Origin of the sequence: Ruegeria sp. B32, from assembly GCF_025141855.1 — a bacterium.
In the GTDB taxonomy this organism is placed as follows: domain Bacteria; phylum Pseudomonadota; class Alphaproteobacteria; order Rhodobacterales; family Rhodobacteraceae; genus Ruegeria; species Ruegeria arenilitoris.
The window spans coordinates 600319-711903 of record NZ_CP081106.1 but is presented as its reverse complement, the minus strand read 5'-3'; the positions used below and the strand labels follow the sequence as shown (position 1 = coordinate 711903).

119 protein-coding genes (2 of these 119 cut by a window edge) are annotated in these 111585 nt (G+C 61.4%); 47 read left to right on the top strand and 72 right to left on the bottom strand.

The genetic code is table 11. From position 1 onward, the window contains the following. A protein-coding gene (locus tag K3752_RS03755) for a phosphomannomutase/phosphoglucomutase (protein WP_170357172.1) crosses the window boundary here: on the top strand, nt 1-299 show its final stretch. Its footprint begins 1198 nt before the window's first position; only the last 299 of its 1497 coding nucleotides appear in the window; the start codon falls outside the window, past its left edge; it ends in the stop codon at nt 297-299. Nucleotides 300-329: 30 nt separating this feature from the next. Here K3752_RS03755 and K3752_RS03750 read toward each other — a convergent pair whose 3' ends face one another. Next, nucleotides 330-2309: an AsmA family protein gene (locus K3752_RS03750; RefSeq protein WP_260065058.1), complete on the bottom strand. Its 1980-nt coding sequence runs from the start codon at nt 2307-2309 to the stop codon at nt 330-332. A gap of 98 nt (nt 2310-2407) precedes the next feature. Between K3752_RS03750 and rimO the strand changes: the two genes are divergently transcribed. Next, nucleotides 2408-3799, top strand: coding sequence for a 30S ribosomal protein S12 methylthiotransferase RimO (gene rimO, locus K3752_RS03745; protein ID WP_170365509.1), 1392 nt, complete (start codon nt 2408-2410; stop codon nt 3797-3799). Between the two features lie 58 nt (nt 3800-3857). On the opposite strand, the gene K3752_RS03740 is transcribed toward rimO, so the two are convergent. Then, a complete protein-coding gene (locus tag K3752_RS03740; protein ID WP_244952318.1) occupies nt 3858-4046 on the bottom strand; it encodes a hypothetical protein in 189 nt (62 codons plus the stop codon). 229 nt (nt 4047-4275) lie between these two features. On the opposite strand from K3752_RS03740, the gene K3752_RS03735 reads away from it, so the two are divergent. Continuing rightward, entirely contained in the window at nt 4276-4518 is a 243-nt protein-coding gene (locus K3752_RS03735; RefSeq protein WP_260065055.1) for a CDGSH iron-sulfur domain-containing protein, read from the top strand. A gap of 5 nt (nt 4519-4523) precedes the next feature. Here the strand turns inward: K3752_RS03735 and K3752_RS03730 are convergent, their stop codons facing one another. The 5 genes from K3752_RS03730 to K3752_RS03710 all read right to left on the bottom strand — a co-directional run bounded on the left by K3752_RS03730 (nt 4524) and on the right by K3752_RS03710 (nt 6452). Further along, on the bottom strand, nt 4524-4715 hold the full coding sequence (locus K3752_RS03730; protein ID WP_254441572.1) for a DUF6455 family protein: 192 nt from the start codon (nt 4713-4715) through the stop codon (nt 4524-4526). Nucleotides 4716-4777: 62 nt separating this feature from the next. After that, nucleotides 4778-5002 carry a DUF6455 family protein gene (locus K3752_RS03725; RefSeq protein ID WP_260066249.1) on the bottom strand — a complete coding sequence of 75 codons (225 nt, stop codon included), beginning with the start codon at nt 5000-5002 and terminating at the stop codon, nt 4778-4780. A 65-nt stretch (nt 5003-5067) separates the two neighbouring features. After that, nucleotides 5068-5319 carry a DUF6455 family protein gene (locus K3752_RS03720; protein ID WP_260065051.1) on the bottom strand — a complete coding sequence of 84 codons (252 nt, stop codon included), beginning with the start codon at nt 5317-5319 and terminating at the stop codon, nt 5068-5070. Nucleotides 5320-5388: 69 nt separating this feature from the next. Continuing rightward, nucleotides 5389-5757 carry a YigZ family protein gene (locus K3752_RS03715; protein ID WP_260065049.1) on the bottom strand — a complete coding sequence of 123 codons (369 nt, stop codon included), beginning with the start codon at nt 5755-5757 and terminating at the stop codon, nt 5389-5391. Then, on the bottom strand, nt 5754-6452 hold the full coding sequence (locus K3752_RS03710; RefSeq protein WP_260065047.1) for a M48 family metalloprotease: 699 nt from the start codon (nt 6450-6452) through the stop codon (nt 5754-5756). Before K3752_RS03710 ends, K3752_RS03715 begins: the two co-directional genes overlap by 4 nt. A gap of 118 nt (nt 6453-6570) precedes the next feature. On the opposite strand from K3752_RS03710, the gene K3752_RS03705 reads away from it, so the two are divergent. Then, the gene (locus K3752_RS03705) at nt 6571-6810 is read left to right on the top strand and encodes a hypothetical protein (RefSeq protein WP_093964694.1); all 240 of its coding nucleotides are present in this window, start codon (nt 6571-6573) and stop codon (nt 6808-6810) included. Here K3752_RS03705 and K3752_RS03700 read toward each other — a convergent pair. Beyond that, the gene (locus K3752_RS03700; protein WP_170368003.1) at nt 6807-7082 is read right to left on the bottom strand and encodes a DUF167 domain-containing protein; all 276 of its coding nucleotides are present in this window, start codon (nt 7080-7082) and stop codon (nt 6807-6809) included. The genes K3752_RS03705 and K3752_RS03700 overlap by 4 nt on opposite strands. Nucleotides 7083-7205: 123 nt before the next feature. On the opposite strand from K3752_RS03700, the gene K3752_RS03695 reads away from it, so the two are divergent. Continuing rightward, complete coding sequence (locus K3752_RS03695; protein ID WP_170368001.1) at nt 7206-7784, top strand: nitroreductase; 579 nt, start codon at nt 7206-7208, stop codon at nt 7782-7784. Further along, nucleotides 7781-8482, top strand: a complete 702-nt coding sequence (locus K3752_RS03690; RefSeq protein WP_260065044.1) for an EI24 domain-containing protein — start codon at nt 7781-7783, stop codon at nt 8480-8482. The genes K3752_RS03695 and K3752_RS03690 overlap by 4 nt, the downstream gene beginning before the upstream one ends. Here K3752_RS03690 and K3752_RS03685 read toward each other — a convergent pair whose 3' ends face one another. Both K3752_RS03685 and mce read right to left on the bottom strand, forming a co-directional pair. Continuing rightward, the gene (locus K3752_RS03685) at nt 8483-8758 is read right to left on the bottom strand and encodes a DUF1467 family protein (protein WP_093964691.1); all 276 of its coding nucleotides are present in this window, start codon (nt 8756-8758) and stop codon (nt 8483-8485) included. 22 nt (nt 8759-8780) lie between these two features. Beyond that, nucleotides 8781-9185: a methylmalonyl-CoA epimerase gene (gene mce / locus K3752_RS03680; RefSeq protein ID WP_093964690.1), complete on the bottom strand. Its 405-nt coding sequence runs from the start codon at nt 9183-9185 to the stop codon at nt 8781-8783. Nucleotides 9186-9319: 134 nt separating this feature from the next. On the opposite strand from mce, the gene K3752_RS03675 reads away from it, so the two are divergent. Continuing rightward, complete coding sequence (locus K3752_RS03675) at nt 9320-10039, top strand: response regulator (RefSeq protein ID WP_260065041.1); 720 nt, start codon at nt 9320-9322, stop codon at nt 10037-10039. A 263-nt stretch (nt 10040-10302) separates the two neighbouring features. On the opposite strand, the gene aspS is transcribed toward K3752_RS03675, so the two are convergent. After that, a complete protein-coding gene (aspS, locus tag K3752_RS03670; protein ID WP_170364775.1) occupies nt 10303-12078 on the bottom strand; it encodes an aspartate--tRNA ligase in 1776 nt (591 codons plus the stop codon). A gap of 205 nt (nt 12079-12283) precedes the next feature. Between aspS and K3752_RS03665 the strand changes: the two genes are divergently transcribed. After that, the gene (locus K3752_RS03665; RefSeq protein ID WP_260065039.1) at nt 12284-13510 is read left to right on the top strand and encodes a cyclopropane-fatty-acyl-phospholipid synthase family protein; all 1227 of its coding nucleotides are present in this window, start codon (nt 12284-12286) and stop codon (nt 13508-13510) included. A 5-nt stretch (nt 13511-13515) separates the two neighbouring features. Here the strand turns inward: K3752_RS03665 and K3752_RS03660 are convergent, their stop codons facing one another. From K3752_RS03660 to K3752_RS03650, 3 genes are read right to left on the bottom strand one after another with little or no spacing between them, the layout of a single operon-like run. Beyond that, nucleotides 13516-14187, bottom strand: a complete 672-nt coding sequence (locus K3752_RS03660; protein ID WP_170420286.1) for a CPBP family intramembrane glutamic endopeptidase — start codon at nt 14185-14187, stop codon at nt 13516-13518. Beyond that, on the bottom strand, nt 14184-14831 hold the full coding sequence (locus K3752_RS03655) for an aminotransferase class IV family protein (RefSeq protein ID WP_170420285.1): 648 nt from the start codon (nt 14829-14831) through the stop codon (nt 14184-14186). The genes K3752_RS03660 and K3752_RS03655 overlap by 4 nt, the downstream gene beginning before the upstream one ends. Further along, a complete protein-coding gene (locus K3752_RS03650; RefSeq protein WP_260065035.1) occupies nt 14786-15919 on the bottom strand; it encodes an aminodeoxychorismate synthase component I in 1134 nt (377 codons plus the stop codon). The genes K3752_RS03655 and K3752_RS03650 overlap by 46 nt, the downstream gene beginning before the upstream one ends. A 172-nt stretch (nt 15920-16091) precedes the next feature. On the opposite strand from K3752_RS03650, the gene carB reads away from it, so the two are divergent. Beyond that, nucleotides 16092-19445 (top strand): carbamoyl-phosphate synthase large subunit, encoded by a 3354-nt coding sequence (carB, locus tag K3752_RS03645; RefSeq protein WP_260065033.1) that lies wholly within the window; start codon nt 16092-16094, stop codon nt 19443-19445. Nucleotides 19446-19503: 58 nt separating this feature from the next. Here the strand turns inward: carB and K3752_RS03640 are convergent, their stop codons facing one another. Genes K3752_RS03640 through K3752_RS03630 form a run of 3 tightly spaced genes read right to left on the bottom strand, consistent with a single transcriptional unit; the run spans nt 19504 to nt 24064 of the window. Next, the gene (locus K3752_RS03640; protein WP_260065031.1) at nt 19504-22551 is read right to left on the bottom strand and encodes an efflux RND transporter permease subunit; all 3048 of its coding nucleotides are present in this window, start codon (nt 22549-22551) and stop codon (nt 19504-19506) included. 11 nt (nt 22552-22562) lie between these two features. After that, a complete protein-coding gene (locus K3752_RS03635) occupies nt 22563-23600 on the bottom strand; it encodes an efflux RND transporter periplasmic adaptor subunit (protein ID WP_260065029.1) in 1038 nt (345 codons plus the stop codon). Further along, nucleotides 23597-24064, bottom strand: coding sequence for a MarR family winged helix-turn-helix transcriptional regulator (locus tag K3752_RS03630; RefSeq protein ID WP_093964681.1), 468 nt, complete (start codon nt 24062-24064; stop codon nt 23597-23599). Before K3752_RS03630 ends, K3752_RS03635 begins: the two co-directional genes overlap by 4 nt. A 166-nt stretch (nt 24065-24230) precedes the next feature. Here K3752_RS03630 and K3752_RS03625 point away from each other — a divergent pair, with 166 nt between their 5' ends. Together K3752_RS03625 and K3752_RS03620 are read left to right on the top strand one after the other, a co-directional pair. Continuing rightward, the gene (locus K3752_RS03625) at nt 24231-25355 is read left to right on the top strand and encodes a beta-ketoacyl-ACP synthase III (protein ID WP_260065027.1); all 1125 of its coding nucleotides are present in this window, start codon (nt 24231-24233) and stop codon (nt 25353-25355) included. Between the two features lie 192 nt (nt 25356-25547). Next, nucleotides 25548-26297 carry a hypothetical protein gene (locus tag K3752_RS03620; RefSeq protein WP_260065025.1) on the top strand — a complete coding sequence of 250 codons (750 nt, stop codon included), beginning with the start codon at nt 25548-25550 and terminating at the stop codon, nt 26295-26297. Between the two features lie 92 nt (nt 26298-26389). On the opposite strand, the gene K3752_RS03615 is transcribed toward K3752_RS03620, so the two are convergent. After that, nucleotides 26390-26851 (bottom strand): hypothetical protein, encoded by a 462-nt coding sequence (locus K3752_RS03615; protein ID WP_093965032.1) that lies wholly within the window; start codon nt 26849-26851, stop codon nt 26390-26392. Between the two features lie 356 nt (nt 26852-27207). On the opposite strand from K3752_RS03615, the gene K3752_RS03610 reads away from it, so the two are divergent. After that, complete coding sequence (locus K3752_RS03610) at nt 27208-27786, top strand: thymidine kinase (RefSeq protein WP_170340603.1); 579 nt, start codon at nt 27208-27210, stop codon at nt 27784-27786. On the opposite strand, the gene K3752_RS03605 is transcribed toward K3752_RS03610, so the two are convergent. The 5 genes from K3752_RS03605 to K3752_RS03585 all read right to left on the bottom strand — a co-directional run bounded on the left by K3752_RS03605 (nt 27783) and on the right by K3752_RS03585 (nt 30990). Next, nucleotides 27783-28733, bottom strand: coding sequence for a D-glycerate dehydrogenase (locus tag K3752_RS03605; RefSeq protein WP_260065022.1), 951 nt, complete (start codon nt 28731-28733; stop codon nt 27783-27785). The genes K3752_RS03610 and K3752_RS03605 overlap by 4 nt on opposite strands. Continuing rightward, nucleotides 28733-29071 carry a tRNA-binding protein gene (locus K3752_RS03600; RefSeq protein ID WP_170357149.1) on the bottom strand — a complete coding sequence of 113 codons (339 nt, stop codon included), beginning with the start codon at nt 29069-29071 and terminating at the stop codon, nt 28733-28735. Before K3752_RS03600 ends, K3752_RS03605 begins: the two co-directional genes overlap by 1 nt. Further along, nucleotides 29064-29879 carry a pyrroline-5-carboxylate reductase gene (gene proC / locus K3752_RS03595; RefSeq protein WP_260065020.1) on the bottom strand — a complete coding sequence of 272 codons (816 nt, stop codon included), beginning with the start codon at nt 29877-29879 and terminating at the stop codon, nt 29064-29066. Before proC ends, K3752_RS03600 begins: the two co-directional genes overlap by 8 nt. A gap of 39 nt (nt 29880-29918) precedes the next feature. Beyond that, nucleotides 29919-30419, bottom strand: a complete 501-nt coding sequence (locus K3752_RS03590) for a YbjN domain-containing protein (RefSeq protein ID WP_260065018.1) — start codon at nt 30417-30419, stop codon at nt 29919-29921. A gap of 322 nt (nt 30420-30741) precedes the next feature. Continuing rightward, on the bottom strand, nt 30742-30990 hold the full coding sequence (locus tag K3752_RS03585) for an accessory factor UbiK family protein (RefSeq protein ID WP_260065016.1): 249 nt from the start codon (nt 30988-30990) through the stop codon (nt 30742-30744). Between the two features lie 97 nt (nt 30991-31087). Here K3752_RS03585 and lgt point away from each other — a divergent pair, with 97 nt between their 5' ends. From lgt to K3752_RS03565, 4 genes are all read left to right on the top strand, one after another. Then, nucleotides 31088-31975, top strand: coding sequence for a prolipoprotein diacylglyceryl transferase (lgt, locus tag K3752_RS03580; protein ID WP_170365472.1), 888 nt, complete (start codon nt 31088-31090; stop codon nt 31973-31975). Continuing rightward, complete coding sequence (locus K3752_RS03575; RefSeq protein WP_170367977.1) at nt 31972-33039, top strand: class I SAM-dependent methyltransferase; 1068 nt, start codon at nt 31972-31974, stop codon at nt 33037-33039. Before lgt ends, K3752_RS03575 begins: the two co-directional genes overlap by 4 nt. Beyond that, nucleotides 33036-33794, top strand: a complete 759-nt coding sequence (pgeF, locus tag K3752_RS03570) for a peptidoglycan editing factor PgeF (RefSeq protein WP_170357144.1) — start codon at nt 33036-33038, stop codon at nt 33792-33794. Before K3752_RS03575 ends, pgeF begins: the two co-directional genes overlap by 4 nt. Nucleotides 33795-34525: 731 nt before the next feature. After that, the gene (locus K3752_RS03565; protein WP_170357143.1) at nt 34526-35308 is read left to right on the top strand and encodes a Hint domain-containing protein; all 783 of its coding nucleotides are present in this window, start codon (nt 34526-34528) and stop codon (nt 35306-35308) included. A 122-nt stretch (nt 35309-35430) separates the two neighbouring features. On the opposite strand, the gene K3752_RS03560 is transcribed toward K3752_RS03565, so the two are convergent. Beyond that, nucleotides 35431-35931 carry an Lrp/AsnC family transcriptional regulator gene (locus tag K3752_RS03560; protein ID WP_260065012.1) on the bottom strand — a complete coding sequence of 167 codons (501 nt, stop codon included), beginning with the start codon at nt 35929-35931 and terminating at the stop codon, nt 35431-35433. A 222-nt stretch (nt 35932-36153) separates the two neighbouring features. Between K3752_RS03560 and trxB the strand changes: the two genes are divergently transcribed. From trxB to K3752_RS03540, 4 genes are all read left to right on the top strand, one after another. Next, on the top strand, nt 36154-37095 hold the full coding sequence (trxB, locus tag K3752_RS03555; RefSeq protein WP_260065009.1) for a thioredoxin-disulfide reductase: 942 nt from the start codon (nt 36154-36156) through the stop codon (nt 37093-37095). A gap of 110 nt (nt 37096-37205) precedes the next feature. Next, nucleotides 37206-38897 carry an adenylate/guanylate cyclase domain-containing protein gene (locus K3752_RS03550; RefSeq protein WP_260065007.1) on the top strand — a complete coding sequence of 564 codons (1692 nt, stop codon included), beginning with the start codon at nt 37206-37208 and terminating at the stop codon, nt 38895-38897. Nucleotides 38898-39092: 195 nt separating this feature from the next. Beyond that, entirely contained in the window at nt 39093-40811 is a 1719-nt protein-coding gene (locus K3752_RS03545) for a bifunctional sulfate adenylyltransferase/adenylylsulfate kinase (RefSeq protein WP_260065005.1), read from the top strand. A gap of 194 nt (nt 40812-41005) precedes the next feature. Continuing rightward, complete coding sequence (locus K3752_RS03540) at nt 41006-41563, top strand: hypothetical protein (RefSeq protein WP_260065003.1); 558 nt, start codon at nt 41006-41008, stop codon at nt 41561-41563. A gap of 36 nt (nt 41564-41599) precedes the next feature. Here the strand turns inward: K3752_RS03540 and K3752_RS03535 are convergent, their stop codons facing one another. The 4 genes from K3752_RS03535 to K3752_RS03520 form a co-directional block, all read right to left on the bottom strand. Continuing rightward, on the bottom strand, nt 41600-42469 hold the full coding sequence (locus K3752_RS03535) for a glycosyltransferase family 10 (RefSeq protein ID WP_260065001.1): 870 nt from the start codon (nt 42467-42469) through the stop codon (nt 41600-41602). Then, complete coding sequence (locus K3752_RS03530; protein ID WP_170404840.1) at nt 42466-43353, bottom strand: PhzF family phenazine biosynthesis protein; 888 nt, start codon at nt 43351-43353, stop codon at nt 42466-42468. Before K3752_RS03530 ends, K3752_RS03535 begins: the two co-directional genes overlap by 4 nt. A 107-nt stretch (nt 43354-43460) precedes the next feature. After that, on the bottom strand, nt 43461-43685 hold the full coding sequence (locus tag K3752_RS03525) for a DUF1150 family protein (RefSeq protein ID WP_093964659.1): 225 nt from the start codon (nt 43683-43685) through the stop codon (nt 43461-43463). A 3-nt stretch (nt 43686-43688) separates the two neighbouring features. After that, nucleotides 43689-44102, bottom strand: coding sequence for an Hsp20 family protein (locus tag K3752_RS03520; RefSeq protein ID WP_093964658.1), 414 nt, complete (start codon nt 44100-44102; stop codon nt 43689-43691). A 165-nt stretch (nt 44103-44267) separates the two neighbouring features. Here K3752_RS03520 and K3752_RS03515 point away from each other — a divergent pair, with 165 nt between their 5' ends. From K3752_RS03515 to K3752_RS03505, 3 genes are all read left to right on the top strand, one after another. Continuing rightward, the gene (locus tag K3752_RS03515; RefSeq protein WP_005981552.1) at nt 44268-44492 is read left to right on the top strand and encodes a YdcH family protein; all 225 of its coding nucleotides are present in this window, start codon (nt 44268-44270) and stop codon (nt 44490-44492) included. A gap of 81 nt (nt 44493-44573) precedes the next feature. After that, nucleotides 44574-45062: a 5-(carboxyamino)imidazole ribonucleotide mutase gene (gene purE / locus K3752_RS03510; protein ID WP_170357137.1), complete on the top strand. Its 489-nt coding sequence runs from the start codon at nt 44574-44576 to the stop codon at nt 45060-45062. Beyond that, nucleotides 45055-46122, top strand: coding sequence for a 5-(carboxyamino)imidazole ribonucleotide synthase (locus tag K3752_RS03505; protein WP_170357136.1), 1068 nt, complete (start codon nt 45055-45057; stop codon nt 46120-46122). Before purE ends, K3752_RS03505 begins: the two co-directional genes overlap by 8 nt. Here the strand turns inward: K3752_RS03505 and K3752_RS03500 are convergent. The 6 genes from K3752_RS03500 to K3752_RS03475 all read right to left on the bottom strand — a co-directional run bounded on the left by K3752_RS03500 (nt 46119) and on the right by K3752_RS03475 (nt 51979). After that, complete coding sequence (locus tag K3752_RS03500) at nt 46119-47279, bottom strand: alpha-D-ribose 1-methylphosphonate 5-triphosphate diphosphatase (protein ID WP_260064996.1); 1161 nt, start codon at nt 47277-47279, stop codon at nt 46119-46121. The two genes, K3752_RS03505 and K3752_RS03500, sit on opposite strands and share 4 nt — an antisense overlap. Further along, nucleotides 47276-48049: an alpha/beta fold hydrolase gene (locus K3752_RS03495; RefSeq protein ID WP_260064994.1), complete on the bottom strand. Its 774-nt coding sequence runs from the start codon at nt 48047-48049 to the stop codon at nt 47276-47278. Before K3752_RS03495 ends, K3752_RS03500 begins: the two co-directional genes overlap by 4 nt. 38 nt (nt 48050-48087) lie before the next feature. Then, entirely contained in the window at nt 48088-48930 is an 843-nt protein-coding gene (locus K3752_RS03490; RefSeq protein ID WP_170365444.1) for a DMT family transporter, read from the bottom strand. 219 nt (nt 48931-49149) lie between these two features. After that, complete coding sequence (groL, locus tag K3752_RS03485; protein ID WP_260064992.1) at nt 49150-50793, bottom strand: chaperonin GroEL; 1644 nt, start codon at nt 50791-50793, stop codon at nt 49150-49152. Between the two features lie 57 nt (nt 50794-50850). Next, a complete protein-coding gene (gene groES, locus K3752_RS03480; protein ID WP_093964650.1) occupies nt 50851-51138 on the bottom strand; it encodes a co-chaperone GroES in 288 nt (95 codons plus the stop codon). A gap of 166 nt (nt 51139-51304) precedes the next feature. Continuing rightward, the gene (locus tag K3752_RS03475; protein WP_170441639.1) at nt 51305-51979 is read right to left on the bottom strand and encodes a DUF2161 domain-containing phosphodiesterase; all 675 of its coding nucleotides are present in this window, start codon (nt 51977-51979) and stop codon (nt 51305-51307) included. Between the two features lie 115 nt (nt 51980-52094). On the opposite strand from K3752_RS03475, the gene K3752_RS03470 reads away from it, so the two are divergent. The 8 genes from K3752_RS03470 (at nt 52095) to K3752_RS03435 (ending at nt 59331) form a co-directional block, all read left to right on the top strand. Continuing rightward, nucleotides 52095-53078, top strand: coding sequence for a TraB/GumN family protein (locus K3752_RS03470; RefSeq protein ID WP_260064990.1), 984 nt, complete (start codon nt 52095-52097; stop codon nt 53076-53078). 110 nt (nt 53079-53188) lie between these two features. Continuing rightward, complete coding sequence (locus K3752_RS03465) at nt 53189-54109, top strand: manganese-dependent inorganic pyrophosphatase (protein ID WP_260064988.1); 921 nt, start codon at nt 53189-53191, stop codon at nt 54107-54109. A 108-nt stretch (nt 54110-54217) separates the two neighbouring features. Continuing rightward, entirely contained in the window at nt 54218-55309 is a 1092-nt protein-coding gene (locus K3752_RS03460) for a DUF389 domain-containing protein (RefSeq protein ID WP_170364831.1), read from the top strand. Nucleotides 55310-55393: 84 nt separating this feature from the next. Continuing rightward, a complete protein-coding gene (locus tag K3752_RS03455) occupies nt 55394-56269 on the top strand; it encodes an HAD family hydrolase (protein ID WP_260064986.1) in 876 nt (291 codons plus the stop codon). Nucleotides 56270-56370: 101 nt separating this feature from the next. Then, a complete protein-coding gene (locus tag K3752_RS03450) occupies nt 56371-56814 on the top strand; it encodes a MaoC family dehydratase (protein ID WP_170404865.1) in 444 nt (147 codons plus the stop codon). Between the two features lie 80 nt (nt 56815-56894). Continuing rightward, nucleotides 56895-57827 (top strand): bifunctional riboflavin kinase/FAD synthetase, encoded by a 933-nt coding sequence (locus K3752_RS03445; RefSeq protein WP_260064983.1) that lies wholly within the window; start codon nt 56895-56897, stop codon nt 57825-57827. Then, on the top strand, nt 57824-58297 hold the full coding sequence (locus K3752_RS03440; protein ID WP_170340543.1) for a YcgN family cysteine cluster protein: 474 nt from the start codon (nt 57824-57826) through the stop codon (nt 58295-58297). Before K3752_RS03445 ends, K3752_RS03440 begins: the two co-directional genes overlap by 4 nt. Then, nucleotides 58297-59331, top strand: a complete 1035-nt coding sequence (locus K3752_RS03435; protein WP_260064981.1) for a low specificity L-threonine aldolase — start codon at nt 58297-58299, stop codon at nt 59329-59331. Before K3752_RS03440 ends, K3752_RS03435 begins: the two co-directional genes overlap by 1 nt. Here the strand turns inward: K3752_RS03435 and K3752_RS03430 are convergent. Both K3752_RS03430 and K3752_RS03425 read right to left on the bottom strand, forming a co-directional pair. Further along, nucleotides 59328-60140 carry an alpha/beta fold hydrolase gene (locus K3752_RS03430; protein ID WP_260064979.1) on the bottom strand — a complete coding sequence of 271 codons (813 nt, stop codon included), beginning with the start codon at nt 60138-60140 and terminating at the stop codon, nt 59328-59330. The two genes, K3752_RS03435 and K3752_RS03430, sit on opposite strands and share 4 nt — an antisense overlap. Beyond that, nucleotides 60137-60739, bottom strand: a complete 603-nt coding sequence (locus tag K3752_RS03425) for a 2-hydroxychromene-2-carboxylate isomerase (RefSeq protein WP_260064977.1) — start codon at nt 60737-60739, stop codon at nt 60137-60139. The genes K3752_RS03430 and K3752_RS03425 overlap by 4 nt, the downstream gene beginning before the upstream one ends. Nucleotides 60740-60846: 107 nt before the next feature. On the opposite strand from K3752_RS03425, the gene K3752_RS03420 reads away from it, so the two are divergent. Both K3752_RS03420 and rpiB read left to right on the top strand, forming a co-directional pair. Then, complete coding sequence (locus K3752_RS03420; protein WP_093964640.1) at nt 60847-61866, top strand: ribose-phosphate pyrophosphokinase; 1020 nt, start codon at nt 60847-60849, stop codon at nt 61864-61866. A 21-nt stretch (nt 61867-61887) separates the two neighbouring features. After that, nucleotides 61888-62328: a ribose 5-phosphate isomerase B gene (gene rpiB, locus K3752_RS03415; RefSeq protein ID WP_170364844.1), complete on the top strand. Its 441-nt coding sequence runs from the start codon at nt 61888-61890 to the stop codon at nt 62326-62328. Between the two features lie 32 nt (nt 62329-62360). Here rpiB and K3752_RS03410 read toward each other — a convergent pair whose 3' ends face one another. The 7 genes from K3752_RS03410 to K3752_RS03380 all read right to left on the bottom strand — a co-directional run bounded on the left by K3752_RS03410 (nt 62361) and on the right by K3752_RS03380 (nt 68732). After that, nucleotides 62361-62711: an H-type lectin domain-containing protein gene (locus K3752_RS03410; protein WP_260064974.1), complete on the bottom strand. Its 351-nt coding sequence runs from the start codon at nt 62709-62711 to the stop codon at nt 62361-62363. Between the two features lie 115 nt (nt 62712-62826). Continuing rightward, a complete protein-coding gene (locus K3752_RS03405; RefSeq protein ID WP_093964637.1) occupies nt 62827-63237 on the bottom strand; it encodes a F0F1 ATP synthase subunit epsilon in 411 nt (136 codons plus the stop codon). A gap of 12 nt (nt 63238-63249) precedes the next feature. Then, nucleotides 63250-64674, bottom strand: coding sequence for a F0F1 ATP synthase subunit beta (gene atpD / locus K3752_RS03400; protein ID WP_093964636.1), 1425 nt, complete (start codon nt 64672-64674; stop codon nt 63250-63252). A gap of 20 nt (nt 64675-64694) precedes the next feature. Next, nucleotides 64695-65573 (bottom strand): F0F1 ATP synthase subunit gamma, encoded by an 879-nt coding sequence (locus tag K3752_RS03395; RefSeq protein ID WP_260064970.1) that lies wholly within the window; start codon nt 65571-65573, stop codon nt 64695-64697. A gap of 12 nt (nt 65574-65585) precedes the next feature. Next, nucleotides 65586-67124 (bottom strand): F0F1 ATP synthase subunit alpha, encoded by a 1539-nt coding sequence (atpA, locus tag K3752_RS03390; RefSeq protein WP_170339951.1) that lies wholly within the window; start codon nt 67122-67124, stop codon nt 65586-65588. Beyond that, nucleotides 67125-67685, bottom strand: a complete 561-nt coding sequence (locus K3752_RS03385) for a F0F1 ATP synthase subunit delta (protein ID WP_093965027.1) — start codon at nt 67683-67685, stop codon at nt 67125-67127. A gap of 312 nt (nt 67686-67997) precedes the next feature. Next, nucleotides 67998-68732, bottom strand: a complete 735-nt coding sequence (locus tag K3752_RS03380) for a class I SAM-dependent methyltransferase (RefSeq protein ID WP_170339950.1) — start codon at nt 68730-68732, stop codon at nt 67998-68000. Nucleotides 68733-68793: 61 nt separating this feature from the next. On the opposite strand from K3752_RS03380, the gene gloB reads away from it, so the two are divergent. The 3 genes from gloB to K3752_RS03365 all read left to right on the top strand — a co-directional run bounded on the left by gloB (nt 68794) and on the right by K3752_RS03365 (nt 73118). Further along, on the top strand, nt 68794-69561 hold the full coding sequence (gloB, locus tag K3752_RS03375; RefSeq protein ID WP_260064965.1) for a hydroxyacylglutathione hydrolase: 768 nt from the start codon (nt 68794-68796) through the stop codon (nt 69559-69561). A gap of 174 nt (nt 69562-69735) precedes the next feature. After that, the gene (clpA, locus tag K3752_RS03370) at nt 69736-72060 is read left to right on the top strand and encodes an ATP-dependent Clp protease ATP-binding subunit ClpA (protein WP_170357119.1); all 2325 of its coding nucleotides are present in this window, start codon (nt 69736-69738) and stop codon (nt 72058-72060) included. A 167-nt stretch (nt 72061-72227) separates the two neighbouring features. Next, nucleotides 72228-73118, top strand: a complete 891-nt coding sequence (locus K3752_RS03365) for a YHYH protein (protein WP_260064963.1) — start codon at nt 72228-72230, stop codon at nt 73116-73118. Nucleotides 73119-73125: 7 nt separating this feature from the next. Here the strand turns inward: K3752_RS03365 and K3752_RS03360 are convergent, their stop codons facing one another. The 3 genes from K3752_RS03360 to K3752_RS03350 all read right to left on the bottom strand — a co-directional run bounded on the left by K3752_RS03360 (nt 73126) and on the right by K3752_RS03350 (nt 76649). Beyond that, the gene (locus K3752_RS03360) at nt 73126-74868 is read right to left on the bottom strand and encodes a peptidoglycan -binding protein (protein WP_260064961.1); all 1743 of its coding nucleotides are present in this window, start codon (nt 74866-74868) and stop codon (nt 73126-73128) included. Between the two features lie 3 nt (nt 74869-74871). Then, complete coding sequence (locus tag K3752_RS03355; RefSeq protein ID WP_170436406.1) at nt 74872-76050, bottom strand: biopolymer transporter ExbB; 1179 nt, start codon at nt 76048-76050, stop codon at nt 74872-74874. 68 nt (nt 76051-76118) lie between these two features. Further along, nucleotides 76119-76649 (bottom strand): gamma-glutamylcyclotransferase, encoded by a 531-nt coding sequence (locus K3752_RS03350; protein ID WP_260064958.1) that lies wholly within the window; start codon nt 76647-76649, stop codon nt 76119-76121. 67 nt (nt 76650-76716) lie between these two features. Here K3752_RS03350 and K3752_RS03345 point away from each other — a divergent pair, with 67 nt between their 5' ends. After that, a complete protein-coding gene (locus K3752_RS03345) occupies nt 76717-77718 on the top strand; it encodes a DUF2125 domain-containing protein (protein WP_260064956.1) in 1002 nt (333 codons plus the stop codon). Here K3752_RS03345 and K3752_RS03340 read toward each other — a convergent pair. The 4 genes from K3752_RS03340 to K3752_RS03325 all read right to left on the bottom strand — a co-directional run bounded on the left by K3752_RS03340 (nt 77715) and on the right by K3752_RS03325 (nt 82051). Then, the gene (locus K3752_RS03340) at nt 77715-78572 is read right to left on the bottom strand and encodes an extensin family protein (RefSeq protein ID WP_260064955.1); all 858 of its coding nucleotides are present in this window, start codon (nt 78570-78572) and stop codon (nt 77715-77717) included. The genes K3752_RS03345 and K3752_RS03340 overlap by 4 nt on opposite strands. Next, nucleotides 78569-79489, bottom strand: a complete 921-nt coding sequence (locus tag K3752_RS03335) for a prephenate/arogenate dehydrogenase family protein (protein WP_170420245.1) — start codon at nt 79487-79489, stop codon at nt 78569-78571. The genes K3752_RS03340 and K3752_RS03335 overlap by 4 nt, the downstream gene beginning before the upstream one ends. Then, nucleotides 79486-80571 carry a histidinol-phosphate transaminase gene (hisC, locus tag K3752_RS03330; protein ID WP_260064952.1) on the bottom strand — a complete coding sequence of 362 codons (1086 nt, stop codon included), beginning with the start codon at nt 80569-80571 and terminating at the stop codon, nt 79486-79488. The genes K3752_RS03335 and hisC overlap by 4 nt, the downstream gene beginning before the upstream one ends. A 64-nt stretch (nt 80572-80635) precedes the next feature. Continuing rightward, nucleotides 80636-82051 carry an aminotransferase class V-fold PLP-dependent enzyme gene (locus K3752_RS03325; protein WP_260064950.1) on the bottom strand — a complete coding sequence of 472 codons (1416 nt, stop codon included), beginning with the start codon at nt 82049-82051 and terminating at the stop codon, nt 80636-80638. 102 nt (nt 82052-82153) lie between these two features. On the opposite strand from K3752_RS03325, the gene K3752_RS03320 reads away from it, so the two are divergent. After that, on the top strand, nt 82154-82615 hold the full coding sequence (locus K3752_RS03320) for an Lrp/AsnC family transcriptional regulator (RefSeq protein WP_260064946.1): 462 nt from the start codon (nt 82154-82156) through the stop codon (nt 82613-82615). Nucleotides 82616-82682: 67 nt separating this feature from the next. Here K3752_RS03320 and rpsD read toward each other — a convergent pair whose 3' ends face one another. From rpsD to K3752_RS03305, 3 genes are all read right to left on the bottom strand, one after another. After that, nucleotides 82683-83303, bottom strand: a complete 621-nt coding sequence (gene rpsD, locus K3752_RS03315) for a 30S ribosomal protein S4 (RefSeq protein ID WP_170357108.1) — start codon at nt 83301-83303, stop codon at nt 82683-82685. A gap of 196 nt (nt 83304-83499) precedes the next feature. Further along, a complete protein-coding gene (locus K3752_RS03310) occupies nt 83500-83877 on the bottom strand; it encodes a hypothetical protein (RefSeq protein WP_170369696.1) in 378 nt (125 codons plus the stop codon). A gap of 294 nt (nt 83878-84171) precedes the next feature. Next, entirely contained in the window at nt 84172-86454 is a 2283-nt protein-coding gene (locus K3752_RS03305) for an adenosylcobalamin-dependent ribonucleoside-diphosphate reductase (RefSeq protein ID WP_222457339.1), read from the bottom strand. Between the two features lie 455 nt (nt 86455-86909). Here K3752_RS03305 and K3752_RS03300 point away from each other — a divergent pair, with 455 nt between their 5' ends. Beyond that, nucleotides 86910-87341, top strand: coding sequence for a DUF1489 family protein (locus tag K3752_RS03300; RefSeq protein WP_260064942.1), 432 nt, complete (start codon nt 86910-86912; stop codon nt 87339-87341). Between the two features lie 2 nt (nt 87342-87343). Here the strand turns inward: K3752_RS03300 and hisG are convergent, their stop codons facing one another. From hisG to hisS, 3 genes are read right to left on the bottom strand one after another with little or no spacing between them, the layout of a single operon-like run. Next, entirely contained in the window at nt 87344-88033 is a 690-nt protein-coding gene (gene hisG / locus K3752_RS03295; RefSeq protein ID WP_260064940.1) for an ATP phosphoribosyltransferase, read from the bottom strand. After that, nucleotides 88030-89118 carry an ATP phosphoribosyltransferase regulatory subunit gene (locus tag K3752_RS03290; RefSeq protein WP_170357103.1) on the bottom strand — a complete coding sequence of 363 codons (1089 nt, stop codon included), beginning with the start codon at nt 89116-89118 and terminating at the stop codon, nt 88030-88032. The genes hisG and K3752_RS03290 overlap by 4 nt, the downstream gene beginning before the upstream one ends. Nucleotides 89119-89121: 3 nt before the next feature. Next, on the bottom strand, nt 89122-90609 hold the full coding sequence (gene hisS / locus K3752_RS03285) for a histidine--tRNA ligase (protein ID WP_260064937.1): 1488 nt from the start codon (nt 90607-90609) through the stop codon (nt 89122-89124). A 128-nt stretch (nt 90610-90737) separates the two neighbouring features. On the opposite strand from hisS, the gene K3752_RS03280 reads away from it, so the two are divergent. Next, nucleotides 90738-90932: a SlyX family protein gene (locus K3752_RS03280; protein WP_170357101.1), complete on the top strand. Its 195-nt coding sequence runs from the start codon at nt 90738-90740 to the stop codon at nt 90930-90932. Between the two features lie 9 nt (nt 90933-90941). Here the strand turns inward: K3752_RS03280 and K3752_RS03275 are convergent, their stop codons facing one another. From K3752_RS03275 to ychF, 8 genes are all read right to left on the bottom strand, one after another. Beyond that, complete coding sequence (locus K3752_RS03275) at nt 90942-91307, bottom strand: hypothetical protein (protein ID WP_260064934.1); 366 nt, start codon at nt 91305-91307, stop codon at nt 90942-90944. Nucleotides 91308-91348: 41 nt separating this feature from the next. Next, the gene (locus K3752_RS03270; protein ID WP_244952316.1) at nt 91349-91567 is read right to left on the bottom strand and encodes a YMGG-like glycine zipper-containing protein; all 219 of its coding nucleotides are present in this window, start codon (nt 91565-91567) and stop codon (nt 91349-91351) included. Nucleotides 91568-91652: 85 nt separating this feature from the next. Continuing rightward, nucleotides 91653-92174, bottom strand: coding sequence for a thioesterase family protein (locus K3752_RS03265; protein ID WP_260064932.1), 522 nt, complete (start codon nt 92172-92174; stop codon nt 91653-91655). Next, a complete protein-coding gene (locus K3752_RS03260) occupies nt 92171-92959 on the bottom strand; it encodes a cyclase family protein (protein WP_170357098.1) in 789 nt (262 codons plus the stop codon). The genes K3752_RS03265 and K3752_RS03260 overlap by 4 nt, the downstream gene beginning before the upstream one ends. Before the next feature lie 116 nt (nt 92960-93075). Continuing rightward, a complete protein-coding gene (gene fdhF, locus K3752_RS03255) occupies nt 93076-95859 on the bottom strand; it encodes a formate dehydrogenase subunit alpha (RefSeq protein ID WP_260064929.1) in 2784 nt (927 codons plus the stop codon). Nucleotides 95860-95870: 11 nt separating this feature from the next. Beyond that, nucleotides 95871-97574: an NAD(P)H-dependent oxidoreductase subunit E gene (locus tag K3752_RS03250; RefSeq protein WP_260064928.1), complete on the bottom strand. Its 1704-nt coding sequence runs from the start codon at nt 97572-97574 to the stop codon at nt 95871-95873. An 84-nt stretch (nt 97575-97658) separates the two neighbouring features. Further along, nucleotides 97659-98540, bottom strand: a complete 882-nt coding sequence (locus K3752_RS03245; protein WP_170357095.1) for a LysR family transcriptional regulator — start codon at nt 98538-98540, stop codon at nt 97659-97661. A gap of 73 nt (nt 98541-98613) precedes the next feature. Next, nucleotides 98614-99711, bottom strand: a complete 1098-nt coding sequence (ychF, locus tag K3752_RS03240; protein WP_260064926.1) for a redox-regulated ATPase YchF — start codon at nt 99709-99711, stop codon at nt 98614-98616. Nucleotides 99712-99907: 196 nt separating this feature from the next. Here ychF and K3752_RS03235 point away from each other — a divergent pair, with 196 nt between their 5' ends. The 7 genes from K3752_RS03235 (at nt 99908) to K3752_RS03205 (ending at nt 105805) form a co-directional block, all read left to right on the top strand. Further along, complete coding sequence (locus K3752_RS03235) at nt 99908-100393, top strand: acyloxyacyl hydrolase (RefSeq protein WP_170340476.1); 486 nt, start codon at nt 99908-99910, stop codon at nt 100391-100393. 78 nt (nt 100394-100471) lie between these two features. After that, nucleotides 100472-101263: a tryptophan synthase subunit alpha gene (gene trpA, locus K3752_RS03230; protein WP_260064923.1), complete on the top strand. Its 792-nt coding sequence runs from the start codon at nt 100472-100474 to the stop codon at nt 101261-101263. A gap of 157 nt (nt 101264-101420) precedes the next feature. After that, nucleotides 101421-102587 (top strand): alpha-hydroxy acid oxidase, encoded by a 1167-nt coding sequence (locus K3752_RS03225; RefSeq protein ID WP_260064921.1) that lies wholly within the window; start codon nt 101421-101423, stop codon nt 102585-102587. Between the two features lie 110 nt (nt 102588-102697). After that, nucleotides 102698-103354, top strand: coding sequence for a 50S ribosomal protein L25/general stress protein Ctc (locus K3752_RS03220; RefSeq protein WP_093964607.1), 657 nt, complete (start codon nt 102698-102700; stop codon nt 103352-103354). A 132-nt stretch (nt 103355-103486) separates the two neighbouring features. Continuing rightward, on the top strand, nt 103487-104173 hold the full coding sequence (pth, locus tag K3752_RS03215) for an aminoacyl-tRNA hydrolase (protein ID WP_170436376.1): 687 nt from the start codon (nt 103487-103489) through the stop codon (nt 104171-104173). Between the two features lie 78 nt (nt 104174-104251). Continuing rightward, complete coding sequence (locus K3752_RS03210; protein ID WP_260064919.1) at nt 104252-105415, top strand: serine hydrolase; 1164 nt, start codon at nt 104252-104254, stop codon at nt 105413-105415. Nucleotides 105416-105424: 9 nt separating this feature from the next. Then, nucleotides 105425-105805, top strand: coding sequence for a DUF2237 family protein (locus tag K3752_RS03205; protein WP_260064917.1), 381 nt, complete (start codon nt 105425-105427; stop codon nt 105803-105805). A 60-nt stretch (nt 105806-105865) separates the two neighbouring features. Here K3752_RS03205 and trpB read toward each other — a convergent pair whose 3' ends face one another. The 8 genes from trpB to K3752_RS03165 form a co-directional block, all read right to left on the bottom strand. Next, a complete protein-coding gene (gene trpB / locus K3752_RS03200; protein ID WP_170365359.1) occupies nt 105866-107113 on the bottom strand; it encodes a tryptophan synthase subunit beta in 1248 nt (415 codons plus the stop codon). Between the two features lie 67 nt (nt 107114-107180). Beyond that, nucleotides 107181-107516: a hypothetical protein gene (locus K3752_RS03195; RefSeq protein ID WP_170357088.1), complete on the bottom strand. Its 336-nt coding sequence runs from the start codon at nt 107514-107516 to the stop codon at nt 107181-107183. A 48-nt stretch (nt 107517-107564) separates the two neighbouring features. After that, nucleotides 107565-108209, bottom strand: coding sequence for a phosphoribosylanthranilate isomerase (locus K3752_RS03190; RefSeq protein ID WP_260064914.1), 645 nt, complete (start codon nt 108207-108209; stop codon nt 107565-107567). A 6-nt stretch (nt 108210-108215) separates the two neighbouring features. Next, a complete protein-coding gene (locus tag K3752_RS03185; protein WP_170340535.1) occupies nt 108216-108566 on the bottom strand; it encodes a lipopolysaccharide assembly protein LapA domain-containing protein in 351 nt (116 codons plus the stop codon). Nucleotides 108567-108573: 7 nt separating this feature from the next. After that, nucleotides 108574-108858, bottom strand: a complete 285-nt coding sequence (ihfB, locus tag K3752_RS03180; protein ID WP_050603110.1) for an integration host factor subunit beta — start codon at nt 108856-108858, stop codon at nt 108574-108576. Nucleotides 108859-109130: 272 nt separating this feature from the next. Next, nucleotides 109131-110807, bottom strand: a complete 1677-nt coding sequence (gene rpsA, locus K3752_RS03175) for a 30S ribosomal protein S1 (protein WP_170340458.1) — start codon at nt 110805-110807, stop codon at nt 109131-109133. Nucleotides 110808-111078: 271 nt separating this feature from the next. Then, the gene (locus K3752_RS03170) at nt 111079-111336 is read right to left on the bottom strand and encodes a DUF6525 family protein (RefSeq protein WP_244952315.1); all 258 of its coding nucleotides are present in this window, start codon (nt 111334-111336) and stop codon (nt 111079-111081) included. 204 nt (nt 111337-111540) lie between these two features. Continuing rightward, on the bottom strand, nt 111541-111585 hold the 3' end of the coding sequence (locus K3752_RS03165) for a tryptophan halogenase family protein (protein ID WP_170339897.1). Its footprint extends 1641 nt past the window's final position; 45 of the gene's 1686 nt are visible here — the last part of the coding sequence; its start codon lies beyond the right edge, outside the window — the gene reads right to left on this strand; the stop codon is at nt 111541-111543.

Below are 111585 nucleotides of genomic sequence, written 5' to 3'. Positions count from 1 at the left end.
CTGCCGATACCGAAAAATATGACATCCTCGCCCGGTTGGTGGACAAGCTCGTTGCCAAGGCCGAGGCGGGCGAAACATTGGCCGGTCGGCCGATCAAGGAAGTCGTGACCGTCAATGGTGCCCGCGTCATCCTCGACAATGGCAGTTGGGGCCTGGTCCGGGCGTCTTCGAACACGCCCAACCTGGTGGTGGTCTGCGAAAGCAGCGAGAGCGAAGATGAGATGCGGGCAATTTTCGCCGATATCGATGCCGTGATCCGCACCGAGCCGGGTGTGGGCGACTACGACCAGACGATCTGAGCAAATAAGGGGCGCTGCAGCGCCCCTTTCTCAATCCCGTCCGAGCAGTTTCAGCAAACTCTTCTTGGCCTCATCTTCAAGCTTCTGCTTCAGCGCGTCTTCGACCTGTTCGCTGTCGGAAATGGTTGTATTCAACTCCTCTCCCACCTTCTTCAGCGCCTTGTCCTTCGCGTCCTGCTCCAGTTCCTTGAGCTTCTCTTCCGTCGCAGCTTCGATCACCTTGCTCAGGTCGGGCTTGATCGACGGATCACTCCACGGCCCCTTGATCCGCACGGGCACGGCAATGCCATTACCCCCGTTCGCCCGCAGCGCAACCGGCGTGAACACATAGTCGATATCGCGCGCGCCCAGCCCGACGCGGCCCGCACCGTCGGCACGGAAATTGTCAAGCTGCATCAGAAGATCGTTGTTCGTCAGGTTGCCGTCCTGAATCGTGTAGGTGGCAGTCAGGCTGTTAAAGACGGTGGTTCCTCCACTGCCTTCGCCGCGAACCATCAGACGATCCAGATCAAACCCGGAGATCACCCCCTTGCCGACGTCCAGGCTGCCCTTGCCGCTGAGCGAGCGCATGATCTGCGCTTCGGTTTGCCCCACGCCCAGGAATTGTAATGTTCCGGACGCAATACCGGACAGCCGTTCTACACCGCCCAATGTGGTCAAAGCCTGCTTGAGGTCGATACCGGTGGCGGTCAGGTTGCCCCCGACCGACAGTCCGTTTCTGTTGTTGGCAACGACTTCTCCAGTCAGCTTTCCGGAAAACAGCGTGGCCGGTTCCATTTTCAGAACCGCACGCGACCGATCCAGACTAAGGCTCAGATCGCTGGGGCCAAAGGTCATATCCGGAATAGCGATCGAATTGGCTTTCAACCGGATCGTTCCATTTGCCAACGAAAGGGGTGACGCGTCGATCGGCGCCTGGGACCAGCCTTCGGACGCCTGTTTCCCTCCGCCCGTGCCGCCGCCGCTGCTGGGCGCGCTGCCGGCTGTTGCCTGCGTCAGGTCAAGGTCACCAGTACTCAGCCGCGCAGTAATCTTCGGTGGGCTCGCGATAACGATATCTGCGGCACCGTCAAAACTGTTCTGATCCAGAACGGCCCGCATATCCCGCAAGGAAATGCGCCCATCCTTGGTGTAGGTCATCTTGCCGGACACATCCGCGACCCGTCCAAGTCCCATGGGGACTGACACCCCACCCTGACCAAAAGCGGCCAGCATCGCGTCGGTGTTTGTGGTCCGGACATGAGTTTTGCCGTCCATTTCACCGGCCAGGTTGACGCGTCCGTCAAAGCTGATCTCTCCGCCCGGCGCTGTCAGGCCAAGAACCAATGGCGTCACCGCGCCACTGGAGAAGGCAGGTAAATCAGGAATTTCCAGATCAACCTCAACCGCGCCACCGGGCACCGGCATTGATGCGCTCATCTTCATCGGCGCAGTGACATCGGGCCAACTGGCCTTCAGATCGACCCCGGAAAAGTCCATCTGAGGGACACCGTTTTCCACATAAACCAGACGCGCGTTGCTGAGCTCCAATCGGTCCAGGGTCACGGTTCCGGTCTCGGCCGGTGCCGCAGAATTGGGTGCGGGCGCATCTGCATTGCCAGAGCCCCTGTTTGACGCTCCGGTTTGCGGCGCCGACATTTCCCAGTTGCCCCGCCCTTGTGACAGCTCCAGCCGCAAGACCGGATCTTCGGCCACGACGCGCCGGATACGCACATCCCCCGCCAACAGCGCTGAGGCATCCACGCCAACTGCCAGGCTTTGCGCGCTCAGCATCGGTTCTGAGCTGGCCCAAGGCGCGTTCCCAAACGTAACCGGCCCGGTTTCCATTCCCAGAACCGGCCAAAAGGACAGGCGGACATCACCGGACAACGTCAGTTCACGTCCGGTCTGCGCCTTGACCTGTTCGGCGAGGATTTTGCCCAGCTTGTCGCCGGGCATCAAAAGCAACGCCCCGATCACCAGCCCCGCGACCGCAACCAGAATGAATAGAATGCGTATCAGCCACTTCATGATTTGCTCTCTGCCTTGCCGGCTTTTTGCCTCAGCTTCGATGTTCCTCGCGTGCGAAGGATTTGCAAGGGGAAGATTTCCCCACTATATGCCGCGCAATGAGCACCAACCCGCCAAACCTACGCCCCGATCTGGCACCCGCAGCCCGGATCACCGACGCACCGCGCAGCGGCCAACCCACCATCGGAATGGTGTCCTTGGGGTGTCCCAAGGCACTGGTCGATAGCGAGCGCATCCTGACGCGCCTGCGCGCCGAAGGATACGGGATCTCGCCCGACTATTCAGGTGCGGATGCCGTGATCGTGAACACCTGCGGGTTTCTGGACAGCGCCAAGGCCGAAAGCCTCGAAGCAATCGGCGAGGCGCTGGTGGAAAATGGCAAGGTCATCGTGACCGGGTGCCTGGGCGCGGAACCTGACTACATCCGCGAACATCACCCCCGGATCCTGGCCGTGACCGGGCCGCACCAGTATGAACAGGTGCTGGATGCCGTTCACGCCGCCGTTCCGCCTGATCCCAATCCGTATGTGGATCTGTTGCCGGCTTCGGGCGTGAAGCTGACCCCGCGCCACTACAGCTATCTCAAGATATCCGAGGGCTGTAATCACAAGTGCAAGTTCTGCATCATCCCGGATATGCGCGGAAAACTGGCCAGCCGACCGGCCCACGCCGTTCTGCGCGAGGCTGAAAAACTGGTCGACAGCGGTGTGCGCGAATTGCTGGTGATCAGCCAGGACACCTCGGCCTTTGGCCTGGATCGAAAATACGACGTGAACCCCTGGAAAGACCGGGAGGTGCGCAGCCACATTACCGATCTGGCCCGTGAACTGGGCCAACTGGATGCGTGGATACGACTGCACTACGTCTACCCCTATCCACATGTGCGCGAGTTGATCCCGCTGATGGCGGATGCAGGCAGCAACCTTTTGCCCTACCTGGACATCCCGTTCCAGCACGCACATCCGGACGTTCTGAAACGAATGGCGCGCCCCGCTGCCGGCGCCAAGACACTGGACGAGATCGCCGCCTGGCGCGCGATATGCCCCGACATCACGCTGCGATCGACCTTCATTGTCGGCTACCCCGGCGAGACCGAGGCCGAGTTCCAGACCCTGCTGGATTGGATGGACGAGGCGCAGTTGGACCGCGTCGGGTGCTTCCAATACGAAAACGTTGAAGGGGCCCGGTCGAACGACTTGCCGGATCACGTCCCGGATGAGATCAAGCAAGAGCGCTGGGAGCGTTTCATGCAAAAGGCCCAGGCGATTTCCGAAGCGAAACTGGCGTCGAAAGTGGGCCAGAGGATCCAAGTGATCGTGGATGAGGTGGATGCCGAAGCCGCCACCTGCCGCACCAAGTCAGACGCGCCTGAGATCGATGGCAACCTGTTCATCGACGACGGTCATGAAAACCTGAAACCCGGCGACATCGTCCTTGTTCAGGTCGACGAGGCTGGTGAATACGATCTGTGGGGGAAGCTGGTGCGCTGAACCGCCATCCGGCGGAAGAAAGCAGACGGCCCCCAAATCGGGACCGTCTGCAAAAAGCTTACTGAGTGACCGGGTTACACACGGTCTGGCCGGCCTCGGTGGTGGCCAGTTCATAGCCTGCCGAACAGCTGGGCGAGCCATATTTGTCATAGCTTGGCTGAACGTAAACCGGGGTGGGCTCTTCCTGCTGCGAGCAAGCAGTCAGGATCAAAACAAAGGCGCCGGCGGCAGCGAATTTCAGTTTCATGTCCATCAATCCTTTAATACTTTTCTGATATTGCCCAACTTTTCGGGGCCAGGTTAAGGATACGGGCAGTTCGGCTTTCTGGCAACAGATACGGTCACATCCGTGTGATCAGAGGCGAATCCACGCTTGCTCCGCGACGTGCCACCGCCGGACCGGGACGCGCGAACTACACATTTCTCTGCGTTGGGCTAAGCTCTCGGGTGTCCCTTTCAACAGCCGGAGCGCCAGAATGCCAAAAGGATCTCAAATCGCCCAGAAGTCGCCCTACCCCATCGAAGTGACTGAAGGCAAAAGCTACTTCTGGTGCGCTTGCGGACGCTCCAAACGTCAGCCATTCTGCGACGGTTCGCACAAGGAAACTGGGATCGAGCCGGTAAAATATGTAGCAGAATCAAGCAAGAAGGTCTTCTTCTGCGGATGCAAGCATACCGCTAATCCGCCGCTGTGCGACGGAAGCCATTCCAAGCTTTAGGCCAATCAGGTCAGCGCATTCAAAGCTTTGGCATTGGCGCAAAAATCCGGGGCAGCGGTCGCCCGGCTTTGTTGGCACGCAAGCCAGACAGCACATCTTTCGCTGCAGTCAGCGGCTCGACAACGGGTAACCATTTCGCTGTATCCCTGCGCGGTCAGCCGCCCTTCGGCGATGGCTTCGGACAGCGAGATTTCCATGCAGCGCGCAACCGACCGCGTTAGCCAGAAGTGTTTTTCTATGTCTCCGAGTCGCACATGTTTCATTGTTTTTCCTGATTCTGCAGCGTCTTAAGTTTGGCGAATCGGTTCCTGTTCGGACATGTCTCCGGGGCCTCAACCCTGTCACCTCGGTGCGTCTGCCAGTCGCTGCAGTCGCTAGCCCACTCGCAGCCCCGGCACCGTCCCACCATGCGCGCCCATTCGTCGGGACTGAGCCGACCCGTGCGATGGGCATTTACAAGGTCAACGCCGGTCGCCTGCCCCATCCGCAGAACAAGGCGTACATGCTTCATGGTCTGGCCAAGGACGTTCATGGTTCTGCCCTTCCGCGCTAGGGTGCAAGTCTGGCCAGCAACTCCTGGTTTCGGCAATACTCCGGTGGCCGTCCGTCGCTGTTTTGAAGCGCCAACGTGCGGTCGCAGTGATCGGGGTTTGTACAGCCTGTACAGCGCAGCACCGCGTCGGTGATTTCGTCGATGGAAACCGAACCGCCGATTGCAGCCTCCTGCAGGTCAACGCCCAGTTTCAGGGCCATTCGATCCACCAAAGCGGCGTGGCGGCGCAGTTCTTCGCGTCTGGACATCCGAGTTCCTTTCGCTGTCTCGCTGAAAAGAACACTAGCGCCATAACCCCACGGTGCCCTTGATTCAGGTCAAGAGACGACCCCCAGGTCGTCCAGGTAGGCCCGTGTGGCGTCCTGGACCCGCCTGAAACGATCTCCGCCCAGCTTTTTGCCGCCATACCATCGGGTCACAATGACCACGTGATCCTGCACACCGGCGCGTTCCAACATGCGCAATATGACCATCCCCGCACCAGTTTCGCCATCATCGGCCTTGAGAGCGCCGGTCGGCAAAATCGCGGCCCACGTGTTATGGGTCGCCTTGGCATATGCCTTGTCCGATTTAAGGTCGCGCAACACCGCATCGACCTCATTCCGCGACCTGACGGGCGCACCGCTCACCGCGTATTTCGAGCCTCGGTCCGTCAGAACGACCCCCATCCGCTGGATCTGGGTCATTGGGTCAGGCCGAGCTGGGCGGCTGTTTTCAGAACAACTTCGATGCGCTTGGCATTGGGCGGATGAGACGCCAGAAAGCGGTCACCCGGATCGGGAATCCGGCTGAAATAGGCCATGCCGACCAGCGGGTTGTACCCGGCCGAGTAGGTGATCAAAGTTCCCATCCTGTCCGCTTCCAGCTCGAATTCTTTCGTATAGCTCTGAACTCCGACCTCGGCACCCAGCTTCTGGGCACGTTCAATTCCGGCCGCGTCCTCGCCTTGCGCCTCAGCCAGTTCTCCAAAAATTCGAGCCCCTTCCTTGGCGTTTTTTACCTGCCGGGCGATGTGGCCCAGGATGTGATGCGCCGCCTCGTGCCCCATCACAAACGCCATCTCGTCAGCGTTCTGCGTCGACTTGACCATTTCCTGCGTGAAAATGATGAACGGGCGCCCATCCTTGTCCAACGTCTGGAACGCATTTGGCTCGGCAAACGGATCCGTGTCGATCAGAATGCCGAAATCACATTTCTGCCACCGTGTCTCGCGCTGACAGACTTTTTGCGCGGCTGCCCCGACCGACCTGCTGACCTGCTGAAACGTCAGTGCCGAGTCGCGCAGTTCGGGCGAGGACGGTGACCAATCATCAACCGCAATGAACCCGCCTGCAGTGCACGCGGAAACAACCAAGACCAGCAAAAACCTGAGGCGGTGCATTCCGGATCCTTTCTGTTCGTGCCGGCAGGAAAGCTTAGCGCGATGTGGCCCCCCTGACCACAGCCCGAAACCCAATCAGCGGGTTGCATTGCGATCGCAGGCTGGGCAGTCTGGGCACATGTTTTCGATTGAGCATGAATTCGACTCGACAGTCATTACCCTAGTGGACGAAGGCCCGGAGCCTTTGCAAGAAGACGTGGTGATCAACAGTTTCGCCGAGTGCGTAACGATCGAGCAGTTGGACCCCCGAACGGACCAGATGCAGAAAATCACCCTTTCGCCCGAACAGGTGCGCGATCTTGCCGCCGCTCTGGATCTGCCCGAAGGGGTGTATCAAATCAGGGAGACACCGGCCTAGGGATCGTAGACAAAGACCTTGTCGCGCCCTGTATGGCCTTTTTTCAGCGTCAAAGCCGACGGTGAGGCACCCATGGCCCGAGCCAGCAGCTTGACCACGGCTTGGTTCGCCTTTCCATCCTCGGGCACGGCGGTGACAGCGATGTGCACTGTCGCCCCGTCGAAAGAAATCCGGTCCTGCGCAGCTTTGGGAGTCACCCGCACGGGAATCGATTGCCCGGGTCGCGCCAGATGCGCAAGGTCCGGCAGGTTTCGCAGTTTCGGTTTTGCCATCACATTCTCTTCCGTATTTGGAAGGTGCAGGGTGGCACAATATCCAACAGTTTTGCATCTTGCCCTTGAAACCGGCTCGTCTCTGCCCGAGATACGACAGGACCATGTAAAGGAAGTTAACATATGACGCTGAAAAACCCGGCTGCGTTCGAGTTCCTGCAGTCGCGCAGGTCGCGGCCCGCCAAGACGTTGATGGCCCCGGCGCCGACCCGCGACGAGTTGATCCCGTTGCTGACCGCAGCCGCTCGCAGCCCCGACCATGGCAAGTTGGAACCTTGGCGGTTCATCGTCATCGAAAAAGGCGCAATGCCGCGATTGGCCGATCTGACCGAGGAGCGAGGCGTTGCGCTGGGAAAAAGCCCCGAAGATATCGCCAAGGCCCGCAATCAGTTCGTTATGGGGCATCTCGCTGTTGCCGTCATCGAAGTGCAGAAGCCATCGCCGAAAATTCCTGAAATCGAACAAACCTACTCGGCCGGGGCGGTCTGCCTTGCACTGCTCAACGCAGCCCTTGCAGCGGGTTGGGGTGCCAATTGGCTTTCAGGTTGGCAGTCGCACGACCGCGAATTCTGCGAACGCGGTTTGGGCCTGGCCGACAATGAACGCATTGCCGGACTGATTCACATCGCAACCGAAGGGGCCACGCCGCCCGAACGGCCTCGCCCGGACGTAGCCGCGATCACTGAGTGGGTGACGGAATGATTATCCTCAATGCGTTCTTCGCTGCCTTGGGGCAGCTCGGCGATGCCCGTTTCCGATCGGTGCTACTGCGCGGTGTCGGCCTGACGATTGTGCTGCTTGTAGTTGCCTGTGTGCTGGCGATTTGGGGCATCAACGCCCTTTCTGGTCAGGAGATCTCGCTGCCATTTGTCGGCGACGTCCCGTGGCTGAACGACGTTCTGAACTATTCAGGGATCTTTCTGGTTCTGATCCTGCCGGTGTTTCTGATGGTGCCGGTGGCCTCAGCCATCACATCGATGTTTCTGGATGAGGTCGCACAGGCCGTTGAAGACCGGCATTACCCGAACCTACCCCCTGTTCCGTCCGTCCCGATCTGGGATGCGCTGTTGGACTCGGTGGGATTCTTGGGCGTTTTGATTGTGGCCAACGTATTGGCTTTGGTCCTTTACGCGCTGTTCACACCCCTCGCTCCGTTCATTTTTTGGGGGATGAACGGGTTTTTGCTGGGTCGAGAATATTTCACGCTGGCGGCCATGCGCCGGATCGGGCGCGACGGTGCGCGGGCGTTGCGAGCACGCCATGCCGGGACGATCTGGGTCGCCGGAACCTTGATGGCCATCCCCCTTTCGGTCCCGCTGGTGAATCTTTTCATTCCGATCATCGGAGCCGCAACGTTCACGCATATCTATCATGGACTGTCGCGACAGGCTGAGCGCTGATCACTCGCGCGGTTCCATCTGGTTCAACCAGTCAAAATCACGAACTGAGATTACGCCAGAAACAATGATCCCTGCGATCACCGCCCACAACACGATGGAAATACCGGTGGTGATCCAGATCTTTTTCTTCATGTGGTGAACTTCCGGAGCACCCGCATGGGTCCCCGGCACTATGTCGCCCAGATCGCCTTGCGTTTTGATGCGGACCGGCAGCACGACCAACAAGGTCATGAACCAGATCACGGCGAACAATACCAGCGCAGCAGTGATTGTCATTTCGGCGCCTCCTCAGCCCGGCTCAGACTTGCTCCAGCTCCACAAGGCACCCGTTGAAGTCCTTGGGGTGCAGAAACAGCACGGGCTTGCCGTGCGCGCCGATTTTGGGTTCTCCGGTTCCCAGAACGCGGGCACCGGTCGCCTTCAGGTGATCCCGTGCGGCGATGATGTCTTCGACCTCATAACAGACATGGTGGATGCCACCCGCCGGGTTCTTTTCCAGGAAGCCGTTGATCGGGCTGTCGTCGCCCAGCGGGTACAGTAGCTCGATCTTGGTATTGGGCAGTTCGATGAAGACAACCGTAACGCCATGGTCCGGTTCATCCTGAGGTTCACCAACCTTGGCGCCCAGCGCGTTGCGGTATTGGGCGGATGCGGCCTCGAGGTCGGGCACGGCGATGGCGACATGGTTTAGGCGGCCAATCATGGCGGTCTCCTCTGTTCTGCGTTGCAGCGTTTATGGGGGCTGCCCTGTCAAAGGGCAAGTGCGCCAAAACGCGCGTTAACCCTGTGTTAGCCAGGAGTTCCTAGCGTGAGGCATCTGCTGAAAGGAGTTCTGCCATGGACGATTCGGTGCCGTTCGCCCCATCCGCCGTCGCCCCCAGCGCCACCCGGCCTTTGCTGGGTCAGACCATTCTGGTTGTCGAGGACAGTCGTTATGCCTGCGATGCGATGCGACTGATGTGCCTGCACAGCGGCGCCCGCATTCGCCGGGCCGATTGCTTGAGGTCGGCGCGCAGGCACCTTCAGATCTTTCGCCCGTCGGTGATCGTGGTTGACATGGGCCTGCCGGACGGCTCTGGCGCAGACCTGATCGCGGAACTGAACGCGGTTTCCCCACGTATCAGCGTCATCCTTGGTATGTCCGGCGACGACTGCGCCGAAACGCTTGCCTTGCAAGCCGGAGCCGATGGTTTTCTGGCGAAACCGTTGAATTCGCTGATCAGCTTCCAAAGGGCCATCCTGGAGAACCTCCCCGAAGACCGCCGTCCGGGTTCGCTCCAATCCGTCAAAGACGAACAGATCTGCCCCGATCCGCTGGCTTATCAGGATGACATGGCGCATATCGCAGATGTTCTGACCGGGCCTGCGGATTCACGCACGCTGGACTATGCCGCGCAATTCCTGCGCGGTGTTGCCCGAGATGCCGAGGATACGGTTCTGGAACAAGCAGCTCGTGACCTCGCATCCTCGCGCGCCAAGGGCGCTCCGGTAACAGCTTTGGCTGCGCGCGTTGCCGGTCTTGTCCAAAGCCGTCTTGAAAGACGAAAGGCGATCTGAATGACACTGGCCTATTTCGTGACAACAGCCATGCTCTGCGCTTGGTGGTATTGGCACACCCGCAGATCCGCACGGACCATTCGCGCCAACCGCGAAAAACAGCCGAACTGGCTGGACTGATTTCAAGTTCAAGGGATTTTAGCCACTTGGAAAACGCGGGCACCGATAAGCACTGAAGTGCTTGACGGAACGATCGTTTCGCGCGGTCGCCGTAGTTTCGACCGCACCCAAAGGTTTTTCACACTCTGGGTACGGTCCTTGGCTCATTCCTGAGGGATGACCCGCAGGCCCAGTTCCATCAGCTGATCCGAAGTCGGGTCCGACGGCGCTTGCATCATCAGATCTTCGGCGCGCTGGTTCATCGGGAACATCATGACCTCGCGGATGTTGGCCTCGTCCGCAAGCAGCATGACGATCCGGTCGATACCGGCGGCGCAACCCCCGTGCGGCGGAGCTCCATAGTGGAACGCGTTGAACAGCGCGCCAAAGCGACTTTTGACCTCGTCCTCGCCGTAGCCGGCAAGTTCGAACGCCTTGAGCATGATCTCGGGCTTGTGGTTCCGGATCGCGCCCGACACCAGCTCGTAACCGTTGCAAGCCAGGTCGTACTGATAGCCCTTGACCTCAAGCGGGTCGCCCTGCAGCGCCTCCATGCCACCCTGCGGCATCGAGAACGGGTTGTGTTCGAAATCGATCTCGCCGGTTTCCTCGTCCTTCTCGTAGATCGGGAAATCCACGATCCAGGCAAAGGCGAACCGGTCCTTGTCGGTCAGGCCCAGCTCCTCGCCGATAACATCGCGCGCCTTGCCGGCGACTTTTTCAAAGGCTTTGGGCTTACCACCCAAGAAGAACGCCGCGTCACCGACCCCAAGGCCCAGCTGCTGGCGAATTGCCTCGGTGCGTTCGGGGCCGATGTTCTTGGCCAACGGGCCGGCCGCTTCCATCCCCTCACCCTGATCGCGCCAGAAGATATAGCCCATGCCGGGCAGACCTTCTTTCTGGGCAAAGGCGTTCATGCGGTCGCAGAACTTGCGGCTGCCGCCACCCGGCGCGGGGATCGCGCGGATCTCGGTGCCTTCCTGTTCCAGCAGCTTGGCGAAGATCGCGAAACCGGACCCGCGGAAGTGTTCAGACACCACCTGCATCTTGATCGGGTTGCGCAGATCGGGCTTGTCGGTGCCATACCACAGCGCCGCGTCTTTGTAGGAAATCTGCGGCCATTCCTGATCAACCTTCCGGCCACCGCCGAATTCTTCGAAGATTCCCGTCAGAACTGGCTGGATCGTGTCGAACACGTCCTGCTGGGTTACGAAGGACATCTCGAGGTCGAGCTGGTAGAAATCCGTGGGCGATCGGTCGGCGCGCGGGTCCTCGTCACGGAAGCAGGGCGCGATCTGGAAATACTTGTCGAAGCCCGACACCATGATCAGCTGCTTGAACTGCTGCGGCGCCTGCGGCAACGCATAGAACTTGCCCGGATGCAGGCGCGAGGGCACCAGGAAGTCGCGCGCGCCCTCAGGGCTGGAGGCGGTGATGATCGGCGTCTGATATTCGCGGAAGCCCTGATCCCACATGCGGCGGCGCATGCTTGCCACCACGTCCGAGCGCAGCGCCATATTGCGCTGCATCGCCTCGCGGCGCAGGTCCAGGTAGCGATAGCGCAGGCGGGTTTCCTCGGGGTATTCCTGATCGCCGAACACCATCAGCGGCAGCTCCTCGGCCGCGCCCAGCACTTCCAGTTCGCGGACATAGACCTCGATCTCGCCGGTGGGAAGCTTGGGGTTCACCAACTCGGGATCGCGCGCCTTGACCGTGCCGTCGATGCGGATGCACCATTCCGAGCGCACTTTCTCCAACGCGCTGAACGCAGCACTGTCGCCGTCGCACAGAACCTGGGTCACGCCATAGTGGTCGCGCAGGTCGATGAACAGCACGCCGCCGTGATCTCGCACCCGATGAACCCAACCCGACAGGCGGACGGTTTCACCGACATTGGCGGCGGTCAGATCGGCGCAGGTGTGGCTGCGATAGGCGTGCATGGATGATATCCCTTCGGGCGCTGAATTCGTCGCGCCGATACACCGCGATCGGGTCGGGAAGTCAAGGGTTGGAGCACGATGCGCCTCCATCGGAGCCCGGAATGCAGACAAATTCGAAAAAATCGCTATCTTTTGGACAGGTGAACTCGAATAGTTTTCCCGGCACGCGGGAGCCAGGCCCCTTGAGCAAGGAGATGTTCGGCCGATGTGGCAAGCTGTTTTGGATCGCGTATTGCGGGGTTTCATCACCCGCGGAACTCTGCGGATCACCTATCCTGACGGGGCGGCGCGCACCTATGGCGACGCCACGCAGCCCGAGGCGCATATCACCCTGCATGACCCCGCATTGATGGCGCGCTTGGTGCGCAATCCCGAGATGGCTTTTGGTGAGGGCTACATGAACGGCACCCTGACCGTCGATGAGGGGGGCCTGGACAGTGCCATGCGGATCGCGATTCGATGCGCGGCCAGCGGGTCATTGCCCCTGCTGCAGCAGATCCAGGACTGGGCCGGGTATCTGCTGAGACCGATCCTGCAACGCAACTCGGTCCGCTCGGCGCGGCGCAATGTTGCGCATCACTATGACCTGTCCGACGACTTCTACCGGCTGATGCTGGACCCCGACATGCAGTACAGCTGCGCCTATTTCCAGCAGCCCTGGATGACTTTGGAACAGGCGCAAGCCGCCAAAAAGGCGCATATCGCGCGCAAGCTGTGCCTGGAACCCGGAATGCGCGTGCTGGACATCGGCTGCGGCTGGGGCGGTCTGGCCCTGACGCTGGCGCGTGACCACGGCGTGAAGGTGACCGGGCTGACCCTGTCGCAGAACCAGCACCGCACCGCGACCGCGCGGGTGCAGCAGGCCGGGCTGACCGACCGCATCGAAATTCGGCTGATGGACTACCGGCAGATGCAGGATCAGTTCGACCGGATCGTCTCGGTCGGGATGCTGGAGCATGTGGGCGCGCCACAGCTGCGCACCTATTTCGACCGGGTCGCAGCCCTGTTGAAGCCCGACGGCGTGGCGTTGATCCATTCCATCGGCCGCAACGGGCCGCCCACCGGCCAGTCGCCCTGGCTGAACAAGTACATCTTCCCGGGCGGCTATGTCCCGTCGCTCGAAGAAATCGTCAAACCCGTGGCGCGCACCGGCTTGTGGTTTCTGGATGTCGAAAGCCTGCGGCTGCATTATGCCCTGACGCTGCGCGCCTGGCGCGACCGGTTCGAGAGCAATCTGGATCAGGTGCGCGCGATGTATGACGACCGATTCATCCGCATGTGGCGGTTCTATCTGACCGCCTGCATCCTAGTGTTCGAAGAGCGCGACCAGACCGTGTTCCAACTGCAGCTGGGCCATCGCCGCGACGCGGTGCCGTTGACGCGGGACTATCTGTATCAGCCCGATCAGGACATGCGCGATGCCGCCGAGTAGAGCCGTTAGAACGGGCGCTGCACGTTGCCGGAATAGAAGAACACGCCAAGCCCGGCGGCGAAGATGATGTTGCCCGCAATCGCGTGCAGCAGCACCGCATAGAAGAACGACCCACGCTTGCGGTAGGCCCAAGAAAACAGCAGCCCGCCCGCGAATGTCATCACGGTGACGATCCAGCTCCAATACATCAGGTGGGCAAAGGCGAACAGCCCGGCGTTCAGCAACGGCAAGGCCGCGCCGTTAGGCAGGATCGCGTGATAGCGGCGATAGAACAGTGTGCGGAACAGCAGCTCTTGCGGCAGCGCCGACAGCAGCGGATAGCCCAGCCAGATCACGGCCAGAAATTCGGGCCGGTTCAGAAGCAGAAAAAGGGCCGCATCGGGGCGCGTAGCCATCACCAGGGCCGAACAAATTGCCGCCATTGCCAGAGAGAACCCGATCACCTCGACCCAGCGCCAGTTGCGCCAGCCATAGCGCAGCTCGGCCCAGGAAAAGCCCGGGGTGCGGTGCAGCAGGGCGATCCCGACAGCGGTGAAGAAGAACAGGGCCGGAAACATCCAGTCGGGTGGAAACAGAACCGCGATCAGCAAGGGGACCGCGACATAGAACGCCACGAATTCAGCCTTCAGGCGCAGGTTCGATACCTGCAATCCACGCGCAGAGCTGCGGTCGCTCATGGCAGCCTCACCTCGGCCGGGATCAAACCGCGCAAGGAATTGCCCATCCAGACCCGGTGCGCGGCTGCCAGGTCATGCAGGGTCAAGACTGCCTCGGCCGCGCGTCCGGTTTCGAGCAACTCCTCACGCAGGATGCCCGGCAGCAGGCCCGCGGCAACCGGAGGTGTCAGAAGGCGCCCGTCTTCAGTTTCGACGAACAGGTTGGTGATGGTGCCCTCGCACAGTTCATCCCGTTCGTTCAGGAACAACAGCTCGTCCACGCCGTCGGGCAATTCCGCCCGCGCCTGATTATAGATCGCGCGGCGGGTGGTCTTGTGGCGCAGCCAGAAATCCGAGGACGTCAACCGCGGCGTGGCGATGCCCACCGACCAGCCCGGCGGGTTGTCTGCCAGAGGCCCCGTGGTGACCTCGGGCTTGCCGGTCACGTCCAGAGTCAACCGGCACCGCAGCGGGTCCGCGCCGGACAGGCCGGCCACCACCTCGCCCACGCGCTGCAGGTCGAACTGAACACCCAGCCAGTCCGCTGTCCGCGCCATGCGCCGCAGGTGGCGCTCCAGCCGCACGACCCCCTGCCCGGGCCGAAACGCAAAGGTTTCGATCAGGCGGAAATCAGGCTCAGTTGGTGCGCGAACCGGGCTTTCCATAGCGCTTCCTCATATTCCGACGCGGCGGTGCTGTCCCAGACGACACCTCCGCCGACGTTCAACGTGGCCTGATTGCCCTCGACCATCAAGGTGCGGATCGCGACGTTGAACTCCGACCGCCCGTCCGGGGCGGCCCAGCCGATGGTGCCGCAGTAGATGTCGCGCGGCCAGGGCTCTAGATCCGACAGAATCTCCATCGCACGGATCTTGGGCGCCCCGGTAATCGATCCACAGGGAAACAGCGCCGTCAGGATGTCGGACAGTCCCGCCCCCACCTGCAGCCGCGCCTGCACCAACGACACCATCTGATGCACGGTGGCGTAGGTCTCGACCTTGAACAGCTCGGGCACCTGAACGGTTCCCGGCAGCGCCACGCGACTGATGTCATTGCGCAGCAGGTCCACGATCATCAGGTTCTCGGCCCGGTTCTTTTCATCCGAGGACAGGAAATCCCGCCGCCGCGCGTCCTCGGCCAGATCGGCGCTGCGCGGCTGGGTACCCTTCATCGGTCGGGTCTCGATCATCCCGCCGGCATCGGTGCGGAAGAACAGCTCGGGCGAACGGCTGAGCAAGTCGGGCAGCCCGTCCTGCTGCACCAGCGCGCCATGGCCGACCGGCTGCCCGGCGGTCAGCGCGGCATAGAGCGCGGCGCTGTCGCCCTCGGTTTCCAGGTCGATGGGAAAGGTCAGGTTGGCCTGATAGATGTCCCCGGCCCCGATCGCATCATGCACGGCGCGGAAGGCTTCGGCATAGCGCGCCTCGCTCCAACGCGGCTGGAACGCAGTCAGCCCGGCCGCTCCGAACGGCAGGTCCTGCACGCTCGGGCCGTCGAACACCCCAAAGCACAATAGCGGCAATCGACGGGTCGCGGGCAGCCTTGCGGCCAGCTTGGGCTCAAGCGCATAGCCAAGCTCGTAGCTGGCATATCCGGCCAGCCAGCCGCCCTGCGCGCGCGCGTCATCCAGCGCCGCCAATGCCTGGGGCACCTGCTCCGCCCGGTCGGCGCGGATCACCTGGGCGGGCCGGTCGAAACCGGTGCCCGGACCGGCGGGTCCCTGATCGAAACGAATGCGCAATTGCTTCCTCATCTGCCGTTCAGCGGCATATAGAGAATACGGTGCCAAGGGAAAGGGGGGAAAGCGGCAATTTCGCTTCCGTTTCCGATCCCCCTTGCACCTTTTGCCCGGGTCCCTATAACGCACGACAATTTGGGCGCATGGGCGGCGCCCGCGACTCGTGCAAAATCGAAGGGGCCAGGCCATGCCGAAGAGAACCGACATCCAGTCGATCATGATCATCGGGGCGGGGCCCATTGTCATCGGGCAAGCCTGCGAGTTCGACTATTCCGGCGCCCAGGCCTGCAAGGCCCTGCGCGAGGAAGGGTATCGGGTCATCCTGGTGAACTCGAACCCCGCCACGATCATGACCGACCCCGAACTGGCCGACGCCACCTACATCGAACCGATCACGCCCGAGGTCGTCGCCAAGATCATCGAAAAGGAACGCCCTGACGCCCTGCTGCCCACGATGGGAGGTCAGACCGGCCTGAACACCTCCTTGGCGCTGGAGGAGATGGGCGTGCTGGAAAAATTCGGCGTCGAGATGATCGGCGCCAAGCGCGAGGCCATCGAAATGGCCGAAGACCGCAAGCTGTTCCGTGAGGCGATGGACCGCCTGGGTCTTGAAAACCCCAAGGCCACCATCGTCACCGCCCCCAAAAAAGCCGACGGTTCTGCCGATCTGGATGCCGGCGTGCAAATGGCCCTGGACGAGCTGGAAAGCATCGGCTTGCCCGCGATCATCCGCCCGGCCTTTACCTTGGGTGGCACCGGCGGCGGTGTGGCTTACAACCGTGAGGATTACATCCACTTTTGCCGCTCGGGCATGGATGCCTCGCCGGTGAACCAGATCCTCGTCGACGAAAGCCTTCTGGGCTGGAAAGAATATGAAATGGAGGTGGTGCGCGACACTGCCGACAACGCGATCATCGTCTGCTCGATCGAGAACGTCGATCCGATGGGCGTACATACCGGCGACTCGATCACCGTGGCCCCGGCGCTGACGCTGACCGACAAGGAATACCAGATCATGCGCAACGGCTCGATCGCCGTTCTGCGCGAGATCGGGGTCGAAACGGGCGGGTCGAACGTGCAATGGGCGATCAACCCGGCAGACGGCCGCATGGTCGTGATCGAGATGAACCCGCGTGTGTCGCGCTCGTCGGCGCTGGCATCGAAGGCGACAGGCTTCCCGATCGCCAAGATCGCCGCCAAGCTGGCGGTGGGCTACACGCTGGACGAGTTGGACAATGACATCACCAAGGTCACGCCTGCGTCTTTCGAACCGACCATCGACTATGTCGTCACCAAGATTCCGAAATTCGCTTTCGAGAAATTCCCCGGATCCGAGCCCTACCTGACCACCGCGATGAAATCGGTGGGCGAGGCGATGTCGATCGGTCGTACCATCCACGAATCGATGCAAAAGGCGCTGGCTTCGATGGAATCGGGCCTGACCGGGTTTGACGAAGTTGAAATTCCGGGCCTCAGCATCGGCCCATGGGATGCGGTCGAAAGCAGCGACGACAAGGCACATGTCATCAAGGCCATCAGTAAGCAGACACCCGACCGTTTGCGCACCATCGCGCAGGCGATGCGCCACGGTCTGACCGACGACGAAATTTTTGCCGTCACCAAGTTCGACCCGTGGTTCCTGGCCCGTATCCGCGAGATCATCGACGCGGAACGCACCGTCCGCAAGGACGGCCTGCCGATGACCGAGGACGGCCTGCGCCGGCTCAAGATGCTGGGCTTTACCGACGCGCGTCTGGGCAATCTGGCCGGCCGCGACGAGGCCAACGTGCGCCGCGCCCGCCACAATCTGGGCGTCACCGCCGTGTTCAAGCGGATCGACACCTGCGCCGCCGAGTTCGAGGCGCAGACGCCCTACATGTACTCGACCTACGAGGCCCCAACGATGGGCGAGGTAGAATGCGAGGCGCGCCCTAGCGACCGCAAGAAGGTCGTCATTCTGGGCGGCGGCCCCAACCGGATCGGCCAGGGGATCGAGTTCGACTATTGCTGCTGTCACGCCTGTTTCGCGCTGACCGACGCGGGCTATGAAACCATCATGGTCAACTGCAACCCCGAGACCGTTTCGACCGACTATGACACCTCGGACCGGCTGTATTTCGAGCCGCTGACCTTCGAGCATGTGATGGAGATCCTGCGGACCGAGCAGCAGAACGGCACCCTACACGGCGTGATCGTTCAGTTCGGTGGTCAGACCCCGCTGAAGCTGGCCAATGCGCTCGAGGCCGAAGGCATTCCGATCTTGGGCACCACGCCCGACGCGATCGACCTGGCCGAAGACCGCGAACGGTTCCAGGCACTGGTCAACGATCTGGGCCTGAAACAACCCAAGAACGGCATCGCTTCGACCGACGCGCAAGCGCTTGAGATTGCAGAAGAGATCGGGTTCCCGCTGGTGATCCGCCCGTCCTACGTGCTGGGCGGCCGCGCGATGGAGATCGTGCGCGACATGGATCAGCTGAAGCGCTACATCAACGAGGCCGTGGTGGTCTCGGGCGACAGCCCGGTGCTGCTGGACAGCTACTTGGCCGGGGCGGTCGAACTGGACGTGGACGCGCTGTGCGACGGCAAGGATGTCCATGTGGCCGGCATCATGCAGCATATCGAAGAGGCCGGCGTGCACTCGGGCGACTCGGCCTGTTCGCTGCCGCCCTATTCGCTGTCGAAAGAGATCATCGCCGAGATCAAGGACCAGACCTACAAGCTGGCCAAGGCACTGAACGTGGTCGGCCTGATGAATGTGCAGTTCGCGATCAAGGATGACGAGATCTACCTGATCGAGGTCAACCCGCGCGCCAGCCGCACCGTGCCCTTCGTGGCCAAGGCGACTGACAGCGCCATTGCCTCGATCGCTGCGCGGGTGATGGCGGGCGAGCCGCTGTCGAACTTCCCGCAGCGCCCGCCCTACAAGGAAGGTCAGGACACCAAGATCGCCGACCAGATGACCCTGGCCGACCCGGACATGCCCTGGTTCTCGGTGAAAGAGGCGGTGCTGCCCTTCGCCCGCTTCCCCGGCGTCGATACCATCCTCGGCCCCGAGATGCGCTCGACCGGCGAGGTCATGGGCTGGGACCGCGACTTCCCCCGCGCCTTCCTCAAGGCGCAGATGGGCGCGGGCATGGTGCTGCCGTCCAAGGGACGGGCTTTCATCTCGATCAAGGATGCCGACAAGGGTCCGGCGATGATCGAGGCTGCGCAGGTTCTGGTCGAGCAGGGATTCTCGCTGGTGGCCACCCGCGGAACACAGACATGGCTGGAGTCCAAGGGCGTGCCCTGTGATGTGGTCAACAAGGTCTACGAGGGCCGCCCCGATGTGGTGGACATGCTGAAGGACGGTCAGGTCCAGTTGGTCATGAACACCACCGAAGGCGCGCAGGCAGTTGAGGACAGCAAGGCCATCCGCTCGATCGCGCTCTATGACAAGATCCCCTACTACACCACGGCCGCGGCCAGCCACGCCGCCGCGCTGGCCATCAAGGCACAGGCTGAAGGGGATGTAGAGGTCAAATCGCTACAGGGTTGAAGCCCGCAGCGGACAAGCAAAAAGCCCCGGCCGTTCGCCGGGGCTTTTTTTCGTTAGATCATGCAGTCTGCGCCGCCAGCCTGCGCTGTTCTTCCCGAGAGAAGAAAAGCATGTAGAACACCGGCGCGGCGATCATGGTCAGGATCGTCGCGAAAGCCAGACCACCCATGATCGTCACTGCCATCGACACGAAGAACGCGTCGGTCAGCAACGGCGCCATCCCCAGGATCGTGGTGATCGCCGCCAGCATGACCGGGCGCAGACGCGAGACCGAGGCTTCGATGATCGCTTCGCGCAGAGGCTTGCCCGTGGCGCGGACAAGGTCGATTTCTTCGACCAGAACAATACCGTTCTTGATCAGCATCCCCGACAGGCTGAGAAGCCCGAGAAGCGCGGTGAAGGTAAATGGCAGGCCCGTGCCCAGCAGCCCGATCACCACGCCGTTCACGGACATCGGCACCAGCAGCCAGATGATGACCGGTTGCCGGATCGCGTTGAACAGCAGTACCGAGATCAGAACCATGATCAAAAGGCTCAGCGGCAACTGTTTGCCAAGGCTGGCTTGCGCTTTGCCGGAATCCTCGAACTCGCCGCCCCATTCCAGCTTGTAGCCCAGCGGCAGTTCCATGTCCTCGATCGCATCGCGAATCTCGGAATGAACCTGTGCCGCGGTCAGGCCGGCCGGGATGTCTGCGCCCACCGTGACGGTCAGAACGCGATCGCGCCGATGCACCAGTGTATTGAGCGCTTTGTACTGGAACCCGTCCACCATCTGCTCGATCGGCACGAATTTCTGTGACTGGTCCGAGTACACCACTTGATCCACGATCGAGTATTCTCCGTCCGCCGGGCGACGCAGGATAATCGGGATCAGGCGGTCCCTCTCGCGGAACACGCCGCCGGTGATGCCGTCTGTCGAGAATTGCAGGGTGGCGGCGATGTCTTCGCGGGTGACACCGGCCGTCTGCGCACGCTCAGTGGCATAGATCGGCTGGACCGCCAATTCCATTTCACGCCAGTCGTGATGCACGTCCAGCGCATTTGGCGATGCAGCCGACATGCGCCGCACCGCCTCGTCGGCCAGTTGCCGCAGGACGACCGGATCGCTGCCCGAGAACCGCGCCTCGATCGGGGTACCGCCGCCGGGGCCGAACACCAGACGCTTGGTCCGGAATTCGCCTTCGGGGAATTGGGTTTCACCAAAGGCCTCCAGATCAGCACGCAGGACGGGAATGTCCTCGAGCGTTTCGGTCCGGATGATCATATGCCCATAGCTTGGGTTGGGCTTCTCGGCCGAATAGGTCAACATGAACCGCGTCGCGCCCTGCCCCACAAACGTGGTGACCGAGACGACATCATCCCGCTGGGCCAGCCAGTCTTCGAAGACTTGCATATCGGCACTCGTCCGCGCGATCGGTGTCCCCTGCGGCAGCTTGTAGTGAACAAAGAACAGCGGCGTGTTGGAGTCCGGGAAAAACTGCTGTTTCACCATCGCGAAGCCGGCATAGCAGACCACGGTGATCCCGACCAAACCGGCCACTACCAGCCACCGGAACCGCAATGCCCAGCGCAGGATCGCCCCGTAGGTTCGGAACAGGATGCCGCTATAAGCGTCGACATCCACGTCCTTGCCCTGTTTGAAGAAATAATGCCCCAACAACGGTGTTGCTGTGATGGCCAGCACCCAGCTCAGCAGCAACGAGATCGCGATCACCGCAAACAATGAGAACAGGAATTCGCCCGTCGCATCCGGGCTGAGCCCAATCCCAGCAAAGGCCATGATTCCAATGACCGTGGCCCCCAGAAGGGGGATCTGGGTCTTGGACGCGGCCTCGTCGGCAGCATCGCGCGAATTTTTTCCCTTGAGCATGGAGATCTGCATCCCCTCGGCCACCACGATGGCATTGTCGACCAGCATCCCCATAGCAATGATCAGCGCGCCCAGCGAAATGCGCTCCATCTCGATGGAAAACAGCGCCATGAACAGCAGGGTCCCGACAACGGTCAACAAAAGGGTCGAGCCCACAACGACCGCCGCGCGCCAACCCATGAATATTCCAAGCACCGCCACCACGATGGCAACCGACATGGCCAGGTTCACTAGAAAATCATTCGAAGCCTGCTCGACCACGACGTGCTGCTGGTAGATCGGCAATACATCGACGCCCGCGGGAATTTCCACATCCAGTTCGGCCAGCTTGGCGTCGACGCGCTTTCCGACCTCCACGATGTTTTCCGTCGATAGGCCGGCAATACCCAGGGTGAAGGCTTCGACGCCGTTGAACCGGATCATGATGTCAGGATCGGTCTGGCGGGCCCGGTAGACATCGGCCATGTCAAAGAGGTTGATCACTTGCCCCTGAGAGCCAACCGACAGCCCTGCGATCTCGGACACGCTGTCCGATCCATCCGCCGTCAGGATCGTGGTGCGATCGTCGTCTGACCGAAGCGTCCCTGACGACTGAACCGAATTGGCGTTCGCGATTGCTTCGTTGATCGACTGCAACGGCACATTCTGGTTGACCGAAATGGCCAGGTCCGGCTCGATGAAAATGGCTTCGTCCGGCAAGCCCTGCACTTCAACGTCCGCAACGCCCTCAACGGTCAGCAACTCGCGCCGCAAGAAGGTCGACAATTCGTGCTTTTCGGCGTCGCTGAACCCGTCCGCGGTGACCGCATAGAAAAGACCGAACACGTCACCGAACCCGTCATTCACATAGGGCTGGCTGACACCGGACGGCAATCCACGGGCCGCATCCCGGACCTTGGCGCGGAGTCGGGTCCAGATATCCGGCAATTCGCTGCCATCGTAGGTGGACTTGATCTCGACTTCGATCAGCGATTGACCGGGACGGTTGACCGAGGTGATGACATCGACCTCGCCCATCTGCTGGATGGCAGATTCCAAAGGCTCCGAGACCTCCTCGGCCACCTGTTCAGCCGTCGCACCGGGATACGTGGTCAACACTACGGCGTTCTTGATGGTAAAGGCCGGATCTTCGAGCCGCCCGAGCGACGAAAATCCCCAGATCCCACCCAGCAAGGCGATCAGGATCACCAGCCACGTATAGATCGGCCTGTCGATCGAGGCGCGTGCGATATTCATCATCGCCCCCTTCAGTTCGCAAAGCCGGCAAAGCGGCGCACGGTCTGCCCATCGGTTAGAACGGACCCGCCGGCCACCACGATTTCGTCGCCGTCCGACAATCCGGTCAGAACCCGGACGTCTCCTGTCTGGGTTGGTTCGATGGTCACGGGAACACGCCGTACGGTGCCGGCATCCGCACCGACCGGCGAAAAGACCATGACGCCCAGATTGCCCTCGGCGTCGGCGACAATCGCGGTCGGAGGAACGATGATGCCAGTGCGTTTGTCATCGACCTGGACATTGACGGTTACCGATGATCCGGGCAGCACCCGCAAGTCTTCCGGCGGCGTGAGGCCGAACTGAATCCGGAACGTCTGGCCGACGCTCGAAGTTTCGGCGTCGAATTCGCGGATTTCCAACGGGAAGACCTCGTCACTTGCGGGGAATTTTGCCGTGATCGAAATGCCATCTTCCTGGCTGGTCCTCTGGAACAGGATTTCGGGCACATCGACCTCGATCCTCAATTCGGACAGATCGTGGATCCGGACGATCGGCGTTCCTGCGGCCACGGTGGTGAAGTTCTCGACCTCACGCCGCGATACCAGCGCATCGAACGGCGCGGTCAGGGTCGTGTGCTCGAGGTTGTACTCGGCGTCACGTACCGCGATCGCGGCCAGTTGGGCGGCGGTTTCAGCGTCATCGACAGCGACCTGACTTGCAGTCGTCCCCCGCAGGCGCGACAGGCGGGCCACGGTGCGGTCAGCCTGATCCTTCTGAAGACGCGCACGTTCCAGTGCCAGTTCGAACGGCTCTTGGTCCAGCTTTGCAATCAGGCTGCCCTTGGGCACCTGGAACCCTTCGTTGACGGGAAGTTCCACGATCTGTCCGGCGACCTGAAACGCCAGATCGACAGTCTGCCGCGCGGCCACGCGCCCGAAGAACTGGCGTGAAAATCCGGGAGCGGTCTCATGCACCACCATAAGTTTCACAGGCTTGGTGTCGTCTTGCGCCGCAAGCGGTGCGGCCAGTACGGCAAGGGCAAGGCCCAGCGAAGTCAGCAGCTTCATTTCGTCAATCCCTCGGGTATTCCCGTTTTCAGAATGTTGTCCCGGATCTTGCGGGCAAGCCGGGCAAATTGAGCGGTTTCCTCGTCATCCAACCCGGAGGCACGGTGAAACAGCTCACCGGCGGTGGTGACCAGCATGTTGCGGGCTTCGGCACCTTTATCGGTCAGCACCAGCAACCACGCACGGCGATCATCGGGATCCTGCTGACGGGTCAGATAACCGGCCGCCTCAAGCGCATCGGCGGTGGCCGTGATGGTCGACGGCACGGTCAGCATGTCGGCTGCCAACACTCCCATCCGCTTGGGCTGATCCAACTTGATCAACATGTGGCATTCCTGATGGCTGAGATCGGTATCGATGCAGCCGAAACTCTCTTCCAGTTTCCAGTACAGCGCATAGACGCCCATCATCGCTTGGATCTCAGGGGTCAGTCGGGCCAGCCGTTCACTGATGTCTTTGGTCATGGATGCTCTCCGTGCGAGTCGAGCGGTGATATACTTCGGATTCCGAACTATTCAAGATGTGAAGTTGAATTTGCGCAAACCTATGCCGTTCCCTTGGGTCAACATCTCTTGATCTGGGGGCGCTGTGACTGCATTTTGGGCGAATCCGAAACATTCAGGACCCGACATGTACACGCCCGCAATCACCGGTACCGGGGTTTTCACGCCCGAAAACGTCATCACCAATGCCGAGCTGGTCAAAGCCTTCAACGCCTATGCCGACAAGATGAATGCTGCCAACGCCGATGCCATCGCCGCGGGCGAGATGGAGCCGATGCAGCACTCCTCGGAAGAGTTCATCGTCAAGGCCTCGGGCATCGAGAACCGCTACGTCATGGACAAGACCGGCGTGCTGGACCCGGACGTGATGCATCCCCTGCTGCGCCAGCGCAGCGATGACGAGCCGGGCATTATGACCGAGATGGCGCTGGACGCCTGCAACAAGGCGCTGGCTCAGGCAGGTCGGACGGCGGCGGATGTCGATCTGGTGATCTGTGCCGCGTCGAACCATGAACGCGGCTATCCCGCCATTGCGGTCGAAATCCAGAACGCGTTGGGCATCACTGGTTTTGGGTTCGACATGAACGTGGCCTGTTCTTCGGCGACGTTCGGCATTCAGGCCGCGGCCGACATGATCCGGTCGGGGTCCGTACGGGCGGCGCTGGTGGTCAACCCCGAGATTTGCTCGGGGCACCTGGAATGGCGCGACCGGGATTGCCACTTTATCTTCGGTGACGTGGCCACCGCCACGCTGATCGAGCGGATCGAGGATGCAAAGGGCCCGCATTTCGAAATCCTGTCGACCCGCTGCGCAACCGAGTTTTCGAACAACATCCGCAACAACAACGGTTTTCTGCGGCGCACGCGCCCAGATGGTTTGACCGACCGCCGCGACATGCAGTTCATGCAGAACGGGCGCAAGGTGTTCAAAGAAGTGCTGCCGATGGTCAGCAAACACATCAGCGACCACATGGATTCCGAAGGGATCGAAAGCGGCGATCTCAAGCGGCTGTGGCTGCACCAGGCCAACAAGACGATGAATGATTTCATCGGCAAAAAGGTCTTGGGCCGAGAGCCGGAGCCGGGCGAACAGCCCAACATCCTGCAGGACTATGCCAATACATCGTCAGCCGGGTCGATCATCGCCTTTTCCAAATATTCAGACGATCTTCAGGATGGCGATGTCGGTCTGATCTGCTCGTTCGGTGCTGGATATTCGGTGGGGTCCGTCATCGTCAAACGCCACGCCTGATACGCCGGCGCCGCCAGTCCAAGTCCGGCGCAACAAGCGATAACCTCGAATATTTCGCCCGCGCAGGCGGACTGTTTTTGTATTCCTGAACACTTCTTCAGAATTGATACAGCGCAGCTTAACCCGCGGCCTCCATCTGGAAGGCAATGCAATTCCGCATGTCAGGTGACGCTAGGTTAAGAAAGGTGCGCCATGTTCAAGAGTTCTAAGTCAGGAATGGCGGCCTGGGTTGTCGCCCCGTTTTTGGGGGTTGCTGCAGCCAGCGCGGCCATGGCCGAGCCCCAGGTCTGCAACGCCAACACAGCACGGATCGCGGCCAACACTGGTGACTATGCGGCCCTTTGCGGCTGTTCGCAGGTTACGCCCAGTTTCCTCTCGCATCTGCAACAACGGGCAGATTTCGGGTCGGTTCTTGCCAATACCTCGCAGCAATGTCCGGGGCTGGCCAATCTGCTGAGCGATTTGCCGACCGGATCGATTTCCAACGCCACCAGCTTTGACGGCCGCGAAAACGACCCCAGCGGGTTTCAACCCGCATCCAGCACCGGCCCATCCGCCGGCGGCGGATCAGGGTCGGGCGGCGGAAACAGCGGCCCCGGCAATGGCGGGGGGAATGATGACCCCGGTGATGGCGGATCCGACGATCCGGGCAACGGCGGCGGGAATGATGATCCCGGCAATGGCGGAGGCAAGCCTGGCGATGGCGGTGGCAAACCCGGCAAGGGTGGAGACAAACCCGGCAAGGGCGGGGGCAAGCCCGGCCATGGTGACGGCAAGCCCGGCAAGGGTGGCGGTCACGGCGGCGGTAAAGGCAACAACGGTGACGGGAAAGGCGGTGGCAAGGGCAACAACGGCGGCGGCAAAGGCAACAACGGGGGCGGAAATGGGCCCGAAGGTTCAAGCCCCGGACGCGGAAACAACGCCAACAACGACGAAAACTGACAATGACTAAGAGCTACTTCAGTTCAGCTTGAAGAAGGCGATGCGCACATCGCCTTTTTCACCGCCCCTTGACGGCTTGCCGGAAAACTAATTCAGCTGACGCTTTCCTCTTCGAGGTGCAATTTCATCTCGATCAGAACCTGTTGCAGCAACGAGGTTTCTTTCAGCAGACGCTTGGCTTCGTTGACGGTAATGATGCCATCCTCGATTGCGGCCTGGTATTCGGTCATCAGCATCGCGAACCGCTGGCTCAGTGCGATCACGTCCGAATTGACGCCCCCGGTGCGCGTACCGGTCGAATTGCGCTCATCATAGGACAAGGTGATGTTCTTCAGGTCCGCCAGGGCCGAGGTCACATGCGGGTAGCTGGCCGCGTTTTCCAAACGTGCAACCGCATCTACCGGCATGAACCGGTCACTGTGCTCGGGATTGTCGGAGTAATACCGGCCTAATGTGGCCTTGGATTTCCCTGTGATCTCGCATGCTGCTTCAATCCCCACGTCCTTGACCAAAGCTTCGGTGTGCTTTTTCAGATAGGCCCCGATATCTGCCATTTTTGTACCTTTGTTCGCTGCGCCCTCTTGCCCGGCTGTCCGCACCGGGGAAAGGGAGGGGAAATTTCCCATACTCGAGTCATAATTGAAATGTCATATGTTGGCTATCCCTCAGATATGCGGGGGTTTTGTGAGTGAGTGGCGGCAGTTTATGCCGGTAAAGAGTGTTTGTGGGGCAGTATTTCAGGCCCTGCGCTGTTTCGGCCATTTCGTGGCCGGCGGTGTCGCTGTTGCGGAAGCGGGGTTATCCATCCCCAAGAGCATCTGCTCGGCCTCTGCGACTGCAATGGCGGCGTCGATTTCTTTCGGGACATTGACGACTTGCTCGCGCTGCGTGAGCCGATTAGACCCAGCCCATGGCCAAGCTGTACTTTAACTACTCAACCATGAACGCAGGCAAGTCCACGGTGCTGCTTCAGGCGTCGCACAACTATCGCGAGCGCGGCATGGACACCTATCTGATGACCGCAGCCATTGATGGGCGCGCGGGCCAGGGGCGCATCGCATCGCGGATCGGAATCTCGGAACAGGCAGATACGTTCACTCCCCACGACGATGTGTTCGCGATGATCCAAGACCGTCTTGATCAGGGGAAAGTGGCCTGTGTTTTTGTGGACGAGGCGCAGTTCCTGACCGAAGAACAGGTCTGGCAATTGGCTCATGCGGTGGATGACCTGAAAGTACCGGTTCTGGCCTACGGGTTGCGGGTGGATTTTCAGGGCAAGCTGTTTCCAGGATCAGCGGCTCTGCTGGCGCTGGCCGATGAAATGCGTGAGGTCCGCACCATCTGCAGATGCGGGCGAAAGGCCACGATGGTGATCCGTCAGGACGAAAACGGCAAAACCATCACCCAAGGCGCGCAGGTGCAGATTGGCGGAAACGAGACCTATGTTTCACTCTGCCGGAAACACTGGCGCGAGGCCGTGGGCAGTTAGACCAGATTTGGCAGCGGTCGCCCGGCGACAAAAGCCGCCACATTGTCCAATGCCATGTGCCCCATATCCGTGCGCACTTCCTCGGTCGCGGTGCCCAGATGCGGCAGCAGGGTGACATTCTCCATCTCGCGGAACGCCTGCGGCACGGCGGGTTCAAACTCGTAGACATCCAGCCCGGCCCCGGCGATCTGGCCGTTTTTCAGTGCATGGATCAGTGCAGCTTCGTCCACGACTTCTCCGCGAGCGATGTTGACCAGAATGGCCGACGGCCGCATAGCTGAAAGAACCGAAGCGTCTATGAGGTGGAAGGTGTCAACGCCACCGGGGACGGCGACGACCAGAAAATCGACCACAGCAGCCAGGGCCGCCAAGTCGGGAACGAACTCGGCAGGGAAATCCAGATCCTTGGGCGTGCGGGACTGATAGCTGACCTGCATCCCGAATCCGAAGTGACAGCGCCGGGCAATGGCTTGCCCGATCCGTCCCATTCCGATGATTCCGACCCGTTTTCCGGTGACGTGCTGTCCCAGCATCTGGGTCGGGTGCCAGCCCTGCCAATTGCCGGACCGGACCAGCCGTTCACCCTCGCCCGCGCGGCGGGACGTTGCCAGCAGCAGAGTCATGGCAATGTCCGCCGTTGCATCCGTGACCGCCCCTGGTGTGTTGGTCACGCGAACACCAGCAGCCTGCGCTGCCGCCACATCAATGTGATTGAAACCCACCCCAAAATTGGCCAGCAGTTTGCACCGCGGAGCCGTGACCATTTCAAAGACATCGGCCGAAAAGACATCACCCAAAGTCGGAACGACCACGTCGTAGTCCCGCAATGCGCGCGCCATCTCATCAATGCTGAGCGGTGCGTTGCTATCTCGGATATCGACGTCGAACTCATCCCGCGCGCGGGCCGTGACCGCGGGGGTCATCGGTCGGGTGATCAACAGCTTCATCAGTGCATCCGCCCGCCCACGGGAACTTTGCCATCAGGACCGATCAAAACAATCTCGCCCGATTCGTCCGGCAGACCCAGAACAAGAACCTCGGACATGAACCGCCCGATCTGACGCGGCGGGAAATTGACCACGGCCAGCACATGTTTGCCGACAAGGGATTCGGGCGTGTAATGCGCGGTAACCTGCGCCGAGGTCTTGCGCTCGCCGATCTCGTCGCCGAAGTCGATCCACATTTTGATCGCGGGCTTGCGGGCCTCGGGATAGGGTTCGGCCCGGATGACCTCTCCTACGCGAATGTCGACCTTGAGGAAGTCGTCGAAGGATATTTCACTCACCGGACAGCTCCTTGGATCGATCGGTTGCCGCCTTTACGGCACGGTGCAACAGGTTTGGAAACCCTTCCTGTTCATGCATCAGGACTTCCAGCGCTGCCTGCGTCGTGCCGTTGGGTGACGTGACATTGATGCGCAATTGCGAGGGATCTTCCTCGGACGCCATCGCCAGAGCCCCTGCCCCGGCGACCGTCGCCTTGGCCAGGCGCATGGCCAGAGCATGCGGAAGGCCTTGCGCCTCACCGGCGGCAGCTAGCGTTTCAATCAAATGAAAGACATAGGCCGGGCCCGAGCCGCTGAGACCGGTGACCGCGTCCATCTGCGCCTCATCCTGCAGGCGCACGGTATCACCGATGGCCGACAGCAGATCTTCGGCCAGGGTCATGTCGGAGCCCGACGTGCCGGCATTTCCAATCAGCGCTGTAATGCCCTGCCGGATCGCAGCGGGTGTGTTCGGCATGGCCCGAATGATCGGAGTACCAGCACCCAGAACACGCTCGAATGTGGCGATGGAAGTTCCAGCGGCGACCGAGATGAACAGGGTTTCGCCTGCCCCCAACGCCTGAATTGCCGGCAGTGCCTCGCCCATCATCTGAGGTTTGACGGCAACCAACACGACGGCAGGTCTTTCAGGAAGTGGGGTGTTGATATTGACCCCTTGCGCCCTTAGCCAGTCGGAAGGGTTCGGGTCGATCACCCATACAGATGCGACAGGCAGGCCATGTTCCAGCCAGCCGGCCAACATGGCCGACCCCATCTTTCCGCATCCCAGAAGCACCACCCCCTGATCCGCGACGCGTGACATGTCCATGATTGCCCCTCCCCTGCTTTTGCGGTTTGGGGCAAAGCTTTACGCGCGGCCGTAAGCCTCTGCAATGGCGACTTGCATCGCATCCTCGGGCGTACGGTTGCCCCAGGTTACCAACTGGATCGCAGGATAGTAACGCTCGGCGCTCAGGACCGCGGCGGTGATCATCGTGTCGATCTGTTCGGGGCTGGCCGATTGCCCGCCGCTCAGCACCAGGCCGTAGCGGTAGACCATCAGCTTCTGATTGCCCCAGTAGGTGAAGGCGCCGGCCCAGCACTGGTCGTTCATGCGGTTGAGCAATTCATAGAGATCGGAAACCCGGTCCTCGGGCGGCTCCATCTCGAACGAGCAGACCATCCGCAGAGTCTCGTCATAGTTGGACCAGGCCAGCGTGATCGAGTAGGTGCGCCACTGTCCTTCGACCGCCATGGCGATCTGGTCGTCTCCGATCCGGTCGAAATCCCAATCGTGGTGTTCAGCCAGATGTTCGACAATATCAATCGGATGAATGTCTTCTTCGAAAAACTGCTCGGAAAGTGCCATGGTGCCACCTCACTTAATACCTAGCATTTCGGGGCTGGCAGCGCCCCAGCGCTAGTTGCCTGCTCTACAAGCCGGGCTTCCCCCATAGGCCTGTACTAAATATGGTGCGCTGTGGCTGGGACTCTGGCAACCCCCATTCTTGGGGATAACAGCAATAAGTTGTGGACAGCTGGCAACGGCCACCAAAATATTGGCGCACCCTGCAGCTTTGCCTTGATTTATTTTTGCAATGCGGCGAGACTCCCCACACTGCGAAGCCCAGTGCGGGTTGAGCGGTGTAGGGTCTTGCCAAAAATTCTGAAATGCCGATCTGCGGCTGAGCTTATTTGTCCCGCTTGGCTTCAAGCGCGGCGATCCGCGCTTGAAGCGCCGCGTTTTCTTCTCGCGCTTTCTGGGCCATCGCGCGGACGGCATCGAACTCTTCACGCGTGACAAAGTCGCGATCCGCCAGCCAGCGGTCGACCAAGGACTTCATCGCCGTTTCAGCCTCTTCCCGCGCACCCTGCGCCACGCCCATTGCGTTGGTCATCAACTGGGACATATCGTCCAGAAACTTGTTGCGGGTTTGCATGTGTCTACTCCGGAATCGCGAATGGCTTCTATATGGGGGATGCAGAGCCCAGTCTCAAGGTTGACTTGGTCAGCCAACCCCGGGCAATGAGACGCACATGCAAGCTGTTTTGAATTTCCCCGATCTGTCGCCCGAGCTGTTCTCGATTTCCGCCTTCGGAATCGAGTTCGCGCTGCGGTGGTATGCACTGGCCTATATCGCGGGCATCCTGATCGCGTGGCGCATGGCAGTGATGGCGGTGCGCCGTCCCGCTTTGTGGCCGGATCAATCCCCGCCCCTGAGACCGGACCAGTTGGAGGACCTGATCACCTGGATCATCCTAGGGGTCATCATCGGCGGGCGATTGGGCTTTGTTCTGTTCTATCAGCCCGAATACTACCTGTCCCACCCGCTTGAGATCCTTAAGGTCTGGCAGGGTGGCATGTCCTTTCACGGCGGCCTTCTGGGTGTGGTGATCGCATCGCTGGTCTTCGCGCGACGCAATTCGGCCCCCTTGCTTTCGCTGGCCGACCTGATCGCCCATACGGTCCCCCCCGGCCTGTTGCTTGGCCGTTTGGCCAATTTCGTCAATGCCGAGCTGTGGGGCCGACCCAGCGAACTGCCCTGGGCGGTGATCTTTCCCGGCGCGGCAGCTCAGGATTGCGCAAATGTCGCTGCCGGACTTTGCGCCCGCCACCCGTCGCAGTTGTACGAGGCTGCACTGGAAGGCGTGCTGTTGGGCCTGCTTTTGTTGTGGCTGGTGTATAGGCGCGGCGCATTTCATTGGCCCGGCCGCATCATGGGCGTATTTCTGGCGGGCTATGGCGCTTCGCGCTTCATCGTCGAGTTCTTTCGTCAACCCGATGCGCAATTCGTTTCGGCCGGAAACCCGCTTGGACTTGCGTGGCAAGTGGGCGGGTACGGCCTGACGATGGGCCAGATCCTATCTGTACCGATGATCGCCGTCGGCTTGTGGTTCGCCCTACGGGCACGGCGGGCGGCATGAGCCTGCTTGGCCACCTGACCGACCGCATCCGGCAAGACGGGCCGATGAGCGTGGCGGACTACATGGCCGAATGTCTTCTGCATCCAACGCACGGCTACTACACCACTCGCGACCCATTGGGCACACATGGAGACTTTGTCACCGCTCCGGAAATCAGCCAGATGTTCGGCGAAGTGATTGGTCTTTGTCTCGCGCAGGGCTGGATTGATCAAGGCAGACCCGGCCGGTTTGCGCTCGCCGAGCTAGGCCCAGGGCGCGGAACACTCATGGCCGATATTCTGCGGGCTACCCGGGGCGTGCCCGGGTTTCACGACGCCGCGCAGGTGGTATTGCTCGAAGCCTCGCCCGTTCTGCGCGGACTTCAAGCCGAGGCCCTGGATGCGCACGCACCGAACTGGATCGTTTCGGTGGGCGATCTCCCAGAGCTTCCGCTATTTCTTGTGGCCAACGAATTTTTCGACGCTTTGCCCATCCGCCAGTTTCTGCGCGACGGCGACGGTTGGTGCGAACGTCTTGTGGGCCTGCAGGGCGATCAGCTGGCATTCGGCCTTGGCCCGAGGGCGACGCAAGCGGCCTTGGCGACGCGCCTCGAGGATACACGGGACGGTGATCTGGTCGAGCTGTGCGCGGCGGCGGTTCCCATCGTGACCGAAACGGCCCGCATCATCCGTAGCCACGGTGGTATGGCTCTCGTCATCGACTATGGCGACTGGCGTTCGCTGGGCGACACGTTGCAGGCCGTCAAGGGGCACGAATACGTCGACCCGCTCGCCACACCGGGTCAGGCCGACCTGACTGCACATGTGGATTTCGAAACGCTGGCATTGGCGGCGGGCGCGACGGGCTGCGCCCATACGCGGCTGACGCCTCAGGGTGTGTTTCTTGAGCGTCTGGGCATCACCCAACGCGCACAATCTCTGGCCGGCGCGTTGACCGGATCAAAACTGGAAACGCTGGTTCGGGCACATCGGCGGTTGACGCACCCAGAGGAAATGGGAAACCTGTTCAAGGTGCTGGGCCTCTACCCGAAAACTGCGATGCCACCATCGGGACTTGGGACATGACTCTGGAAATTCTGACCTCGGATTTGCTGTCACCGATTCGACACGGGTTCTTCAGTCGCAAGGGCGGCGCCTCGTCCGGTATCTTCAGCGGGCTGAATTGTGGCACGGGCTCGTCCGACCTGAGCGAGGCGGTCGCGCTGAACCGAAGCAGAGTGGCCGAGGCCATGGGCGTCAAACTGGATGCATTGGTCGGCGTGCATCAGGTACATTCCCCACACGTGATCACCGTCGACAAGCCGATTGCAGGCGAGAAGCCAAGGGCCGATGCAATCGTTACCGCAACGCCGGGCCTCGCGCTGACGATCCTGACGGCAGACTGCCAGCCGGTACTGTTTGCGGATCCTCAAGCTAAAGTGATCGGGGCGGCACATGCGGGATGGCGCGGTGCTCTGGACGGTGTCCTTGAGGCGACGCTGGACGCCATGGAGGCGCTGGGTGCGCACCGCAAAAACATCATCGCCGTCATCGGCCCGACGATCTCGCAGCGCGCCTACGAGGTTGGCCCGGAGTTTCTGGAAGACTTCCTTTTGGAAAGCCAGGACAACGCGCGTTTCTTTGCAAATGGGCAAGGCGACCGGATGCATTTCGACCTGCCGGCCTTTGGCCTTCACAAGCTGCGTCAGGCTGGCGTCGGGCAAGCAGAATGGACGCGGCATTGCACCTATTCGGATCCCGACAAGTTCTATTCCTACCGGCGCGCGACCCACGCCGGCGAGGCGGATTACGGCCGCCTGATTTCCGCCATACGATTGTAAAGATCGACCGAATTAAGGCGAAAGCGCCACTTTTCCGCCACATTTATTGTGTCTATCTGTCATCAGAATCGTTGTTAATTTTTGCCAGTGCTCAGATGGTTATCCGTTCTCCGAACGTCTGATTTCTGGCATCCGAACTCAGGGGGTGCCGCAAGACTTCATCATTGTCCTCAATTGATCCCGGAACAGCCACATCGCTGCCGCAAAGACGCGTCACATTGGCTTTACAAAGGGAAAAGGGCTTAGGCCCGAACTTCGAGCAGGACATGAATATGAAGTTGAAATCTCGCTTTCTTCGCGCCGTTGTCGCGGCCACCAGGGACCAACAACCGGAAATGCCCTGGAAGCGGGTTTCCAGTCACTCTGCAAGGGTCGTGCGCCGGTTGGCCGCGCGACGCTGATACGAAATCCCTCTGGGGCCAGCTGCCGGCCTCAACAGGGCAAGACGCGCACCGGAAGCTGCTCTGGGCCGGTGCGTGAACCGAGGCTGGTATTCGCAGCCGACGTTTTTCAGGGCGTTTGTGTGCGGACAATTACGTTCGCAGTGTACGAGTTTGTCTGGGGGGTCATTGTGTTGACCAAACGAATGCGAAATCCATTCGCCATGCGCGGCCATGTCGGTACCCGCATGGAGGTGGCGCACTTTTTTCAAGACAAAGAATCAAGCTGTCAGGCGGGCCTCCACGGGGATGTTTCCCGCCTGTTCGGCGTATTGGAAGGAACGGAATAATATGACTATTCCAAATTCACTGGCACGTGCCGCGCAGAATGCCCTCGACACTTCGGCATTGCTGCGCGAAGCACCGCGTCCAGGCACCAAACAGAAGGCGCAACTGCGTCGATACGAGGTGAGTGCGCTGCTGAAAAACGGGGAAGTTTCGCAGACACGCCACATCGCACCGGCGCTGCCCGTTTTCGAAGACGCGTTCTGCGCCTTTACACGTGGGTCTCTGGTCGAGACGGAACACGGCCCGGTCGCCATCGAGGACTTGATGCCGGGCGACACGGTCCTGACCCAGACCGGCGCATCCGAAAAGGTGTTGTGGAAAGGCTCGGTCACTTTGGTACCTGGCCGCGAAGACTCGCGCGGGCGGACACGCCCTTTGACCCGCATCATGGCAGACACGTTCGGCATGCAAAAACCATTGTCCGGCGTCATTGCCGGCCCCGCAGCCCGCTTGCTGGCGACGCCGGCGCATCTAAGGCATCTCGGAGGTGGCCAGCCGATGTTGACACCCGTTGCCGAATTTCAGGACGGCATGTCCGTGATCGAAACGCAGCCGCCCACTCCGGTCGAGCTGTTCCATATCTGCCTGGAGCGCCACGCGGTCATCAATGTCGATGGGCTGCAGTTCGAAACCTATCATCCCGGCGTGAACGCGGTCCGGATGATGAGCCACTCGCTGCGCTCGATCTACCTGAACCTGTTCGCACATATCCATTCCTTGCACGATTTCGGTCCGCTGCTCATGGCGCGTGCCGGGGAGGGCGAGATCGACGCCATCACGGCGTGACAGCTTTAACCATCACCACTGCATTTTGGGGGGCAACATGCAGATTTTACTGAGTTGGGCCATTTCTCTGGCCATCGTGGCGGTGCTGCCGCCTTGCGCATCGCAAACCAGACGCGCCGGCTTTACGCCGTCCGGTTCATCCGTTCTTCCAATACGTCGAACGGCACGCCGGGTTCGTCTTTTGCACCGCGGATGACAAGCGAAGTCTTGACGCTGGCCACGTTCGGCGTGGTCAGCAACTCACCCGTCAGGAACTGTTGAAAACTGCTGAGGTCGGGGGAGACGCATTTCAGGATGAAGTCAACCTCGCCGTTCAGCATGTGGCATTCCCGGACCAACGGCCAGTCTCGGCAGCGGTCTTCGAACGCCCGCAGCTCCGCCTCGGCCTGGCTTTCAAGTCCAACCATCGCAAAGACCTGAACTTCGAACCCCAGTTCCCGGGCGTTGACCTCGGCGTGGTATCCTCGGATAAAGCCGGCCTCCTCCAGCGTGCGTACGCGCCGCAGGCAGGGTGGGGCCGAGATTCCGACACGTTTGGCGAGCTCGACATTGGTCATTCGCCCGTCTGCCTGCAGTTCTGCAAGGATCTTTCGGTCGATCTCGTCCAGCCGTGTCGTGACCATGCGGTGCTCCTGAAATTTTCGGTTCTTATATCAGCGCAGGTGCCATGCGCAATATTCTTTCGCACCAGCGCAATAATCTTTGTCTGTCGATCAGGCAAGCCGGCACCTTGGAACCACATGACGGACGGGTGAGACGAAGGGGCTTTAAGCTGACCGATGCTGTCGCTATATCGAAACCCGGCGCCCACGACGGCGCTCAGGCAATAATCGAGTGGGGGTTCCATGGCCGAGACACGACACACCAAGGTTCTGATCATCGGATCGGGGCCTGCCGGATACACTGCGGGCGTCTATGCCAGCCGCGCGATGCTGAACCCGATTCTGGTGCAAGGCATCGAACCGGGCGGCCAGCTGACCACCACCACCGAGGTCGAGAACTGGCCGGGTGACACCGAGGTTCAAGGCCCCGACCTGATGGTGCGCATGCAGGATCACGCCAAGGCCATGGGCTGCGAGGTGATCGGTGACATCATCAACGACCTGGACCTGTCCAAACGGCCTTTCACCGCAAAGGGCGACAGCGGCACCGTCTACACTGCGGACTCGGTCATCCTGGCAACCGGCGCACGCGCCAAATGGCTGGGGCTGCCATCGGAGGAGAAATTCAAGGGCTTTGGCGTGTCGGCCTGCGCCACCTGTGACGGGTTCTTCTATCGCGGACAGGAGATCGTGGTGATCGGCGGCGGCAACACCGCCGTGGAAGAAGCGCTGTTCCTGACCAATTTCGCCAGCAAGGTCACGCTGATCCACCGCCGGGACGAACTGCGGGCCGAGAAGATCCTGCAGGACCGCCTGTTCAAGAACGAAAAGATCGAGCCGCTGTGGTTCCACCAGCTGGAGGAAGTGATCGGCACCGATAACCCGCTGGGCGTCGAAGGCGTGCGGGTGAAGAACGTCAAGACGGGCGAAATCACCGAGATCCCCTGCAAGGGCGTGTTCGTCGCCATCGGCCACGCACCTGCCAACGAACTGGTCAAGGACGTGCTGGAAACCCACATGGGCGGCTATGTCAAAACCAAGCCCGGCACCACGCAGACCTCGATCCCCGGCGTGTTCGCGGCCGGCGACCTGACCGACCATGTGTACCGGCAGGCCGTGACCTCGGCCGGAATGGGCTGCATGGCTGCGCTGGATGCCGAACGGTTCCTTGCCGAACAGGAATGACCGCGACGCGCAGCGCCTTCGGCGCTGCGTACCGCCCTCCTCTGGCACCTTGACCCGCACTGCGCGGCAACGCAGACTTGCCCCGAGCGCGGCAGATTTCAGGTGATCTTTTGAACACTCCCCTTTGGCAGGGCAGTTGGGCGACCCGTCTCAGGATCATCAGTGGTCTTGTGCTGTTTGTCTTTGCTTTCTTCCACTTCATCAATATCGGGTTGGGGCTGTTTCACACCGACTACCTGCATGACATGCAGGACTCTCGGAAAACGGTCACGCGCCATTCGATTGGCAGCGCTGTCCTGTATCTTGCCCTGATCGTACATGCGGGTCTGGCATTGGTGTCGATCGCCCAGCGCCGAACCCTGCGAATGCCTTTTCATACGGCCCTGCAGATCGTTCTTGGCCTTCTCATTCCGCTGCAACTGATCTCGCACATCGTCCAGACACGCTATGCGCATCAGGTTTTCGACGTGAATGACGAGATGGGCTACATCATCATTCTGATGTGGCCAAATTCGGCCATCTGGATGCAAAGTCTGCTGATGCTGATCGTCTGGATACACGGGTGCATCGGACTGCATATCTGGCTGCGACTGACTTCGTGGTGGCGCCAAACCGTACCCTATCTGATCGGAGTTGCCGTCTTCATCCCAAGCTTTGCCCTGGCCGGTTTGCTGACCGAAGGGCGGCGCATCTGGATGGATTTTGCGGATCCGGATCTACGCGAACAGTATATTGAGCATTACAACTGGCCCGGCCCCGAAGAGTTCCAGGTTTTGTTCAGCGTCAAGGACAACGCCTTGATGGCCTTCTGGATCGCGCTTGCTGCAGCTCTTGCGTTCCATTTCGGAGGCAAGCTTTGGCGCAGACGACACTCGGTGCGCGTCAGATATGTCGATGGGCCAGAAGTGACCTCAGAGAAAGGCATGACGCTGCTTGAGATGTCACAAGCCAACGGTATTCCGCATACTGCACTGTGCGGCGGCCGGGGGCGCTGCACCACCTGCCGTGTCATCGTCGAGGATGGCGCCGAGTCACTGCCACCGCCCAGCGAGGTCGAAGCCCGCAGCCTGAAAGCCGTGGGGGCCACACAGCGCACGCGCCTGGCCTGCCAGGTCCGCCCTTCCAGCCCCTTGACGGTTTTCCGCGTTTTCCGGCCGGATGGTGGACGCCAGCGGGCGCATGCCAGCCAGGGGCAAGAGCGAAAACTGGCCGTGCTGTTTCTGGACATGCGCGGGTTTACCGCGCGCACAACGGGGCAACTGCCCTATGACATCGTGTTCCTGCTGAACCGGTTCTTTGACGCCATTGTTCCAGCCATTACCGCAGACGGCGGGGTCGTCGACAAATACATGGGCGATGGCCTTTTGGCCGTGTTCGAAACACCCGACACGTCCAGCTCGGCCCGTTCTGCCCTGAAAGCTGCGATCGACATCAGTCATGCGCTTGCGCAGTTCAACCAGCAGCTGTCCCAGGAAAACAGCCCCGCGATCCGCATCGGCATGGGCCTGCACCTGGGCGACCTTGTGTTGGGAGAGATCGGCGCTGCCGGCCACGCCGCGCGGACCATCATCGGTGACGCCGTGAACGTCGCCAGTCGGCTGGAAGGAGAAACCAAGGCGCTCGGGGCCGAGCTGTTGGTCTCGGAAGCCGTGCTGCGCGCGGCCGGGTTTGAGACCGATGGCCTTGACCTGCGTCTGTTCCAGCTGCGGGGCGTAACCGAGCCCGTCCCTGCCCTGCCCGTCGAGCGCGCTCTGGATCTGGACCAACTTCTGACCTCACCAGAACAGATCGTCGCCGGTTGACGATATTGTCCCCATCCGGCGGGATTTTCGTCGCTTTTTCGGTTCCGGCCCGGAAAAACCTTCCATTCCGGGGAAAAACCGCGCATATCCTCCTTTGTTTCATGAATGTATATGGACTTCGACTGACGACCGGGGCACATGGCCCGGAAATGCACCTGAATCACTGACTGACCACACTGCCTCAAGAGTATTGCGATGACGATGTTGAGTAACCTGGCTCCGATCCCAGAACTGTATGTTTCCTATGAATCCGCCCAAAAGCTGAAAGTCGAAGCCGCCGACCTGACCAGCTGGGACCTGACCCCGCGCCAGATCTGTGATCTGGAATTGCTGATGAATGGCGGGTTCAACCCGCTAAAGGGCTTTCTGAGTCAGGAAGACTATGACAGCGTCGTCGAAAACATGCGCTTGGCCGACGGAAGCCTTTGGCCGATGCCGATCACACTGGATGTGAACGAAGATTTCGCCGATCAGATCGAACTGGGTCAGGACATTGCGCTGCGCGACCAGGAAGGCGTGATCCTGGCGACCATGACCGTTACCGACCGCTGGACCCCGGACAAATCGCGTGAGGCCGAGAAGGTGTTCGGTGCCGATGATGATGCGCATCCGGCCGTGAACTACCTGCACAACGTGGCAGGCAAGGTTTATCTGGGCGGCCCCGTGACCGGCATCCAGCCGCCGGTGCATTATGATTTCAAGGCGCGCCGCGACACCCCGAACGAGTTGCGCGCTTATTTCCGCAAGGTCGGTTGGCGCCGCATCGTGGCTTTCCAGACCCGCAACCCGCTGCACCGCGCGCACCAGGAACTGACCTTCCGCGCCGCGCGTGAAGCGCAGGCCAACCTGCTGATCCACCCGGTCGTGGGCATGACCAAGCCCGGTGATGTCGATCACTTCACCCGCGTGCGCTGCTATGAGGCGGTGCTGGACAAGTACCCGGCTTCGACCACCACGATGAGCCTGCTGAACCTGGCGATGCGCATGGCCGGCCCGCGCGAAGCGGTCTGGCACGGCCTGATCCGCAAAAACCACGGCTGCACCCACTTCATCGTCGGCCGCGACCATGCCGGCCCCGGCAAGAACAGCCAGGGTGAGGATTTCTACGGCCCCTATGACGCCCAGGACCTGTTCCGCAAATTCCAGGACGAGATCGGCATCGAGATGGTCGATTTCAAACACATGGTCTATGTGCAGGAACGCGCCCAGTACGAACCCGCGGACGAGATCGAGGACCGCGACAACGTCACGATCCTGAACATCTCGGGCACCGAACTGCGCCGGCGTCTGCGCGAGGGGCTTGAGATCCCCGAGTGGTTCTCGTTCCCCGAGGTGGTCGAGCAACTGCGCCGCCGCTATCCGCCGCGCAGCCAGCAGGGCTTTACCGTCTTCTTCACCGGATTCTCGGGCTCGGGCAAATCGACCATCGCCAACGCTCTGATGGTCAAGCTGATGGAGATGGGCGGCCGTCCCGTCACGTTGCTGGACGGTGACATTGTCCGCAAGAACCTCAGCTCGGAACTGGGCTTCTCGAAGGAACACAGGGACCTGAACATCCGCCGCATCGGCTATGTGGCCTCCGAGATCACCAAGAACGGCGGAATCGCCATCTGTGCCCCGATCGCGCCCTACGCCACCACCCGCCGCGCCGTGCGCGAGGAGATCGAGCAATTCGGCGCGTTCTGCGAAGTTCACGTGGCCACCAGCATCGAGGAATGCGAACGCCGCGACCGCAAAGGCCTGTACAAGCTCGCGCGTGAAGGCAGGATCAAAGAGTTCACTGGTATTTCGGACCCTTACGATGTGCCGGAAAACCCGGAACTGCGCGTCGAGACCGAGAATGTGGACGTGGACAACTGCGCCCATCAGGTTCTGCTGAAGCTGGAAAGCATGGGATTGATCGCCGGATCCTGAGCCACAGCCAACTGCTATCAACACTGACCCCCGGAGACATCTCCGGGGGTCTTTCATTTCCTGAACACTGCTTTGAACACCCCCCTTCCATCCGCGCAGATTTGCGGTAGTTCGACGTTTCCTCCAGAAAATGCTACTATTTCGCATATTTTGCGCAGACATAATTTGTCTGCATCCTTTGGGAGGGTGAACATATGGCAACTCAAAAAAGCACCGAAGATGGCGGAGCCATGTTTGCGGGAGACAACCGCGCAGCGGTAATTGCCGACTACAAGATCGCCCAGTTTTCCCGGTTGCAACTTCCGGCGTTGATGGCTTCGCCGGCTGTGGCAGGGTGCCTGACACCATTTATCCCCATAGACTGGCTGCTGGACCTTCTGAAGTCGATCCGCACCTACGCGGATTGGGTGAAGGAGTGCGACAAGATCAAAGCCAAGATTCAAAAGGCGCTGGATACACTGCAGCCGCCGCCCCAGGATCACCCTTTGGGGCTTGTCGTGCCACCGGTTCCGCCGACGCCCGGCACGACCCGTCTTCGCCAGATCCTTGAGGTCATCGATGCGGCCAAGATCGCTGCCGGCAACATGGAGCCAGACTCGGCGCGCGACAGTCTCAAAGAGGCCAAGGACATGATGCACCACGACTCGGTCAAAGCCGAGTTCCGCCGGCTGAACGACGTGGATGGCTGGTATGACATTCTGGAGGAATTGCAGGACGCGATCGATTACCTGGAACGTGTCTCGCGGCGCTGACCCACTCCGGCAAGCCAAAGTGCGCGGGTTGCACAGTCAGCCTGCTGAAAGCTGATCCCGCAGGGCCTCGGCAGCTCTCAGTTCGAACTCTCCAAAGATGGCGGCCTGCGGTTGCATCGCCCGCAGATACGGCAGGCGTTTTTCATAGTCTTCCCCCGACAGCATTTGCACGGCCTGCTGGATGTCCGCCTCGGTTTCGCACAGGATCATCCCCTCGGTATCGAGGAAGTCGCCGATATTGGGGCACCCCCAATAGATCGGGACTGTCGAACACAGAACGGCGTCGATCAGCTTCTCCGAGAAGTAGTTCCTCTCGCGCACGTTTTCGATGACGACCGAATAACGATAAGGTGCCAACCCGTCTGACTTGTTCTCGAACGGCTGATAGCCGCGGCCCATGATGTCGATGTCAGCGCCTGTGTCGCGGGCCCAATCGATCAGCCTGTGCCTCAGCTGGTGCCCCTCCAGATCGCGCTTTGCCGACGCGATCAGCGAACATGACCGCGTCTTGACGACGCTCAGATCCTGCCACTCGGGAACTTGGGTCACGCCGTAGGGCAGGAAAACCGCGTTGGGCAAGCTGTTCAGCAATACGTCGTGAAAGGTGAACACCCGGAAAAAACGCCGCCAGGTCCAGCGCAGCATCCGATCGTGCTTGCCATGTATGGCCGATGGCTCGCCCATCATCAGCGATATCCGAGCCCGCGTGCCGCGTCGCAGGCGCAGGTGTACAGTGGAATTGGGATACATGATCAGGTGGTCGGTGGGCGCGAGGTCACCAACGGTCTTTCCTGAAAGGCGCTCGGGGCAGCCCAGCGGCCAATTCAGATCTGCCAGCGGAACCGAGGCGAGTTTTGGCCCCAAGCGGTGCCCATAGGGCAGGATCGCGATGGCAGGTTCGGTCATTGCAGGCTGTCCGGCAGGTCGGTCTGGCCGCGCATCAGGACAAACCCGCACCCGGCAACCTTGATGCCCGTCATCGCATCCGTTGGCCCGACCCGCGTTACGGTCGCCTGGCCGGGGCGGCCCATATCGTGGCCCTGTTCGGCGACAAAGCTGTCTTTCGGCATCAGCCCGTATTTCCACAGGTAAGCCGCCATTGCGCCGGTGGCGGAGCCGGTGAACGGATCTTCGGGCGGGCTGGGCGGTGCCAGCAACAGACGCGAGAACGTATCCCCTTGAGCCGTGGCCCCTTGCAGGGTCACCAGAAAGGGTTCAGCCATGTCGGACCCGGCATATCCGGCAGTTTCCGCCACCCGTTGCAGCGCATCCACATTCAGTTGTGCCGCGCGCAAGGCTGCGTGATCCCGCAGAACTGTAATGCAGAACGGAAGCCCGGTCGAAACCATCTGCGGCGGCGAAATGATCGCACTTGCAGGTAGGCCGATCGCAGCCGCAACAAGGTCTTCCGGCACCCGCGTACCGAATTCTGGCGCGATCTGGGTCATCTCGATCTGGTCGCCATGCAGCTGGATCGACACGATCCCTGCTCCGGTTTCCAGCGTCAGTGCGTCACCAGATATCATTCCACGGGAGCGCATGGCTGCCACCGTCGCAATGGTCGGGTGTCCGGCAAAGGGAATTTCGCGGCTGGCCAGGAAATACCGTACGCGAATATCCGCCGCATCCGATGGGCCGGTAAACGTGCATTCGACCAAAGACGTCTCGCGGACAAATGCCGTGCAGACCGTTTCCGGCAAATGCGCGCCACCATGCACGACTGCACAACCATTTCCGCCGAATGCCGTGTCGCTGAAGGCATCCACCCAATCGAAATCGAACCAGCTCATGCGCCCTCTCGTGCCTGCAGTCAGAAAGTGCCGGGAATGCAAACCCGCGGGTGGCATGTTTGACGCCTCGCGCGCCGCTTGTCACGCTGAATCGGTCTGTGGCCGTGTCAGTGCACAGCCACCGGAGACAGGTCATGCTGCCGCGCCAGTACGAAGGCCAGCTTTCGATCGGCGACAAGCGCCAGTTGCTGCCCATCTGAATCGTGAACGGCATAAAGATGATCCAGATCACCCACCTGTGTGCGCACCTCGTGCGGCAGGTTGGCCACGTTCACGGCCTTCACATAGACGATCCGATTGCCTTCGGTGTTGATTTCATACGGTGTATTCATGGCTTACCCCTTCCTTATGTTGATCGTCTGCACAACGGTTTCGGGCACGGCGCGGGTCAGGTCGATATGCAGAAGGCCATTTTCCATGATGGCCTCGCCGACCTCGACACCGTCGGCCAGCACGAACATGCGCTGGAACTGACGGGCCGCGATGCCGCGGTGCAGGAACACGCGCCCCTCGCTGTCGTCGCGCTGACGGCCCCGGATCACCAGTTGCCGATCTTCGATGGTGATCGACAGGTCATCCTCGGCAAACCCGGCCACGGCCAAGGTAATGCGGTAGGAATGATCCGACGTCTGTTCGATGTTGTAGGGCGGATACCCTTCGTTTCCGGCCTTTGCAGACCGTTCCAGAAGGCGTTCCAGCTGCTCGAACCCCAGAAGATGCGGGTATGAGCCAAGAGTAAGTTTTGACACGTTTTCTCGTCCTTCTTTGTCAAAGCGACGTGATGCGCGGCCCCGTAACGGCAGCTGCGCACAAGACAATATGGGATGAAACGTGTGTCTTCACAAGGTCTAGGCGGATTCACTTGAACGCACTATCTTGTGTAACACGCACCACCAGCCACACATGAGTCGCCCATGAACGCGCCCACCGACATTTCGATGAAAACCGACGAGGTTCTGCGCGTCGAACTGGAGGTGTTCCGCCAACAACACCGCGACCTGGACGAGGCGATCAAGGCGCTCGAGGCGACCGGCACTGCCGATCAGCTGACGGTGAAGCGGCTCAAGAAACAGAAGCTGCGCCTGAAGGATATCATCCGGCTGATCGAGGATCGCCTGACCCCTGACATCATCGCCTGATCCGGCGCGGTCAACCGCATTGCCACGCAAGCGGATTTCACTATAGTGCGCGCTTCCTAAAGCAGGCGGGGAACAGGGCGGATGAGCGAGATCAAGGTCGGAATCATCATGGGTAGCCAGTCGGACTGGCCCACCATGAAAGGCGCTGCAGAGATACTGGACGAACTGGGCGTGGCCTACGAGACCAAGATCGTCTCGGCCCACCGCACGCCGGATCGTTTGTGGGAGTACGGCAAGACCGCCGTGCAGCGCGGGCTGCAGGTGATCATCGCCGGCGCTGGCGGTGCCGCACATCTGCCGGGGATGATGGCGTCCAAGACGCGGGTACCGGTGATTGGCGTTCCGGTGCAGACGCGCGCGCTGTCCGGTGTCGACTCGCTCTATTCCATCGTGCAAATGCCCAAGGGTTTCCCGGTTGCGACCATGGCCATCGGTTCGGCCGGCGGCGCCAATGCCGGCCTGATGGCCGCCGGTATTCTGGCCCTGCAGGACGCAGACCTGGCCGGTCGGCTGGACGCCTGGCGCGCCGCGCTGTCCGACTCGATCCCCGAGGAGCCGCGCGATGAATGACCCTTTGCAGCCCGGCGCGGTGATCGGAATTCTGGGTGGCGGCCAGCTGGGGCGGATGCTGTCGATGGCCGCGGCGCGGCTGGGCTTCGTGACCCATATCTTCGAGCCGGGCGCCAACCCGCCGGCGGGCCAGGTGGCGCATCGCGTGACCACCGCACCTTATGAAGATGCCGAGGCGCTTGCCGCGTTTGCGCAATCGGTCGATGTCATCACCTACGAGTTCGAGAACATCCCGACCGAGGCGCTGGACATTCTGGAATCGCACCGTCCCATCCGCCCCGGACGCGAGGCGCTGCGGGTCAGTCAGGACCGGCTGACCGAAAAGACATTCCTGCAAGGCCTGGGCCTGAACACCGCACCCTTTGCCGATGTGACCGACCTGGACAGCCTGCAGGCCGCCATCGAACGGATCGGCACGCCGGCGATCCTCAAGACCCGCCGCTTCGGCTATGACGGCAAGGGGCAGGCGCGGCTGAAGTCGCCCGAGGACGCCCGGTCCGCACTGGCCGACATGCAGGGCGCGCCCGCGATCCTGGAAGGCTTCGTCAATTTCAGCCACGAGGTGTCGATCATTGCCGCCCGCGGGCTGGACGGCCAGGTGGCCTGCTTCGACCCCGGCGAAAACGTGCACCGCGACGGCATCCTGCACACGACCACGGTGCCCGCGCGCCTGTCCCCTGCCCTGCGGACCGACGCGGTGCTGCTGGCTGCGAATATCCTGAACGCGCTGGACTATGTCGGCGTCATGGGGGTCGAACTGTTCGTGACGCCGCAGGGCCTGATCGTGAACGAGATCGCGCCGCGCGTTCACAACTCGGGCCACTGGACGCAAAACGGCTGTGCGGTCGATCAGTTCGAACAGCATATCCGCGCCGTGGCCGGCTGGCCTCTGGGCGACGGGCAGCGTCACGCGGATGTTGTGATGGAGAACCTGATCGGCGACGACATGGACCGCGTGCCCGAGCTTGCGCAACAGCGCGACGTGGCCCTGCACCTGTATGGCAAGGCCGAGGTCAAGCCGGGCCGCAAAATGGGCCATTTCAACCGGATCAAACGCTAGCGCGCCGCGGCGACGAACCGCCCGGCGACATCCCCCGACAGGAAACTGACCCGGCCGCCGGCGATGGTGGCCGCCACGCGCTGCGTTTCCGCATCCAGAACGACCAGATCGGCGCGTTTGCCGGGTTTCAGCGACCCGCGGTCCCCGAGGCCAAGCACCCGCGCGGGCCCCGACGACACCAGCGCCCACGCGCCCGCCAGATCCATCAGCCCCGATTTCATCAACATCAGCGCCGCCCTGCGCGGGCTGGGATAGTGGTAATCCGACGCCAGCGCATCGCACAGCCCCATGGCGATCAGGTCCAGCGCGCTGACATTGCCCTTGTGCGATCCGCCCCGCACCACGTTGGGCGAACCCAGAATGACGTGATCGCCAGCGGCCTTGGCCGCCTCGGCCGCCTCGAGCGTTTCGGGAAATTCGGCGATACGCACGCCGCGCGCGCGCCAGTGGGAACGGCCTCCTGCGGTCGCGTCGTCATGGCTGCCCAGACGCACGCCTTGCCGGGCCAGCGCCGCGCACAGCGCATCAAGCGCGGCGGGAACCTCGGAGGTGCGGGCGTGCATGTCCTGCAGCATCTTCAGATGCACCTCGGGGCTGCGACCAGCCTTGAGCGCCTGCCCGGTCAAACGCGGCGGGGTGCGTCCCTGTGCCAGACGGTCATGGGGCAGATGATCGTTGAACACGACATAGGGCACCTGCCAGTCGGCGATGCGCCCCGGCAGGTCGGCATAATCGTCCAGCAGGTGGGTTTCGAACCGCAACTGCGGGATCAGGTCGGTGACCACGCTGCCCTTCACCGCCGCGATCGCGCGGAACACGTCGGCGGCGAACTTGGGGCCGCGTACGCCGCCCTCCCAGCTGTAGAACTGTGCCAGCACGGCGGTGGTGATGCCATTGGCCGCCAGCTCGGCCTCGGCAGCGCGGATGCCCTGGTCCATCTGCTTCATGGCCCCCCGGCGCGGGGCGATGTGACGCTCGAACCCGTCGCCGTGCAGGTCGACGATGCCCGGCAGGACCAGATAGCCGCTCAGATCAACGACCGGCGTACCGCCGCCTTCTTGGATCAGGCCACCCGCGATCGAGAGGTCGTCACCGACAAGTCCGCGATCAAGGTGCAGAACCTGCGCCCCGGAAAAGGTCAGTTCCAATGCGGTCATCGCGTGGGTTCCGAGGCGGGTTCAGCGCAGTCCTCTCCGATGCAGATCTCATCGATGATGTCCATCACACCGTCCAGCCAGGTTATGTTGGGATCGAATTCGCCGAACTCGATGAAGTGCAAAGCCTGCGCCATGACCTGCGGGTTGTTCATCATGAACGTATGAGTCACCGGCAGCACGATGTGGTCGGCCATGCCCTGGACTTTGGTTTCTTCGACAGCGACTTTGCCGTCATCCGGCCCATCGACCAGCGACGAAAACACCGGATTCAGCGAGTTCTCGCCTGCAATCACCCCCAGTTCGAAGTCGACCGGCGGCAGGCGACGCGGAATGCCTTCGGGACCCGTACCCAGCTGTAGGCCTGCGGGGCCGTTCAACAGTCCAAACACTTCCCAATCGCCCAGTTCATCGACCAATTGGCTGCCTTGGTTGGGCGGACCAAGCATGACGACGCGGCCCAGATTTTGCGGATGGTGATCCTGCAGCCAGTAGCGCAACAGGATACCCCCCATCGAATGCGCGACAACGTTGACGGTGTCATCTCCGCACGCCGCAAACGCCTCGGGTATGGTCCGGTCGGCCAGTTCCGGAATCGGAAGATCCGTCGAGCGATAACCCGGCCGCACAACGGTGTACCCGTGCACCTTGAACAACTGCTCCATGACCGAAAACGATGCTTCGGTCCGGGCAAGCCCATGCAGCAGGACAACGCATTTTGCCTGCGCGGCGATCGGCATCAGGAAAAGCAATATGAAAAACAGGATCCGCATGGCTGCCAGATAATCGCTATTCTTCAGAGAGGAAAGACCTAGCGCCGCCTCACGCGCATAACTGCCAATGCAATACCGCCCACAACCAACCCTGCCCCTGCCATCAGCCGCAGGCTCAGTTGCTCGCCGAGCAGCGCCACACCCGCAATGATCGCAATCACCGGGACGCTCAGCTGCACTACGGCTGCAACCGCAGGCGCCAACTGGGGCAGCAGGCGATACCACAGGGCGTACCCCAACCCCGAGGTTACGCCGCCAGATACGGCCGCCAGCCCCAAACCCGCCCAGGTCAAGTTCCACGCCGGAGCGCCGGCGATCAAAATGCCAGCGGTCACCGGCAGGGCCACCACAAAGTTCGAGGCCGTTCCCGCCAGCGCATCGGGCTCGGACCGACCAGCAATCGAATACGCAGCCCACCCGACCCCTGCGGCGGCCATCAAGGCTGCCCCTGTCGGGTCAACACGTGCCTCAGCGCCTGGCCACAGAACCCAGGCCAATCCGGCCATTGCAATTGCTGCCCCCGCCACCTGTCGAAAAGTCGGGATCGCCCCCGTCAGGGTGCCGGCCAGAAACATCGAGATCTGGACCACCGCAAACAGGATCAAGGCGCCCAATCCCGCATCAAGTGACAGATAGGCCACCGAAAACCCGACCATGTACAGCGACAAAGACCCTGCTCCGATCACTCGGCGCCTGTCGAACACCCGCAGGGTGCCACCCCGCGACACGACCAATGCGCAAAGAACGAGCGCACCACAGAGCACACGAACAACGGCAAAACTTGCCGGGTCGCTGGCTCCGCTCTCCACGGCCAACCGGTTCAGGATGGAATTGGCCGCAAAGGCGCACATCGTCAGGGCGGTCAGAAGAAACAGCTGCATGCCCCACCAATACCGTGTCCGCACGCAATGGACACCCGCTTTCCTGCGCTTCCGCGTGACCGACTTCGGCGATCCCCAGAATTGCAAGCAGCGCCGGCCGAAACACCGCGGATCACTGAAAAAATCAAAACGGGGCCGCCCGAAGGCGACCCCGCTGAAATTTTCGGTAAGACTCTCCCTTGCGGGTTGTCTGAATTCGCTGACGCGAACCCGGCCGTCTTACATCATGCCGCCCATGCCGCCCATGTCGGGCATGCCAGCACCGGCGCCTGCACCTTCTTTGGCGGGCTTGTCGGCAACCATGGCTTCGGTGGTGATCAGCAGACCTGCAACCGAGGCTGCGTCTTCCAGAGCGGTACGCACCACTTTGGCCGGGTCAATCACGCCGAACTTGAACATGTCGCCATATTCTTCGGTCTGAGCGTTGAAGCCGAAGGCCGCATCGGTCGATTCGCGGACCTTGCCGGCAACCACGGCACCATCGACGCCTGCGTTCTCGGCGATCTGGCGCAGCGGAGCCTCGATGGCCTTGCGAATGATATTGATGCCTGCGTCCTGATCGGCGTTTGCGCCTTTCAGGTCGGCCAGAGCCTTGCCGGCCTGAACCAGGGCAACACCGCCACCCACGACGACACCTTCCTGAACGGCGGCGCGCGTTGCGTTCAGAGCGTCGTCCACACGGTCCTTGCGCTCTTTCACTTCAACTTCGGTCATGCCACCGACGCGGATAACGGCAACACCGCCTGCCAGTTTGGCAACGCGCTCTTGCAGCTTCTCACGGTCGTAGTCGCTGGTGGTTTCTTCGATCTGGGTACGGATCTGGGCAACGCGTGCTTCGATCTCGGCCTTCTCGCCAGCACCGTCGACGATGGTGGTTTCGTCCTTGGTGATCGACACTTTCTTGGCGGTGCCAAGCATGTCCATGGTGACGTTTTCCAGCTTCATGCCCAGGTCTTCGCTGATGACCTGACCGCCGGTCAGGATTGCGATGTCCTGCAGCATTGCCTTGCGGCGATCGCCGAAGCCCGGAGCCTTGACGGCAGCGATCTTCAGACCACCGCGCAGCTTGTTGACAACCAGGGTTGCCAGCGCTTCGCCTTCAACGTCCTCGGCGATGATCAGCAGCGGCTTCTGCGACTGGATCACCTGCTCGAGCAGCGGAACCATCGGCTGCAGCGACGAGAGTTTCTTCTCGTGCAGCAGGATCATGCAGTCTTCCAGCTCGGCGATCATCTTGTCGGCGTTGGTGACGAAATAGGGCGACAGGTAGCCACGGTCGAACTGCATACCTTCGACGACGTCGGTCTCGGTTTCCAGACCTTTGTTCTCTTCGACGGTGATGACGCCTTCGTTGCCAACCTTCTGCATTGCGTCTGCGATCTGGCGGCCGATTTCAGCTTCGCCGTTGGCCGAGATGGTGCCAACCTGCGCGACTTCGTCGCTGTCTTTGACTTCGCGGGCAGCGTTTTTGATTTCCTCGACGACTTTGGCGGTCGCCATGTCGATGCCGCGCTTCAGGTCCATCGGGTTCAGGCCGGCAGCAACCTGCTTGAGGCCTTCCTTGACGATGGCCTGAGCCAGAACGGTTGCGGTGGTGGTGCCGTCACCGGCTTCGTCATTGGTGCGGCTGGCGACTTCTTTCACCATCTGCGCGCCCATGTTCTCGAACTTGTCTTCCAGTTCGATTTCCTTGGCGACCGAAACACCGTCTTTGGTAATGCGCGGCGCGCCGAAGGATTTGTCCAGAACCACGTTGCGGCCTTTGGGGCCGAGGGTCACCTTCACAGCATCCGCCAGGATGTTCACACCCTTCAGCATGCGGTTGCGGGCATCGGTGTCGAACTTGACGTCCTTTGCAGACATGTCTTTTTCTCCTCGAGAAATGTGTTTGAAATGAAGATCAGAGCAAGCGCGTGCGCGTTACTCGATGATCCCCATGATGTCGCTTTCTTTCATCATCAGCAGCTCTTCGCCGTCGACGTGGACCTCGGTGCCGGACCATTTGCCGAACAGGATCTTGTCGCCGGGCTTAACAGCCATCGCGATCAGTTCGCCGCTGTCTTTCCGCGCGCCTTCGCCGGTTGCAACAACTTCGCCTTCGCTGGGCTTTTCTTTTGCGCTGTCGGGAATGATCAGGCCGCCTGCGGTTTTCTCTTCGCTTTCGGTACGGCGAACCAGCACGCGGTCATGAAGCGGTTTCAATGCCATCTTTGCAGCTCCTTGGGCTCAAAGGTTGTTTTCCTCCCCCCGCGGTCTTGCGGGGCGTTAGCACTCAGCTTAGTCGAGTGCTAACGACGCATAGCTAGGGGGTGATTTCCGGCGAGTCAACAATCGGTGATGAATTTTTTTCGCGCGCAGCCTGAGGCCGGCCTGGTCAGGTCGGGTCTTCCCAGCTGTAAGCCCAATGCTTCAGACCTTCGGACCCGGAAGGCGACAGTTCATAGACGCCCTTTGCCACCTTTTCGAACCAGCCATAATGGTTTTCGCGCATGAGGCGCGTCGCGGCCGCAACGCCGGTGGCACTGGCGACCTCAGCACCTTTGGTCGCCCCGTGTTCGGCCAGATGCGCGGCACATTTCAGGGCATCCTGCCGATAGGCAGTTACGATTCCGTGCCGGGTTGCCCCACCTGAGTTCGGGTCCCCTTCCAGCCGCTCGAACTCGCGCAACAGTCGCGCAGCTTTGGCCTTGTTCTTTCGCGGCGCATAGTGTCCAGGGTCACAATGGACTTCGACCCGCCCATCCGCACGAACGGTGATCAAACCCAGCCCCAACCGACGACACAGGGACAGGTTGTCCCGCAGCGCCCGGCGCGCCGACCGGCCGGTGGGCTTGCAGACGGCCACATAGACCTGATCCGATACCTTCAACCGGGTCACGGCCTGATGGAACAAGGCCAGCGAAAATCTCAGCTTCAATTCAACGATCACTGGATCACAACCGGGCTTGACGGCCACGATGTCGGCGGCGCCCACCTCTCCTTTCACGGAGTACCCTTGCCGCTGCAATAGCGCCTTGATCGGAGGATAGAGATCCTGTTCGCGGTTCATGACGCCATGCTATGGTTTTTTCCGAGAAACGCCATACGGATACACGGCTTGCGCGCGGTAGGCGGGCGTGGCTATCTGTTCCCAAGTTCTTTCAGCCACAATCGGAATGGTCTTTATGCGCGTGTTTCTTTTTGCCCTGCTTGCTGCTCTGCATCCAATTGTGGCCCATGCCGCCTGTGACGGGCGCGATTTGCGGCAAGACATGACGCCTGAGGCCCGGGCCGAGTTGAACGCGGCCACCAGTCAGATGGCATATCCCGAAGGCAATCACTGGATTGCACAGAAGGACAACACTGTTTTGCATCTGATCGGCACATTGCACGTCAACGATCCGCGAATGGGCCCGGTGGTCGAGCGGTTGGCACCGACGTTGAGCGAGGCCGACGCGTTTTACTTCGAGATCACCCAATCCGACATGTCCGCTTTCGAACAAGACCTGGCCAAGGATTTCAGCCCGGTCCTGATCAACTCTGGACCAACTCTGATCGATCTGATGAGCGAAGAGGACTGGGCCGTGATTTCCAAGGCGCTTTCGGCACGCGGCATTCCCGGTTGGATGGCCGCGAAACTGCGCCCTTGGTTCCTGTCGATGATGCTGGGTATGCCACCCTGCATGCTTCAGGTGCCAGATGCAGACCGGGGAATGGATGCGCGCCTGACTGAACTGGCCGAAGCTGCGGGCAAGCCGCAATATTCGCTGGAACAGATCGAAGATCTGATCGCGATCTTCGACAGCCACACGCTTGAAGAGCAGGTGCAGTCTCTGGTGCGCATGGTCGATGCCTTTGACGCCGGTGATGACCACATGGTGACCATGGCCAGCGCATATTTCGAGGAGAAACACGCAGAAATCCTGCAATTCGCAAAGATATATGGGCGCGATGTTTCGGGCCTGGCGCCCGATGTGTTTGCACAGGAATGGGCCGCATTCGAGGACCAGCTTCTGGTTCAACGCAACGACAACTGGATGGAAACGATCCTGACCATCGAAAACCAGACGGCGGTGATCGCGGTTGGTGCCGGCCATCTGGGTGGAGACCATGGACTTTTGCAGCAGCTGGAACGCGCCGGATATCAACTGAGCCGCGCACAGTTCTGAGCGGTCAGCGCTTCTGTCAGACCAACCGTCGCAGCCGTGTTTCTGCCGGGTGACAACGCCAATGGACCACCCTATAAGGCGCGCAAACTCCTTATGTGCAGGAAACAGACATGACCATCCAAGTATTTGGCCACAAATCTCCCGACACCGACTCAACCGGATCGCCGATCCTGTGGGCCTGGTATCTGAACGAAGTCAAAGGCGAAAAGGCCGAGGCCGTCCTGCTGGGCGAGCCCAACACCGAAGCCGCCTTCATGCTGCAGCGCTGGGACCTGCCCAAGCCGCGCATCATCGAGGATGTCGAGACCGATGCGCCAGTCATCATCGTCGACACCAACAACCCGGCCGAGCTGCCTGCCAATGTCAACAATGCCGATATCCGCGCCATCATCGACCATCACAAGCTGGTCGGTGGGCTGGAAACCAAAGGCCCGATCGACATTACCGTTCGCCCGCTGGCCTGCACGGCAACCATCATGATCGACCTGATGGGCGACGACGCCGCCAAGATGCCCGAGACCGTCAAGGGCGCGGCCCTGACCTGCATCCTGTCGGACACGCTGGAGTTCCGCTCGCCCACCACCACCGCGCATGACCGCGAAGTGGCCGAGAAGCTGGCCGCCGAGCTGGGTCTGGATGTTTCGGCCTATGCTGCCGACATGTTCGCCGCGAAATCGGACGTATCGTCTTTCTCGGACGCCGAACTGATCCGCATGGACAGCAAGGAATACGAGGTCGACGGCACCAAGTTCCGCGTGTCCGTTCTGGAAACTACCGCACCGGGCGTGGTGCTTGACCGCAAGGACAGCCTGGCCCAGTCGATGGTCGAGGTGGCCCAGGAAGACGGTGTGGACCAGGTGCTGTTGTTCGTCGTCGACATCCTGAACGAAGAGGCCACCCTGTTGGTGCCGAACGACCTGGTCAAATCGGTTGCCGAGAAAAGCTTTGGCGCTTCGGTGTCCGGCGACACGGTTGTTCTGCCGGGCATCATGAGCCGCAAGAAGCAGATCATTCCGAACCTCAAGGTCTGATCCCGTTAATAGTTCAGCGAAAGGCGCCCCCACCGGGCGCCTTTTTTGTTTGCGCGTCGAAAGGTTTGCCGGATGCCAAATCGTTGCTAGGCTGGACGCAGGGACAGGGTGGATCGAGACACGGTGGTCACACGGAAATACAGCACGACACGCAGCATTCTGCTGTTCGAAGGCGGCGACAGGCTTGCCTATTGGCGGCGCTTTGCCATGCTGCTGACCCTTTCGGTGATCATCGCAACCATGGGGCTGCTGCGGAACTCTGGCGCCGTGGTCATTGCCGCGATGCTGGTCGCGCCGCTGATGACACCAATTCTGGGCATTGCGGCTGCGATGGTCATGGGCTGGCTGAAACGCGCTTTCGTTCTGACCCTGACGGTCTGCATTGCGGCGGTTCTGTGCGTTCTGATGGCTTGGATCCTGGTTTATCTTGCCGATGTCCCGCGCGGCATCCTGATCCCCGATCAGGTCTTGGCCCGCACCGACCCGGGCACCGAAGACCTGATCGTGGCGCTCGCGGCCGGCGTGGCCGGCGCATACGTCCAGATCAACAAGGCCGAACTGAGCCTGCTGCCCGGCGCCGCCATCGGCGTGTCTCTGGTTCCGCCATTGTCCGCGTCCGGGATCCTGCTGTATTTCGGGGAATCCGCCGACGCCTACGAGGCGGGTCTTTTGTTCGCGACCAACCTTGGTGCGATCGTTTTGTCGGCCTGCGCGGTCTATATCGTCTATGCCGCAAGGTCGGTTGCATTCGGCAAGGGCCGGCGCAAGCTCAACTTTACTGCCGGTGTGGTCATAACCATGGCGTTCCTGGCCCTCGTCGTGGTCCAGTTGGGCAAATCGACCTACAACCGTTACCTGGAAACCCGAACCGAGGCCGAAGTTGCGCAAGCGATCCGCGACTGGGCGGACCCGGTATCGGTCGAGATCATCCGCATCGACGTGAATGCCAAACGCAAACGGGCCGAGGTCTGGGTGATCGTCGATCTGCCGCCCGAGGCGCAATTCAAGGTCTCGTCCGTTGCCGGGCTGTTGCCCGAGAGCCTGCGGGAAACGTCGTTGGTCGACGTCCTGCAGGATGAACTTGGCCCCGGCTATCTCGCCGTCATTCGGTACCAGACCCGCATCGGCGCGCAGGTCATTCTTGGCACCGAAACCGTGCAGCAGGCCCCGGATGTCGAAAAGTTGAGCGACGAGGAATGACGGCCTGCACCCGGCTGCCTCTGGTCAAGCGGGGCCAGCTTTGCCATAGGTGGCGCAACGCCGTTTCAACAGCCCGAGGCCCGCATGACCCAGATCATCTCCGCGCTTGACCAGATTTCCGACCGTTACAAGGCGCTGTTCGTGGATCTGTGGGGCTGCGTCCACAACGGCATTACCGCCTACCCCGAAGCTGTTGCCGCGTTGAAGGCCTATCGCGACCGGGGCGGCAAAGTGGTGTTGGTGACGAACTCTCCGAAGCCGCGTGCCGGGGTTGCAGAGCAGTTAAAACAGTTCAACGTCCCCGCGGACTGCTACGACACCATCGCGACCAGTGGTGACTCGGCCCGGTCCGCCATGTTCCGCGGGGCCGTGGGCGAGAAAGTCTATTTCATGGGTGAGTGGGAGCGCGACGCCGGCTTCTTCGAGCCGCTGAAAATCCTGGAACATCCGATCCACATCGAACGCGTGCCGCTGGACCACGCCGAGGGGATCGTCTGCTGTGGCCCGTTCGACCCGATGGCCGACCCGGCCGTGAACCGCCCGGACTTCCTGTATGCCAAGCAGAAAGGCCTGAAGCTGTTGTGCGCCAATCCCGATATCGTGGTCGATCGGGGCGAAGTTCGGGAATGGTGCGCCGGTGCGCTGGCCAAGCTTTATTCCGAAATGGGCGGCGAGAGCCTGTATTTCGGCAAACCACACCCGCCCATCTATGATCTGGCCCGGCGTCGCCTGCATGCGCTGGGAACAGACGTTCCGGATGACGAGATTCTGGCCATCGGCGACGGTCCGCATACCGACATCGCCGGCGGCATGGGAGAGGGAATTGATTCCCTGTTCATCAGCGGCGGTCTGGCCGCATCGGAAACAAAAACGTCGCACCAGCCGGATCCGGATGCCTTAAGCGATTATATTTCCAAGGAAAACATCAACCCAACCTATACGATCGGCCGTCTGCGCTAGGCAGAAAACGCTTGATTTTCTGCAGTTGCGAAGTAATAAAGTTGCCAACCTTGGGTCGTTGGTGATTTTTTGTTGCCGGGCCGATGTATAGTGAGGGCAACATGTTGGACAATCTTCCACGCGGAACGATCTGTATCGAAGACATCGAAATGGGCATGATCCGCTACCTGCGCAAAGTGGTGACGGACGAAGACATCGAGATGTTTGCCCAGGTCTCGACCGACCGAAATCCGGTGCATCTGGATGACGACTATGCCCGCGATACGATTTTCGAAGGGCGCATCGCCCACGGGATGCTGACAGCTGGTCTGATCTCGGCCGTGATCGGTGAACAGCTTCCGGGCCATGGTACCGTCTACATGGGCCAGTCGCTCAAATTCCTTGCACCGGTCCGCCCCGGCGACATGGTCTATGCCGAAGTCAAGGTGATCGACATCGACTTCGCCAAGCGCCGGGTCAAGCTGGATTGCCATTGCGCAGTAGACGGCAAGAAGGTTCTGGTTGGCGAGGCGATGGTTTTGGCTCCATCACGGAAATTCGACTGACGGCAGGTTTTGACGCCCTGCTGGGCGCTGGTCTGGAACTGCCGCTTGAACCCGGCGGACAGTCCCGCTAGGCAAGCCCCATGCAGATCATCCGGGATTTCCAGTTTGTAGACCCAGAAGACCGCGGCGCCAGCGTTGCGATCGGGAATTTCGACGGCGTTCATATTGGCCACCAGTCGGTGATAGATCTGGCCCGGAAGGCATGCCCCGATGCGCCCTTGGGCGTTCTGACCTTCGAGCCGCACCCGCGCGAATATTTCGCCCCGGACGCGCCGCCCTTTCGTCTGATGCGGGGCAATGCGCGCGCGCACCGGCTGGAGAAGTTGGGCGTACAGAAACTCTACGAACTGCCGTTCAACGCCGCGCTCGCCGGGCTGACGCCCGAGGAATTCGCCCGCAACGTGATCTGCCAAGGCTTGGGTCTGGCCCATGTGGTGATCGGGGCCGATTTCTGTTTCGGCAAAGGCCGCAGCGGCACCGCACAGGACATGGTGCAGTTCGGCCAGCAGATGGGGTTCGGTGTCACCATCGCCCCATTGATGCAGCAGTCCGATCACGTGGTCTCGTCCACCGCGATCCGGCAAGCCCTGAGCGACGGCCGCCCGCGGGACGCGGCGGCCATGCTGGGCCACTGGCACCGGATCGAAGGCGAGGTGATCGGCGGCGAACAGCGCGGCCGCGAATTGGGCTTTCCCACGGCCAATATGTCGATCGAAGGAATCCACCCCCCAAAATTCGGCGTCTACGCGGTTCTGGTCGACGTGCTGGATGGCCCACATGCCGGCAGCTATCACGGTGCGGCCTCGGTCGGGGTGCGGCCGATGTTCCATGGCGAGGTGCCGAATATCGAAACCTTCCTGTTCGACTTCTCCGGCGATCTCTATGGGGCGACCCTCTCGGTGGGTCTGGTCGAATTCCTGCGCCCCGAGATGACCTTTGACCGCCTCGATGCTCTGATCGCCCAGATGACCGAAGACTGCGATCGCGCGCGCAAGATACTGGCCGCGACATGAGCAAGGATCCGATCGACCGCGCCGGGCTGGCCCCGCGTTTCTGGGAGCGCAAGCCCTTGCAGAAAATGAACCCGCGCGAATGGGAAGCCCTGTGCGACGGCTGCGGCAAATGCTGCCTGAACAAGCTTGAGGACGAGGACAGCGGCGAGGTTGCCCTGACCCGTGTCGCCTGCCGGCTGCTGGATGACGCGACGTGCCGATGCACCCAGTATGACATCCGCCACCAGTTCGTACCGGAATGCATCGTCATGCGCCCGGACAACATTCACGAACACGCCTACTGGTTGCCTCAGACCTGCGCCTACCGCCTGTTGTGGGAGGGCAAGCCCCTTTACGATTGGCACCCGTTGCTGTCAGGGTCGCCCGACAGCGTCCACGCCGCCGGCGTTTCGGTTCAAGGGCTTACCGTGTCCGAATTCGAGACGCCCGAGGAAGAGTGGGAAGACTACATTATCGAGGAGCCAACCTGATGCATTTCGCCTCTGACAATTCCGGGCCCGTCCACCCCGAGGTTCTGACCGCGCTGGCCGAGGCCAATCAGGGCTATCAGATGGCCTATGGCGCCGATGACCTGATGAACGAAGTGCGCGACCGGATCCGGGGCATCTTCGAGGCGCCCGGGGCGGCGGTCTATCTGGTGGCGACCGGAACGGCGGCAAACTCGCTGGCTCTGGCGACCCTGTCGCAGCCGTGGGAGACCGTATTCTGCTCGCCCGTCGCACATATTCATGAGGACGAGTGCAACGCGCCCGAATTCTACACCGGCGCCAAGCTGACGCTGGTTCCGGGCGGCGACAAGATGCAGCCGGATGCACTGCGCCGCACCATCGCCGCTGAAGAGACCCGCGGCGTGCATGGGCCACAACGCGGGCCAGTGTCGATCACGCAGGTGACCGAGCGCGGCTCTGTCTATTCGCTGGCCGAACTGCAGGCCCTGTGCGGGGTCGCCAAGGAATTCGGCCTGCCCGTCCACATGGATGGCGCGCGGTTCACCAATGCGCTTGTCGCGCTGAATTGTTCCCCGGCCGAGATGACGTGGAAGGCGGGCGTGGATGCGGTCAGCTTTGGCGGCACCAAGAACGGGCTGATGGGGGTCGAAGCGGTGATCTTCTTCGACGAAAGCAAGGCCTGGGAGTTCGAGCTGCGCCGCAAGCGCGGGGCGCATCTGTTTTCCAAGCACCGGTATCTATCGGCCCAGATGGCGGCCTATCTGCGCGATGATCTGTGGCTGCGCTCGGCCCGTAAGGCCAACGCCAATTGCGCCCGTCTGGCCGATGGGCTGCGGGCTGCGGGTGCGCAGTTCCTGCATGAATCCCAAGCCAACATCATCTTTGCCAGCTTTCCCCGCAGCCTGCACAGGCGCCTTCACGCGGCCGGTGCCGTCTATCACCTTTGGGGCGACCCACTAGACGGCCCGGACGAGGATGAGATGCTGGCCTGCCGGTTCGTCTGCGACTGGTCGACACCGACAGAAGAAATCGACCGGTTTCTGGCGCTGCTCTAGGCGCTCCAGAATGCGTCGATCTGCGCGGCCGTCTCGTCCGGGTGCGAGATGGGCAGCATGTGCCCTGCCCCCTCGACAACGCCCTGCCGCGCATCGGGCAAGCGGGTGCACAGCCCGGCATTGACCACGGCCATGATCCGGTGCGAGGCCGATCCATGCAGCAGCAGGATCGGCATTTCGGCCCGCCCCATGGCCGCCGGGGCCAACAGGCCGGTGGTGTCGCGGAACAGCGGCCCCTCGACCGCGCCGACCACTCCGACGCCCCGGATCATCGCATTTCGGGCTCGCTCGGGCAGGTCCGGCCAGCGCGGGCTGCGGTCGGTCGTGCCCCACATGCGGTTAAACAGACGGGCGGCCCGGGGCGCGTCGCCTTCGGCAAGGGCAGTCTTGTATGGCTGGGATTCGGCCGCGTGCTGCGCCGCAAGCGCTGGCGCGTCCTGGTGAGCGACCGCAAAGAACACCGGCTCGATCAGAACGGCGCTGCGCACAAGGTCCGGGTATTCGATGGCCAGCCGCAGGGCAACCATTGCGCCGAAACTATGCCCGATCACGTCCATCGGTTCGCTCAACTGCGCCCGCGACAGGGCTGTGGTGAGGTCGAAGAAATCCCCCTGCCCGCCCCAATCCGGACTGCGTCCGTGCGACAGCATGTCGGGTGCGATCAGCGTTGCCTGATCGCCCAAGGCAACGGCCAGACCGGACCACGCACCGGAATGCGCGATCGTGCAATGCAGCGCCAGCACCTTTCGGGCACCCGCCCCAAGAGTGCGAACGTGTACGGGCGGCAGCACGGCCTTGGCCACGGTCATGCTTTGAGCGTGGCCAGATGCTCGTCCAGATCCTCAAGCCGGTCCTGCCCCCAGAACCTTTGGTCGTCTTGCGTGATGTAGAAAGGCGCGCCGAACACGCCGCGGTCCACCGCCTCTTCGAGGTTTGCCGCATAGGTCTCGGCCCCGACCAGCAGTCCGCTGTCGGCCAGCGCCGGATCAAAGCCCGCTCCGGCCAGACAGTCGCGGATCCCGTCGTCCTGCGCGATGTCCTTGTCCTCGGCCCAGCAGGCGCGCAGAAAAGAATGGCAGAGTTTTCCCACATCACCCGACCCATCCTGAATGGCCGCGATGATGGCGTATGAGGACGGCGCCGCGTTGGTCGGCCAATGTGCAGGTTGCAGGTTGAACGGTAGGCCCGTCTTCTTGGCCTGACGCACCAGTTCCTGCGCCCGGTATTCGATGCGCGACGGGTGGCGGTCTTTGGGGGGCACGCCGCCGGTGCGCCCGAACAGCGCAATGATGTCGACCGGCTTGTAGTCGATGGTGGCGCCGTGCTTGGCCGCGATCTCCTCCAGCCGTAGCCCGGCGAGATAGGAATAGGGCGACAGTGTCGCAAAAAAGTAGTCAATGTCGGCCATGTGCAATTTCTCCACCCAGTTACCTTTGCGGAACCGTAAGGCCATGCTAAGCGGTGTCAACATCACGAATCTGTCACATTGCCACTGCTGCCCGGGGACCTCAGCCGATGCCGACACATCACGAACCCAAGCTTATTGCTGGGAACGCAAACCTTCCGCTTGCCGAAACCATCGCGCGCCGCATGAGCCTGCACCGCGGCGTCAACCAGCGTCTGGTCGATGCGCGGGTCGAACGGTTCAACGATGGCGAGATCTTTGTCGAGGTTTTCGAGAACGTCCGGGGCGAGGACATGTTCATCATCCAGCCCACCTCGAACCCGGCCAATGACAACCTGATGGAGCTACTGATCATCGCCGATGCGCTGCGCCGATCGTCGGCGGCGCGGATCACCGCGGTTATCCCCTATTTCGGATATGCCCGCCAGGATCGCCGCACCAAGGCGCGCACCCCGATCAGCGCCAAGCTTGTGGCCAACATGCTGACCGGTGCCGGGATCGAACGCATCCTGACGATGGACCTGCATGCGGCACAGATCCAAGGGTTTTTCGACATGCCGGTCGACAACCTGTATGCCTCTCCGATCTTTGCGCTGGACGTCAAGGACCAGTTCCGCGACCAGATGGACGATCTGATGGTGGTTTCGCCGGACGTCGGCGGTGTGGCTCGTGCCCGCGAGCTGGCCAAGCGGATCAGCGCTCCTCTGTCGATCGTCGACAAACGGCGTGAAAAAGCCGGGGAAGTGGCCGAGATGACCGTGATCGGCGACGTGAAGGACAAGATCTGCCTGATCGTCGACGACATTTGCGACACGGCCGGTACGCTGTGCAAGGCGGCGCAGGTGCTGATAGACAACGGCGCACGCGAGGTTCACTCGTACATCACCCATGGCGTCATGAGCGGCCCGGCTGTTGAACGCGTCTCGAACTCGGTGATGAAATCGCTTGTTTTGACCGACACGATCATGCCGACCGAAGACATCAAGAAGGCCAAGAATATCCGCACAGTGCCGACGGCCCCGATCTTCACACAGGCCATTCTGAACATCTGGCAGGGCACATCAGTGTCGTCGCTGTTCGAAGACAAGACCCTGATCCCGATCTACGAATCCCTGTACCACACAGACTGAAGAAACCGGAAAGCCATTCCCATGACCGCCAACAAACGTCTGGTTCTTTCCAGCGATCACGCTGCCATCGACCTGCGCAAGGAAGTTGCCGCTTTTGCAGCGGCACAAGGCTGGGACGTTCTGGATCTCGGCCCTGACAGCCCCGAAAGCACGGATTACCCCAAGCACGGCAAAGCCGCCGCCGAGGCCGTCGTCTCGGGCGAGTGCCAATTGGGCATTATCCTGTGCGGCACGGGGCAAGGTATCATGATGGCTGCAAACAAGGTTCCAGGCATCCGCTGCGGCGTGTGTTCGGATACGTTCTCCGCCCGCATGATCCGCCAGCACAATGACGCCAACATGCTGTCGATCGGCGCGCGTGTTGTTGGCACTGGATTGGCGCTGGATATTGTCGATGCCTTTCTGAGCACCGAATTCGAAGGCGGCCGGCACGCGAAACGCGTGGCAATGATCGAACCCTAAATCATTGCGGATGGCCCGCTGGGAACGGCGGGTCAGGAGATGTCCCAGTCGTCCTCGTGCGCAACTTCCCCGATCGCGGTCCATGCCACGCGGATCCGGGCGATACGGGTGTCCGACCACGTCCGGAACACCGCATCAAAGCCCGCGATTGTAACATTTTCGGACAGCAACTCGGCGCGCAGGGCCGATGAGGTATCGACATCCCACAAGGACACTCCAATCTGCACAACGGGCGGGGAGCGGAAGGGTTGGCTGAAGGTAACGGGCCGGCGTCGTTCCCGCGGCCCCTCGCCCGTCCACATGTCTCCGCCATCTGCGAATTCCGAGAACAGAACCTCTTCACCTCGGTCAATTCCGATGGGGTGGGTCAAGAATTTCTTCATTGCGCATCAATTCCTATGAATTTCCGCAACTTATCCTGACCTTTCGGCGAAATCACGACAAAAAAACGGCCCCGCAGCAGCAGGGCCGTTTCCAATTCTGACGGTACATCAGCCGTTACAGGCTCATATGCGTTCCCAGCGCTTCCATGTCGGCCAGCAGCTTGGCTGCCTCGTCGACAATGGTCTGTTCGCCATTTTCCTTCGCCGCCTCGTGCGAGGCACGGGCCTCGGCAATCAGCTCGTCCAGATGGGAGCGGGTCACTTCGTCAACCGGGATGGCCTTTTCGGCCAGTACCGAAAGGGCATCGCCGTTGATCTGGGCAAACCCGCCGGTGACCAGGTATTCGCTGGACCCTTCGGGCGCTTCGACCTTCAGGATGCCCGGACGCAGCGTGGTGATGGTGGGGGCATGATCGGGCATCGCCGTCATGTCCCCGTCCGCGCCGGGAATCTGGACCGCGCTGGCCTGAAGCGAAGCAAGGCTCCGCTCCGGGCTGACGAGGTCGAATTGCATCGTGTTTGCCATCGGGGATACTCCTTAGGCAGCTGCTGCGGCCATCTTCTCGGCTTTGGCGATCACTTCGTCGATGCCGCCGACCATCAGGAAGGCCGCTTCGGGCAGGTGGTCGAATTCGCCGGCCACGACACGCTCGAACGAGTCGATGGTGACTTCCAGCGGAACCTGAACACCCGGCGAACCGGTGAAGACCTCGGCCACGTCGAACGGCTGCGACAGGAAGCGCTCGATCTTACGGGCACGGGCCACGGTCAGCTTGTCCTCTTCCGACAGTTCGTCCATGCCGAGGATGGCGATGATGTCCTGCAGCGACTTGTAGCGCTGGAGGATCTGCTGAACGTCGGTCGCAACCTTGTAGTGACGCTCGCCGACGATGGCCGGGTCAAGCAGGCGCGAGGTCGAGTCGAGCGGGTCCACGGCCGGATAGATACCCTTTTCCGAGATCGCACGGTTCAGAACGGTGGTTGCGTCGAGGTGCGCGAACGAGGTTGCCGGCGCGGGGTCGGTCAGGTCGTCCGCAGGCACGTAGATCGCCTGCACCGAGGTGATCGAGCCCTTCTTGGTCGAGGTGATGCGTTCCTGCAGAGCGCCCATGTCGGTGGCCAGCGTCGGCTGGTAGCCCACGGCCGAAGGAATACGACCCAGCAGAGCCGACACTTCGGAGCCCGCCTGCGTGAAGCGGAAGATGTTGTCGACGAAGAACAGAACGTCGGTACCGGACTGGTCGCGGAACTGCTCGGCCAGGGTCAGACCGGTCAGAGCAACACGGGCACGCGCCCCCGGAGGTTCGTTCATCTGACCGTAGACCAGGGCCACTTGGCTTTCCGACAGGTTGTCGGGCTTGATGACGTTCGATTCGATCATCTCGTGGTACAGGTCGTTGCCTTCACGGGTCCGTTCACCAACACCGGCGAACACCGAGAAGCCCGAGTGCACTTTCGCGATGTTGTTGATCAGTTCCATGATCAGAACGGTCTTGCCCACGCCGGCGCCGCCGAACAGGCCGATCTTGCCGCCTTTGGCGTAGGGGGCCAGCAGGTCAACCACCTTGATGCCGGTGACCAGGATTTCCGACTCGGTCGACTGTTCGTCGAACTCGGGCGCGGGCTGGTGGATGGCACGGGTTTCAGTCGCTTCGACCGGGCCTTTTTCGTCGATCGGCTCGCCGACAACGTTCAGGATGCGACCCAGGGTGGCGTTGCCAACCGGAACCGAGATCGGTGCGCCGGTGTCGACAACATCCGCGCCACGGACCAGACCTTCGGTCGCGTCCATCGCGATGGTCCGGACGGTGTTTTCACCCAGGTGCTGGGCAACTTCCAGCACCAGGCGCTTGCCGTTGTTTTCAGTTTCAAGTGCGTTCAGAATTTCAGGCAACTGATCTTCGAAGTGCACGTCGACGACGGCCCCGATGATCTGTGTGACTTTGCCTTTTGCATTCGCCATGTTTCGTCTCCGGTTTGTCTCTACAGCGCTTCGGCGCCGGAAATAATTTCAATCAGCTCGTTGGTGATCACGGCCTGACGTGAGCGGTTGAACTGGATCGTCAGCTTGTCGATCATCTCGCCCGCATTGCGTGTCGCGTTGTCCATCGCGGACATCCGCGCACCCTGTTCAGACGCACCGTTTTCGAGCAGAGCCGAGAAGATCGCTGTCGCGACCCCCTTGGGCAGCAGGTCGGCCAGGATGGCCTCTTCGCTGGGCTCGTAGTCGAAGATGGCACCGCTGTCGTCACCCGTCGCTTCGTCTTCGAACGAGGCGGGGATGATCTGCTGGGCCGTCGGGATCTGGGTCACGACGTTCTGGAACTTCGCGTAGAAGATCGTTGCAACGTCGAACTCGCCCGCGTCGAAACGCGACAGGATGTCCTTTGCGATGTCCTGCGCGTTGGCATAGCCGATGCGCTTGACCTCGCTCAGGTCGATGTGACCGACGAACAGATCGCCATATTCACGCTTGAGCGCGTCGCGGCCTTTCTTGCCGACGGTCAGGATCTTGACCGTCTTGCCCTTGCCGCGAAGCTCATCCGCCTTGGCGCGAGCCAGCTTGGAGATGTTCGAGTTGAAGCCGCCGCAGAGCCCACGTTCGGCCGTCATGACGACCAGAAGGTGGACATCGTCGCTGCCCGTGCCGCGCAGCAGCTTGGGGGCGCTGTCGCTGCCCCCGACCGATGCTGCCAGCCCTGCCATCACGGCATTGAACCGCTCGGCATAGGGGCGCGAGGCTTCGGCAGATTCTTGGGCGCGGCGCAGTTTTGCAGCCGCGACCATCTGCATGGCCTTGGTGATCTTGCGGGTCGATTTGACCGACTCGATCCTGTTTTTAAGGTCCTTTAGACTTGGCATCGCCGCGTCTCCTTAAGCGAAGGTTGCGGCGTATTCGTCCAGCGCAGCCTTGATCTTGTCGGCAGCCTCGCCCTTGATCTTGGGATCTTCGTCGGTGATCCACTGCAGCAGATCGGCATGCTTGCCGCGCAGATGCGCCAGCAGACCGGCCTCGTAGCGGCCAACGTCCGAAACGTCGATCTTGTCGAGATAGCCGTTGGTGCCGGCGAAGATCACGCATACGATTTCCGCGTTGGTCAGCGGCGAGTACTGCGGCTGCTTCATCAACTCGGTCAGACGCGCACCACGGTTCAGCAGCTGCTGGGTTGCGGCGTCGAGGTCCGAACCGAACTGCGCAAATGCAGCCATTTCACGATACTGGGCCAGTTCCAGTTTCACCGGACCAGCGACCGATTTCATCGCGTTGGTTTGAGCCGACGAGCCCACACGCGAAACCGACAGACCGGTGTTCACGGCGGGGCGGATGCCCTGATAGAACAGCTCGGTTTCCAGAAAGATCTGGCCGTCGGTGATCGAGATCACGTTGGTCGGAATAAAGGCCGACACGTCGCCGCCCTGGGTTTCGATGACCGGCAGAGCGGTCAGCGAACCGGCGCCGAAGTCTTCGTTCAGCTTGGCCGAACGCTCCAGCAGGCGCGAGTGCAGGTAGAAAACGTCACCCGGATAGGCTTCGCGGCCCGGCGGACGGCGCAGCAGCAGCGACATCTGACGATAAGCGACGGCCTGTTTCGACAGGTCATCGTAGATGATCAGAGCGTGGCGGCCGTTGTCGCGGAAGTATTCGGCCATCGCGGTTGCGGCATAGGGTGCCAGGAACTGCATCGGTGCCGGGTCGGACGCGGTTGCGGCCACGACGATCGAGTATTCGATGGCGCCGGATTCTTCCAGTTTCTTCACCAGCTGAGCAACGGTCGAACGCTTCTGGCCGATGGCCACGTAGACGCAGTACAGCTTCTTCGATTCATCGTCGCCTGCGGCTTCGTTGTAGACCTTCTGGTTCAGGATGGTGTCCAGGGCCACGGCGGTCTTGCCGGTCTGACGGTCGCCGATGATCAGCTCACGCTGGCCACGGCCGATCGGGATCATCGCGTCAACCGACTTCAGGCCGGTCGCCATCGGCTCGTGCACCGACTTACGCGGGATGATGCCCGGTGCCTTGACGTCTGCGACGCCGCGCTGCTTGGCATTGATCGGGCCCTTGCCGTCCAGCGGGTTGCCCAGACCGTCAACAACGCGGCCCAGCAGTTCGTCACCAACCGGAACGTCCACGATCGAGTTGGTGCGCTTGACAGTGTCACCTTCCTTGATGTCACGGTCCGAGCCGAAGATCACGACACCGACGTTGTCGGCTTCGAGGTTCAGCGCCATGCCCATGATGCCGCCGGGGAACTCGACCATCTCACCCGCCTGCACATTGTCCAGGCCGTAAACACGGGCAATACCGTCACCGACGCTCAGCACGCGGCCGATTTCGGCCACCTCTGCTTCTTGACCAAAATTCTTGATCTGGTCTTTCAGGATTGCAGAAATCTCTGCGGCTTGGATACCCATTTATCCGACCTCTTTCATTGCATTCTGTAGGGAGTTGAGCTTGGAGCGGATCGAACTGTCGATCATCTGCGAGCCCACTTTGACGACAAGACCACCGATGAGGCTTTCATCGACGGTCGCATTGATGGTCACGTCCTTGCCTACGCGCTCGGACAGTGTCTTGGACAGTTTTTCCAGCTGGGTCTTGGTCAGCGCCTTGGCCGAGGCAACTTCGGCAGTCACTTCGCCGCGCTCGTCGGCCAGCATTTCGCGCAGAACCTTGATCAGCTGCGGCAGCACGAACAGACGGCGCTTCTGCGCCATCAGAGCCAGCGTGTTGCGCATGATCGGGTGCAGCCCCATCTTGTCGGCCACGGCGGTGATGGCCGCCTGCTGGTCGGCCCGAGAGATCAGCGGCGAAGAGATCACCTCGCGCAGGTCCGCGCTTTCACTCAATGCAGCCGAAAGGTCATTGATGCCGGTTTCCAGACCTGCAAGGTCCTTGTTCTCTTTTGCGATCTCGAAGATCGCCGTTGCATAGCGTTTGGCTATGCCCGTCGAAATCGAAGCTGGTTCGGACACGTCCACCCTTCCGATATTTTGGGCCCCGATTTCGCGTGCGGCAGCTGAACCGGGGGCGTGAGGAAACCCCGTCCTGAAAGGGCGGGGATCAAAATCACCGGGGATGTAGCAGAGCCTAAGCCACCTAGCAATATGTTATGCCGGGCTCAGCTTTATCCACAAAATCTTTCTTTTCAATCGGTTACGGAAACTGCGACGGTTTGAACCCATTCGCCGGCGTGAAAAATGTTACCAAGTTGCCTGTTTTTGCGATTCCTGTGGCCTTTTTCCCTCATGTTTCCGGGAATCCCGCGCTGGTGGATGCGCGCCGGTTCACGCCGGCTTCAGCAATCCGTCCAGCGCTTTGATGGGGCGTTTTTCGGCATCCTTGGTCACGCTGCCGCTTGGTGGCCGCACGAGCTTGCTGGCTTCGACCATCAGAACACCACCGGCCATGATAGTCGGGATCCGTTGCCCCGTCTTTTCGATCAACCCACCCGAGCGCAGCCAAAACCGCCGGAACGAGGGCGGCAGGTAAAGCGCGGAACAGTGCATCTCGGGCACGAAATGATGTGCGCGCAACTGGTTTTCCAACTGGGTTGCCGAATACGGATGACCGTAGCCGAAGGGCGTGCGGTCCGTTCGGGACCAAAGCCCGGCCCGATTGGGAACGACGAACACCGCTCGACCGCCGGGCCCCAGAACACGCCAGCATTCTTCAAGCAGTTGACTGGGTCGTTCCGAGGTCTCGAGCCCGTGCATGACCACCAGCTTGTCCACATGACCGGTTTCGATCGGCCACCGGGTTTCCTCGGTCAGCACCGATACATTCTGCATACCGGCGGGCCAAGGCATCACCCCTTGCGGTCCGGGCATCAGGCCGATGACACGCCGCGCGTCCGCAAGATAAGGGCGCAACAGAGGCACCGCAAAGCCGAATCCGGCCACCGTCTGGCCCTTGGCCTCGGGCCAAAGCTCGATCAGCCGGCCACGAATGGCAGCCTGCGCCGCACGCCCCAGCGTGCTGCGGTAGTAGAAGTTCCTAAGATCCTGCACATCAAGATGCATTGCAGATACCCGGTCGATCGGCTTAGCTGAGCGCAGTCTAGCAACGAAAGGGCAAAAGGCCATGCCTCTTGAGATCGTCACCATCCCCTGTCTCAGCGACAACTATGCTTTTCTGGCACATGACCATGCAAGCGGACAGACAGCCCTGGTCGACGCCCCGGAGGCCGGACCCATTCTGGCCGAATTGACCGCACGCGGCTGGCGCCTGAGCCATGTCCTTCTGACCCATCACCACTGGGATCACGTCGACGGCTTGCCGGGCATCCTCGAGCAGCACCCAGCACAGGTGATTGGTGCGGCGGCCGACGCTCACCGACTTCCTCCCCTCGACAAACAGGTGGCGGACGGAGACCGGTTCGAGATTGGGGGCGAACCCGTCGAGGTCCTGGATGTCTCGGGGCACACGGTGGGACATGTGGCCTATTACACGCCCAAAAGCGCGGTGGTATTCACGGCCGACAGCCTGATGGCGCTGGGATGCGGGCGCTTGTTCGAAGGAAACGCAGCGCAAATGTGGACCTCGCTTTCGAAAATCGCTGCTTTGCCCGACGAGACGTCGGTCTGCTCGGGTCACGAATACACCCAGTCAAACGCACGATTTGCGGTAACCATCGATCCTTACAACACAGCGCTGCAGCAACGGGTGCATGAGATCGATCAGGCACGGGCAAAGGGTCGCGCGACCGTGCCGTCAAATCTGGGCGTGGAAAAGGCGACCAATCCGTTCCTGCGCGCGACTGATCCCAAGATTCAGGCACAGCTTGGAATGGTGGGGGCTGACCCGGTCGCCGTTTTTGCCGAGATCCGGGGTAGAAAAGACCGCTTCTGATGCCTAATTGAACTTCTTCACGGCCACGGTCACGTTAAATGTGACTGTCAAGTGAAAGAAAACCCTTGAAGCCGCGCCATGATCAACCAAACTCTAATAGTATGAGGTCATGGTTGGGATGGGGATCCGGCCAATACTCGAACCCCTTCCGGCCCAATACAGAGGAGCACCCGCGTGCCTTCATTCTCGAGCACACTGGAACAAGCCATTCACGCGGCCCTGGCGGCTGCAAACGAACGGCGTCATGAATTCGCAACGCTGGAGCATCTGCTGCTGGCGCTGCTGGAAGAACCCGATGCGGTGCGCGTCATGAAGGCGTGCAGCGTGGATCTGGACGAATTGCGCAGCTCTCTGGTCGAGTTCATCGACGAGGATCTGTCCAATCTGGTGACAGACATCGACGGGTCCGAAGCCGTACCGACAGCTGCGTTCCAGCGTGTTATCCAGCGCGCTGCGATCCATGTGCAAAGCTCGGGCCGGACCGAGGTGACCGGGGCAAATGTTCTGGTGGCCATCTTTGCCGAACGGGAAAGCAACGCTGCATATTTCCTGCAAGAGCAGGACATGACGCGGTATGACGCGGTGAATTTCATCGCCCACGGCGTCGCCAAAGACCCGGCGTTTGGTGAAAATCGTCCGGTGACCGGCGCCGATCAGGGTGAAGAGGAAGCGCAGAACGCCTCCGGTGACGCCGACCAGAAGGAAAGCGCGTTGGGCAAGTATTGCGTGGACCTGAACGCCAAATCCCGCGCCGGCGACGTCGATCCGCTGATCGGTCGCGCCGACGAGGTCGAGCGCTGCATCCAGGTTCTGTGCCGCCGCCGTAAGAACAACCCGCTGCTGGTGGGTGATCCGGGCGTGGGCAAGACGGCGATTGCCGAAGGCTTGGCCTATAAGATCGTCCAAGGCGACGCGCCAGACGTTCTGGCCAACACCACCATCTATTCGCTGGACATGGGCGCATTGCTGGCCGGCACGCGCTATCGCGGCGACTTCGAAGAGCGGCTCAAGGCCGTGGTGACCGAGCTTGAGGATCACCCAGACGCCGTGCTGTTCATTGATGAGATTCACACCGTGATCGGTGCGGGTGCAACTTCGGGCGGCGCCATGGATGCCTCGAACCTGCTGAAACCTGCGTTGCAGGGCGGCAAGCTGCGCACCATGGGTTCGACCACCTACAAGGAGTTCCGCCAGCACTTCGAGAAGGACCGCGCGCTGTCGCGTCGGTTCCAGAAGATCGACGTGAACGAGCCTTCGGTCGAGGACAGCGTGAAGATCCTGCGCGGTCTCAAGCCCTATTTCGAAGAGCATCACGACATCAAATACACCGCCGACGCGATCAAGACCGCGGTCGAGCTGTCTGCGCGTTACATCAACGACCGCAAACTGCCTGATAAGGCGATCGACGTGATCGACGAGGCCGGTGCGGCCCAGCATCTTGTGGCCGAAAGCAAGCGGCGCAAGACCATCGGCGTCAAGGAGATCGAGGCCGTGGTGGCCAAGATCGCGCGCATTCCGCCGAAGAATGTCACCAAGGACGATGCCGAGGTTCTGAAGGACCTTGAGAACTCGTTGAAACGGGTGGTGTTCGGGCAGGACCAGGCAATCGAGGCTCTGTCCAGCGCAATCAAGCTGGCACGAGCCGGTCTGCGCGAGCCGGAAAAACCGATCGGAAACTACCTGTTCGCCGGCCCGACCGGTGTGGGCAAAACCGAGGTCGCCAAGCAACTGGCCGATACACTCGGCGTGGAACTGCTGCGCTTCGACATGTCGGAATACATGGAGAAACACGCGGTCAGCCGTCTGATCGGTGCGCCTCCGGGCTATGTCGGCTTCGATCAGGGCGGACTGCTGACTGACGGCGTTGACCAGCACCCGCATTGCGTGCTGCTGCTGGACGAGATCGAGAAGGCGCACCCGGATGTGTTCAACATCCTGCTGCAGGTGATGGACCACGGCGAGCTGACCGATCACAACGGCCGGACGGTGAACTTCCGCAACGTGGTGTTGATCATGACCTCGAACGCGGGCGCGCAGGAACAGGCCAAGGCCGCAATCGGCTTTGCCCGCGACCGGCGTGAGGGTGAAGATACCGCCGCAATCGAACGGATGTTCACCCCTGAATTCCGCAACCGTCTGGACGCGGTGATCTCGTTCGCCCCGCTGCCGAAAGAGGTCATCCTGCAGGTGGTCGAAAAATTCGTCCTGCAGCTTGAGGCGCAACTGCTGGATCGTGGCGTCACCATCGACCTGACCCCGAAAGCTGCCGAGTGGCTGGCCGACAAGGGTTATGACGACAAGATGGGCGCACGGCCTCTGGGCCGGGTCATCCAGGAGCACATCAAGAAACCGTTGGCCGAAGAACTGCTGTTCGGAAAGCTGGCCAAGGGCGGTGTTGTGCGGGTCTCGGTCAAGAGAGGCGATCTGGATCTCGAGATTATCGGCCCCGACAATCCGCGGATCTCGGGCGACAAGCCGCCGCTGCTGACCGCGGACTAGACCTCGGTTCAATCAAAAAAGTCTCGTCGCCCGGCAGTCAGTTCTGCCGGGCGATTTCTTGAGAGGCCACCCCCCTCCCGAAAGTATTCGCCAAAAAGACAGTTCCCAGCGACGGGAATCCTTGCGCGCCACGTTTCAGACCAAAGCCTTTGGAGTGGAGCAGCGCAGTGTCCAGAAAAATCGCCGTCATATGGAGCATCGCCTTCGCGGCCTCGGTCGTCGGCGTTATCGCCTCTGCCCAGCATCGGTTTCGCTTTCATGACGAAACCCGTGCGGAACCGTTGAACCTGGAACCGGCGACCGTCAACCCAGGCGTCAACAGATCAGAGATCACCGAACAAGGCCGCGCCTTGTCGATTACCGGCAATGGCATCCCCAATCATCTGGTCGGTCGCTTTCCGAACAAAGGCAACCCCCATCAAATCGCCGAGCAGTCGGTCAAGTTGAACTTTCCGGCCGTTCCGAGGGCGAATGCAACCCCGACGCCTCTGCGCATGGGGTGGAATTTTGGCGTGTCCCTGACTGGGGTCGTCTTTGACCCACTGGCCGCTGAATTCTGGCACGGCGATCCCCGGTCAGGCTGGTCCTACAATGCCTTGGGCGGCGCGATCGCCCTTGGGCTCGATGCCAATTTCGCACATGTCCAACCAAACGGAGAATATCACTACCACGGGGTTCCGACCGGCCTGATCGAAATGCAGGGCGGGTCACCGAAAGAACACTCTCCGTTGATCGGCTATGCGGCGGACGGGTTTCCGATTTACGCCCGAACCGGTTTGGTGGGCGGCAAAGTCACGCAAATGACCTCTTCCTACCGGCTGAAGGTCGGCCAGCGCCCTGGCGGCGCCGCCCCTGACGGACGACATGATGGAACGTTCAACGAAGACTACGAGTTCGTGGCAGGACTTGGAGCGCTCGACGAATGCAATGGTGCCATGACCGTCTCGGCCGCGTTTCCTTCGGGCACCTACGCGTATTTTCTGACCGACGACTACCCGGTTGTTCCACGCTGTTTTGCGGGCACACCCGATCCCAGCTTCCGCTTCGGGCCGCGCTGACACTGGCTTAGCGTTCGGTCAGCTTCAATTCGATGCGACGGTTCTTTGCCCGCGCTTCCGGAGTGTCCGCCGTATCGACAGGTTGAAACTCGCCAAATCCGTTTGCTGACAGGCGTTCCGGCGGAATCCCCAACTGTTCGACCATGTAGCGCACGACCGACAGCGCCCGCCCCTGGCTGAGCTCCCAATTGTCGCGATACCGTCCTGTTCCGTTCAGCGGGATATTGTCCGTGTGACCGTCGACCCGGATGACCCAGTTCAATTCGGGCGGAATGTCCGCCGCAATCCCACGCAGAATGCCCGCCACTTTCGCGACCTCGCGCCGGCCATCCTCGGACAGAACCGCCGAACCGGGTGGGAACAGCACCTCGGACGAGAATACGAAGCGGTCGCCCTCGATCCGAACGCCTTCCTGATTGCCAAGTACGTCGCGCAGGCGACCAAAGAACTCGGAGCGGTACCTCTGCAGGTCTTCGGCCTGTGCCGTAAGTTCCTGATTCTGACCGGCCAGTTTCTCGGCCTCGGCCTCCAGACGGACACGTTCGGCCTCTTCCAGCAGGCGGCGGCGCCGTTCTTCGGAAGCGGCCCGTGCAAGGGCCGCGTTCAGGTCCTGCCCAAGGGTCTGAATTTGCACCTCGGCTTCGGCATTCCTGTCTTTGTAGTCATCCAGCAGCGCCTGCAACGACCCCAATTGGCCGCGCAATGCGGCGATCTGCTGGTTCAACAGGGCCGTCTGGCGTTGCGCCTTTGCGGACAGAGCCTTTTCGGTGGCGATCGTTTCCCGGGCAACGGCAAGCAAGGCGTCGCGCTGCTCGGCCAGCGTCCGCTGGCTTTCGGCCTCAGCCTCGGCTTCGGTTCGCGCCGCAAGGGCTGCTTCAAGCTGAGCCGTGAGCTCCTCGTCATTCAACTCACCGAATTGCCGCTTAAGCTCAGCCTTGGCCGACTGAGCGGCGGCCAACAGTGTCAGTGTTTCCTCGGCCTTCTTGCGCTGCTCTTCCAGTGCCAGGGTCATGGCCGTCAATTCGGCATCCGCATTCCGCAATCTGTTGCGCAGTGCCTCAGCGGCAGCAGCTTCGGCGACGCGGGCGGCTTCCTCTTCGGACAATTGGCTTTGCAATTCCGCGATCTGCGCCGCGCGCGCGCTGTCCGCTTGCTCAAGGTCGGCCACCAAGGCCTCCAGCGCTTCGCGGCGTGCAGCCGCCAGCCGTGCTGCCTCCGCCTGGGCATCCACCTCCGCACGGCTTTGGGCCAAGGCAAGGTTCAATGCCTCCTGCTGGGACAGCAGTTGCTCGCGTTGGGATTCCAATTCGGCAATATCGCCCTGCGCGCGCGCCTGATCAGCCAAAAGCGCGGCAACTTGCGCTTCGAACCCTGTGATACGAGTCTGCGCCTCTTCCAACTCGGCCGCGCGCTGGTCACGCTCCGAGGTGAGTGACGAGATCAAGGCCTGCGCCTGGCTCAGATCCTCTTCGGCCTGCGACAGCGTCGTGTTCAGAGCCCCCAGCCGTGCCTGCAGGCGGCTGTTCTCGCGCTCTTCCAGGCCCAAGGCATCCGCAAGGGCGGCCACTTCGTCCGACAGGGCCGTCAGCTCGTCTTCCTGTCCGGAGATGGTTTCGCGCAGCACGAACTGCACGACCATGAAAATGGTCAGCACAAAGGTCATGACCATCAGCAGCCCCGTGATTGCATCAACGAAGCCGGGCCAAACCGAGCCTTGGAAACGCTGACCGGTTCGACGAGACAGGGCCATGTGTTATTCTCCACCCGGTGTGTGGCGCGCCGCCCCGCGCGGAAGCGTCAGCGCCTTGACCAGCAGTTCGAAATCCTTGCGCAGTTCGTTCATGCTGTCCTGGCGACCGGCCGAGATTTCTTCGAGAATGCGCAAAAGCTGCACGTCCATCGACCGCAGACGCATCCGGCTTTCGGCGTCGATCCCCTCGCCCGCACCATGTTCACGCATGTGATCCAGCAGCGCGTCCTGCCCCAACGCGATCCGCTCGAGCGCGGCGGTGACCCCTTCGGTTTCCGCCTGCCGTTGGTTCATGTCCGCGATGACATCGACCAATGCACCCAGCTTGGCCGATACCTCGGCGCGATCCGCCTCTTGGGCCGCGAACAGATCCTGCAGCGCGTCCATCTGCTCGGACATGGCATCAAGGACCGGGGTCAGCACCGCCAGTTCCGCACCGCCTTCATCTCCGGCGGCAAATCCGACGCGCGTGATCGACGACAGCCATTCCTCAAGCTCGCGATAAAAGCGGTTCTGCCCGTGGCCGGCGAACAGTTCGAGCAAACCCACGATCAGCGATCCGGCAAGACCCAACAGAGAGGACCCGAACGCCACGCCCATGCCTTGCAGCTGGGATTCGAGGCCACTCATCAGACGATTGAATACGGCGAGGCCTTCTTCGCCCTCTTGCGGGTTCAGGCTGCGAATGGTGTCGACAATTGCAGGCACCGTTGTTGCCAAGCCGAAGAACGTACCCAGAAGACCCAGATAGATCAGTACGTTGGTGATGTAACGGGTGAATTCCCGCTCTTCCTCGACCCGTTCCGCAACAGAATCCAGGATCGACCGGGTCGATGTCGAGCTGATCTGCGATTTCGCGCCGCGCGCGCGAAGCAGCGACGCCAAAGGGGCCAACAGCTGCGGTGTACGAGCGTCTTCGCGCACGACGCCGCCCACGAACGCTTCGATCCAGCGAACCGAACCGATCAACTGGGTCACCTGATAGAAACAGGCCACCACGCCGATAACGAAGACCAGCAGGATGAATCCGTTCAGATAGGGGTTGGCATAAAAAACCGGCAGGACGTAGGGCAGAGCCATGAACACGCCCAGACCCGACAGCCCGATGGCGATCAGCATCATCACGATTTGACGGATCGGTTGCGAGAAATGCGGTCTCGCGCCCTGCTGTACATGCGCCATGCGCGTCTTTCCCGGTTTTGCCTGCTCTGAGGCGAATCTATCGAAAATCTGGTGGCAAGGCCAAGGGTTTATGCGGTCAGGCTGCGCACCCGTTGCGCCAACCACTCAAGATCCGGGTCGTGCAACCCGATCTCGGACAGGTGATCAGCGGTATTGTACAAATACTCGGGGTTGGGGCCGCGGCCGCCCACGGCTTGCGCGATGATTTGCGCCTGCTCCTCCAGCGGCAGGCCCCCGCAATACTGCACGTGGTCGGGATCGATCACATAGGTCACTGCCGTCACCGTCTGGCCGCTGTCCAGATGCACATCCAGCATCTTCTCCACGTAGGCGGACGAGATCAGTTCACGCTCGCGCAATTCCTCGAGGGTGCGATCCTCATGGCCCGGTTCCACCGCCAGCGCCAAGCCCTTGCAATGGGCATCCGGGTGTTCGTCCAAGGCCAGGACAAGTCCGGGGTTTTCCTCGGTTCCGCGGTGATGGATCGACCGCATGCAAAACGACCGCGCATAGCCGTGAAGTGTAGCCTGCTCGCGCCGAGCCACCGGAAAGCCCGGATTCCACAACAGCGACCCGTATCCGAATACCCACATCGTCATAGTTCTGGTCCTTGCCCGTTTAGGCCTATAAACATCAATTCCAAGGCAGGAAAAAGGGCCATTTGCGATGCGCCGACTGGTACGAGTGTTCATATTTCTGGCCATCCTCTGGGGCGGGTATTGGGCCATAGCCGGGTATGGGCTGCGCAGCGCCATCACCGGTTGGTTCGCGCATCAGCAGGATCTTGGATGGCAGGCCGACTATTCCGACGTGGAAATCGCCGGGTTTCCGCTGCACCACGTGACCCGCTTGAACAGTGTCGCGCTGGCCGATCCGGTGAATGGCACAGCCTGGAGCGCGGATTGGATCGAATTCGAAAGCCCCGCCATCTGGCCCGGACGACAGATCTTGCGCTTTGCGGATACGCCGCAGCGGCTGTCCTATTTCGACCAGACCGCAATCATCCTGGCCGACAGCCTTCAGGCGGAACTGAATCTGCGTCCGGGCGTCGCGCTGGAGTTGGAGAAGATGGCCCTGACATCGGGCAACTGGTCGGTGACCCAGGACGGAACCGACATGGCTGCCGGTCAGTCACTTGCCCTGGTCATGGAACAAGGCACCCAGCCCGAGAGCTATGCGATCGGGGTCAGTTCGGATGCCTTCACGCCCGGCGAAGACCTGCGCGCGCTGATGCGAACGGCTGCTTCGCTGCCCCAAGCCTTCGAGACGCTTGAACTGGACATGAATGTCACCTTCGACAAAACCTGGGACCGCTCCGCGCTGGAAGAACGTCGCCCTCAACCTCGGATGATCGACCTGCATCTGGCCGAGGTGCAATGGGGCGAATTGCGTCTGTTTGCAACCGGCGAACTGGAGGTTGATGAACAGGGCATTCCGGTCGGAGAGATTGCGGTCAAAGCCGAGAACTGGCGTGACATGATTGCCATGGCCAATGCTGCAGGTGCCCTGCCCGATCAAGCCGTTGATCCGGTCACGCGGGCGTTGAACCTGCTGGCCGGTCTGGGGGGCAACCCCAACGCGCTGGACCTGCAGCTGAATTTCCGCGACGGGTTCGTGGCTTTGGGACCGTTGCCGTTGGGCCCGGCCCCGCGTCTGATCCTGCGTTAGCGGCAGTAGGGTCCGCTGCGGTAACGGGCAGTATCAAGGTGGAAATGGTTCTGATGATAGCGGTCTGAATTCGGGCCCAGCACCGTGCCGAAGGGCCCGCACGCTCCGCGCCAGATTTTGGTCAGCTGTTTCTTCGAGGGGTTCTTGCGCCAACCGTCCAGAACCGTCACCACCTCGCCATCGGCCATTTTGAACCCCGAGATATCAATGGCCCGACCCTTGCCATGTTCCGAGATCCTTGCACCTTTCCGGTTGTTTCGGGTACGGCAGGCGTAATGTGCGGCAACCTGCAGTTCGACCACTGGACCGCGCCGCTTGAACGTCGGTTTGACGGTCTTGTCGACCCATTTGTTCAATGCGATCGCCGTGCCGCAATCCATCGTCGATGGGCGGCTGAGAACCACGCCCGACACCGATGTGATCTGGACGGCATCCTTGATCCCGCAGGCTTTGATCTTGCCGGGAACCGAGCCCAAGGCCTTGCCCTGAATGGCGATGTCACCGCACACCGATCCTTTGCGCAGTTTTCGCTTTTTGAACAGGACTTTCTGTTCCAACGCGTCGGGCCGCAGATAGGGTTTGAGTGAGGTATCCGGTCCAAGCAGCGGAAGGTCGGCCGGGCGCGCTGCCACGGCCAGCACCTGAGGGGATACGGGCCGCTCCACGGGTCGCATCGTCGCCGGTACAGCGATCGGCGTCGCCGGACTTGCCGGGACATAAGCGGCCTGCACCAGCTCTGCCGCCGGGGATGGTCGCGCAACCGGAACCAGTGATGTCTCGGGGGCCGATGCAGCGGCTGCGCCGGCCCAAATCACCGCAATCATCGACAGGGCTTTGCCTTTGATCAGTTTCATGACTTGGCCTTTACGCGCCCGAAATCCGGAGCATCTGTATCCTGACCCGCGTCGATGATGCCGCGCCGGATCGCCCTGGTGCGGGTGAAATAGTCGAACAGGTGCTGACCGTCGCCCGTGCGGATCGCGCGCTGCAGGGCAAACAGCTCTTCGGTGAAACGGCCGAGGATTTCCAGCGTCGCATCCTTGTTGGTCAGAAACACGTCGCGCCACATGGTCGGGTCCGAGGCCGCGATCCGGGTGAAATCGCGGAAACCGGCGGCCGAGTACTTGATGACCTCGCTGTCGGTGACGCGCCGCAGGTCGTCAGCCACGCCCACCATCGTATAGGCGATCAGGTGCGGCGCGTGGCTGGTGACGGCCAGAACCAGATCGTGGTGATCGGCATCCATCTCGTCGACATTGGATCCCATCCCTTCCCACAAGGCGCGCAGGCGGGCGATGGCCTCGGGGTCAGACCCTTCGACCGGAACCAGCAGGCACCAGCGGTTGTCGAACAGCTCGGCAAAGCCGGATTCGGGGCCGGAATGCTCGGTCCCGGCCAGCGGGTGGGCGGGCACGAAATGAACGCCTTCAGGTATATGCGGGCCGACCTCTTCAATGACGTGCCGCTTGACCGAACCGACATCCGACACGGTTGCGCCGGGCTTGAGCACCGGCGCGATGTCCTTGGCGACGGCGCCCATTGCGCCCACCGGCACGCAGAGCACGACCAGATCAGCACCTTCGACCGCCTCTTGCGCGGTGTCGCAGACCCGGTCGCACAGACCGATGCGCCGCGCAGTGTCGCGGGTGGCCTCGGACCGGGCATAGCCGGTCACCTCGCCCGCCAAGCCGGCGCGTTTGATCGCCCAGTACATCGACGAGGCGATCAGACCCAACCCGATCAGCGCCACGCGGTCATAGATCTGGCTCATGCGGCGCCCCCTTTGAACGCGGTGATGGCCGCAACCACGCGGCGACAGGCCTTTTCGTCGCCCACGGTGATCCGCAGCGCGTTGGGCAGCTTGTAGCCCGCAACCCGGCGCACGATCAAACCTTTCGATTGCAGATAGGCGTCGCAGGCCTCGGCCTCGGCCTGATCCGAGAACCGCGCGAGGATGAAATTGGTGCAGGACGGATCGGACGGAACGCCGATCTTGGCCAGCTCGGCCGACAGCCATTCGCGCAAACGGGCGTTTTCGGCCCGGCAGAATTCGACATATTCCACATCGGCCACGGCGGCCTCGGCCGCGGCGATGGCCGTCAGCGACAGGTTGAAGGGCTGGCGCACGCGGTTCAGCACGTCGATGATTTCGCGATGCGCATAGCCCCAGCCGACCCGCATCCCGCCCAGCCCGTAAATCTTCGAGAAGGTCCGGGTCATGATCACGTTGTCGAACCGGTCCACCAGACCGGCGCCGCCGTCAAAGCCCGCCACGAATTCCGCATAGGCGCCGTCCAGAACCATCAGGCAGGTCTGCGGCAGGCCCTCGGCTAGGCGCGTCAGCTCGGCGTTCGAGATCATGGTCGAGGTCGGATTGCCCGGGTTGGTCACGAACACGATCCGGGTGCGGTCGGTCACCGCGGCCAGGATCGCATCGACATCGACCTTGCGGTCACGCTCGGGCACCTCGACCGGAGACGCGCCGGCCATGCGGGCGATGATCGGATACATCGAGAAGCCGTGCTCAGTATGGATCACCTCGTCCCCCGGACCGGCATAGGCCTGGGCCACGAATTGCAGCACTTCGTCGCTGCCCACCCCACAGATGATCCGGTCGGGGTCCAGCCCGTGCCGCTCGCCGATCGCGGCGCGCAGGTTGCAATGATCGGTCGCCGGATAGCGATGCAGCATCGTGGCACTGTCGCGCACGGCTTCGATCGCCTTGGGGCTGGGGCCAAAAGGGTTTTCGTTGGAACTCAGCTTGATGACGTTTTCCACGCCCTCGACATGCGACTGGCCGCCCTGATACAGCGCGATGTCCATGATGCCGGGTTGCGGGATGATCTTGTTCATGAGGGGCTCCGTTGGTTGCGCCCCTCATACAGGTCTCAAAGCCTTGGGAAAAGCGGCAATTCCGTCACGCCGCCTTGAAGCGGGCGGTTGCCGGATCGGCGGCGTAGAACGGGGCGTATTCCTGCGTACGGCGCGACAGGTCGTTGACGCTGTCGATGATGAACTGAACCGTGTCCTCGGTCATCATGTACGAGAAGTTCAGCCTTACCCAACCCGGTTTCTTCATCTCTTCTCCGGCCGACAACGCCGCGTGCAGCGCCTCTGAGGCCGCCTTGTCGATGCCCAGCAGCCGATGCGCATAGGGGCCCGCGCAGGCACACCCGCCGCGCGCCTGAATGCCGTAGATGTCGCTGAGCATCCGTGTGAACAGCTGTTGGTGTACCGGCTGCCCGGTGTTGTCGCGCACCAGGAAGGAAAAGATCGGCAGGCGGTGAGGATGGTCCACCCCCAGCAGGGTCAGGTTCGGGTTGTCACGCCACCCATCCAGCGCCATGCGGTTGTACAGCGCCTCGCGCCGGGCGATCTCGTCGGTACCCACGGCATCCTTGACGATAAAGGCCAGCGCCGCGCGGACATCTCCGATCACGTTCGGGGTTCCGGCCTCTTCGCGGGTGGCCAGATCGGTGCTGTAGTCGTGGCGCCAGGGCGAAACGAAGCTGACCGTGCCCCCGCCCGGCCAACTAGGACAGGTGCGGCGCACGGCGCCCCGGTTCACGATCAGAACGCCCGAAGCCCCCGGCCCGCCCGGAAACTTGTGCGGAGACACGACGATGGCATCCTTGCGCGCATCGTCCGGCCCCATATCCATCGGCAGGTAGGGCCCGCCCCCGGCATAATCCCAGACCGCGCGCGCCCCGTGCCGTTTCAGCAGCCGCGTCACCGGATCCGGGTCGGTGATCACGCCCGTGACATTCGACGCCGCCGAGAATGACCCGATCACCAGATCCGAATCCGAATGCTCGATCAGCGTCTGTTCCAGCACCGCCATGTCCGGCCCGCCCTCGGGGCCTTCGGGGATCTCGATGACCTGCGCCTTGCTCTCGCGCCAGGGCAGGATGTTCGAATGGTGCTCGTACGGACCAATCAAGACAACCGGCCGGTCAGCCTCTTGCACTCCCATCAAACTGACCAGCCGGTTGAGCCCCGCAGTGGCACCGGACCCGGTGAAGATCACCGCGTCATCTCCCCTCGCGCCAACGATGCGGGCTATTTCCGCGCGCGCCTCGCGGCGCAGTCGCGTCATGTAGGAACCGCAATAGGAGGCCTCGGTGTGGCTGTTCGCATAGAAAGGCAACACATGCTGGGCCACAAAATCCTCGACCTGCCGCAATGCGCGGCCCGAGGCAACGTAGTCCGCGTACACAAGCGGCACGTCCCCATGCAGACCCGGGATCAGAACGTTCTCTCCGATCAGCCCGTCGCGCAGGGTCGAATTGTGAGTGGCGGCTTGGATTTCTGCACGAAAATGGGACAGGGTCATGTCATTGGCTCCATATTGCACTTCCAATATGATCTACTTGAGCTGAGTAAACTTCACCTATCTTTGCTTGAATTATAAGAATTTTGGGTCATATGATCTGAAATGCATGAAAAGATAGATCAAATTGACAAGCGCCTCCTGCGCGAACTGCAAAAGGACGCAACCCTTTCCCAGCGCGAACTGGCCGAGCGAGTCGGCCTGTCGCAAAACGCCTGCTGGCGGCGGTTGAAGGCGCTGAACGATGCAGGCGTCCTGACAGGGTCGACAGCTCGGATCATGCGCGAAAAACTGGGGCTGAACCTGGTGGTCTTCGTGATGCTGCGCACGCGTCACCACTCGGCCGAGTGGCTGCAGGCCTTTCGCAGCCATGTCCTGACCATTCCGGAAGTCGTGGATTTCCACCGTATCGGCGGCGACTACGACTATCAGCTACGGGTCGTGACACAGGATATGGCGACCTATGACAAAGTCTATCAGCGCCTGATCGAGAAGGTCGAACTGGACAGCGTGACCTCGTATTTCGCGATGGAGGCGATCGCAGAAGACCGCCCTTTGCCGATCTGAGTGCTTGCCATGAAAAAGGGCCGCACTTTCGCAGGTACGGCCCGTTTTCTAAAACTGTCTGCGAAGATCAGTTCTTCGCGTAGAATTCGACGACCAGGTTCGGTTCCATCATGACCGGGTACGGCACGTCGCCCAGCGACGGGGTGCGCACGAAGGTCGCGGTCATCTTCGAGTGGTCGACTTCCAGGTAATCCGGAACATCACGCTCGGCCAGGCCAACGGCTTCCAGAACGACGGCCAGTTGCTTGGACTTGTCGCGGACCTCGATCACGTCGCCTTCCTTGACGCGGTAGCTGGGGATGTTGACCCGCTTGCCGTTCACTTTGACGTGGCCGTGGTTCACGAACTGACGTGCGGCGAACACGGTCGGCACGAACTTGGCGCGGTAGACGACAGCGTCCAGACGGCGCTCGAGCAGGCCGATCAGATTTTCACCGGTGTCGCCCTTCACACGCTCGGCTTCGGCGTAGATGCGGCGGAACTGCTTCTCGGTCAGGTCGCCGTAGTAGCCTTTCAGCTTCTGCTTGGCGCGCAGCTGAAGGCCAAAGTCCGACAGCTTGCCCTTGCGGCGCTGACCATGCTGGCCGGGGCCGTATTCACGACGGTTGACCGGGGATTTCGGACGACCCCAGATGTTTTCGCCCATCCGGCGGTCGATTTTGTACTTGGCAGACGTGCGTTTGGTCACGGCTGATCTCCTTCTTAAGGTCGAGGCCCCGCGGGGCCACTATGAAGGGCGTTGTCCTCTTGAGGTTTCCCCCATGACAGGCATCCCCTTGCGGGGGCCACCAACACCAATGAAGCCGCGCTTATATCTGCGAACAGACCAGAGTCAACACGCGGCGATGCGCGGACGAAAAAATAGTTCCCAAGGAATGGGCCGTCTATTCAGCGGCGGTCGCAGCCAAATGCGGTGCAAGAACCAACGTTTGCTCCGTCGACCTGCGATGCGTTGGGAAGGAAACGACATTGCCTGCATCCGATTGGCTTGCTTCGGCATATTCTTCGACGGCGCACACCCAGAAGTCCTGACCCCGCGCGGGGCAGCCATTTTGGAACAGAAAAACCGCGTCTTTCTGACCCTCGACCAACGTCAACTCGGCCTCGTAGGTCTGCGCCCCATTCGTCAATGAGATAACTGCAAGCGTGGCGATCGGCTTCAGCGTTGCAGCTTCAGGGCCATGCCCAGCCAGCGCCATCAACGCCTGATCATGTCCAGTCTGAACGGAATATTCCGCGTTACAGTCCGGCAAGCGTGTCATGCACCCATGCCACGACCAAGACGCTCCAATGGCCAAATCTGCCACAGGCGCTGCTTCAAGCCCGTCAATTTCCGTCTGGGACCAAAATACTGCTACGCGACCGTTATACCCGGCTGTCATCTGCCCGCCCGACCTTTCAAACTCATCACCCCGTACACTAGCGGTGTATCAATGATGAATCCGGCCGAAAAGAGACGGAATTGCAGCTTTCACGAGAATGTTGCCGGAGAGTCAGATCAAATTGAGACTCCAGCGAAACACAATACAACTTTAACGACAGTTATGTGGCGCTCGTCAACCGCATTTCGAGTGTCCGCAGCTACGGCAGGTCATGCAGCCCTCGATCATCACCATGTCATACTGACCGCAGGACGGGCAGGCCTTGCCGCGTGGGGCATCCATGTTGACCACCTGCGCCTGCGGGTCGGATTTCAGCCCCATCCCTTCCCCCTCAAGGAACCCGATCGCGATCATATGCTGCTCGATCACGCCGCCGATCGCTGCAAGGATCGAGGGGATGTACTTGCCCTGCACCCATGCCCCGCCGCGCGGGTCGAACACGGCCTTGAGCTCCTCGACCACGAAAGACACGTCACCACCGCGCCGGAACACGGCCGAGATCATCCGGGTCAGGGCCAGCGTCCAGGCGTAGTGCTCCATGTTCTTCGAGTTGATGAACACCTCGAACGGACGCCGCCGGCCGCCGATGACGATGTCATTGATGGTCAGATAGATCGCGTGCTCGCTGTCGGGCCATTTCAACTTGTAGGTCGACCCTTCCAGCGATTGCGGCCGGTCCAGCGGTTCGGACATGTAGATCACGTCACCGCCGTCCACCTCGTGCGGGGCATCGGCGCTCTCGCCCGGCACCTTGTCGTCGCTTTCCGAGACGGTCAGAACCGAACCGGTCACGTCGTTCGGGCGATAGGTGGTGCAGCCCTTGCAGCCCTGATCCCAGGCCTGCATATACACATCCTTGAAGGCGTCGAACGAGATGTCCTCGGGGCAGTTGATCGTCTTCGAGATCGAGCTGTCGATCCATTTTTGGGCCGCTGCCTGCATCTTGACATGCTCGGCCGGGGTCAGGGTCTGGGCGTTCACGAAATAGTCGGGCAGCTCGACGTCTCCGAACTTGTCGCGCCACATCTGCACGGCATAGTCCACGACCTCTTCCTCGGTGCGCGACCCGTCTTTCTGCAGTACCTTGCGGGTGTAGGCATAGGCAAATACCGGCTCGATCCCCGACGACACGTTACCCGCATACAGCGAGATCGTCCCGGTGGGTGCGATCGAGGTCAGCAGAGCATTGCGGATCCCATGCTCGCGGATGGCCTCGCGCACATCGTCATCCATCTGCTGCATGGTGCCGCTGGCCAGATATTTCTCGGCATCGAACACGGGAAACGCCCCTTTTTCCTTGGCCAAGTCCACCGACGCCAGATACGCGGCGCGGGCGATCGCGTGCAGCCAGCGCTCGGTCTGACGCGCCGCCTCGTCCGAGCCATAGCGCAGGCCCTTCATCAACAATGCATCGGCCAGACCTGTCACACCCAGCCCGATGCGGCGTTTGGCTTGCGCTTCGGCCGCCTGCTCCGGCAGCGGGAATTTCGACGCGTCGACCACATTGTCCATCATGCGTACGGCGGTGGCGACCAGATCCTGCAATGCGGCCTCATCCAGGTGTGCCGCATCCTCAAAAGGTTCAGCTACCAATCGCGCGAGGTTGATCGAGCCCAGCAGACACGCGCCATATGGCGGCAGGGGCTGCTCCCCGCACGGATTGGTGGCGGCAATGGTCTCGGCATAGCTCAGGTTGTTGGCCTGGTTGATCCGGTCGATGAAGATCACGCCCGGCTCGGCATAGTCATAGGTGGCCTGCATGATCTTGTTCCACAGATCGCGGGCCTGCACCGTGTGATAGACCTTACCGTCAAAGACCAGATCCCACGAAGCATCGGCTTTGACCGCCTCCATGAAGGCATCGGTCACCAGCACCGACATGTTGAACATGCGCAGCCGGGCCGGGTCGGATTTGGCGGTGATGAACTGTTCGATATCCGGGTGGTCGCAGCGCATGGTCGCCATCATCGCGCCCCGACGCGAGCCCGCCGACATGATCGTGCGGCACATGGCATCCCACACATCCATGAACGACAGCGGCCCCGAGGCATCGGCGGCCACCCCATGCACATCCGCGCCGCGCGGCCGGATGGTCGAGAAATCATAGCCGATCCCCCCGCCCTGCTGCATGGTCAGCGCGGCCTCTTTCAGCATGTCGAAGATGCCGCCCATGCTGTCGGGGATCGTGCCCATGACGAAACAGTTGAACAGGGTCACTTGCCGCGCGGTGCCTGCTCCGGCCGTGATCCGCCCGGCGGGCAGGTATTTGAAGTCCTCAAGAGCCTCGTAGAACTTCTGTTCCCAGTGCGCGGGGTCCTTTTCCACCCGTGCCAGATCGCGCGCAATCCGCCGCCACGTATCCTCGACCGACTTGTCGATCGGCGTGCCATCCGCCTTCTTGAAGCGGTATTTCATGTCCCAGATCTGCTCGGCGATGGGGGCGGCAAAGCGGCTCATAAGAGTTCCTATACGTTGTGCTGGGCTAGTGGAGCCTCACTATATATGACATTGAACATGCCGTTCCAGCAAAAATAGTTGGGGCTTTGCCGATTGACCATTTGCCATTTGATTGGCAGGATCCGGTAGATTCTATCTTATACCCTTCGGGGTCAGGATAGGTGGTGGAGATGGAGGGACTCGAACCCTCGGGGCGTCGGCTGGGAAGACCTCACCCCGCACCATGCCATCCCCAACTGATTGGCGCCCCGATTGTTCGGGGTGCCAGCATCTTCAGCCTACGGGTCTGGTTTTGGTTCCCCCTGTTCGCTTGATTGCCGCATTGATTCTGATTCCCTGTATTGAAAGAGGCACCCAGAATAGACGCTGCCCCCCGCAAACCACAACAGCTTGATAGCGCGCAAAGGTAAGCTACAATATAAAGGTAGTCCTTGGGACGACTCTGTGGGAAAGCTGTGAATAAGTATATCAACCTCGTGAAACTCTCGGTCGGGTCCGAGAGCGTGGACAGCCTGATCGCCTGGCAGGACAGCTATCGCCAGCGCTTTGCGGACGGCCTGCCCCGCCACATCACCCGCATGTGGCCCAAGCGCGAGGCCGAGATTCTGAACGGCGGGTCGATCTTCTGGGTCATCAAGGGCGTCATCCAGTGCCGCCAGCGCATCTTGCGGCTGGACGAGGTGACGGGTGAGGACGGCATCCGCCGCTGCGCCATCGTGCTGGACCCTCAGGTCCACCGCACCCAGGGCGCGCAGAAACGGCCGTTTCAGGGCTGGCGCTATCTGAAACCCGAGGACAGCCCCGCAGACCTGCCCGAAAGCCGCGCGCAGGACGACGCCCTGCCCGAGGATCTGAACCGCGCGCTGGCTGAAATCGGCGTGCTCTAGCCTCAGCCCAAACGGCGCATTACTTCTGCCAGAGCAGCCTTTTCGCCCCCCCCGTACTCCGCAACCCGGCTGCGCCACAAAGTGGCCTGCGATTGCAGGATCAACCCATCTGACAGGATCTTAAGGTGGTTGGCACGCAGGGTCTCGCCGGTCGATGTGATGTCGGCGATCGCCTCGGCGGTTTCGTTCATCACCGTTCCCTCGGTCGCACCCTGGCTGTCAACCAGAGTATAATCGGCAACCCCGGAGTCGGTCAGGAACTCTCGCACCAGGCGGTGGTACTTGGTGGCGATCCGCAGACGGTGCCCATGCGTGGCCCGAAAGGCGGCGGCGGCGGCGTCCAGGTCATCCAGCGTCTCGACATCGACCCAGCAGGCCGGAACCGCGATCACCAGATCGGCCTGGCCAAAGCCCAGCGGCGCGATTTCTTCGACCTGCTGTTCCCAGCGTGGCAGTTTCTCGTGCACCAGATCAGTGCCGGTCACGCCCAGGTGAATCCGCCCGGCAGCCAGTTCGCGCGGGATCTCTCCGGCGGACAGCAGGATCAGCGAGACATCCTCGATCCCGTCCACCTTGCCTGCGTATTCCCGGTCGGACCCGGCGCGCGACAGCTCGATCCCGTGGCGGGCGAACCAGGCAAAGGTTTTCTCCATCAGCCGCCCCTTGGACGGCACGCCCAGCTTCAGGGTCATTGGCCCGCCTCCTCGATTTCCAGCATCAGGTCGGGGCGCAGCACGCCACCCACCGCCGGGATCTCGGCCCCGTTGCCCAGCCGCCGCGTCAGCGCGTCATAGCGCCCGCCGGTGGCGATGGGCGGCAGGTCGGGGCGGCGCTCGGCGTAGAAACCGAAAACGAACCCGTCGTAATATTCCATCGAGGTGCGCCCATACGAGGCCTCGAAATCCAGCTTGCCGACATCAACGCCACGCGCCTGCAGGGCGGCGATCCGCGCCTCGAGCCGGTCCAGGGCGGGGGTGATCTGGGGCAGATCGACGGCGATGTCGCGCAGATGCTCCAGCGCATAGGGCATGGTCTCGCGCACGCCCAGCAACGAATCCAGCCCGGCCATTTCCGTGTCGGAAATCGGCGGCGTGTCGCGGTCGGCGCGCAGGGCGTCGATACGGGCGGCGATCTCGGCCGGCCGGCGCTTGCCGATCATCGGCGCGTCGCAGGCCATCGGGTCGGCCGCCCCGAGCAAAGCGGCGCGGTGGTCCGGCTCGGGCTTGCGGCCCGCGAACCGGTCCAGCAGAGACCGGAACCGGCGCGGACGCCACAGATGGCGCATCAGCGCGGCCTTGCGTTGGTCGGAGGTGCGCAGGCCTTGTACGGCCGCGGTCAGAATGCCGATGTCGCCGGTCGCCGCGCGCAGCGGCAGGCCCCGCAATTGCAGGGCAAACAGCGAGAACACCTCGGCATCGGCCCCTGCCGGATCGTCGCGGTCAAAGACCTCATAGCCCACCTGGATGTATTCATTGGCGCGGTCGGGGTCATGTTCCTGACGGCGGAACACCTCGCCCGAATAGGTATAGCGCGCCGGTTCGGCCCCGTCGCGCATGTGCATCTGCACCACCGGCAGAGTGAAATCCGGGCGCAGCATCTGTTCGCCGCGCAGCGCGTCCGAGGTGACATAGGCGCGCGCGCGGATATCCTCGCCGTAAAGGTCCAGCAGCGTCTCGGCCGATTGCAGCAGCGGCGTGTCGACGACCTGTGCCCCGGCGGCTTCGAAGCGCACGCGCATCATCGCGGCCCGGGCCTGGATCTGGGATCGATTGGGCATGGCTCAGTCCTGACTGTCCAGAATCTCGCGCACCTTGGCGACCAGATCACCGCGCGGCACCTCGAACTGGCTGGGGCGTTCCTTCCATTCCTCGAGCGTGGCGCTCTCGGCGATCTTGGCGCCCAGGATCAGGTCCTTGATCTGAACCACGCCACGGTCCTTCTCGTCCCCGCCCTCGATCACCGCGACGGGCGAGTTCCGCTTGTCCGCGTATTTCAACTGATTGCCGAAATTCTTGGGGTTGCCCAAGTAAACCTCGGCGCGGATGCCGGCATTGCGCAGTTCGGCCACCATCGCCTGATAGTCGGCCATGCGGTCCCGGTCCATCACGGTCACGACGACCGGCCCGGTGTCATGTGACTTGATCCGACCTTTTTCGCGCAGCGCGGCCAACAACCGGTCGACCCCGATCGAGATACCCGTCGCGGGCACTTCCTGTCCGGTGAAACGCTTCACCAGATCATCATAGCGCCCGCCGCCCGAGACCGACCCGAACTGCCTCTTGCGGCCCTTTTCGTCGAAGATCTCGAAGGTCAGCTCGGCCTCGTAGACTGGACCGGTGTAGTATCCCAGCCCTCGCACGACCGAGGGGTCGATCTGGATGCGATCGGCGCCATAACCGCCCGCGGCCAGCAATTCGCCGATCTGTTCCAGTTCCGAGATGCCTTCGGCGCCGATCTTGCTGTCGCCCACGGCCGCGCGCAGGTTAGCCAGCGTTCCGGCGGCGTCATCAGCCTTGGATGTCAGGAAGGCGATCACCGGCTCGGCCTGATCGTCGGACAGGCCCACCCCATCGATGAACGCGCCCGAGGCGTCCAGCCGGCCCTTGGTCAGCAACTCGCGCACGCCCTGCTCGCCCGCCTTGTCGAACTTGTCGATGGTGCGCAGAACGTCATCGCGCGCCGCCGCGTCCGTGCTGAGGCACATGGCCTCGAGCACGCCGTTCAGGACCTTGCGGTTGTTGACCCGCACCACATAGTCGCCGCGCGGGATGCCCACGGTCTCCAGCGTGTCGGAAAGCATGGCGCAGATTTCGGCATCGGCGGCCATACTAGCCGTACCCACAGTATCCGCATCACACTGATAGAACTGGCGATACCGCCCCGGCCCCGGCTTTTCGTTGCGCCAGACCGGACCCATCGCATAGCGGCGATAGGGCGTGGGCAGATCGTTGCGGTGCTGGGCATAGACCCGGGCCAGCGGCGCGGTCAGGTCGTAGCGCAGCGCCATCCAGTCGCCGTTGCCGCCCTCGTCAAACTCCTGCCAGGCGAACACGCCTTCGTTCGGGCGATCGACGTCGGGCAGAAATTTGCCCAGCGCCTCGACCGTTTCCACGGCGCTGCTTTCCAGCGCGTCAAACCCATAGCGATGATAGACGTCCGCAATCGTCCGCAGCATCTCGGTGCGCTGCGTGACTTCCTGGCCGAAATAGTCGCGGAACCCTTTCGGCGTGACGGCCTTGGGGCGGGGCTGTTTCTTGGGCTTGGCCATGTGGGGCGTCCTTGGGATTTCATCACTTGCGCGCGCGGTCTATCCCATGGTCTGGGTCGGGGCAAGCCAGCGCTGGCATTGCGCGCGCCACAGCGGTATGACCGCACCAGATCACAGGAGCCCCAGCGATGCAGCATCTGGAAGAAAAAATTGCCCATCTGACCCGCACCGTGGATGACCTGAGCATGGTGGTCGCCAAGCAGCAGGACGAAATCGACCGCCTGACCCGCCGCGTGGCGATGTTGATGCAGCGCGAAGCCGAACGTGCGCAGGAAGGATCCGGCGGAGTCATTCTGGGCGACGAGCGCCCACCGCACTATTGAGCCCAGCCCCTACAGCCCAAGCGTTGATCTAACGGCATCGTCGACGACACCACCCAACAGGGCATCCTCATCGCCTGCGCAACCTTCGGTCAACGCTGAAAGAAAAGCCTCACGCAGCTTGGCCTTATCTTCGTCCGAGGATGCAAACTCTTCGATATCAACCTGACGGTTGTAGAGTGAAAGAGCGGTCATCTTTCTGACGATGTCGAAAACGTATTCATCATTCCCATCAGCCTCTTCGATGACCGACGCGCAGGTATGGTACATCAGCGGAAGTGCGTCTTGCGCCATCTGGTCGGCGGCCTCGTCCGCCGTGCCGATGGACGGGAGAAGGATCAAGCCAGCCAGAACAGGTTTGAAATCAAGCAGTCGCATCAGGGCTCCTTTCTGAAGGCGGTCAATCATGGACACCCCCGTTACTTGCGGTTTGCCCCAATGATGGCACCGACAACCGCACCTGCGGCCGCGCCTTTGCCATCTCCGATCAACGCTCCGACGCCGGCGCCGATCAGGGCGCCCTTCAGCGCATCTTCTTCCTTCTTCTTGTCCGCCAAAGCGGCTGACGCAGGCAAGACGATCAGCGATGCCGCCAATATACAGGCCGGCGCCTGCGCGCATTTCCTCAAGATCCACATTTGGTTGCCCTCCCGTGACCAAGCCCGAACCGGGTGGTCAGCGTAGCCCGCTCCTGGAATTCTGGCAACTAAGGCCATCCCCGGGCTATTTGCGCCGAATGCCGATTGGTTTTCCGATCTGCGGCTCGGGGGGCAATGCGGCATGGTCGGACACCATTCGCGCCAACCGCGCCGCGGCCCAGTCCGGATAGGGTTCCGACCGGCCTGTTGTGTGGCTGACATTCATGAACAGGGCCTCTTGGGTTGCACAGACCACGCCATCCTCGGCCGACACCATCTGCGCAAAATAGTGACCACGCTTGTGATCGGCATCCAGCATCCGAAACCGGAAAACCAGCGCCTCGCCCTCGCGAACCTCGCGCAGGAAATGCAGGTGCGACTGCAGGATGTACGGCCCCTGCTCCAGCGCCGCGACCTGCGGTTCGCCCAAGCCCAGATGATCGACCAGCAGCCGTTCAAAGGCCAGATCGAACACCACGCCATAATACCCCACATTCATGTGGCCATTATAGTCAATCCAATCGGGTTGGACCGTGAAACCGGTGATTTCGACCGGTGCGGGGTACGGGCCGTCATGGCCTCCCAAAGGCTCGTTTTCCCGGGTCATTCGTCGTCTTCCTCCTCGAAGATCGCCACCGCGCGGATGAACCCGGCCGAGGCGCCCTTGATCTTGAACGGAAAGCACGAGATCTCGAACCCCGTGGGCGGCAGGCTTTCCAGATTGGTCAGCTTCTCCATGTGGCAATAGCCGATCTCCATCGACGCGCGATGCCCCTCCCAGATGATCGAGGGGTCATGTGTTTCCGCGTATTCCTGCGCGGTCAGCGGAAAGGGCGCGTCCCAGCTCCAGGCGTCGGTGCCAGTCACGCGCACGCCGCGCTCGGTCAGGTACAGCGTGGCCTCGCGCCCCATCCCGCAGCCTTTCATCAGGTAATCCGGCTGGCCATAACAGGTGCCGGCCGAGGTGTTGACCACGACGATATCCAGCGGTCGAAGGTCATGCCCGATCCGCTTCAGCTCGGCTGCGACATCGGCGGCGGTGACGACGTAGCCATCCTCGAAATGCCGGAAATCCAGCTTCACGCCCGGGTTCATGCACCACTCCAGCGGCACCTCGTCGATGGTGATCGCCCGCTCGCCCCGGTTCATGGTCGAGTGGTGATGGTACGGCGCGTCCAGATGCGTGCCGTTATGGGTGGCGATCTGCAGACGTTCGATGGCCCAGCCCTCGCCGCCGGGCAGGTCCTCTTTCTTCAGACCGGGGAAAAAAGCCATCACCTGCTCGGCCGTCTGGTCATGGCTCATGTATTCGATCTGCGGCAGCATGATCGGCGGGTCCGACACGATGCCGGTTTCCAGCGGGACGGACAGATCGACGAAACGGCGGGCCATGAACTCCTCCGGGTTTGCGCGGCTCAAGGGTTGGCCGGCTGCAAGCATCTGTCAAGCCATGAAAAAAGGCGGGCATGCGGGCCCGCCTTTCCAGGTTTCGTGAGTGGTTGCGGGCCCTACTCGGCCGCGATGGCGTCCTCGATCCTTTCGACGCGGATGGCCGAAAACTTGAACTCGGGGATCTTGCCATAGGGGTCGATGGCCGAGTTGGTCAGGATGTTCGCCGCCGCCTCGACATAGGCAAAGGGGATGAACACCATGTCCTCGGCGATCGCCCGGTCGGCACGCACCATGATCTCGATCGAGCCGCGCCGGGTGGTCAGACGCACCATCTCGCCTGGCTCGATCCCCATCAGCTTGAGCGTGCGCGGGTTCATCGAACAGTTCGCCTCGGGTTCGACCGCGTCCAGAACCTTGGCACGACGGGTCATGGACCCGGTGTGCCAGTGTTCCAGCTGCCGCCCTGTGGTGGCAATCATCGGGAATTCCTCGTCCGGGGCCTCATCCGGAGGGATGATGCTGGCCGGGGTGAATTTCGCACGGCCATCCGGGCGCGGGAAGCCGTCGCCGAACACGATCGACTGGCCCGGATCGGTCTCGGACAGCGACGGATAGGTGATGCTCTCGGTTTCGAGCCGCTCCCAGGTGATGTTGTCCAGCGACGCCATGGTCAGCTTCATCTCGTTGAACACCTGCGAGACATCCGTGTAATCCCAGTTAAGCCCGATGCGCTTTGCCAGATCGACCGTGATCGCCCAGTCCTCGCGCGCGTGGCCCGGCGGCGGTACCGCGGGGCGCACGCGCTGCACCTGACGGTTCGTGTTCGATACCGTGCCGTTCTTTTCATACAGCGCCGAGGCGGGCAGGATGATGTCGGCATAGTTCGCCGTCTCGGTCAAAAAGATGTCCTGCACGATCATCAGATCCAGCTTGGCCAGCGCCTCGCGGGCGTGGTGCACGTCGGGGTCGGACATGGCCGGGTTTTCGCCCAGGATGTACATGCCTTTGATCTTGCCCGCATAGGCGTGGTCGATGATCTCGGTCACGGTCAGGCCCTTCTCGTTCGAGAAGTCGCCCGAGTTCCAGACCTGGCTGAACTTTGCCCGCACGGCGTCGTCGGTGACCGACTGGTAGTCGGGCAGGAACATCGGGATCAGGCCGGCATCCGACGCCCCCTGCACGTTGTTCTGCCCGCGCAGCGGGTGCAGACCCGCGCCGGGCTTGCCCACATTGCCCGTCATCAGCGCCAGCGAGATCAGGCAGCGCGAATTGTCGGTGCCGTGGATATGCTGGCTGACGCCCATGCCCCAGAAGATCAGACCCGCATTTGCATTGGCGAAAATCCGGGCCACGCGGCGCAATTGATCGGGTTCGATGCCGCAGATCGGCGCCATCTTCTCGGGGGTGAACTGGCGCAGGTGCTCCTTCTCGGCCTCCCAGTTCTCGGTCCAGCGGTGGATGTACTGGCTGTCATACAGCTCTTCCTCGACGATCACGTTCATGATCGCGTTCAGCATCGAGACATCGGCACCGGGCCGGAACTGCAGCATCTCGGTCGCGAATTTGCGCATGCCCACGCCGCGCGGGTCCATCACGATCAGCTTGCCGCCGCGCTTGGCGAACTGCTTGAAATAGGTGGCTGCGACGGGATGGTTCTCGATCGGGTTGGCGCCGATGATGATGGCCACATCGGCGTTCTCGATCTCGTTGAAGGTCGCGGTCACCGCGCCCGAGCCCACGTTCTCGATCAGCGCCGCCACCGACGAGGCATGGCACAGCCGCGTGCAGTGGTCCACGTTGTTGTGACCAAAGCCCTGACGGATGAACTTCTGGAACAGATAGGCCTCTTCGTTGGTACATTTGGCCGAGCCAAAGCCCGCCACGCTGCGCGGATCCTCATCCCGCAGCTTCATCAGCCCCTTGGCGGCCAGATCCAGCGCCTCGTCCCAGGTCGCTTCGCGGAAATGGGTGCTCCAATCCGCAGGATCGACGTTCAGGCCCTTCGGCGGCGCATCCTCGCGCCGGATCAGCGGCTTGGTCAGGCGGTGCGGGTGGTGGATGTAGTCGAACCCGAACCGGCCCTTGACGCACAGGCGGCCTTCGTTGGCGGGGCCGTTGATGCCCTCGACATAACTGACCTTGCCGTCCTTGACCTTGAGGCTGACCTTGCAGCCCACCCCGCAGAAGGGGCAGACGCTTTCGGTCTCGCTGTCGTAATCCTTGCTGTCGCCGCGCTGCTGGTCGTCCAGCACGGTGGCGGGCATCAGGGCGCCGGTCGGGCAGGCCTGAACGCATTCGCCGCAGGCGACGCAGGTCGACTCGCCCATCGGGTCGTTCTGGTCGAACACCACCTGCGCGGTATGCCCGCGACCGGCCATGCCGATCACGTCATTGACCTGCACGTCGCGGCAGGCACGGACGCAGAGGTTGCAGTTGATGCAGGCATCCAGATTGACCCGCATCGCCACATGGCTGTCATCCAGCAGCGGGATCTTCTCGGGCTCCTTCGCCGGGAACCTACTGTCGCTGACATCGTTCAGCCTGGCCATGTCCCAGAAATGGCTGGATGCATCGTGCGTCTGCTCGGGCTGGTCGGCCACCAGCAGTTCCATCACCAGCGCGCGGGATTTCTCGGCGCGGTCGGTGTCGGTCTTCACCACCATCCCCTCGGCCGCCGGACGGATGCACGAGGCGACCAGCGTGCGCTCGCCCTCGACCTCGACCATGCAGGCGCGGCAGTTGCCGTCCGGGCGATAGCCCGGCGCGGGTTTATGGCACAGATGCGGGATGACCAGACCCTTGCCGTTGGCCGCTTCCCAGATCGTGGTGCCCTGAGGCACGGTCACGTCTTCGCCGTTCAGGTTGAAGGTGACGGTCTTGGTTTCGCTTGCATCAAGCATGGCTGTCTCCCTCAGATCTCATTGGCGAAGTGTTTCATGACCAGGCGGATCGGGTTCGGGGCCGCCTGCCCCAGGCCGCAGATCGAGGCATCGCCCATCACCTGACACAGATCTTCCAGCAGGTCGGTGTCCCACTTGTCGGCTTGCATCAGCTTGACCGCCTTTTCGCAGCCCGCCCGGCAGGGCGTGCACTGGCCACAGCTTTCGTCCTCGAAAAAGCGCAGCATGTTCAGCGCAGCATCCCTCGCGGTGTCCTGATCGGACAGAACCACCACGGCGGCAGACCCGATGAAGGTGCCCAGCGGCTGCAGCGTGTCGAAGTCCAACGGGACGTCGTCCATCGACGCGGGCAACAGACCCGACGACGGACCACCCGGTTGATACGCCTTGAACACATGGCCCTCGGCCATGCCCCCGGCGGCATCAATCACGTCAAGAATGGTCGAGCCGGCCGGCAGCAGGTAAACGCCGGGTTTCGCCACCCGGCCCGAGACCGAGTAGCTGCGCAGGCCCTTGCGGCCATTCTTTTCAACCGAATTGAGGATTTCCGGGCCTTCCCGGCAGATCTTGGACACCCAGTAGAGCGTTTCCACGTTGTGCACCAGCGTCGGGCGACCGAATACGCCGACCTGCGCCACGAAAGGCGGGCGGTGGCGCGGCAGGCCCTTTTTGCCCTCGATCGATTCGATCATCGCGGATTCTTCGCCGCAGATATAGGCGCCCGCGCCGCGCCGCAGGTCGATATAGCCTTTCTCGACGATCCCGGCCTGTTCCAGCGCAACAATCTCGCGCCGAAGAATTTCCAGCACCGCCGGATATTCGTCGCGCATGTAGATGAAGCAGGTCTGTGCCTCGACTACCCACGCGGCGATCAGCATGCCTTCGAGGAAAACATGCGGCGTGCGCTCCAGATAGTAGCGGTCCTTGAACGTGCCGGGCTCGCCCTCGTCTCCGTTCACGGCCAGGTAACGCGGGCCGTCATTCATGCGGACAAAGCCCCATTTCTTGCCCGAAGGGAACCCGGCGCCGCCCAAGCCGCGCAGGCCCGAGGCCAGAACCTGTTCCTGAACCTCTTCCCAGTCGCCGCCCTCACGCAGTTCTTTCAGCTTGGCGTAGCCGCCGTTCTCGACATAGGCCGCGAAGGTTTCATAGTCGGGCAGATGGGCGTCGGTGTCCCCGGCCGCGATGGCGGCCTGTACCTTTTCGGGGGTCGCGTGGTCGATATGGTTGTGCCCGATTTCCAGCACCGGCGCGGTGTCGCAGCGCCCCATGCAGGGCGCGCGCAGAATGCGCACTTCGGACGGATCCAGCCCATCCTCCAGCGCCTTCTTCAGCTGTTGCGCGCCTGCCATTTCACAGGACAGGGAATCGCAGACGCGGATGGTCAGCGCGAGGGGCGGAGTTTCGCCCTCTTTGACTACGTCGAAATGGGCATAGAAAGTCGCGGTCTCGTAGATCTCGGCCTGACCGATCCGCATCTCGACGGCCAACGCGGCGATGTGGTCGGAACTGATATGGCCGTGCGTGTCCTGGATCAGATGCAGAAACTCGATCAGCAGATCGCGGCGGCGCGGGCGGTCGCCCAGCAGGCGCTGAATCTCGGCCTGCGCCTCGTCGGTGAATTGCCGTCCCTTGGGCGTGTGTCGCCCCTTGCCTTTACCTGACTTCCAGACGCCCTTTGGCGCGCCTGATGGCTTGGTATCCAATGGTGCCATGATGCCCTCCGATCGAGCCTCGTCTCTCATCAGAGTAGCATATCGTCAAATCGCAAAAACCAATGGCACGATAACGACAGTTTATCACCGCAAAGACGTCACGACCTGCCGCAATGCGCCAACGGTGGGCAATTCCGGATCCCGCGCCAGCGTCGCCAGACAGATCGGCTTGCTGACCACAGGATCAACCAGAGGCAGGACACGTGTGCCTTTCAAATCGCCGAGCGCCCGCACCAGAACCCTTGGCACGACCGTCGCCGCCAGCCCTTCGCGCGCCATGACCATCGAGGCAGTAAATCCGCTGGTTTCGGCCACCACACGCGGATGCAACCCCTGTTCGGCAAATATCCTGTCGAGGATGCGCCTGTTCTGCATCTGGGGCTCCAGCAGGCTGAGCGGGAACTCGGCCACCCGTGCCCAGGGGATCGGGCCCGTGCCCTGCGTCATATGCTCGGGTACGAGCAAAACATAGGTTTCCTCGTACAAAGGCTGCACATAGCGCAGATCAGTGCCGATGCTGTCGCCATAGGTGATCCCGGCATCCAGGCTGCCTTCGTCCAGACGGTGCTGGATTGCCGTGGCCGACATCGTCTCGATCCGCGACAGGATACGCGGATGCGCCTGCTGCAGCCGCTTGACCAAGCGGCCAGTAAACGCGATGGCGGTCGGGATCACGCCCAGGATCAGTGTACCGGTGATCTCGCCCTTGATCGCCTGCACCTCCTGCTCGAGCGCTTTGGCGTCATCCAGTATGCGGCGAGCGCGGCGGACGATCATCTCGCCCTCTTCGGTCAGGCCCTGAAAGCGGTTCGCACGGCGGACGATGGACACGCCAAGCCGATCCTCGAGGTTGCGGATACGCATCGAGAACGCGGGCTGCGAAATACCGCACTCCTCGGCTGCCTTGGCAAAATGGCGGTGGCGCGCCAAGGCGCTGAGCAGTTGCAGATCGCGGATTTCGAACACGTGCGGGCCTCGGGCGGATTGGAGCGATACCGTAAGATACCGCCAATGCCCGCCCAGAAAAGCTGTTTCGTGATCAGGTGTTGAACAGGAAGTGCATCACGTCGCCGTCCTTGACGACATAGCTTTTGCCTTCTGCACGCATCTTGCCGGCCTCTTTGGCACCCTGTTCGCCATTGCACGCTACGAAGTCATCATAGGCAATGGTCTCGGCGCGGATGAAACCCTTTTCAAAGTCCCCGTGGATGACACCGGCCGCCTGAGGCGCTGCAGTACCCCTGCGAATGGTCCAGGCGCGGGCCTCTTTCGGGCCGACCGTGAAATAGGTTTCCAGTTTGAGCAGGTCGTACCCCGCACGGATCAGCCGATCGAGGCCCGGTTCTTCGAGCCCCATCTCTTCGAGGAACATCTGCGCCTCTTCAGGCTCCAGCAGACTGATCTCTTCTTCGATCTTGGCGCTGATGATGACATGGGCATTGCCCTGCGCCGCGGCCATCTCGGCCACACGCGCGGAATATTCATTGCCTTCGGCAGCGTCTTCTTCCGAGACATTGCAGACATACAGGACCGGCTTGGTGGTCAGCAACTGCAGCATCTTCCAGGCTTTTGCATCCTCGTCAGACACCTCGACCAAACGGGCGGGTTTGCCGCTTTCCAGCATCTCTTGCGCGGTGGCCAGCAACCGATCCTGCTGCTGCGTCTCCTTGTCGTTGCCCTTGAGCTTGCGCACGAGGTTGGCGCGACGCTTTTCGATGCTTTCCAGATCGGCCAGCATCAGTTCGGTCTCGATGGTCTCGGCATCGGCCACCGGATCGACCTTGCCTTCGACATGGGTCACGTCGCCATCTTCGAAACAGCGCAACACATGAGCGATGGCATCGGTTTCGCGAATGTTGGCCAGAAACTGGTTCCCCAGCCCCTCACCTTTTGAAGCGCCTTTGACCAGGCCTGCAATATCTACGAAGGTCATCCGGGTCGGGATGATCTGCTTCGACTTGGCGATCGCAGCTAACTTGTCCAGACGCGCATCGGGAACGGCCACGTCACCCACATTGGGTTCGATCGTGCAGAACGGGAAATTCGCCGCCTGCGCGGCCGCGGTCTTGGTCAGCGCGTTGAACAGGGTCGACTTGCCGACATTCGGCAGACCCACGATACCCATTTTAAAGCCCATGACGGCCTCCTGATGCCATTCGCGGGCTGCTTCTATGCGGGTCCGGTGCGATGCGCAAGGCACCCGTGGCAACTGGCCCTGAGTCCAATCTGCAACATCACGAGAATGTAGGGAAAACGTGTACTTGTTGACATTGAACACGAGAGAATAGTGTCAAACTTTAACTTTGTAACGAATATCAACAGCGAACATTCCCATGAAAAACCTCCTTTCAAGCGCCGCTTTTCTGGCTTTTTCAACAGCCGCGCAGGCGCAGTCGGTGATTTTCGGCGCCGGCTACGCTGACTATTCCGACAGCAGCTCGATTGACCAGGCGATCTTTTCCCTCGAATACCAGCACCGGCCATTTCACGAGGCCACCCGCTTCAGCGCTGCGCTGGGGGCCGCGCTGTCGGTGGACGAGGATGGAAACACACATATCGGCGCCGGGGTGATCGGGGTCTATTCCTTTGCCGACAGATGGTTCGTGGAAGGCAGCGTGATGCCGGGTTTCTACAGCGAAGCCAACGAATTGAACGACCTTGGCGGGAGCTTCGAAATCCGAAGCCTTTTCGGGCTGGGCTACACGTTGAACAACGGCAATGACATATCGCTGGCCGTGACCCACAAATCGAACGCCAGCACGCAAGAGGAAAACCCCGGCGTGAACGCGCTCTTGCTGCGGTATCACCTGAACTTCTGACCCCACCGCTCAGGACGGGATTGATTTTCGGCCAAAGTTTCTGCACATCAGGTCCAAACCTGTATGCAAGGATCGTCCATGACCCGTATCGACGCCAAGTTCGCCGCCCTTAAAGCCGAGGGGAAGAAGGCCTTTGTCGCCTATATCATGGCCGGGGATCCCGACTATGACACCTCGCTTGAGATCGTTCGCGGCCTGCCGGGGGCCGGCGTGGACGTGATCGAACTGGGCCTGCCCTTCACCGATCCGATGGCGGACGGCCCCACCATTCAGGCGGCGGGTCAACGGGCGCTGGACGGCGGCATGACGCTGCAACGCACGCTGGATCTGGCCAAGGCGTTCCGGGAAACCGATGACACCACCCCGATCGTACTGATGGGCTATTACAACCCGATCTACAGCCGCGGCGTGGACAAGTTCCTGGCCGACGCCAAAGAGGCCGGCATCGACGGTCTGATCGTCGTCGACCTGCCGCCCGAGGAAGATGACGAGCTGTGCCTGCCCGCGCAGGCGGCCGGTCTGAACTTCATCCGGCTGGCGACGCCCACCACGGATGACAAGCGGCTGCCGCGAGTGCTGCAGAACACATCGGGCTTTGTCTATTACGTCTCGATCACCGGCATCACCGGCGCGGCCGAAGCCGAGGCAACCGATGTCGGCCCCGAGGTCGCGCGCATCAAGGCGGCGACCGATCTTCCGGTGATCGTGGGGTTCGGCATCAATACGCCCGAGAAATCACGTGCCATCGCCAGCGTTGCCGACGGAGCGGTGGTCGGCTCGGCCATCGTCAGTCAGATCGCCGCCGGCAAACCCGTGGCCGAGGTTCTGGACTTCGTGAAATCGCTGGCAGACGGCGCCCACAGCGCCTGAGGCCAAACCCCAAACGGATTGCAACCGCTGCAGGCCGCACGCCTGCGGCGGTTTTTCTTTGCGCCTTTGACCCACCTGACCACATGCGCAACTGGCCGTTGCGCCGCGGCGGAAGAATTGGTAAAGAAACCTAACCAATCTACAGAAGGGTGCGGCCATGCCTGTCATTACCAATATCGACGACCTGAAACGCATCTATGAACGCCGGGTGCCCCGGATGTTCTATGACTATGCCGAAAGCGGCAGCTGGACCGAGCAGACCTTCCGCGACAACAGCTCGGACTTCCACGACATCCGCCTGCGCCAGAAGGTTGCGGTGGACATGTCCGGCCGCTCGACCGCGTCGCAGATGATCGGACAGGACGTTGCCATGCCGGTGGCCCTGGCACCCGTGGGCCTGACCGGGATGCAGCATGCGGATGGTGAAATGAAGGCCGCCAAGGCCGCGCTGGAATTCGGCGTGCCCTTCACGTTGTCGACCATGTCGATCAACTCGATCGAAGATGTGGCCGAACATACCGGCGCGCCGTTCTGGTTCCAGCTGTACACCATGAAGGACGAAGACTACGTCCGCCGCCTGATCCAGCGCGCCAAGGATGCCAACTGCTCGGCCCTGGTCATCACCCTTGACCTGCAGATCCTCGGCCAACGGCACAAGGACCTGAAGAACGGCCTGTCCGCCCCGCCGAAACTGACCGCCAAAACGATCGCCAACCTGATGACGAAATGGGCCTGGGGCATCGAGATGCTGGGCGCGAAACGGCGCGAGTTCGGCAATATCGTGGGCCATGTTCAGGGCATCTCGGATGCCTCGTCGCTGGGCGCGTGGACCGCCGAGCAGTTCGATCCCAGCCTCGACTGGAAGAAGATCGAGAAACTGATGGAGCAATGGGGCGGCAAGGTGATCCTGAAGGGTATCCTAGACCCCGAAGACGCCAAGATGGCGGCCAAGTTGGGCGCCGACGCCATCGTGGTGTCGAACCACGGCGGGCGGCAGTTGGATGGCGCGCTCAGCTCGATCCGGATGCTGCCGCGGATCATGGATGCGGTGGGCGGCGACGTCGAAGTGCATCTCGACAGCGGCATCCGCTCGGGGCAGGACGTGCTCAAGGCGCTGGCGCTGGGGGCAAAGGGCACCTATATCGGGCGCGCTTTCGTCTACGGGCTGGGCGCGATGGGACAAAAGGGCGTGACCACCGCGCTGGAAGTGATCCAGAAGGAACTGGACACCACAATGGCCCTGTGCGGCGAGCGCAACGTGGCCGATCTGGGGCCGCACAACCTGCTTGTCCCGCAGGATTTCTGCGGCCGCTGGCAGGAATGACGCGGAAATCGTTTTTACCCCTTTCCAAATGGCCGGATTCGGTCTAAGGACGCCGCTTCACGCGGGGTGACAGCCTTGGAGGCACCCTGCCCTAACATTGGAGATTTATCATGGCTGGTGAGATTCCTGATCTCGTAGCTCTGGAACGGACGGGGACGGGCAAGGGCGCCGCTCGTCAGGCACGCCGCGACGGCATGGTTCCGGGCATCGTATTTGGTGGCGAGAAAGACCCGCTGCCGATCCAGATTCCGTTCAACGAACTGTTCAAGCGCCTGAAGGCAGGCCGCTTCAAGTCGACCCTGTGGAACCTGAAGGTCGAAGGCCACGAAGACGTCCGCGTCATCTGCCGCGACGTTCAGCGTGATGTCGTCAAGGACCTGCCGACCCACCTGGACCTGATGCGTCTGCGTCGTACGACCAAGATCGCCCTGTACATCCCCGTCGAATTCATCAACGAGGAAGAAGCCCCCGGCATCAAGAAGGGCGGCGTTCTGACCGTTGTCCGTCCTGAGGTCGAGCTGGTCTGCACCGCCGGCGACATCCCCGAAAAGATCACCGTCGATCTGACCGGTCTGGAAATCAACGACGTTGTCACCATCTCGTCGGTTGACCTGCCCAACGGCACCAAACCGACCATCGACCGTGACTTCGTGATTGCGAACATCTCGGCACCGACCGGCCTCGCGTCCAGCGACGACGAAGAAGGCGAAGGTGAAGAGGAAGTCGCAGCCGACGAAGTTGAAGTCGTAGGCAAAGACGAAGAATAAGTCCGGATCCTTCGGATTGGAATTTGAAGCGGGGCCTCGTCCAGGGCCCCGTTTTTCTTTGAACGAGCGGCTGGCACTGGAAAGGCATCTCGTGCAATTCTGCGCCGGACCGAAACGCACAAGGAATTCGCGATGAAGCTGTTTGTCGGATTGGGCAATCCGGGCGCAAAGTATGCCCGCAACCGGCACAATATCGGTTTCATGGCGGTGGATGCCATCGCCAGGGATCATGGCTTTGGGCCATGGCGTTCGAAATTTCAGGGTGAAATATCCGAAGGAATGCTGGGCCGAGAGAAGGTCCTGCTGCTGAAACCCATGACCTTCATGAACCGCTCGGGCCAATCGGTCGGCGAGGCCATGCGGTTCTTCAAGCTCGACTCAACCGATGTGACCGTTTTCCATGACGAACTGGACCTTGCACCCGGGAAGGTTCGCGCCAAGGCCGGTGGCGGCCATGCCGGGCATAACGGCCTGCGGTCGATCCACGACCATATCGGTGCCGCGTATGACCGTGTCCGGCTGGGGATCGGCCATCCCGGACGCAAAGAGCTGGTTTCGCCCTATGTTCTGGGCGATTTCGCCAAGGCCGACGCCGACTGGCTGGACGATGTTCTGCAAGGTGTTGCAGACGGGGCGGTCCATCTGGCTGCGGGCGATGCGGCCAAGTTCATGAACGCCGTGGCGCTGCGAACAGCGCCACCGCGCAGTTCCACCACGACGCCCAAATCCGAAACCAAGACCTCTCCTGCCCCGCAAGCCGAGACGCAAACGCCCGATGACCGCACGGCGATGCAGAAGCTGTTGGACAAGTTCCGATAGCGGCAAAGACCTTCCGCAACGTAGCAATTGCAGAATTTCCGTCATCACGATCCAATGCCGCCAAACGGGAGGAAAATCATGAAAACAGGTCTGAAGTGGCTGCTGCGAATCGTCCTGACGCTGGTCTTGGCCGCTGCAGTTGTCGGTTTCTGGAAGCGCGAGGAAATCCAGCGCCTTCTGGCGGTGAACTCTCTGTTTTCCGAAGAAAAGATCGTTCAGAATTTCTCTCACATGGACGCGGCGTTTCTGACCGTCGACCTCCCTCGCGGGAATGGTCCCACCTGGGACCTGCCCTATGGCGCTGAATTCGACCTGCCCGCCGAGACGCAAGACTGGATCGAAGAGCGCGCCGTCACATCCCTGCTGGTGATGCAGGACGGGCAGATCCGGTTCGAGGAGTATTTTCTGAGCACATCGCCGGAGGACCGCCGGATCTCGTGGTCGATGGCCAAAAGCTATTTGTCCGCTCTGTTCGGCATCCTTCTTGAGGAGGGCGCCATAGCCTCGCTGGATGATCCGGTCATCAAATATGCCCCCAAGCTGCAGGGCAGCGCCTATGAAACAGCCACGATCCGCAACGTGCTGAACATGGCCAGCGGTGTAACCTTTGACGAAGACTATCTGGACCCGAAATCCGACATCAACCGTATGGGTCGGGTCGTCGCCCTGGGCGGCGAGTTGGATGACTTTGCGGCCTCGTTGAAGGACAGTTTCGCGGCACCTGGCGAGACCTGGCAGTATGTTTCCATCGATACCCATGTCATTGGAATGGTGATCCGAGGGGCGACGGGTCAAAGCGTCGCCGCATTGCTGGACGAAAAGATCCTGCAGCACCTCGGTCTTGAGCGGGACGGATACTATATCACCGACGGCGCAGGCGTCGCCTTTGTTCTGGGTGGCTTGAATTTCACGACGCGGGATTACGCCCGCTTTGGCCAGATGATCCTGCAGAACGGCGTGCGCGATGGACGCCAGCTCGTTCCGGCCGACTGGATCAAGGAATCCACCTTGCCAAGCGCGCCGACCGAGCCCGGCAAGATCGGCTACGGATATCAGTGGTGGATCCCCGTCGGCGCCCATGACGGTGAGTTTCTGGCACGCGGCGTTTATGGCCAGTACATGTATTTCGACCAGTCGCGCGGCGTGCTGATCGTAGCCACGGGCGCTGATCGGAAGTTCCGCGAGCCCGGGGTCAATGAGCAGAACATCGAAATGTTCCGCAAGATCGCGCAAAGCCTGTAAGGTAGCTGCATGCAAAAGCAGGACAGCATAAATGTTCTGGGCGGCGTGCTGGCTCCGTGTTCACGAAAGCCCCTGACCGGTTTTTCCCGCGACGGGGCCTGCAACACCTGCCCTGAGGATCGCGGCAGCCACACGGTCTGCGCGGTGATGACCGCTGAATTTCTGGCCTATTCAAAATATGTCGGCAACGACCTGAGCACGCCACGGCCCGAGTTCGATTTCCCGGGCCTGAAGCCTGGCGACAGCTGGTGCCTGTGTGCCGCGCGGTTCATGCAGGCCCATGACGAGGGCTGTGCGCCAAAGGTTCATCTTGAGGCGACTCACCAGCGCGCATTGGAAATCGTGCCGCTGCACGTTCTGACCAGCCACCGCGCAGACTCTGGACAGTGAACCGGGAATGAAAAACCCGGCACGGTTGAAGCGTGCCGGGTCCTGTACTTTGGGCCGCGCTCAGGTTGCGTCGCGACCCTCGGTATCAGACATGTCGAAGTTCAGGTACTTGGCGACCGTTTGAACATCCTTGTCGCCGCGTCCGCACATATTCATGCAGATGATGTGATCCTTGGGCAGATCGGGCGCGATCTTCATGACATGCGCCAGCGCGTGGCTGGGTTCGAGTGCGGGAATGATGCCCTCGGTCGCGCAGCACAGTTGGAACGCCTCAAGCGCCTCTTTGTCGGTGACCGAGACATATTGCGCGCGCCCGATATCGTGCAGCCAGGAATGTTCGGGGCCGATGCCCGGATAGTCCAGCCCGGCCGAAATCGAGTACCCCTCGAGGATCTGGCCGTCGTCGTCCTGCAGCAGATAGGTACGGTTGCCGTGCAGAACACCCGGCCGACCGCCGGTGAGAGAGGCGCAATGCTCCATCTTTTCGTTGACGCCCTTGCCGCCCGCTTCGACGCCGATGATGTTGACCGATTTGTCGTCGAGGAAGGGATAGAACAGCCCCATGGCGTTCGAGCCGCCACCGATTGCCGCGATGATCGTGTCCGGCAAGCGACCCTCGGCCTTCATCATCTGTTCCTTGGCTTCCTTGCCGATGATCGATTGGAAGTCGCGCACCATCGCCGGGTACGGATGCGGTCCGGCCACCGTACCGATGCAATAGAACGTGTCGCGCACATTTGTTACCCAGTCGCGCAGCGCGTCGTTCATCGCGTCCTTCAGGGTGCCGCGGCCCGAGGTCACCGGAATCACCTCTGCCCCCAGCAAGCGCATGCGGAACACGTTGGGCGCCTGCCGCTGGACATCATGTGCGCCCATGTAGACCACGCATTTCAGACCGAACTTGGCGCAGACCGTCGCGGTGGCGACACCGTGCTGCCCTGCCCCGGTCTCGGCGATGATCCGGGTCTTTCCCATGCGGCGCGCCAAGATGATCTGGCCCAGCACGTTGTTGATCTTGTGCGCGCCGGTGTGGTTCAACTCGTCGCGCTTCATATAGATCTTGGCGCCACCCAGATGTTCGGTCAGGCGCTCGGCGTGATACAGGGGCGACGGACGGCCCACGTAGTTGGCCCACAGATCGTCCATCTCGGCCCAGAAACTCGGGTCGGTCTTGGCCTTCTCGTATTCCTCCTCCAGCGACAGGATCAACGGCATCAGAGTCTCGCTGACGAAGCGTCCGCCGAAAATGCCGAAGCGGCCGTTTTCATCCGGGCCGGACATGAAGGAATTGAACAGATCATTGGCCATGGTGGTCTCCATCGTCGTGCCTGTTGTTATTAGGAGGTGCCGGCGGGATTTGCCATCGCAAATCGCACTATTCCGCCGCGGTACTACCGTTCATCCAGATAGTCAGCGCCTGTTCCCGGGTCGGAATGGCGATGCAGGCAAAGTGACGGAAATGGTAGGTATTGGTCAAACGTGGGGCAGCTTGCATCACCCCTCGGTGCGGGTTCGACTGGGCAAAGGTCAGCATGGCTTCGACGTCGTGCCAAACGCTGAGCGAGAAATACGCGCCCTCATGCGAAAACACCTCGGCATGGAGGCACAAGGGATCGCCCTTGGCCTGGCGCAAGGCCTTGCCCGCGCGCCAGAAGAACTCGGGCCCATGGTACCATCGCTTCAGTGAAACCGCGCCAATTGCAGCCAGCATCCCGCATCCTCCCCTTTGAGAAGAATACGCAAGCGCGTTCTGGTCAGATCACCGTGCCGCTTCAATAAATGAGCGGATCAGGCCCGGATCCTTGACGCCCGGGGCGCTTTCCACGCCCGATGCCACGTCCACCTGCTTTGCACCGGTCATACGGATCGCCTCGGCTACGTTGTCCGGGTTGAGCCCCCCCGACAGCATCCACGGCGTCCGCCAGTATTTGCGACCGGCGAGCAGACGCCAATCAAAAGGCAAACCGTTGCCGCCGGGCAGATCAGAGTTCTTCGGCGGTTTGGCGTCAACCAACAACTGATCGGCCACGTCCGAATACAGGTCTATTGCGGCCAAATCCTCGGCTTCCGCCACTCCAATCGCCTTGATCACCGGCAAGCCGAAGCGTGATTTGACCTCGGCCACGCGCTCGGGGCTTTCGGCGCCATGCAGCTGCAGCATGTCCAGTGAAACCCCCGCGACGATTTCATCCAACTGCGCGTCGCTGAAGTTCACCGCTAAGGCCACCTTGGCTACGCCGACCGGCACGTCACTGGCCAACGCCGCTGCCTGGGCAATCGGTGCATAGCGTGGAGACTTGGGAAAGAAATTGAACCCAATGTAACGCGCACCTGCTTCAACGGCGGCACGCACATGCTCGGGTGCGGTCAAGCCGCATATTTTTACGCTGATCTCGGAAGACATCGGCTCTCAGCTGGCCTCGTCCAGAAGGGCAAGCACATCGTCCTGGCCTTCGTTCTGCTTCTTCTTGAGCTTCTTGACCTCGCGCTCGAGCTTCTTGACCTCGGTCTTTTTGACGGTGGCGTCCTTGCGGTGCTTGTGCTCACGCAGCCATTCCCACAGAAAACCGATGACAAGGCCGGCCACAATCCCGCCAAGAACTACAAGAAACAACGGCAGCGAAGTGGCCAGATTGAAGCCAAGCAAGTCAGACAAGGCGTCCGGCATCAACTGCAACTGAACCATCTGGCGATTGGCCAGCGAGACCGAGACAAGGACGATCCCCAGGACCGCAAGAAAACCGTATCGAATGTAGCGCATCATGAGATCACGCTTTACCGTTCAAACGATCCCTTAGCAACTTGCCGGTCTTGAAAAACGGCACGCACTTTTCCTCGACTTGAACCGTCTCGCCAGTGCGTGGGTTCCGGCCGACCCGCGCATCCCGTTTCTTGACCGAAAAAGCTCCGAAGCCCCGCAGTTCGACACGGTCACCGCGCGCCATCGCGTCTGTGACTTCCTCGAATACGGTATTCACGATCCGCTCGACATCACGTTGGTACAGATGTGGATTTTCGTCGGCGATTTTCTGAATCAGTTCTGAACGGATCATGCGTGCTACCCTCCCAGGTCACCGTGTCATCTCGTCTACTGGTTTGGTCAGTATAGGAAAAAACGGTGCCGGGTGGAATGTAAACTCTGTGTGTCCGGGGTGCATTTTCCAAGAAAGCACCGGAAATTCGCCTGTAGAGACGCGAATCCGGCGGTTCATGCCTGCACCTACCACCGAATAACTCGCAAAACCGGAACACATTGATTCGCAAAAGAAACGGCCCCGCTCGGGATGAGCGGGGCCGTCTGAGTGTTCAAAACTGCAAGTCTGGCTTAGTCGCCGGACTTCAGCGCTGCGCCAAGGATATCGCCCAGCGATGCACCCGAGTCGGATGAACCGTACTGTTCCACGGCCTCTTTCTCTTCGGCGATTTCGCGCGCCTTGATCGACAGGCCCAGACGGCGGGTCTTGCTGTCCACGTTGGTGACGCGGACGTCGACCTTGTCACCGACCGAGAAACGCTCGGGGCGCTGTTCGGCACGGTCGCGGCTCAGGTCCGAACGGCGGATGAAGGACTTCATGCCTTCGTACTCCACCTCGATGCCGCCATCTTCGATCGCGGTCACTTCGACGGTGATGACCGAGCCACGCTTCACGCCGCCCACGGCTTCGGCGAACTTGTCACCGCCCAGGGCTTTGATCGACAGCGAGATCCGCTCTTTTTCGACGTCAACTTCCGAGACGACCGCCTGAACGACGTCGCCCTTGCGGTAGTTCTGGATGGCATCTTCGCCACGCTCGTCCCAGGACAGGTCGGACAGGTGAACCATGCCGTCGATGTCGCCTTCCAGGCCGATGAACAGACCGAATTCGGTGATGTTCTTGACTTCGCCTTCGACCTGCGTGCCCTCGGGGTGCGTTTCTGCAAACACTTCCCACGGGTTGCGCTGGGTCTGCTTGAGGCCCAGAGACACGCGACGCTTGGCGCCGTCGATTTCCAGAACCATGACGTCGACTTCCTGGCTGGTCGAAACGATCTTGCCGGGGTGGACGTTTTTCTTGGTCCAAGACATCTCGGACACGTGCACCAGACCTTCGACACCGGGCTCCAGCTCGACGAACGCACCGTAGTCGGTGATGTTGGTGACGCGACCCTTGTGCACCGAACCCAGCGGGTACTTGGCGCCAACCAGATCCCACGGATCTTCCTGCAGCTGCTTCATGCCCAGGCTGATGCGGTGGGTTTCCTTGTTGATCTTGATGACCTGAACCTTGATGGTTTCGCCGATCGTCAGGATCTCGGACGGGTGGTTCACACGGCGCCATGCCATGTCGGTGACGTGCAGCAGGCCGTCAACGCCGCCCAAGTCGACGAATGCACCGTATTCGGTGATGTTCTTGACGACACCCTCGACGGTCTGACCTTCGGACAGGTTGCCGATGACTTCGGCACGCTGTTCGGCACGCGATTCTTCCAGGATTGCACGGCGCGAGACAACGATGTTGCCACGGCGGCGGTCCATCTTCAGGATCTGGAACGGCTGCTTCAGACCCATCAGCGGGCCAGCGTCGCGCACGGGGCGAACGTCAACCTGGCTGCCGGGCAGGAACGCAACTGCGCCACCCAGATCCACGGTGAAGCCACCTTTGACACGACCAAAGATAGCACCTTCGACGCGCTGGTCGTCGGCATATGCTTTTTCCAGACGGTCCCATGCCTCTTCACGGCGGGCCATCTCGCGCGAGATGACAGCTTCGCCACGGGCGTTTTCTGCAGCGCGCAGGTAGACTTCGACCTCGTCGCCAACAGCGATTTCAGGAGCTTCGCCGGGATTTGCGAATTCTTTCAGATCGACACGGCCTTCCATCTTGTAGCCTACGTCGATGATGGCTTGGCCCGCTTCGATCGCGATGACCTTGCCTTTGACAACCGAACCCTCTTCGGGGGTGTCCATTTCGAAGCTTTCGTTCAGGAGGGCTTCGAATTCCTCCATGGATGCGTTAGCCATGTGGCGTTGTTTTCCTTTACATAACGTTTTTGCTGGCCGAGCGGTTGTCTCCGCCGGTCTTGTTTCATGATGTCCTCTGGCGTGACCCGGTGCGCATCTGGCTAAACAAACACAAAGGGCCGAGGAAACCCGGCCCTGCTCAGATACGTCGTCCGGGCGTTGACCGCCCTTGTTCAGACAGCGCGCGTATAGGCGGATTCTGGGCGCAGCGCAAGCAGAAAGGCCCTTGTTGCAAGCCGACGCGGGATTCCGCTTGCGTTTTCCGGGCCAGCTACTCCTCCCAAATCCGGGCATCCCTCAGCAGCATGGCCTGCTCGATCGCATTCAAACGCGCCAGTGCGTCGGCCGGGGCCTTTGCCCCACCGGCTGCCTTCCAAATCTTGAGGGCCGAGTTCGGACTCCACGGCAAACAGGCATTCGCAAGCCACTGACGCAACTGAGGCGGAAGGGTGTCATAGGCCTGCATCGCGGGGCGTTGCCGTCTCCGGCGGTTCAGGCGGCTGCGCAGATTGCGTCTTTGATTGGTCATGGGCATCGACTGTACCAAGGCGAATTTTCAGAGCGGGAACTGGACCGGACGGAATGGGTTGGGGAAACGTTCCAACTTTTATGGTATGTTATTACGTAACATACTTTTGGTGCGCAACCCCGGATTGAGGTCAAAAAAGGCAGGGTTCTGCAACCCTGCCCTCAGCCATTCCGAAGCTCTCAATATTAGCCGAAGCCGGGAGACCTAGAACAGTTGCAGGTCTTTCTTGCCGCTTTGAATCTCGGCCAG

Bases quoted from the DNA above. Each gene is read 5' to 3' on its own strand.
- K3752_RS03750 (WP_260065058.1), bottom strand. From the start codon at position 2,309: ATGAAGTGGCTGATACGCATTCTATTCATTCTGGTTGCGGTCGCGGGG.
- rimO (WP_170365509.1), top strand. From the start codon at position 2,408: ATGAGCACCAACCCGCCAAACCTACGCCCCGATCTGGCACCCGCAGCC.
- K3752_RS03740 (WP_244952318.1), bottom strand. From the start codon at position 4,046: ATGAAACTGAAATTCGCTGCCGCCGGCGCCTTTGTTTTGATCCTGACT.
- K3752_RS03735 (WP_260065055.1), top strand. From the start codon at position 4,276: ATGCCAAAAGGATCTCAAATCGCCCAGAAGTCGCCCTACCCCATCGAA.
- K3752_RS03730 (WP_254441572.1), bottom strand. From the start codon at position 4,715: ATGGAAATCTCGCTGTCCGAAGCCATCGCCGAAGGGCGGCTGACCGCG.
- K3752_RS03725 (WP_260066249.1), bottom strand. From the start codon at position 5,002: ATGGGGCAGGCGACCGGCGTTGACCTTGTAAATGCCCATCGCACGGGT.
- K3752_RS03720 (WP_260065051.1), bottom strand. From the start codon at position 5,319: ATGTCCAGACGCGAAGAACTGCGCCGCCACGCCGCTTTGGTGGATCGA.
- K3752_RS03715 (WP_260065049.1), bottom strand. From the start codon at position 5,757: ATGACCCAGATCCAGCGGATGGGGGTCGTTCTGACGGACCGAGGCTCG.
- K3752_RS03710 (WP_260065047.1), bottom strand. From the start codon at position 6,452: ATGCACCGCCTCAGGTTTTTGCTGGTCTTGGTTGTTTCCGCGTGCACT.
- K3752_RS03705 (WP_093964694.1), top strand. From the start codon at position 6,571: ATGTTTTCGATTGAGCATGAATTCGACTCGACAGTCATTACCCTAGTG.
- K3752_RS03700 (WP_170368003.1), bottom strand. From the start codon at position 7,082: ATGGCAAAACCGAAACTGCGAAACCTGCCGGACCTTGCGCATCTGGCG.
- K3752_RS03695 (WP_170368001.1), top strand. From the start codon at position 7,206: ATGACGCTGAAAAACCCGGCTGCGTTCGAGTTCCTGCAGTCGCGCAGG.
- K3752_RS03690 (WP_260065044.1), top strand. From the start codon at position 7,781: ATGATTATCCTCAATGCGTTCTTCGCTGCCTTGGGGCAGCTCGGCGAT.
- K3752_RS03685 (WP_093964691.1), bottom strand. From the start codon at position 8,758: ATGACAATCACTGCTGCGCTGGTATTGTTCGCCGTGATCTGGTTCATG.
- mce (WP_093964690.1), bottom strand. From the start codon at position 9,185: ATGATTGGCCGCCTAAACCATGTCGCCATCGCCGTGCCCGACCTCGAG.
- K3752_RS03675 (WP_260065041.1), top strand. From the start codon at position 9,320: ATGGACGATTCGGTGCCGTTCGCCCCATCCGCCGTCGCCCCCAGCGCC.
- aspS (WP_170364775.1), bottom strand. From the start codon at position 12,078: ATGCACGCCTATCGCAGCCACACCTGCGCCGATCTGACCGCCGCCAAT.
- K3752_RS03665 (WP_260065039.1), top strand. From the start codon at position 12,284: ATGTGGCAAGCTGTTTTGGATCGCGTATTGCGGGGTTTCATCACCCGC.
- K3752_RS03660 (WP_170420286.1), bottom strand. From the start codon at position 14,187: ATGAGCGACCGCAGCTCTGCGCGTGGATTGCAGGTATCGAACCTGCGC.
- K3752_RS03655 (WP_170420285.1), bottom strand. From the start codon at position 14,831: ATGGAAAGCCCGGTTCGCGCACCAACTGAGCCTGATTTCCGCCTGATC.
- K3752_RS03650 (WP_260065035.1), bottom strand. From the start codon at position 15,919: ATGAGGAAGCAATTGCGCATTCGTTTCGATCAGGGACCCGCCGGTCCG.
- carB (WP_260065033.1), top strand. From the start codon at position 16,092: ATGCCGAAGAGAACCGACATCCAGTCGATCATGATCATCGGGGCGGGG.
- K3752_RS03640 (WP_260065031.1), bottom strand. From the start codon at position 22,551: ATGAATATCGCACGCGCCTCGATCGACAGGCCGATCTATACGTGGCTG.
- K3752_RS03635 (WP_260065029.1), bottom strand. From the start codon at position 23,600: ATGAAGCTGCTGACTTCGCTGGGCCTTGCCCTTGCCGTACTGGCCGCA.
- K3752_RS03630 (WP_093964681.1), bottom strand. From the start codon at position 24,064: ATGACCAAAGACATCAGTGAACGGCTGGCCCGACTGACCCCTGAGATC.
- K3752_RS03625 (WP_260065027.1), top strand. From the start codon at position 24,231: ATGTACACGCCCGCAATCACCGGTACCGGGGTTTTCACGCCCGAAAAC.
- K3752_RS03620 (WP_260065025.1), top strand. From the start codon at position 25,548: ATGTTCAAGAGTTCTAAGTCAGGAATGGCGGCCTGGGTTGTCGCCCCG.
- K3752_RS03615 (WP_093965032.1), bottom strand. From the start codon at position 26,851: ATGGCAGATATCGGGGCCTATCTGAAAAAGCACACCGAAGCTTTGGTC.
- K3752_RS03610 (WP_170340603.1), top strand. From the start codon at position 27,208: ATGGCCAAGCTGTACTTTAACTACTCAACCATGAACGCAGGCAAGTCC.
- K3752_RS03605 (WP_260065022.1), bottom strand. From the start codon at position 28,733: ATGAAGCTGTTGATCACCCGACCGATGACCCCCGCGGTCACGGCCCGC.
- proC (WP_260065020.1), bottom strand. From the start codon at position 29,879: ATGGACATGTCACGCGTCGCGGATCAGGGGGTGGTGCTTCTGGGATGC.
- K3752_RS03590 (WP_260065018.1), bottom strand. From the start codon at position 30,419: ATGGCACTTTCCGAGCAGTTTTTCGAAGAAGACATTCATCCGATTGAT.
- K3752_RS03585 (WP_260065016.1), bottom strand. From the start codon at position 30,990: ATGCAAACCCGCAACAAGTTTCTGGACGATATGTCCCAGTTGATGACC.
- lgt (WP_170365472.1), top strand. From the start codon at position 31,088: ATGCAAGCTGTTTTGAATTTCCCCGATCTGTCGCCCGAGCTGTTCTCG.
- K3752_RS03575 (WP_170367977.1), top strand. From the start codon at position 31,972: ATGAGCCTGCTTGGCCACCTGACCGACCGCATCCGGCAAGACGGGCCG.
- pgeF (WP_170357144.1), top strand. From the start codon at position 33,036: ATGACTCTGGAAATTCTGACCTCGGATTTGCTGTCACCGATTCGACAC.
- K3752_RS03565 (WP_170357143.1), top strand. From the start codon at position 34,526: ATGACTATTCCAAATTCACTGGCACGTGCCGCGCAGAATGCCCTCGAC.
- K3752_RS03560 (WP_260065012.1), bottom strand. From the start codon at position 35,931: ATGGTCACGACACGGCTGGACGAGATCGACCGAAAGATCCTTGCAGAA.
- trxB (WP_260065009.1), top strand. From the start codon at position 36,154: ATGGCCGAGACACGACACACCAAGGTTCTGATCATCGGATCGGGGCCT.
- K3752_RS03545 (WP_260065005.1), top strand. From the start codon at position 39,093: ATGACGATGTTGAGTAACCTGGCTCCGATCCCAGAACTGTATGTTTCC.
- K3752_RS03540 (WP_260065003.1), top strand. From the start codon at position 41,006: ATGGCAACTCAAAAAAGCACCGAAGATGGCGGAGCCATGTTTGCGGGA.
- K3752_RS03535 (WP_260065001.1), bottom strand. From the start codon at position 42,469: ATGACCGAACCTGCCATCGCGATCCTGCCCTATGGGCACCGCTTGGGG.
- K3752_RS03530 (WP_170404840.1), bottom strand. From the start codon at position 43,353: ATGAGCTGGTTCGATTTCGATTGGGTGGATGCCTTCAGCGACACGGCA.
- K3752_RS03525 (WP_093964659.1), bottom strand. From the start codon at position 43,685: ATGAATACACCGTATGAAATCAACACCGAAGGCAATCGGATCGTCTAT.
- K3752_RS03515 (WP_005981552.1), top strand. From the start codon at position 44,268: ATGAACGCGCCCACCGACATTTCGATGAAAACCGACGAGGTTCTGCGC.
- purE (WP_170357137.1), top strand. From the start codon at position 44,574: ATGAGCGAGATCAAGGTCGGAATCATCATGGGTAGCCAGTCGGACTGG.
- K3752_RS03505 (WP_170357136.1), top strand. From the start codon at position 45,055: ATGAATGACCCTTTGCAGCCCGGCGCGGTGATCGGAATTCTGGGTGGC.
- K3752_RS03500 (WP_260064996.1), bottom strand. From the start codon at position 47,279: ATGACCGCATTGGAACTGACCTTTTCCGGGGCGCAGGTTCTGCACCTT.
- K3752_RS03495 (WP_260064994.1), bottom strand. From the start codon at position 48,049: ATGCGGATCCTGTTTTTCATATTGCTTTTCCTGATGCCGATCGCCGCG.
- K3752_RS03490 (WP_170365444.1), bottom strand. From the start codon at position 48,930: ATGCAGCTGTTTCTTCTGACCGCCCTGACGATGTGCGCCTTTGCGGCC.
- groL (WP_260064992.1), bottom strand. From the start codon at position 50,793: ATGTCTGCAAAGGACGTCAAGTTCGACACCGATGCCCGCAACCGCATG.
- groES (WP_093964650.1), bottom strand. From the start codon at position 51,138: ATGGCATTGAAACCGCTTCATGACCGCGTGCTGGTTCGCCGTACCGAA.
- K3752_RS03475 (WP_170441639.1), bottom strand. From the start codon at position 51,979: ATGAACCGCGAACAGGATCTCTATCCTCCGATCAAGGCGCTATTGCAG.
- K3752_RS03470 (WP_260064990.1), top strand. From the start codon at position 52,095: ATGCGCGTGTTTCTTTTTGCCCTGCTTGCTGCTCTGCATCCAATTGTG.
- K3752_RS03465 (WP_260064988.1), top strand. From the start codon at position 53,189: ATGACCATCCAAGTATTTGGCCACAAATCTCCCGACACCGACTCAACC.
- K3752_RS03455 (WP_260064986.1), top strand. From the start codon at position 55,394: ATGACCCAGATCATCTCCGCGCTTGACCAGATTTCCGACCGTTACAAG.
- K3752_RS03450 (WP_170404865.1), top strand. From the start codon at position 56,371: ATGTTGGACAATCTTCCACGCGGAACGATCTGTATCGAAGACATCGAA.
- K3752_RS03445 (WP_260064983.1), top strand. From the start codon at position 56,895: ATGCAGATCATCCGGGATTTCCAGTTTGTAGACCCAGAAGACCGCGGC.
- K3752_RS03440 (WP_170340543.1), top strand. From the start codon at position 57,824: ATGAGCAAGGATCCGATCGACCGCGCCGGGCTGGCCCCGCGTTTCTGG.
- K3752_RS03435 (WP_260064981.1), top strand. From the start codon at position 58,297: ATGCATTTCGCCTCTGACAATTCCGGGCCCGTCCACCCCGAGGTTCTG.
- K3752_RS03430 (WP_260064979.1), bottom strand. From the start codon at position 60,140: ATGACCGTGGCCAAGGCCGTGCTGCCGCCCGTACACGTTCGCACTCTT.
- K3752_RS03425 (WP_260064977.1), bottom strand. From the start codon at position 60,739: ATGGCCGACATTGACTACTTTTTTGCGACACTGTCGCCCTATTCCTAT.
- K3752_RS03420 (WP_093964640.1), top strand. From the start codon at position 60,847: ATGCCGACACATCACGAACCCAAGCTTATTGCTGGGAACGCAAACCTT.
- rpiB (WP_170364844.1), top strand. From the start codon at position 61,888: ATGACCGCCAACAAACGTCTGGTTCTTTCCAGCGATCACGCTGCCATC.
- K3752_RS03410 (WP_260064974.1), bottom strand. From the start codon at position 62,711: ATGAAGAAATTCTTGACCCACCCCATCGGAATTGACCGAGGTGAAGAG.
- K3752_RS03405 (WP_093964637.1), bottom strand. From the start codon at position 63,237: ATGGCAAACACGATGCAATTCGACCTCGTCAGCCCGGAGCGGAGCCTT.
- atpD (WP_093964636.1), bottom strand. From the start codon at position 64,674: ATGGCGAATGCAAAAGGCAAAGTCACACAGATCATCGGGGCCGTCGTC.
- K3752_RS03395 (WP_260064970.1), bottom strand. From the start codon at position 65,573: ATGCCAAGTCTAAAGGACCTTAAAAACAGGATCGAGTCGGTCAAATCG.
- atpA (WP_170339951.1), bottom strand. From the start codon at position 67,124: ATGGGTATCCAAGCCGCAGAGATTTCTGCAATCCTGAAAGACCAGATC.
- K3752_RS03380 (WP_170339950.1), bottom strand. From the start codon at position 68,732: ATGCATCTTGATGTGCAGGATCTTAGGAACTTCTACTACCGCAGCACG.
- gloB (WP_260064965.1), top strand. From the start codon at position 68,794: ATGCCTCTTGAGATCGTCACCATCCCCTGTCTCAGCGACAACTATGCT.
- K3752_RS03360 (WP_260064961.1), bottom strand. From the start codon at position 74,868: ATGGCCCTGTCTCGTCGAACCGGTCAGCGTTTCCAAGGCTCGGTTTGG.
- K3752_RS03355 (WP_170436406.1), bottom strand. From the start codon at position 76,050: ATGGCGCATGTACAGCAGGGCGCGAGACCGCATTTCTCGCAACCGATC.
- K3752_RS03350 (WP_260064958.1), bottom strand. From the start codon at position 76,649: ATGACGATGTGGGTATTCGGATACGGGTCGCTGTTGTGGAATCCGGGC.
- K3752_RS03345 (WP_260064956.1), top strand. From the start codon at position 76,717: ATGCGCCGACTGGTACGAGTGTTCATATTTCTGGCCATCCTCTGGGGC.
- K3752_RS03340 (WP_260064955.1), bottom strand. From the start codon at position 78,572: ATGAAACTGATCAAAGGCAAAGCCCTGTCGATGATTGCGGTGATTTGG.
- K3752_RS03335 (WP_170420245.1), bottom strand. From the start codon at position 79,489: ATGAGCCAGATCTATGACCGCGTGGCGCTGATCGGGTTGGGTCTGATC.
- hisC (WP_260064952.1), bottom strand. From the start codon at position 80,571: ATGAACAAGATCATCCCGCAACCCGGCATCATGGACATCGCGCTGTAT.
- K3752_RS03325 (WP_260064950.1), bottom strand. From the start codon at position 82,051: ATGACCCTGTCCCATTTTCGTGCAGAAATCCAAGCCGCCACTCACAAT.
- K3752_RS03320 (WP_260064946.1), top strand. From the start codon at position 82,154: ATGCATGAAAAGATAGATCAAATTGACAAGCGCCTCCTGCGCGAACTG.
- K3752_RS03310 (WP_170369696.1), bottom strand. From the start codon at position 83,877: ATGACACGCTTGCCGGACTGTAACGCGGAATATTCCGTTCAGACTGGA.
- K3752_RS03305 (WP_222457339.1), bottom strand. From the start codon at position 86,454: ATGAGCCGCTTTGCCGCCCCCATCGCCGAGCAGATCTGGGACATGAAA.
- hisG (WP_260064940.1), bottom strand. From the start codon at position 88,033: ATGACCCTGAAGCTGGGCGTGCCGTCCAAGGGGCGGCTGATGGAGAAA.
- K3752_RS03290 (WP_170357103.1), bottom strand. From the start codon at position 89,118: ATGCCCAATCGATCCCAGATCCAGGCCCGGGCCGCGATGATGCGCGTG.
- hisS (WP_260064937.1), bottom strand. From the start codon at position 90,609: ATGGCCAAGCCCAAGAAACAGCCCCGCCCCAAGGCCGTCACGCCGAAA.
- K3752_RS03280 (WP_170357101.1), top strand. From the start codon at position 90,738: ATGCAGCATCTGGAAGAAAAAATTGCCCATCTGACCCGCACCGTGGAT.
- K3752_RS03275 (WP_260064934.1), bottom strand. From the start codon at position 91,307: ATGCGACTGCTTGATTTCAAACCTGTTCTGGCTGGCTTGATCCTTCTC.
- K3752_RS03270 (WP_244952316.1), bottom strand. From the start codon at position 91,567: ATGTGGATCTTGAGGAAATGCGCGCAGGCGCCGGCCTGTATATTGGCG.
- K3752_RS03265 (WP_260064932.1), bottom strand. From the start codon at position 92,174: ATGACCCGGGAAAACGAGCCTTTGGGAGGCCATGACGGCCCGTACCCC.
- K3752_RS03260 (WP_170357098.1), bottom strand. From the start codon at position 92,959: ATGGCCCGCCGTTTCGTCGATCTGTCCGTCCCGCTGGAAACCGGCATC.
- fdhF (WP_260064929.1), bottom strand. From the start codon at position 95,859: ATGCTTGATGCAAGCGAAACCAAGACCGTCACCTTCAACCTGAACGGC.
- K3752_RS03250 (WP_260064928.1), bottom strand. From the start codon at position 97,574: ATGGCACCATTGGATACCAAGCCATCAGGCGCGCCAAAGGGCGTCTGG.
- ychF (WP_260064926.1), bottom strand. From the start codon at position 99,711: ATGGGCTTTAAAATGGGTATCGTGGGTCTGCCGAATGTCGGCAAGTCG.
- K3752_RS03235 (WP_170340476.1), top strand. From the start codon at position 99,908: ATGAAAAACCTCCTTTCAAGCGCCGCTTTTCTGGCTTTTTCAACAGCC.
- trpA (WP_260064923.1), top strand. From the start codon at position 100,472: ATGACCCGTATCGACGCCAAGTTCGCCGCCCTTAAAGCCGAGGGGAAG.
- K3752_RS03225 (WP_260064921.1), top strand. From the start codon at position 101,421: ATGCCTGTCATTACCAATATCGACGACCTGAAACGCATCTATGAACGC.
- K3752_RS03220 (WP_093964607.1), top strand. From the start codon at position 102,698: ATGGCTGGTGAGATTCCTGATCTCGTAGCTCTGGAACGGACGGGGACG.
- pth (WP_170436376.1), top strand. From the start codon at position 103,487: ATGAAGCTGTTTGTCGGATTGGGCAATCCGGGCGCAAAGTATGCCCGC.
- K3752_RS03210 (WP_260064919.1), top strand. From the start codon at position 104,252: ATGAAAACAGGTCTGAAGTGGCTGCTGCGAATCGTCCTGACGCTGGTC.
- K3752_RS03205 (WP_260064917.1), top strand. From the start codon at position 105,425: ATGCAAAAGCAGGACAGCATAAATGTTCTGGGCGGCGTGCTGGCTCCG.
- trpB (WP_170365359.1), bottom strand. From the start codon at position 107,113: ATGGCCAATGATCTGTTCAATTCCTTCATGTCCGGCCCGGATGAAAAC.
- K3752_RS03195 (WP_170357088.1), bottom strand. From the start codon at position 107,516: ATGCTGGCTGCAATTGGCGCGGTTTCACTGAAGCGATGGTACCATGGG.
- K3752_RS03190 (WP_260064914.1), bottom strand. From the start codon at position 108,209: ATGTCTTCCGAGATCAGCGTAAAAATATGCGGCTTGACCGCACCCGAG.
- K3752_RS03185 (WP_170340535.1), bottom strand. From the start codon at position 108,566: ATGCGCTACATTCGATACGGTTTTCTTGCGGTCCTGGGGATCGTCCTT.
- ihfB (WP_050603110.1), bottom strand. From the start codon at position 108,858: ATGATCCGTTCAGAACTGATTCAGAAAATCGCCGACGAAAATCCACAT.
- rpsA (WP_170340458.1), bottom strand. From the start codon at position 110,807: ATGGCTAACGCATCCATGGAGGAATTCGAAGCCCTCCTGAACGAAAGC.
- K3752_RS03170 (WP_244952315.1), bottom strand. From the start codon at position 111,336: ATGACCAATCAAAGACGCAATCTGCGCAGCCGCCTGAACCGCCGGAGA.